This window comes from Allobosea sp. LjRoot9, from assembly GCF_964252745.1.
In the GTDB taxonomy this organism is placed as follows: domain Bacteria; phylum Pseudomonadota; class Alphaproteobacteria; order Rhizobiales; family Beijerinckiaceae; genus Allobosea.
Genome location: NZ_CAXUPC020000001.1, coordinates 844,296 through 955,793, shown reverse-complemented (window position 1 = coordinate 955,793; position 111,498 = coordinate 844,296). Strand labels below are relative to the sequence as shown.

Here is a 111,498-nt window from a genome sequence, read left to right as displayed (position 1 = left end):
TTCAGCTTCACCGGCTCGTAGACGACGCGCTTCTGCTCGTCGTCGTAGCGGACCTCGACGAAGCCGGTCAGCGGGAAGTCCTTGCGCAGCGGATACCCCTCGAAGCCGTAATCGGTGAGGATGCGGCGCAGATCGGGATGGCCCGAGAACAGGATTCCGTAGAAGTCGTAAGCCTCGCGCTCATACCAGTTCGCCGCTGGGAAGATCTCGATCACGGAGGGAACGGGCGTCGCCTCGTCGGTCTGGACCTTGACCCGGATGCGGTGGTTATGGCGCGGCGAGAGCAGATGGTAGACGACGTCGAAGCGCTTCTCGCGCTCGATATAGTCGGCACCCGCGATGTCGGTGAAGTTCACGAAGCGGAAGCGCGGATCGTCACGCAAGACCTTGAGAACCTGCACGATCGACGCGGCTTCGGCGTGAACCGTCAATTCGTCGAAGGCGACGACGGCTTGCGTCACCGCGCCGGGTAGCGCGGCCTTGATGTCTTCCCCGAGAGCAAGGAGATCGCTCATGACAGGCCCTCAGCGCTCGATCGTGCCGGTGCGGCGGATTTTCTTCTGCAGCAGCAGCACGCCATAGAGCAGCGCTTCCGCCGTCGGCGGGCAGCCGGGCACATAGATGTCGATCGGCACGATGCGATCGCAGCCGCGCACCACCGAATAGCTGTAGTGGTAATAGCCGCCGCCATTGGCGCAGGAGCCCATCGAGATGACGTAGCGCGGCTCCGGCATCTGGTCGTAGACCTTGCGCAGCGCAGGGGCCATCTTGTTGGTCAGCGTGCCCGCGACGATCATCACGTCGGACTGCCGCGGTGAGGCGCGCGGCGCGAAGCCGAAACGCTCGACATCATAGCGCGGCATCGAGAGCTGCATCATCTCGACGGCGCAACAGGCGAGCCCGAAGGTCATCCACATCAGCGAGCCGGTTCGCGACCAGTTGATCAGGTCGTCCGTCGCCGTGACCAGGAAGCCCTTATCGGCGAGCTCGCTGTTGATCTCGGTGAAGAAGGGATCGCGCGCGCCGACAGGCAAGCCGTCGGGGCCGAGCAGGCCCTTGGGCGCAGGCGCGACCAGCGGGTCGCCGCGATCGATCGCTGTTGTTGCCATGATCTGAACCCTTGTAACCCGTAACCGTCAGAGAAGTCGCAAAATCAGTGCTGCGGCCGGACGACTAGTCCCACTCCAGCGCCCCTTTTCGCCACTCGTAGACGAAGCCGACGGTCAACACGCCCAGGAAGATCATCATCGAGACGAAGCCATACCAGCCGAGCCCGCCAAACGCGACGGCCCAGGGGAACAGGAAGGCGACCTCAAGATCGAAGATGATGAACAGGATCGCGACCAGATAGAAGCGGACATCGAATTTCATGCGCGCGTCGTCGAAGGCGTTGAAGCCGCACTCATAGGCCGAGAGCTTTTCGGCATCGGGCTTCGAATAGGCGATGGCGAAGGGAGCCACCAGCAAGGCGATGCCGATGATGGCCGCGACGCCCAGGAAAATGACGAGCGGCAGATAGTCGTTCAGCAGGGACGGTACTGGGAGTGTTTGCATGGACATGTCCCCGCTTCGGGCGGCCAGGCGACGGCGCGCTGGCACAGTCGATTAGACCCTGCATTAGAATGAAGCAAGACTCCGCCGCGCTGCACAATCGCGCGAGAGGGTTGATTTCGACGCAGATTGGCAGGGATGTCGCAGCGCCTCTCCGCTCGGCTCGCCGTTCCGCAGCGACTGCGGTCGCTTTTTGCAGCATAGCGCAGGCTTCCCACTGGCTGTTTGCCACGCAAAGCGACACACTCGCGCCGAATCGACGTCTTGCGGCCAGGGCCGCCCCGGAGGGAGAAAGACCGCCATGGTGCTGCCCATGCAACGCTCTTTTCTGCTCGCCGCGGCGCTCGCCGCCTCCATTTCAGGAGGCGATCGCGCCAACGCCGAGGCCCTCGACCTGATGCGCGCGACCTGCGCCGACTTCGTCGCGATGAATGGCAACGACCAGAATCAGCTCTCGCTCTGGCTCGCCGGATATTATGCCGGCGGCGCGCAACGCCCCCTGCTCGACCTCGACAAGATCACGAGCGCGCCCGCCCAGCTGGCCGCGCTCTGCGCCAAGACGCCGCAGTTGCCGCTGGTCGGCGCCGAAACCCGCGCCGTCTTCCTGCCGACGCCGGCGCCCTGAGTGTGAGGTCGATCTCTTTGCCACTGGCGGCGCTGGTCCTCGCCTGCGCCCTGCAGCCCATCGCCGTCTCGGCGCAGGAGGGGCAGCTCATGCGTGCCCCACTGCCGCCGCAGCGCCCTTTCGATCTCGATTTGCCGGCGCAATCGATCTTACCTGTGATCGTGGTTCCAGCACCGGCAGCGCCTGCGCCAGGCCCAACTCCAGGCCCAAGCTCGCCGTTCGCCGCCGAGCCAGAAGATGAGGAAGGGCCGGAATGGCCCAAGCTCTCGCCCGGTCAGAAGGCCGGGGCCGAGCCGCAGTTCGACCCCAATGAAAAGCCCGAGCGGCCAGGCATCTCGACCGATCCCGGCACCTCCATCATCTGCCTGCCGCAGCGGCTGAAGGACATTCTCGGCAAGGTCGCCGACAAATACGGGGCCGTGAAGGTGACATCGACCTGGCGGCCGCCCTGGCGCGCGCGGCGCGGCTCCTATCACAAGCGCTGCGAGGCGATGGACTTCCGTGTACCGGGCGTGCGCCCGCGCGTCGTGCTGGACTATGCCCGCTCGCTACCTGAGGTCGGCGGCAACAAGGTCTATTGGAACGGGCTGATCCATATCGACACCGGGCCGCGCCGCCCCTGGTAAAACAGGCGACGGCCGCGTGATCAGTTCGGCGCGCTTTCCATGCCCTTCTCGGCCAGGATACGCTTGGCGGCATCGCTACCGAGAAAGGCGAGGAACGCCTTGGCTGCCTCCGGCTGCGTGCTCGCCGCCGCGATACCGCCGGTATAGGTCGTGTAGCTCTGGATCTCGGTCGGCAGCGGCCCGACCAGCGTCGCCCCCTTCACGGCCAGGATCTCGCTGATCTGGTGGATGGCGAGATCGGCCTCGCCGGTGACGAGACGCTGCGCAACCAGACCGCCCGGCACCAGCACGGCCTTGGCCTTGATTGCATCCGCGATGCCCATCGTCTCCAGCAGCTTGGCGAAATAGATCCCGCTCGAGCCGCCGGCCGCAGGATCGATATAGGCGACCTTTCCGGCGGCGAGCAGCGTGGCCTTGAAAGCCGCGACAGTCGCGATGTCGGGGCGCGGGGCGCCGTCCTTGACCGCCACGCCGACCGAGGTCCGCGCCAGGTTCCTCGGCGTGCCCGCAGCGATCTTGCCGGCCTCGACGAGTTCCTTGACCGCCGCAGGCGTCAGCACGGCAAGATCGAACGCCTCGCCCCCAGTGATGCGGCGCAGCAACCCGCCGGCGGTGTCGTTGTCGATGACGAGCTTGTGGCCGCTCTGCTTCTCGAAATCAGCGGCGACGGCAAGCACGATCGGCTTGAACGCTCCCGCCGTCAGAACCTTGACCTCGGCGGCTCCCGCAGGCCCCCAGGCGCAAAGGCTCGCTATCATGAAGCTGGCGACAAATGTGAAGCGCATGGACATCTCCGGCCGGCGCCATCTCTTGGCGGCTCAAGGCGATGGGAGATTAAGCCAGTCGGGCCGCGCGGCAAGCGGTCGGCGCCAAGCGCACCGGAAATGGCGCTGGGCGATGTGCCTATCGGATTGCGATGTAAGGGAAAAATGGCGCGGGTGACGGGGCTCGAACCCGCGACCTCCGGCGTGACAGGCCGGCACTCTAACCAACTGAGCTACACCCGCGCAGGGCGGCTAAGGCCTCGGCCTCAGCGTGGTTGGGATTATGGCGAGAGGCGGAAAGTGTCAAGCGCGCTGGCCAGCTAAATTGACAGCCGGCGACAGAAACCTGTTCGCGCGGACATCGGCTCGCCCATCCCGACGGAAGCGACCGGACGCCGGATTTGCCGCCAGACCGGCGCCAAGGACGTCCGCCACACCCGATGCGGCTCAATCCTCGCCGGATGCCTCGCCATGATCGGGCGACGCCAGACAGGGATCGAGCAGCACATGACGATCGTCCTGGCGGTTATACCCTCCACGCAGAATCACTTGGTCGCCGAGCTTCAGCTCGTTCCCGCTATAGGTGACACAGAGAATCCGGACTCCAGGGTCGGAGCACACGGCAACATACCAAAGCGTTCCATCGGTCTGGATCAGGCTGACCGGGCCTTTGATCGCCATGTCGACACGCGCGTCGGCAGGAACAGTGCTCGGCAGTTGTGTTCTCACGGTCTCGCAGGTCGCCGGCATCCGAGCGGCCTGCTCCGGCGGCGAGAAAGCCGGGCGATTGGCAAAGAAATCCTCGGGCACGGCCGACTGCCCCTGTGCGACGGCCAACCCGCAAAAGCTCAGACAGACCCCCGCCAGCATATTTCTAAGAAACCTCACTCCACCTCCCACAGCTGTCTCGCCAAACCTGTCTCGATCACGGCAGGGTCACAGGACGGCGTAGAAAGATGGCGGAATTCGATCGCTGCAGGCTCTGCGGCGCAATGGCGACAGCCTTCGCCTGCGCTAGCCGAGCGCCAGTATCCTGGGTGGGGCGTGGTGGGCGGTGCAGGGCTCGAACCCGCGACCCTCTCCGTGTAAAGGAGACGCTCTACCAACTGAGCTAACCGCCCCGATGCGGTGGGGTTTAAGGCCTGGCGCCCCTGCCATCAAGCGCCGAGATGGAGCGAATCGCTCGCTTCTCCCCTTTTCATGCTCCGCGCAAAGAAAAAGCCGCCGGCGCTGAACGCCGGCGGCTCCCTGGTCAAGCTGTTCGCCTCAGTGGGCCAAGCTGTTCGCCTCAGTGGGCAATGAGGCCGCCTGCGGCATCATCTTCGCCGGCCTTCGGCCGCAGCGCGGTCAGATCCTCTTCCCAGACGATCGGAACGGGCTGGCGCGTCAGCGCATGCTGCAGCACCTGCTCCATCCGCGAGACCGGGATGATCTCCATGCCCTCCTTCACCGACTTGGGCAGGTCGACCAGATCCTTGGCATTATCCTCGGGGATCAGCACCTTCTTGATGCCGCCCCGCAGAGCCGCCAGGAGCTTCTCCTTGAGACCGCCGATCGGCAGCACCCTGCCCCGCAGCGTCACCTCGCCGGTCATGGCGACGTCGCGCTGGGTCGGGATGCCGGTCAGGATCGAGACGATGGCGGTGGCCATCGCGATGCCTGCCGACGGGCCGTCCTTCGGGGTCGCGCCCTCGGGAACGTGGACGTGGATGTCGCGCCGGTCGAACAAGGGCGGTTCGATGCCGAAATCGATGGCACGCGAGCGGACATAGGAGGCCGCCGCCGAAATCGATTCCCTCATCACATCCTTGAGGTTGCCGGTGACGGTCATCTTGCCCTTGCCGGGCATCATCACGCCTTCGATCGTCAGGAGTTCGCCGCCGACCTCGGTCCAGGCAAGCCCGGTGACGACGCCGACCTGATCCTCGGTCTCCGCCATGCCATAGCGATAGCGCGGCGGGCCGAGATACTCCTCAAGCACCGGCGTGGTGACAGCGACCTTCTTCTTCTTGGAGAGAACGATGTCCTTCACCGCCTTGCGGACGGTGTTGGAGAGCTCGCGCTCCAGGTTGCGGACGCCAGCCTCCCGCGTATAGCGGCGGACCAGCGTCATCAGCGCATCGTCGTCGATCGACCATTCCTTGGATTCGAGGCCGTGCTTCTTGATCGCGTTCGGAATCAGGTGACGCCGGGCGATCTCGGTCTTCTCATCCTCGGTGTAGCCAGCAATGCGGATCACCTCCATCCGGTCCAGCAGGGCCGGCGGGATGTTCAGCGTGTTGGCCGTGGTGACGAACATCACGTTCGACAGGTCGTAATCGACCTCGAGGTAATGGTCGTTGAAGGTGCCGTTCTGCTCGGGATCAAGCACCTCCAGCAGGGCTGCCGAGGGGTCGCCACGGAAGTCCTGGCCCATCTTGTCGATCTCGTCGAGCAGGATGAGCGGGTTGGAGGTCTTGGCCTTCTTCATCGACTGGATGATCTTGCCGGGCATCGAACCGATATAGGTGCGGCGATGGCCACGGATCTCGGCCTCGTCACGCACGCCGCCGAGCGACATGCGCACGAATTCGCGGCCCGTCGCCTTGGCGATCGACTTGCCAAGCGAGGTCTTGCCGACACCGGGAGGACCGACGAGGCACAGGATCGGGCCGGCGAGCCGGTTCGTCCGCTGCTGCACGGCGAGGTATTCGACGATGCGGTCCTTGACCTTGTCGAGGCCGAAATGATCGTCGTCGAGCACGCCCTGCGCGACCGAGAGATCCTTCTTGATCTTGGAGCGCTTGTTCCACGGGATGCCGAGCATCCAGTCGAGATAGTTGCGCACCACCGTCGCCTCGGCCGACATCGGCGACATCTGGCGCAGCTTCTTCATCTCCGCGACGGCCTTGTCACGGGCCTCCTTGGAGAGCTTGGTGCGGGCGATGCGCTCTTCCAGCTCGGCCAGCTCGTCACGGCCTTCCTCGCCGTCACCGAGCTCCTTCTGGATCGCCTTCATCTGCTCGTTGAGATAGTACTCGCGCTGCGTCTTCTCCATCTGGCGCTTGACGCGCGAGCGGATGCGCTTCTCGACCTGGAGCACCGACATCTCGCTTTCCATCAGCGAGAGAACCTTCTCCAGCCGATGCGCGACATGGGTGATCTCGAGCACCGCCTGGCGGTCCGCGATCTTGACGGCAAGATGCGAAGCGACAGTGTCGGCGAGCTTGGAGGCTTCGTCGATCTGCGAGACGGCGGCGACGATCTCGGGCGAGATCTTCTTGTTGAGCTTCACATAGCTCTCGAACTCGCTGACGACCGAACGGCCCAGCGCCTCGACCTCGACCTTCTTGCCGTCTTCCTCAGCCAGGCCGACGGCCTCGGCCTGATAGAAGGCGTCATCGGCGACGTAAGCAGTCGCCTTGGCGCGGCCGACGCCCTCGACCAGGACCTTCACGGTCGAGTCGGGCAGCTTCAGCAGCTGCAGCACGCGGGCAAGCGTGCCGATTTCATAGATGTCCTTGGTCGCAGGATCATCGTCGCCGGCATTCTTCTGGGTGGCGAGCAGGATCAGGCCATCGGTCTTCACGACCTCCTCGAGGGCGCGGATGGACTTCTCGCGGCCAACGAAGAGCGGCACGATCATATGCGGAAAAACGACGATGTCGCGCAGGGGGAGCACCGGGTAGAGGCCGGTCTCGCCGGGAACGAAAGGAGCGCGGGGCGCCGAGCCAGTCATGACTTGTCCTTTGTGGTTGCGCCAGGCCTACCCCCAAATGGGCGGAGCCACCTGACGTATGCGGCCGGGACGACTATCGCCACGTCCGCCCTCGCGCATCACACCCTCAACAGGCATGCGACTCTCGCAAGTGCACCTAAAGTGGAGACTTCCTCGCCGGCTTTCAAGCGAGCCTTTGAGGCATCCCCAGGTTGGATTGTCGCGGGGTGAAACAGGCGACCATCCAACCTGCCCCACGACGCAAAACGCGCGCCAACAGGCGCGCGTTTGCAATGTCTTGGGTGCTTGGCGGGCATCTCAGGCAGAGGCCGACTTCGCCTCTTCCTCACGCTCCGAATAGATGAAGAGCGGTCGCGATTTGGACTCGACGGCCTCCGGACCGATCACGATCTGCTCGACGCCTTCCAGCCCCGGCAGCTCGTACATCGTCTCGAGCAGGATGCCTTCCATGATCGAACGCAGGCCGCGCGCACCGGTCTTGCGGTCGATCGCCTTGCGGGCGATCAGGCTGACAGCCTCGTCGGTGAAGGTCAGCTCGGTGTCCTCCATCTCGAACAGGCGCTGATACTGCTTCACCAGCGCGTTCTTCGGTTCGGTCAGGATGGTCTTCAGCGCCGCTTCGTCGAGATCCTCCAAAGTCGCCAGGACCGGCAAACGGCCGACGAATTCCGGGATCAGGCCGAACTTCAGCAGATCCTCGGGTTCGACCTCGCGGAAGATCGCGCCGGTGCGGCGATCGTCAGGCCCCTTAACCGTCGCGCCGAAGCCGATCGAGGTGCCCTTGCCGCGGCTGGAGATGATCTTGTCCAGCCCCGCGAAGGCGCCGCCGCAGATGAACAGGATGTTGGTGGTGTCGACCTGCAGGAATTCCTGCTGCGGATGCTTGCGCCCGCCCTGCGGCGGCACGGAGGCGACGGTGCCTTCCATGATCTTGAGCAGGGCCTGCTGCACCCCCTCGCCCGAGACGTCGCGGGTGATCGAGGGGTTGTCCGACTTGCGGCTGATCTTGTCGATCTCGTCGATATAGACGATGCCGCGCTGCGCCCGCTCGACATTGTAGTCGGAGGCCTGGAGCAGCTTCAGGATGATGTTCTCGACATCCTCGCCGACATAACCGGCTTCCGTCAGCGTCGTCGCGTCGGCCATGGTGAAGGGCACGTCGAGAATGCGGGCGAGCGTCTGCGCGAGCAGCGTCTTGCCCGAACCCGTGGGGCCGATCAGCAGGATGTTCGACTTCGCCAGCTCGACGTCATTGTGCTTCGAGGCGTGCGAAAGGCGCTTGTAGTGGTTGTGGACCGCGACCGAGAGGACCTTCTTGGCGTGGTCCTGGCCGATGACGTAGTCGTCCAGCACCTTGCGGATCTCGCGCGGTGTCGGAACGCCGTCCTTCGACTTCACCAGCGCGGATTTCGATTCCTCGCGGATGATGTCCATGCAGAGCTCGACGCATTCATCGCAGATGAACACGGTCGGGCCCGCAATGAGCTTGCGAACCTCGTGCTGGCTCTTGCCGCAGAAAGAGCAGTAGAGGGTGCTCTTCGAATCGCCGCCGCTGACCTTACTCATCGTCCATCTCCATTCTCGGAGCCGGACGACCACATCAGCCTGAGCGGATGCAACCGTCGTCTCTCCGTCATTAATAGACGCTCAGATCACGATCATTAGGTTAACGCCCTGTTCCGGAACACCCGGTGGACAGAGCCGACCCAAAATCGGACCGTTTAGGAGCGCCAGTCCGCTCGCCCGATTCCCCATGCAAACATGGGGCCGGTCCCCTTGCAATATGGCCCTTCACAGCCGCCGCGCCAACCCACAGGCAACGGGGCGGCTGGTCGCAGCCCGCGCGGCCGATCAGGCCGTCGCGTCTTCGGGCCGCTTGTCGATGACTTTGTCGATCAGGCCGAAATCGCGCGCCGCCTCGGCGGTCATGAAATTGTCGCGCTCCAGCGCCGCTTCGATGTCGGCATAGGAGCGGCCGGTGTGCTTGACGTAGATCTCGTTCAGCCGGCGCTTCAGGCTCTCGACCTCGCGGGCGTGGATCAGGATGTCGGTGACCTGGCCCTGGAAGCCGCCCGAGGGCTGGTGGACCATGATGCGGGCGTTAGGCAGCGCGAAACGCATGTCCTTGGCGCCAGCGGTCAGCAGCAGCGACCCCATCGAGGCGGCCTGGCCGACACACAAGGTCGTGACCGGGCAGCGGATGAACTGCATCGTGTCGTAGATCGACATGCCCGACGTCACCACGCCGCCGGGCGAGTTGATGTAGAAGGAGATTTCCTTCTTGGGGTTCTCGGCCTCGAGGAAAAGGAGCTGCGCCACGATCAGCGAGGCGGAGTAATCCTCGACCGGGCCGGTCAGGAAGATGATGCGCTCGCGCAGCAGCCGCGAATAGATGTCGAAGGCGCGCTCGCCACGGCTGGACTGCTCGACCACCATCGGGACGAGATTGTTGTAGGTCTCGATCGGATCGCGCAGCATGAAAATCGTCCTTGGGTGGCGGCGCCGGATTCGGCGGATGGAGAATCAGCGAATGTCTCGGAGGACACCCACATAAGCACGGCAAAGGCGGCTGAAAAGAGAAGCGCCGCCCAGCATGAAGCCCGGCGGCGCGAATATTGCGATTAAGGTTGCCGACAATCAGGCCGAAGCGTCTTCGGCCTTGTCCTCGCCCTTGGCGTCAGCCTTCTTGGCCTTCTTGGCGGCCTTCTTCGGCTTGGCCTCGGCAGTCTCGTCCGCCTCGTCATCGGCGTAGAGCGCTTCGCGCGTGACGCTCTGATCCGCAACCTTCACCTGCTCCAGCAGGTGGTCGACGACCTTCTCCTCGAAGATCGGGGCGCGAATTTCGGCCAGGGCCTGCGGGTTCTTCTGATAGAACTCCCAGACCTGCTTCTCCTGGCCGGGGAACTGGCGGGCGCGCTCGACCAGGGCCTTGGTGACCTCGTCATCCGAGATCTGGACCTTGGCCTGCTCGCCGATCTCGGCCAGGACGAGGCCCAGACGCACGCGGCGCTCGGCGATCTTGCGGTAATCCGCCTTCGCAGCCTCTTCGGTCGTGCCCTCGTCCTCGAAGGACTTCTTGGCTTCCTTCATGTCGACTTCGACATGGCTCCAGACGCTGGCGAACTCCTGCTCGACCAGGGTCGGCGGCAATTCGAAGGTGTATTTCGCGTCGAGCGCATCGAGCAGGCTCTTCTTCAGCTTGCGGCGCGACTGCTCGCCGAAATCGCGGCCGATCTGCTCGCGGATCGCGGTCTTCAGCGCATCGAGCGACTCCATGCCGAAGGCCTTGGCGAGCTCGTCATCGATCTTGACGGCCTCGGGCGCCTGCACCTCGGTGACCGTGACCTCGAACTCGGCCGGCTTACCGGCAAGATGGGTCGCGGTGTAGTTCTCGGGGAAGGTCACCTTGACCGTGCGGGTCTCGCCGGCCTTGGCGCCCTCGAGCTGCTCCTCGAAACCGGGGATGAACTGGCCGGCGCCGAGATCGAGCGGAATGCCCTCGCCCGTACCACCGTCGAAGGGCTTACCCTCGAGCGTGCCGACGAAGGAGATCATCAGGCGGTCGCCGCTGGCGGCCTTGGCCTTCTCGCCCTTGTTCGAATAGGTGCGGTTCTGGCCGGCCATGCGCTCCAGCGCGGCGTCGACATCGGCGTCAGGCACCTCGGCGACGGGCTTGGTCAGCGACACATCCGACAGGTCGGCGAGCTCGATCTTGGGCAGAACCTCGAGCGCGACGGTGAAGGCGAGATCGCCCTTGGCCTCCATCGCGGCCTCGATCTCGTCCTTGTTCTCGGGGAAGCGGATCTGCGGCTCGAAGGCGAGCTTCAGGCCGTTATCCGTGACGATCTTCTGGTTCGCCTCGTTGACCGCGTTCTGCAGCACATCGGACATGACCGAGCGGCCATAGAGACGGCGCAGATGGGCGACCGGGACCTTGCCGGGGCGGAAGCCATTGATCTTGGCCTTGCCCTGCAGGCCCTGAAGGCCATCATCGAGCCTGGATTTGAGGTCGGCGGCGTTCAACACCACCTGAAACTCGCGCTTGAGGCCCTGGGACAGGGTTTCGGTCACGTTCATCGTTTTCGATCCGCCAACAGCGTTACTTCAATGTCCAAAGCGCGACGCCGGGAGACCGCCGCCGCGCTCGCGAAATCCATTTTTCTTCAGCGAACGATTCCCGCGCCACGACGCTAACGTCATGATGCGATCGCACGCCTGCTGGTGCGGGCGGAGGGACTCGAACCCCCACGACTTTCGCCGCTGGTACCTAAAACCAGTGCGTCTACCAATTCCGCCACGCCCGCCGGCCCGATAGCGCTGCACGCGAGCAAACGCAGCGCGGCCATCGTTGGGCCGCGGTGCTATACGCATTTCGAGCAGGCCATGCAGCAAAAAAATGCGACGTTTCTGCGAAGGTCGCCCTGCCGCACCGTATCGCGGCGCATCGTCAGGCCGCGCGAAGGCTGCCTCTCGCCAGATCGCACGTCACAGATTATGCCGGGCGCATGACCGACAAAGGCCTTCCTTCCTCCTCGCGATCGACCCTTACGCCAACAAGGCGCGCCACCCTCGCCGGCCTTGGCGCCACGACGACGATCGCGCTTGCCGGGCGGGCCTCATCCCAGGCCAAGCCGCCAGCCGGCTCTGCCGAAGCCGAGCCGCCATTGAGCCTGCTGGTTGCAGCACCCGGCAAGGCGCGCCTGCGGCCAGCACCCGCGGGCGAAACCGACATCCTGGCGTTGAACGGGGCGTCTCCAGGCCCGGCTCTGCGAATCAAGCTGGGCGAGACGTTGCGCCTCAAGCTCGACAACCGAACCGCCCTGCCGCTGTCCCTGCACTGGCAGGGGGTGCGCGGCACGGCCGCCATGGATGGGGTCGGCGGCTTCAGCCAGCCCGCGGTCGCTCCAGGCGCGAGCTTCGAATACCGGCTGACGCCGCCGGATGCCGGCACCTTCCTCTATCGGCCGCTGCTCGTCGGCGATTCGTCCGAGCCTGCCGGTCGAGGCCTTGGCGGATTGCTGATCGTCGAGGAGGCGGAGCCGCTGGCGGTCGACCTGGATCTGCCGGTGATGGTCGCGGATTGGCTGCTCGGCGACGACCACGCCATTCGCCCCTTCGCCGCGGCAAGCTCCGAGAGCGCGGCCGGTGGCCGGCTCGGAAGCTGGCTGACGGTCAATGGCGCTCCGCCGCCGCAGCGTGTTGCAGTCGCTCCTGGCGCGCGCGTCCGCCTGCGCCTCGCCAATGCCTGCAACGCCCGGATCATGCGGTTGCGCTTCGACGGGGTGAAGGCCTCGGTCGTCGCCGTCGACGGGCAGCCGACCGACACCTTCGAGCCGGTGCGCGCGCAACTGCCTTTCGCGCCGGGCACGCGCTACGATCTGATCGTCGACATGCCCGAGGAGCTGGGCGCGACCGCGATCGTGACCGCGTTGATCGGCGCCGGCGTGCCGCTTGTCCGGCTGGTGACTGAGGGCGCAAAGAAAGCGGCCGCGACTGCGCCTGCCGCGCTGAAGCCCAACCCGACGCTTCCCGCCGCTGTGCGCCTCCAGGATGCGGTCCGCCCCCAGATCGTCATCGAGGGTGGGGCGAAGGTCATGCCCGAGCTCAAGCTGGATCTCGCCGGCCTCGATCTCTCCAGGCCCTGGCGGATCAATGGCGGCGTCGGAGACGCCAGCAAGCCGCTCGTCAGCGTCAAGCGCGGCACGCCGATCGTGCTCGCGATCGAAAACAGGACGGCCTTCCTCCAGCCGATCCATGTGCATGGCCACTGCTTCCGGCTGCTGCACCCGCTCGACGATGGCTGGGAGCCCTATTTCATGGACACGGTGCAGATTCCCGAGGGCAAGCGGCTGCACATCGCCTTCATCGCCGAGAATCCGGGGCGCTGGATGATCTCCTCGACGGTCCTGGAGCGTTTCGATCTCGGGCTCTGGTCCTGGTTCGAGGTGACGTGAGCCTACGCCCAGGCGCCCCGCCAAGGCGCTTGACGCTCGTTTAGCCAACATCAAGCACGCCCTGGAAGCTATTGCACCTCCAGAGCTATCAGCGACAGCGTGAGCCTGGGCTGGTCAATCCAGGCCAAGCTTCGTCAGCACCGCGCGTAGGATCTCATCCTTCGGCAGCTCGACCGGCATCACCAGCGGATGTTCGTCCTCGCCGGGCTCCTCCAGCGCAGCGAACTGGCTGTCGAGCAGTGCGGGCGGCATGAAATGGTGCTGTCGCGCCGCCATACGCGCACCGATCAACTCGCGCGAGCCCTTGAGATAGACCAGGGCGACATCAGGGCGATCGCCGATGATGACGCGGCGATAAGCCCGCTTCAGCGCCGAACAGGTGACGATGCCATTCTTGCCTGACGCCCGAAGCTCGTCGATCCAGGCGGCGATGGCTGCGAGCCAGGGCTTGCGGTCCTCGTCGTTCAATGGCGTGCCGCCCGCCATCTTGGCGACATTCTGCGGCGGATGGAACGAATCGGCATCGCGGAACGGCCAACCCAGACGCTCGGCCAGGCGCTCGCCCAGTGAGGTCTTGCCCGAGCTCGCGACGCCCATGACGACGATGACGGCGGGCCCGCCGCCCTTCTTCGAATTGCTCATGGCGCGTCAGACCGGCTTCTTGGGCTCGACATGGCCGCCGAAGCCGGCGCGCATGGCCGAGAGCACCTTCTCGGCGAAGGTGTGGTCCTTGCGCGAGCGGAAGCGGGTATAAAGCGAGGAGGTCAGCACCTCGGCCGGCGTCGCGGTCTCGATCGCGGCCTGCACAGTCCAGCGCCCCTCGCCCGAATCCGAGACATTGCCGGTATAGGCCGACAGATCCTCGTCGGCTGCGAGCGCCGATGCCGTCAGGTCGAGCAGCCAGGAGGTCACAACCGAGCCGCGCCGCCAGACCTCGGAAATCTCGGCGACATCGAAATCGAAGCCGTATTCCGGCGGCAGGCCCTCCTTGGCGGAGGCGTTGCGCAGCAGGTCGAAGCCCTCGGCGAAGGCCTGCATCATGCCGTATTCGATGCCGTTATGGACCATCTTGACGAAATGACCTGCACCCACCGGCCCGCAATGCAGGTAACCCTCCTCGCTGGTCGGGTTGCGACCGTCGCGATGGCTGGTCTCAGGGATATCGCCCTTGCCGGATGCAAGCGCCTTCAGCAGCGGGTCCAAGCGCGCGACGGTCTCTTTGTCGCCGCCGATCATCAGGCAATAGCCGCGCTCCAGCCCATGCACGCCGCCGCTGGTGCCGATATCGAGATAATGCAGGCCCTTGGCCGAAAGCTCCTGGCCGCGCCGGACATCGTCCTTCCAGAAGGCGTTGCCGCCGTCGATCAGCGTATCGCCAGGAGACAGCAAGTCGGACAATTCGGTCAGCGTCGCCTCGGTGATCTCGCCGGCCGGCAGCATGACCCAGATGGCGCGCGGCGCGGCAAGCTTGGCGACCATGTCCTTCAGGTCGGAGGCGACGACCGCCCCCTTCTCGGCGAGTGCGGCGCCAGGCTTGGGGTCACGGTCATAGACCACGCAATCATGCCCGGCCTGCATCAGCCTGCGCACGATGTTCGCACCCATCCGGCCGAGGCCGACCATTCCTAGCTGCATCGTTTCAACCCTTCATGGCCGGGGCGTCTCGACCGCCGGTCCGCTTCATGGCGCTTCTCGTTCACCGCGCTTCTTGCATCCCGACCGCCTCCGCGACAAGCCAATCACGCAGCAGGACGAGCGCCGGGCTCGGTGGCCGATCCGCCGGGCGGGTCAGCCAATAGCCGTGCCGGCTGCGAAAACCGAGCCCGGCCGGGTTGACGAGGCGGCCGCCCGAGAGCTCCTCCACAACCAGCGCACGCGGCACCAGCGCCACCCCCTGCCCCGCGATCGCCGCACGGATGACCAGGGCATAGAAGCCGAAGCGGATCACCCGCTGTGGAACAAGGTCAGCCACGGTATTGGCCTCGGCAAACTCGCCCCAGCGCAGCGGCGTGGGCGGATGGTCGAGCACTGGGAACCGCGCGATATCCCTGACATCGCCGATCGGTCCCAGGCGCGCCAGAAGGTCAGGCGCCGCGACCAGCGCGACATCGCGCCCAAACAGATAGTCCGCCTGCTGTCCGGGCCAGTCGCCCTCACCGAAGCGAAAGGTCGCGTCCGCGGCTTCGGCCGTGCCATGGGCGACGAAGTTGGTGAACTGGACCTCGATTTCGGGATGCTCCTCGGCGAAGCGCGAGAATCGCGGCACCAGCCAGCGGTCACCAAGGATCGGCAGCACATGCAGCCTGAGCATCGGCTGCTCCTGGCGAAAACCTGCAACACCGCCGACCGCCGATGCCAAAGCGACGAGCACCTCCCTGGCCGGACCGATGAAGGCGTGGCCGGCCTCGGTCGGCTCCAGACCACGCCGGTTACGCGCAAACAGGCTCGCGCCGACAATCTGCTCGACGCCGCGCAACTGCTTGCTGACAGCACTCTGGGTCAGATTCAGTTCGTCGGCCGCGCCCGAGCAGGAGCCATGACGCGCAACCGCCTCGACGACGCGCAGACCCATGGTCGAAGGCAGCCGCCGCGGCAGCGGCGCCGAGAGAAGCGAGGGTGCGTCCGAAAGCATCGCCCACACTAATCCACGGCGATGCCCAGCGAAAGAGCTATTCCAAAATGGAATGGTCGTCGGAAATCATCTCCTTTGCCGGCGCAAACGCATGCGCACTAACCTGCCTGGCGTTACGTCAGAGCGGAGAGCCAGCGTGAACCAGCCATTGCGTCTGTGGGGCGGACGTTTCACCGCCGACCCCGATCCTACGCTGACCCGCCTGTCCCGCTCGGAGGCCAGCGATTTCGGCCTCGCACCATACGATCTTGCCGGCTCGCGCGCCCATACCCGCGAACTCGGCCGCGCCGGCCTGCTCGACGAGGCCGAGGTCGCGACGATCCAGAGGGAGATCGACACGGTCGAGAAGCTCCACGCGACAGGGCTGATCGAACCCTGGCCGGAGGACGAGGATGTCCAGACCTTCCTCGAACGCGTCCTGACACAACGGCTCGGCCCTCTCGGCGGCAAGATTCGCGCCGGGCGCTCACGCAACGACCAGGCCGCCAACGACCTCAAACTGTATCTGCGCCACCATGCCCGCGGGCTGATGACGAATCTGCTCAGCCTGCAGGACGCCATCGTCGCGCAGGCCCGCGAGCATATCGCGACGCCGGTGCCGGGTGTGACGCATCTTCAGGCGGCACAGCCCATCACCTTCGGCCATCATCTGATGGCCCATGCTCAGGCCTTCGCTCGTGATGCCGAGCGGTTGATCGACTGGGACAGGCGCAATGCCGTCTCCCCGCTCGGCGCCGCCGCGCTGGCGGGTTCCGCGATCGCGCTCAACCCCGAGCTTGTCGCCGAGGAACTCGGCTATGACGGCTCATTCGAGAACTCGGTCGATGCTGTCGGCTCGCGCGACCATGTCGCGGAGTTCCTGTTCGTCACGGCCATGCACGCGGTCAATCTCTCCAGGCTGGCCGAGGAGATCGTGATCTGGTGCACGCAGCCTTATCGCTGGATTTCGCTGCATGATTCCTTCGCGACCGGATCCTCCATCATGCCGCAGAAGAAGAATCCCGATATCGCCGAATTGACGCGCGGCCGCTCGGCCCGGCTGATCGGTGGGCTCATGACGATGCTGGCGGCGCTGAAGAGCCTGCCCTTGTCGTATAACCGCGACCTCGCCGAGGATAAGAACGCCTGTTGCGATGCAGTCGATGGCTTGGCGCTGGTGCTTCCCGCCATGGCCGGCCTGGTCGCCACCATGACGGTCGATGTCGCGACCATGCGGGACGCTGCGTCACGCGGTTTCACGCTGGCGACCGAGGTCGCCGATTTCCTGGCGCGCAGAGGCGTAGCCTTCAGCGAGGCGCATGAGATCACCGGTGCGCTGGTGCGCCTCTGCGAGGAGACATCCTGCCAATTGCACGAGATCGACGATGCCGGGCTGGCCTCGATCGATCCCCGCCTCACGCCCGATATCAGGGAACATCTGACATTGGAGGCGGCACTCGATGCGCGTATGGCCAAAGGTGGCACGTCGCCTGCACGCGTGGCCGAGCAGATCGATCGGCTGATGCAGCGCCTCGCCGTGCAGCGTGACTGGGCCGACGGATATCGGGGACCGCAACCATGACTTCAAGCCAGATGCCGGGGACGGCGCTCGACCCGACGATCCTCAGCCTGCCCCGTGTCGGCAGGCTGCATCTCGGACGCTGGATTTCCGCGACCCTGGTCCTGCTTGCGCTTGCGCTCGTGGTGAAGGCTTTCGCCGAAGGCGACATCGCCTGGAAGGTGGTCGGCCAGTTCTTCACCGCGCCCGCCATCCTGGGCGGCCTCGCCAACACCGTGATCATGACGGTCTGCGCCATGGCGCTGGGCATCGCGCTCGGCGTCCTCTTCGCGATCATGGCGATGTCGCCCAATGCCGTGATGCGCGGCTCAGCGGCGTTCTACATCTGGTTCTTCCGCGGCACGCCGCTGATCCTGCAATTGCTGATCTGGTTCAACCTCGCGCTGGTCTTCCCGACGATCGGCATTCCGGGCCTGTTCTCGGCACGGACGATCGACCTGATCGGTCCCTTCATGGCGACACTGCTGGGCCTGGGCATCAACCAGGGCGCCTATACGGCCGAGGTCGTGCGCTCCGGCATCCTCTCTGTCGATCACGGTCAGGTCGAAGCGGCCAAGGCGATCGGCATGACCCGGCTGACGACGTTGCGCCGGATCGTGCTGCCGCAATCGATGCGGGTGATCATCCCGCCTGTCGGCAACGAGGTGGTCAGCATGGTCAAGCTGACCTCGATCGCCAGCGTGATCCAGTTCTCTGAGATCCTGCGCAACGCTCAGACGATCTACTACGCCAATGCCCGGGTGATCGAATTGCTGATCGTCGCAGCCGGCTGGTATCTGATCGTGGTCTCGATCCTTTCGCTCGGGCAGGTCGTGCTGGAGCGGCATTTCGCCAAGGGCCGCGCCGGTGCGGGAGCGCGCAATGGTTGAGGCCCCCGCGAACCGCCCCATGGTCCAGGCGCTGTCGCTGACGAAGCGCTTCGGCAGTCTCGCGGCGCTCGATTCCGTCTCCCTCGACGTCGCGCCCGGGGAAGTGGTCTGCATCATCGGCCCCTCCGGCTCCGGCAAGAGCACGCTCTTGCGCTGCATCAACCAGCTCGAACGCATCGATGCTGGCGCGATCTGGGTCGATGGCGAACTCGCCGGCTTCCGGCGCACCAGCGACCGGTTGATCGAGTTGACCGACAAGGAGATCGCGCGCCAGCGCCTCGCCAGCGGCATGGTCTTCCAGCGCTTCAATCTCTTCGGCCATATGACGGCGCTGCAGAACGTGATCGAGGGGCCGGTGACCGTCCTGAAGCAGCCCAGGGCCGCTGCCATCGCCGAGGCCGAGCGCCTGCTGGCGCGGGTCGGCCTCGCCGAGAAACACGGGGCCTACCCGTCCGAGCTTTCGGGAGGCCAGCAGCAGCGCGTCGCGATCGCCCGCGCGCTCGCGATGAAGCCCAGGCTGATGCTGTTCGACGAACCGACCTCGGCGCTCGATCCGGAACTCGTCGGCGAGGTGCTCGCCGTGATGCGCGACCTGGCCAAGAGCGGCATGACGATGATCGTGGTGACGCATGAGCTCGGTTTCGCGCGCGAGGTCGCCGACCGCGTCGTCTTCATGGATCAAGGCCGCCTGATCGAACAGGGCCCACCCGCCCAGGTGCTGAGCGCACCCGAACATCCCCGCACCCGCGACTTCATCGCCGCGGTCCTGCCTTAAGCTCTTGCCTTGAACCCATGCCTTCAACCCTTGCCTGAACCGATCCGGAGGATTGCCATGACCCTGACCTCACGAAGCCTGCTCGCCGCTTTGGCGTTCTGCCTGCCCGCGGCGGTTTCCGCTCAGGAACTGCCGGCCCGCATCAAAACCGCCGGCAAGATCATCGTCGCGACGCAGCCGAACTATCCGCCGATCATCTTCAAGGACCCGGCGACCAACACCCTGACCGGGCTCGACATCGAAATCGGCGAAGCGATCGGCAAGGAACTCGGCGTCACGATCGAGTGGCAGGAAACCGCTTTCGCGCAGATGCTGCCTTCGCTCCAGACCGGCCGCGTCGATATGGTCATGGCCGGCATGTCGGATAAGCCGGCTCGGCGCGAAACCGCCGATTTCATCGACTATTTCTCGTCGGGCGCGCAGTTCTACACCATCACGGCGCTGGCCCCGGGCTTGAAGACGATGGAGGACCTTTGCGGCAAGACGGTCGGCGCCAGCCGCGCGACCAGCTGGCTGTCCGAGATGGAAGCCTGGAGCAAGGAAAACTGCGTCGCCAAGGGCAAACCGGCACTGACGATCGTCGGCACAGAAGGCTCGATCGATGCCCGCACCCAGCTCAAGACCCAGCGCCTCCAGGCCGCCGTCCAGGGCAGCGAGGTGATGCCCTATTTCCTCAAGCTCGAGCCCAACACCTATGTGCCGATCGGCGCGCCCTTCACCGATGTGCGCGGCGGCATTCCCTTCGTGAAGACCACTGAGGGCAACCAGTTGCGCGATGCGGTCAAGGGCGCGCTCGACCGCCTCAAGGCCAAGGGCACCTATGACGCGATATTCGTGAAATACGGTTTGCCCAGCAGCGCCTTGCCGAAGATCACGATCAACGAGGGTAAGTAGGCCCGCAACGAAGGCAATAGGCCTGCATAGCCGAACATCCGGAGGGAGGACGGCCTCATGGCCGTCGCTCACTCCGGATGGCGATGCAGGTTGCGCCACCGCCCCGGCGTGACGCCGAAAGCCCGGCGGAACTGGCGCGTCAGATGGCTCTGGTCGGCGAAACCGCAGGCGGCGGCGACATCCGCGATTTCAAGTCCCGACCGCAGCATGGCACGGGCCCGGTCGAGCCGGCGCATGACGAGATAATTATAGGGGCTCGTGCCGAAGCTCGCGCGGAAATGGCGGGCCAGCGCGAAACGATCGAGCCCGGCAACGGCTTCCAGCTCACCTGATGTAACGACCCGCTCCGCATGGGCGTCGAGAAACGACCTGACGCGCTCCGAGGCTGCCTGGGCATGGCGCGAGCCCACTGGGCGCGCGGCGGATGGGTCGAGCGCCAGCAGGGCCTCGGCCAACCCCAGGACGATGTCGTCGGCTTCGTCGGCCGGCAATGGCGCTTCGATCGCGCGCAAGCCGCGTGCGATCGCGCGGACGAGACGCGGATCAGACGAAACCGCCGCCGAGATGAAGGGCAGCGCACGGGCCTCATCGCCCAGCGCCTCCCGCAGGAGCCGGGGCTCCAGATACAGCATGCGGTAGCGGAAGCCGGATTCGACGCCGGCGCGGCCATTATGAATCTCGTCCGGATGCAGGACGATCGCATTGCCCGCGCAGCTATCCTGCCGGCTGCCGCGGTAGTCGAAGCTCTGCACGCCGCTCAGCGTCAGGCCCAGCGCATAGGTGTCGTGCCTGTGCGGGTCATAAGCGTGGCCGGTGAAGAAGGCCTCGATCCGCTCGATGCCGTCAGAGCCCGGCCCCACGCGCAGCCAGTCACCCTGTGAGGGGCCGCACGATCGTTCAAGACCACCCGGCCCTGGCTCGTCTATCGATTGTGCCATGCCTTACGATACCAAGATCCGTTACGACACCAAGATCGCCATAGCGGTGCGCGAGGATCTCGCCACCTGGCAAAAACTCAACGTCGCCAGCTTCCTCGCCGGCGGCCTCGTGGGAGCTTACCCCGAACTGAGGGGCGAGGACTACAACGATGCATCGGGCCGGTTCTACGGCCCGCTGATCCGCCAGCCCGTCCTGATCTTTGCCGCGACCAGCGAGCAGCTCACATTGATGCTCCAGCGGGCCCAGCAGCGCGGCGTGCGGCCGCATCTCTACACGCAGGAGCTGTTCGCGACCGGCAATGACAGCGACAATCGCGCCGCCGTCGCCGCTGTCGCGACAGCGGCGCTCGATCTCGTCGGCCTGGCGATCCATGCCGAGCGCAAGGAGGCCGACAAGATCACCAAGGGCCTGTCGCTTCACGGCTGAAGCGGCTGCCCCGGCTCTAGGGGAACATCATCGCCAAGGGCTCGATCGACCAGATCGGCTCGATCCGCATCAATCGCGTCTTCACCCCGGCCGGAAAGGCCGGGTCGCCGCGCCAACGCAGCATGACCGCTTGCGCCGTCTCCGCGCTCTTGAAGCCGAGCGCGATGACCTCGGAGACTGGCCGGCCACGCTCGTCGCGCTCCGTTCCGACGAAGTTCAGCCGGCCATCGCCCGACAGGGCGATGGGTCCGATCCGGTCAAGCAGGCTCGACCGGACGCCGGACGCTTCGGAGGCAAACTCGAAGAAGACGACGGCTTCCATGGCGGCTCAGCCGTTGCGGAAGGTGTAGCTGTAGCCGTTGATCGCCGGCACGCCGCCAAGATGCGCGTAGAGCACCTTGGAGCCGGCCGGGAAGAAGCCCTTCTTCACCAGATCGATCATGCCCTGCATGGATTTCCCCTCATAGACAGGGTCGGTCATCATGCCTTCAAGACGGGCCGAGAGGCGGATCGCCTCGATGGTCTCCTGTGAGGGCACGCCATAGACCGGGTAGGCATAGTCCTCGTTCAGGACGATATCCTCGTCAGTGATGTCCTTGCCGCCGACGAGGGCCGAAGTCTTCTGGGCGATATCGAGAACCTGGGCGCGGGTCTGGGCCGGAGTGAAGGAGGCGTCGATGCCGATGACGTTGCGCTGGCGGCCATCTTTGGCGAAGCCGACGACCATGCCGGCATGGGTCGAGCCGGTGACGGTGCAGACGATGATGTAGTCGAATTTGAAGCCGAGTTCGGCTTCCTGGGCCCGCACTTCCTCGGCGAAGCCGACATAGCCGAGACCACCGAATTTATGGACCGAAGCGCCAGCGGGAATCGCATAGGGCTTGCCGCCCTTTGCCTTCACATCGGCGAGCGCCTTTTCCCAGCTCTCGCGGATGCCGATGTCGAAGCCCTCATCGACCAGCTGGACCTCGGCGCCCATGACGCGCGACATCAGGATATTGCCGACGCGGTCATAGACGGCGTCCTCATGCGGCACCCAGCTTTCCTGGATCAGGCGGCACTTCATGCCGATCTTGGCCGCGGTCGCGGCGACCATGCGGGTGTGGTTCGACTGCACGCCACCGATCGAGACCAGCGTATCGGCGTTGCTGGCGATGGCGTCGGGCACGATATATTCGAGCTTGCGCAGCTTGTTGCCGCCGAAGGCCAGGCCCGAATTGCAATCCTCGCGCTTGGCGAAGATCTCGACATGGCCGCCGAGATGGGCGGACAGGCGCGATAATTTCTCGATCGGCGTGGGGCCGAAGGTCAGCGGATAGCGCTCGAATTTGCTCAACATGGCAGGCTCGTCTCCCTCAAAAATGATCGGGAGAAAATATCGAATCTCAGTTGAGACGTCCTTCCAAAGTGAATGCTTGTTTTTTCTGAAGCTTCCGCAATTATCGGATTGCTGCGCCGTGCGTTCCGAAAATCGGCATAAAAATGGACGTTTCTTCCATGGTTGAAAAACTCGACCGAACCGACCTCAAAATCCTGCGCCTGCTGCAGGCGGATGGGCGGCTCGGCAATGCCGAGATCGCCAAACGGGTCAATACCAGCCCCGCCACCTGCCATCGGCGGATCCAGCGCCTGTTCAGCGAGGGCTATATTTCCTCGGTGCGCGCGCAGGTCTCGCCGCAACATGTCGAGATGGGCACGCTGGCCTTCGTCGGCGTGGTGCTGGATCGCTCCACGCCCGAAAGCTTCGGCGACTTCGAGGCCGCCATCCGGAACATGCCCACCGTCCTCGATTGCCACATCGTCGCCGGCGATTTCGACTATTTCCTCAAGATCCGCGTCAAGGACATGGCCGATTTCAACAAGCTGCACGCTGACAAGCTGATCGCGCTGCCCGGCGTGCGGCAGACGCGGACCTTCTTCGTGATGAAGGAGGTCGTCGACAACGCCCCGCTCGCGTTTTGAAGCCCTCCTTGCGCTAAACCTGGATCAGCCTCTGCACTTGATTGGCGTCGAGCTCGGCCATCGGCCCAGACAGCACGACCTCGCCGCGCTCCATCACGAACATCGTGTCGGCGAGATCGCGGGCGAAGTCGAAATATTGCTCGACCAGCACGATCGCCATGTCGCCCTTGGAGCGCAGATAATCGATCGCGCGGCCGATATCCTTGATGATCGAGGGCTGGATGCCCTCGGTCGGCTCGTCCAGCACCAGCAATTTGGGCCGGGTGACCAGCGCCCGCGCGATGGCGAGTTGCTGTTGCTGGCCACCCGAGAGGTCTCCGCCGCGCCGCCCCAACATCGACTTCAGCACGGGGAATAGGTCAAACAGTTCGCTGGGAACGTAGCGCTCCTTGCGGGGCAAGGGCGCATAACCCGTCTCCAGATTTTCCTTCACGCTCAGCAGCGGGAACACCTCCCGCCCCTGCGGCACATAGGCGATGCCGGCGCGCGCGCGATCCTCGCTGCGCAGCTTCGAGATGTCCTCGCCGCCAAAGCTGATCTTGCCGCCCGAGATCGCCTGATGGCCGACGATGGCGCGCATCAGCGAGGTCTTGCCGACGCCGTTGCGGCCCATCACGCAGGTGACCTTGCCGATCTCGGCCGTGACCGAGACGCGGCGGAGCGCCTGGGCTGCGCCGTAATGCAGATCGATGGCGTCGACGCTCAGCATTGGTCAGCTTTCTGCCGCATGATCTGATCGGAAAGCCGGTTCCCACTTTTCCAGATCATGCTCATCGTCCCAGATACACTTCGACGACGCGCTCATTGGCGCTGACCTGGTCGAGCGGGCCCTCGGCCAGAACCGAGCCCTCATGCAGCACGGTCACCTTCACGCCGAGTTCGCGGATGAAGCCCATGTCGTGCTCGACCACGATGACCGAATGATCCCTGGCGATCTCCTTGAGGAGGGTGGCCGTCTCGGCCGTCTCGCCATCGGTCATGCCGGCGGCGGGCTCATCGACCAGCAGGAGCTTTGGATCCTGCGCCAGGAGCATGCCGATCTCGAGCCACTGCTTCTGGCCATGCGAGAGCGAGCCGGCGAGCCGATCGCGCGCATCGCCGAGCTTGATGATGCCGAGGATGTCGTCGATGCGCTTGGCGTCCGCAGCCGCCGTCTTCCAGAACAGGGTCCTGGCCACCGTGCGCTTCGATTTCAGCGCCAGCAGGATGTTGTCCTCGATGGTGTGGAAATCGAACACCGTCGGCTTCTGGAATTTGCGACCGATGCCGAGATTGGCGATCGCCGCCTCGTCGAGCTTGGTCAGGTCGACGGAGCCGCCAAACATCACCGTGCCGACATCGGGCTTTGTCTTGCCGGTGATGATGTCCATCATCGTTGTCTTGCCGGCGCCGTTGGGGCCGATGATGGCGCGCATCTCGCCTGGCTCGATGGTCAGCGAAAGCCCGCGAATGGCCTTGAAACCGTCGAAGGAGACGCTGACGCCGTCGAGATAGAGCAGCGAGGAGGTGAGTGCGCCGGGAACGGGAGCGTTCATGTCGTCACTCCGCCGGGGCCGGTTCGGCCGCTGGCGACGGCTCCGGCGGCGCCTTGCGCCTGGTCCACCAATCCTGCGCCGTGCCCAGGATGCCCTTGGGCATGAACAAGGTGACGAAGACGAAGAGCGCCCCCAGCGCAAACAGCCAGTACGGTGCCATGAAGCCCGAGGTGAAGACGGTCTTGGCGTAGTTGACGACGACCGCGCCCAAGGCCGCGCCGACCAGCGTGCCGCGTCCACCGACGGCGACCCAGATCACGGTCTCGATCGAGTTCGCCGGTGCGAATTCGCTGGGATTGATGATGCCGACCTGCGGCACGTAGAGCGCGCCGGCGACCCCCGCCATGCAGGCCGAGATGGTGAAGACGAAGAGCTTGAAACGGTCGACCCGGTAGCCAAGGAAGCGCGTGCGGGATTCCGCATCGCGGATCGCGATCACGACCTTGCCGAGTTTCGACGAGACGATGCCGCGCGCGATCAGGAAGCCGGCGATCAGCATGACACAGGTCATCGAGAACAGAGCCGCGCGCGTCGACTGCGCCTGGACGTTGAAGCCGACGATCTCCTTGAAATCGGTCAGGCCGTTATTGCCGCCAAAGCCCATATCGTTGCGGAAGAAGGCGAGCAGCAGCGCATAGGTCAGCGCCTGAGTGATGATCGAGAGATAGACGCCCGTCACCCGCGAGCGGAAGGCGAACCAGCCGAAGACGAAGGCAAGCAGGCCAGGAACAGCCAGGACCATCAGCATGGCGAAGGGAAAGGAGGAGAAACCGTACCAGTACCAGGGCAATTCGCTCCAGTTCAGGAAGACCATGAAATCGGGCAGGATCGGGTTGCCATAGGTTCCGCGCGAGCCGATCTGGCGCATCAGATACATGCCCATGGCATAGCCGCCGAGCGCGAAGAAGGCGCCGTGGCCGAGGCTCAGGATGCCGCAATAGCCCCAGACCAGATCGAGCGAGATCGCCAGCAGCGCGTAGCAGAGATATTTGCCCCAGAGTGACATCGTCGAGGTCGGCACATGCAGGAGCGAGCCCGGCGGCAGGAGCAGGTTGGCGAGCGGGACGAGGATCGCCAGCGCCGCGAGCACCGCGAGGAAGACGAGGCCGCGCTTGTCCATGCCCTGGATGAGGAAGCGGGTGATCATGCTTCCACCGCCCTGCCCTTTTGCGCGAACAGGCCGCGCGGGCGTTTCTGGATGAACAGGATGATGAAGACGAGCAGCGCGATCTTGCCGAGCACCGCGCCGGCATAGGGCTCGAGCAGCTTGTTGGCGATGCCGAGCGTCATCGCGCCGACCAGCGTGCCCCAGAGATTGCCGACGCCGCCGAAGACCACGACCATGAAGCTGTCGATGATGTAGCTCTGGCCAAGATTGGGGCTGACATTGTCGATCTGCGAGAGCGCGACCCCAGCCAAGCCCGCCACGCCCGAGCCCAGCCCGAAGGTCAGGGCATCGACACGCCCGGTGCGAATGCCCATCGCCGAGGCCATGCGCCGGTTCTGGGTGACGGCGCGCATCTGCAGGCCGATCGGCGTCAGCTTCAGGATCGCCAGCAGCGCCCCGAACACCAGCGCCGCGAAGACGATGATCCAGAGCCGGTTCCAGGTGATGGCGAGGCCGCCGAGATCGAAGGCGCCCGACATGAAGGCGGGAGCGCCGACCTCGCGATTGGTCGGGCCGAAGGCGGTGCGCACCGCCTGCTGCAGGATCAGGCTGATGCCCCAGGTCGCGAGCAGCGTCTCCAGCGGCCGGCCATAGAGGAAGCGGATGATGCCACGCTCGATCGCGATGCCGACGAGAGCGGCGACGAGGAAGGCCAGTGGCAGGGCGATCGCCAGCGAATAGTCGAACAGGCCGGGGAAGCGGGTGCGGATGACCTCCTGGACGATGAAGGTGGTGTAGGCACCGAGCATCACCATCTCGCCATGCGCCATGTTGATCACGCCCATCACCCCGAAGGTGATGGCGAGCCCTATCGCCGCCAGCAGCAGCACGGAGCCGAGCGAGAGCCCGTACCAGAGGTTCTGAGCGGTGCGCCATAGCGCCAGCTTGCCCTCGATATCGGTGATCGCCCGTGCCTGCGCGTCCTTCAATGCGGGCGTGGCGTCGCCGGGCAACGAGCGCAGCGTCGCGAGCGCATCCTGGTCGCCGCGCTCGCGCAGCACGTCAATGGCGGCGAGGCGGTCGAAGGGCGGCGCGTCCGTCTTGGCGATCAGGATGGCGGCCTGGGCCTGGCGCAAGGCAGCCTTGGCGCGGGTGTCGGTTTCCTTGCCGATCGCGGTCTCCAGCACCGGCAGCACGCTGACATCGCGAGACTTGAACACGGCCTCGGCCGCAGCGATGCGCTTGCCGGCATCGGGATTGAGCAGGCCGAGCCCGCCAAGCGCAGCCTGGATATTGCGGCGGACGCCATTGTTGAGCCGCACGGCGCCGAGGCCCGGCGGTTCCGAGGCAAGCGTAGCGCCCGTCCTGGCGTCGAGTAGCTTGCCATCCCTGGTCTTGACGACGACCGCGCCGCCTCCGGCCAGAAGCCGGCCATCAGCCAGCGCCTCGATGATGATTGCGGCCTGCGGATGGGCGTTCGCGATCAGGATCTCGATGGCGCGATTGGTGTCGGAAAAGCTGTCGGCGCCGAGCCTGGTAAAGGCCTCGTCGGCGGCTTGGGGCGAACCCTGGGCCGACGCGGCGCCCGGCTGGAGCGCAAGCAGCGTCGCTAGCGCGATCATGCGCAGAAGGCAGGACACAATTCGCATGGGCTCGTTTCGGTTTCGCGGCTCGGCAGCTTGCTTGGCAGTGACGGACTTGGGCAGTGACGGACGCCTCCGGCTCGAAGACCGCAGGCGTCTCGTCGAAATCCGAAGGACGGCCGGGCTTATCCGCCCGTGCCGTCCCTCCCCCTCATGACCTCACGCGCCGCCGCACTTGCCGGTCTTGACGTTGAAGTTACCGCACTTCTTCTCGACCCAGTCGCCGATCAGGTCCTTGGAGCCGTCGAGCTCCTTCGACCAGGCGTCGCCAGCGACGAGACCGGTCTTCGAGACCACGTCGAACTGGCCGTCGGCCTTGATCTCGCCGATCAGCACAGGCTTGGTGATGTGGTGGTTCGGGAGCATCTTCGAGACACCGCCGGTCAGGTTCGGCGCCTCGATGCCGGGCAGCGCGTCGATGACCTTGTCAGGATCGAAGCTCTTGGCCTTCTCGACCGCCTTGACCCACATGGCGAAGCCGATGACATGGGCTTCCATCGGATCGTTGGTGACGGCCTTCTCGTTCTTCTTGTAGGCCTTCCACTGCTTGATGAAGGCTTCGTTCTCCGGCGTCTTCACCGACTGGAAGTAGTTCCACGCAGCGAGATGGCCGAGCAGCGGCTTGGTGTCGATGCCGGCGAGCTCTTCCTCACCCACCGAGAAGGCCACGACCGGGATATCCGTCGCCTTGATGCCCTGGTTGCCGAGCTCCTTGTAGAACGGCACGTTGGCGTCGCCGTTGATGGTCGAGACCACGGCGGTCTTCTTGCCGGCCGAGCCGAACTTCTTGATGTCGGACACGATCGTCTGCCAGTCAGAATGACCGAACGGCGTGTAGTTGATCATGATGTCCTCGGCCTTGACGCCCTTGGACTTGAGATAGGCCTCGAGGACCTTGTTGGTCGTGCGCGGATAGACGTAGTCGGTGCCGGCGAGCACCCAGCGCTGAACCTTCTCCTCCTTGGCGAGATAATCGACCGCGGGAATGGCCTGCTGGTTCGGCGCGGCGCCGGTGTAGAAGACGTTGCGCTCCGACTCCTCACCCTCGTACTGAACGGGGTAGAACAGGATCGAATTCAGCTCCTTGAAGACCGGCAGCACGGATTTGCGCGACACCGAGGTCCAGCAGCCGAACACGGCCGAGACCTTGTCCTTGGCGATCAGCTCGCGCGCCTTCTCGGCGAAGAGCGGCCAGTTCGAGGCGGGGTCGACGACCACGGCCTCGAGCTTCTTGCCGAGCACGCCGCCCTTCTTGTTCTGCTCGTCGATGAGCATGAGCATGACGTCCTTCAACGTCGTCTCGGAAATTGCCATCGTGCCCGAGAGCGAATGCAGGATGCCGACCTTGATGGTCTCCTGCGCTGCGGCCGGCAGGAGCGTCCCCAGAAAAGCGGCGCCTGCAAGTGCAGCGCCCAAAATAACGCGACGAGTATTGCTCACGGACATGTCCCCCGAACCAATCCTGTTGAATGCACCCTTGAGCGGGTGCCGAGAGGCCTCCCCGGCCCGGAGGAGCGGGCTCGCAAGCGACATGCCAACGAGCTTTTTGGGATGGTTGCGCCCGCAAATCTCTGCCGCAGGGGCAGGTTTTGCCGAATTTCCTGCGAGATGGGCCGCCATGCGCGCAAGGATGATGCGAGATGGGCGTATTTGCTTATTTATTAGGCGAACTTTCCGCCCAACTTTTCGGCAGACAATCCAGAGAGCTTCATTTTGCCGGCTGTCGCGGCATTTCGCCTGACGAAGGAAGCGCTTTTTTTGACATTTACGCCGGCCTGAGAATCGCCCTAGCCTGTCCTTGTCGGTAACAACTGAAAGGAGGTGATCCAGTGTCTCATTGTCATCAACCGCTGGTGCAAAGCGGGTGGACCTGGACTCATTCCCAATGGGGTTCTTGTTCCGCGTGAGTTTTCGCGCCTTTGGGTCCGGCTCGCCGGGCCGCGGTTCGACAATGGAAGGGCTGCCCGCAAGGGCGGCCCTTCTTTCATTTGGGACGCTTTCATCGGAGGATGCGGCGATACCGGTTCTGGCGTCGGCGCGGCGCTCATGGCAGACAGGGACCGTGTTTTCTTCGCCCTCCCCCGTTTTGACGAGCCGATATCGTGTCATCGCCCGTGCCTGAGCCGAGCCGTGAGGCGATCCTGGACTTCATCGAGACCGAGCGTGCCGCCGGCCGCGATGCCAGCCGTCGCGAGATCGCGCGTGCCTTCGGGCTGTCCGGCGGCGGCAAGATCTGGCTGAAGCGGCTGTTGAAGGAGATCGAGGAGGATCAGGCTGTCGACGCTCCCGGGAACGGGACGCTGGCCGCGCATCCGCGCGGCGCCTTGCCCCCCGTCCTGCTGAGCGAGATCAAGTCCAAGGATCGCGACGGCGACCTCGTCGCGGCCCCCCTGGAATGGAACGAGGCCGACCAGGGCGTGGCGCCGCGCATCCTGATCGAGCGAGCGCGCGAGTTCCGCGCCAAGCGCAATGCGGCTCCGGCAGCCGGTGTCGGCGATCAGGTCCTGCTCAAGCTGACCCGGTTGAAGGGTGTCGACGGCTTCACCTATTCCGGCCGCGTGCTGAAGATCATGGGCAAGGGCAAGGCCCAGGTGCTCGGCATCTTCCGCGCCCTGCCCGATGGCAGCGGTCGCCTGATCCCGATCGACAAGAAGGCGCAGGGCCGCGAGGCGCTGATCCCGAAGGGCCGCACGGCCGAGGCGCAGGATGGCGACCTCGTCTCCGTCACGCTGCGCAACGAGACGCGCTTCGGGCCTTCCGAGGCGCATGTGCGCGAGCGGCTTGGCTCGATCAAATCGGAGCGCGCCGTCAGCCTGATCGCGATTCACGCCCATGGCATTCCCAACGTCTTCTCGCCGGCGACCATCGCCGAGGCCGATGCGGTGCGCCCCGCCGGCACTGCCGGCCGCGAGGATTGGCGCGATCTGCCGCTGATCACGATCGACCCCGCCGATGCCAAGGACCATGACGACGCGGTCCATGCCGCACCTGACGCCGATCCCGATAATCCCGGCGGCTATGTCGTCACCGTCGCCATCGCCGATGTCGCAGCCTATGTCCGGCCGGGCTCCAGCCTCGACCGCGAGGCGCTGGAGCGCGGCAATTCGGTCTATTTCCCCGACCGGGTCGTGCCGATGCTACCGGAGCGGATCTCGAACGATCTCTGCTCGCTGCGTGGCGGCGAAGACCGGCCGGCTCTCGCAGTACGGCTGGTGCTGAAATCGGACGGCTCCAAGAAGACCCATTCCTTCCACCGCATCCTGATGCGCTCGGCCGCCAAGCTGTCCTACCAGCAGGCGCAGGCCGCGATCGACGGCAAGCCCGACGAAACCACCAGCCCGATCCGCAACACCATCCTGATGCCGCTCTGGGCCGCCTATGGCATCGCCTCCCGCGCCCGCGACGCGCGCCAGCCGCTCGATCTCGATTTGCCCGAGCGCAAGCTGGTGCTGAAACCCGACGGCGCGGTCGACCGCGTCATCGTGCCCGAGCGGCTGGCGGCGCATAAGCTGATCGAGGAGTTCATGATCCTCGCCAATGTCGCGGCCGCAGAGACCCTGGAGAAGGCCGGCAGCCTCTTGATCTACCGCTGCCATGACGAGCCATCGCTGGAGAAGATGCGGGCGCTCGGCGAGGTTCTGGCCTCGATCGGCATCAAGCTGCCCAAGGAGGCCGCGCTCCGGCCGGTGCTGTTCAACCGCATCCTGGCCATGATCAAGGGCTCGGAGAACGAGCTCTTCCTCAACGAGGTCGTATTGCGGACCCAGGCGCAGGCCGAATATGTCGCCGAGAATTACGGGCATTTCGGCTTGAACCTGCGCCGCTACGCCCATTTCACCTCGCCGATCCGGCGCTATGCCGACCTTATCGTCCACCGCGCTCTGATCACCGCCATGCGGGCCGGAGATGACGGTCTGCCGAAGACGACGACGCTCGCCGAATTGCGCGAGGTCTCGACCCGGATCTCGGCGGCCGAGCGCCGCGCCATGGCGGCCGAGCGCGAGACCACGGATCGCCTGATCGCGCATTTCCTGGCCGACCAGATCGGCTCCAGCTTCGATGGCCGTATCGGCGGCGTGAACCGCGCCGGCCTGTTCGTGAAGCTGGACGGCACCGGCGCCGACGGCTTCATCCCGGCCTCGACATTGGGCGCCGACTATTATCGCTACGACGAAGCCGCCCACGCCATGATCGGGGAACGCAGCGGCGAGAGCTGGCGCCTGGGCGACCGTGTGCATGTGCGCCTCGTCGAAGCCGCCCCGGTGGCAGGCGCTCTGCGCTTCGAATTGCTCTCCGAGGGCCGGCATGTGACACCGGGACGCTCTGGCAATCGCTCGGCGCGGCCCCCTATATCAGGGCGCGCGAGGGCGAAGCCGTCCTTCGGCAAGGCGGGCGGCAAGAAGCCCGGCAAGAGGCGCTGATGTCTGTTCAAATCAATCATGCGGTGGGGCGGCCGGTCGAACGCGACTGGCGCAGCGCCATCGGGCGCGGCCTGATGGGGCGCTGCCCGCATTGCGGCGAAGGCAAGTTGTTCCGCGCCTTCCTCAAGCCGGTCGATACGTGCGAGGCGTGCGGCGAGGCGATGCATCATCAGCGCGCCGACGACCTGCCGCCCTATATCGTCATCACCATTGTCGGCCATATCGTCGTCGGCGGCCTGCTGATGGCCGAGAAATATGCCAACTGGCCGATGTGGCTGCATATGGCGATCTGGCCAGCCCTGACGGTCCTGCTCTGCCTCGTGATGATGCAACCGGTGAAGGGCGGCGTGGTCGGCCTGCAATGGGCGATGCGCATGCATGGCTTCGACGGCGAGCCGCCACGGCCGGAACGCCAGCCCGCAGCCACGTTGCTGCGCCCGTGAGCGACCATGTCGTCACGCTGACGCAGGCCGAACGCGCGCGCGTCAAGGTCAATCTGCGCCCCAAGGATGCGGCGACGGTGCTGATCATCGACCGCTCGGCCAGGACGCCACGGGTCCTGATGGGCAAGCGCCATCCCGGCCATAAGTTCATGCCCGGGAAATTCGTCTTTCCCGGCGGCAGGATCGATCCGGAAGACCGCCGCATGACGGCGACCGGCGCGCTCGACCAGATCTGCGAAAACCGGCTGATGGCGCGTATGCAGCGCCCAAGCCCGATGAAGGCGCGGGCGCTGGCGCTGGCCGCCATTCGCGAGACCTTCGAGGAGACGGGGCTGCTCTTCGGCTCGAGCGAGCTCGGCAGGCCCGAGAAGCCACCGGCCGGTAGTTGGGCGGGCTTCGCCAGCCACGGCATTTTCCCCGACCTCAGCGCTATTACATTCGTCGCGCGGGCCGTGACGCCGCCGCGCCGGCCCAAGCGCTTCGACACGCGTTTCTTCACAATCGACTACGGCGCCCTCGCCGGGAAGGTCGAGGGGGTGACGGGCCCCGATTCGGAGTTGATCGAACTCGTCTGGGTGACGTTCGCGGATGCGCAGAAGCTCGATCTGCCGACGATCACGCAGGTGATTCTGAAGGAAGTCGATGCGCGGCTGAGCGCGGGTTTCGCGCCTTATCTGCCGGTTCCCTATTATTGGGAGAAGAACGGCCACTTCGTCCGCGAGGAATTATAGAGCATTGCGCGAAAAAGTGGGTACCGGTTTTTCGCGTGAGCAATGCTCTAAACTTTAAGAATCGATCACATTTTTTCGCATTCGGACGATACCGTCCGAATGCGACGTGATCGAGCGACCAAACCCGACGTCGCGGCGCCATGCTGCGCCGCATGACGCGACGAGGCGGAAACAGCCAGGCACGCGCCATTCTTTCTTGACTTCGCCGGCTCGTTGCGGCATTCCCCCACCCGACGGTTTGCCGGGTCCGCCCGGCCATTTTCTTTTTATAGGGCCTCACCAGCCCCTCAGGCTCGAGGATAATCCCATGGCCAAGGCCGTGACCATCAAGATCAAGCTGCTCTCGACCGCGGATACCGGTTTCTTCTATGTCACCAAGAAGAACTCCCGCACGATGACCGAGAAGATGTCCAAGAAGAAGTACGACCCCGTCGCGCGCAAGCACGTCGAGTTCAAGGAAACCAAGATCAAGTGATCCTGGTTACGCTTCAGGCATAACAACGCTCTCGAAAAACCGCTCGTATCCCGGGCGGTTTTTCATTTCGGCCTGCCGCGATGCGCCCGTCAGTAGGACGGCTTGGGCACGAACAGGCAGAAGGGCCGCTGCGACGGCGCGATCACGGTCCCGGTCAGGGTGCCCCCGCTCCGGCAGATGTGAAAACGCCCGTCTTTCGAGACCCGCGTGGCACTTTCCGGCACGAAATGACCATCATGGGTCATATAGCCGCCGGGAACGATGCGGGGATCGGGTTCGCGGGCATCCTGGTCCATTCCCATGGGCCAGCAATCGCGGTCGCTGCAGCAGTCGTAAGGGTACCAACTATGCGCGTAGACAAGCCCTCCGCCCCACGGTGATGCCGTAAGGCAGAGCGCCAATGCGAGGGTACGCATGGGTCGCTCCATAGGTTGAGGATGTCAGGCCAGCATCTTCGCAATCCGAACAGCCTGGATTGCGAATCGTCATCAGGGTATCACGCTGGAGCCCTACCGTGGATCGATTTGCTGCGCTGCAATCTCCGACGCCGTGAGCGGCCTGGCCAGGCGGCCAAGTTTTGCATCCGCCTGCGACGAATATGTCACTTGGCTCGGGCAATAGCTGGCGTAGCATGGGCTTCTCGCCCGATCTTTGCAGGCCGAAAGGCTTATGGGCTCGCGCGGGCCGTTGAGACGGTGCCGGCGCCTGCCAGTTTGAACCTATCCTCCTCCCCGATCGGACATCGTCCTTGACCAGCGGCGACAAGCATGCCGAGCCCCTCGCTCCCGGCCACAGCCCGTGGCGGCGCTTCCTGAAGCTGCTCGTGGAAGTCGATTCGTCGCGTTTCGCACTCAGCCGGCTGAAGGCGGCGCTGATGCTGCTCGCCATCCTCGCGCTCTTCGCCGGGTTCGGCTACGCTCTGCCGGCGCTGTTCTCGCGCTATTTCTGAAGACCGCCCTTGGATCACAGGACGCAGGCTGTCGCCCTAATCCCGGGGCTGCTCCGTCTGCGTCAGGTTTCGAGAGGTGGTCGGCCGGCGACGGTTCTGATGAGGCCAGAAATCCGTCACCGACCGGCCGAGCCCATCGGTTTCCCAGGAGATGCGGCGGATCCGGGAGCCCGAAGGGCGTCTCAAAGCAGCAACAGTTAGCCGCTGCGTTGAAACGACCCTACAGGCAGGCCCTCCCGAATCAATCCAATTGGACTGATTCACCAATATTCATCGATGCTTAACCTTACCTGCTAACCGTTCTGGGGTGCTAGAGCAGGATGCGAAAAAGTGGAAACCGGTTTTTCGCATAGATCCTGCTCCAACTTTTAGATGAGAGCAGGTTTTCAGGCGGCATTGGCCACGATGACGCGGTTTCGCCCGGCATCTTTGGCGCGGTAGAGCGCATCGTCGGCGCGCTTCATCATCTCCGCCGCCGAGGCATCGCCCGCACGCCGGCTCGCGACGCCGATCGAGACCGTCACCGTGATGGAGCGGGTGTTGCGGTGGATGCTGAAAGGCTCGGCCTCGACCCGCTCGCGGATACGCTCTGCGACTGCGCAGGCCGCGTCCAGAGAGGTATCCGGCAGCACCACGACGACCTCCTCGCCGCCCATCCGGGCAACCAGGTCGATGCCGCGCGTGCAGGCGCGCACCCGGTCGGCGAATTCGCGCAGCACCTCGTCGCCGGCATCATGCCCCCAGGTGTCGTTGACGACCTTGAAGCGATCGACATCGAGGACAAGCATGGCGAGCGAGCGGGCCCTGAGCGCCGATTCATCGAACATCGTGCCCATGCGGCTGTCCATGAAGCGGCGGTTATGCAGGCCGGTGAGCTGATCCATCACCGCCATTTCCATGGACGACTGGACGCTGTCGCGCAGCCGCTCGGTAAAGCGCTTGCGGCGCACCTGCGTGCGTACGCGCGCCAGGAGCTCGTTGCGGTCGACCGGACGGATCAGGAAGTCATGGGCCCCGATCTCGAGGCCGCGCAGGATGCGCGCGCGATCCTCGGCTTCGCCCAGCATCAGCACCGAGACGTTGCGGGTGCGCTCGAGCGAGCGCAACTGGCTGCAGATCCGCAGGCCGTCATAGGCCTTGAGGTCGAGACTGACGAGAACGCTGTCGTAATCACCCTCGGCAGCCCGCACCAGGGCCTGATGCGGATCGGCCTCGATCTCGACGATGTGGAAAGCCGAGAGCGCACTCGACAGCCGCTCGGTCACGGTCGGCCGGTCCTCGATCACCAGGATGCGGCCGTTCAGGCCAGTCTCGGAGGCCGCGGCGGCAAGCGGATCGGCGATGCCGAGCCGGCGCGAGGCGAAAGCGCGGTTGCGCAACTCGTCCGTGACGGATTTCAAGCGAACAAGGCTGCGGACGCGGGCAAAGAGCGCGGTGTCGTCCAGCGGCTTGGTCAGAAAATCGTCGGCACCGGCGTCCAACCCCTTCAGGCGGTCGCCGGGTTGATCGAGCGCCGTCACCATCACGACCGGGATATGGGCCGTGGTCGCGCCGTTCTTCAAGCGCCGGCAGACCTCGAAGCCGTCCATGCCCGGCATCATCACGTCGAGCAGGACGATGTCCGCCTCGCCGCGTTCGCAGATAGCCAGCGCCTCGATGCCATTCAGCGCGGTCACGACGTCGAAATACTCCGCTGAAAGCTTCGCCTCCAGCAGCTTCACATTGGTGACGATGTCGTCGACGACGAGGACACGGGCTGACATGGTTTGCTTTCGAAGCCTCAGGCTGGGCCAGCGTAGGCGCGGACGGTCTCCAGGAATTTCGCAACCGAGATCGGCTTGGAGAGGTAAGCCTCGCAGCCTCCCTCGCGAATACGTTCTTCGTCACCCTTCATCGCAAAAGCCGTCACCGCGATGACAGGGATGGATTTGAGGGTGTCATCCTCCTTGATCCATTTGGTGACTTCGAGTCCCGAGACCTCGGGAAGCTGGATGTCCATCAAAATCAGATCGGGATGATGCGTGCGCGCGAGTTCGATGGCCTCGATGCCATCGGCAGTCTTCAGCGTCGCATAGCCATGCGCTTCAAGCAAATCATTGAAGAGCTTCATGTTGAGCTCATTGTCCTCGACGATCAAAACCGTCTTCATCATGCCGCCCTTCAATCGCGCCACAGACAGGCCATCTCGATCCTGCCATCACAAGTTGGCGGCCTCATTCAAAGATTACGTTAGCATGAGAGCCGTTGACGAAACGCAAACCTGAAGCTCGATTCGGAAGGCACTCCCGCCATGGCAAGATCACCCTCCATCGAGGACGCTGAACATCTCGCGCTGCGCGCGCTGGGCTTCCTCGCTGCAGATCCGGCGCGTCTGGAGCCCTTTCTGGCCCAAACCGGCCTCGGCCCCTCGAATCTGAGGGCTGCGGCGCAAGAGCCCGGGTTCCTCGTCGCGGTACTCGACCACCTCGCCGGCAGCGATTCGCTGCTCTTGGAGTTTGCCGGAAATTTAAGCTTGAATCCGGAAATCGTCGCGCAGGCGCGCGGACGGCTCGCCGGGCCGCCCATGGACGAGGCCCCGTGACCGACCGGGCCGCCCAGCCCGTGCGGCGCGTGTTCTGCCGCGATTGCCTCATCGATCATGAGGAGGCAATCGCTGCACTGCGCCGTTGCCCGGCTTGCGGCTCACCCCGGCTGCTGCGCCATCCCGAGCGCGATACCCTGAGCCTCGCCCATATCGACTGCGACGCCTTCTATGCGGCGATCGAGAAGCGCGACGATCCCACGCTGCTCGACAAACCGGTGATCATCGGTGGCGGCAAGCGCGGTGTGGTCTCGACGGCCTGCTATATCGCCCGGACCTATGGCGTGCGCTCGGCCATGCCGATGTTCAAGGCGCTGGAGGCCTGCCCCGAAGCCGTGGTCGTCAAACCGAACATGGCGAAATATGTCGCGGTCGGGCGCGAGGTCAGGCGATTGATGCAGGAGCTGACGCCGCTGGTCGAGCCGCTCTCGATCGACGAGGCTTTTCTCGACCTCGCCGGAACCGAGCGCCTGCATCACGCCAGCCCCGCCATCACGCTCGCGCGCTTCGCCAAGCGGATCGAAAGCGAGATCGGGATCAGCATCTCCGTCGGCCTGTCCTATGCCAAGTTCCTGGCGAAGGTCGCCTCCGACATGGACAAGCCGCGCGGCTTCTCCGTCATCGGGCAGGCGGAGGCCGTCGCATTTCTGGCGAGCAAGCCGGTCAGCCTCATCCCCGGCGTCGGCCAGGCGAGTGCAGCCAAGCTCGCCGAATCCGGGTACCGCCTGATCGGCGATCTGCGCGAAGCGCCGATCGACAAGCTCTTCCGCCTGGCCGGCAAGGATGGGCCGCGCCTGAAGAAGCTCGCCAACGGCATCGACGAGCGCCAGGTCACGCCCGACCGCGAGACCAAGAGCGTTTCCAGCGAAACCACGCTCGACGTCGATCTTTCGCGCTTCGAGGATCTCGAGCCGGTGCTATGGCGGCTCTGCGAGAAGACCTCGAAACGCCTCAAGGCCCAGGCGCTCGCAGGCCGGACCATCACCATGAAGCTGAAGACGGCGGATTTTCACGCGATCACGCGCGCCAGCCGCCTGCCGGAGCCGACACAACTGGCAGCCAGGCTGTTCGCCGCCGGGCGCGACCTGCTCAAGCGCGAATGCAACGGCCAGCGCTATCGGCTGATCGGCATCGGCGCGAGCGACTTCAGCGCACCCGAGGAAGCCGACCATGGCGACCTCGCCGATGTCGCGACGCCCAGGCTGAAGGCGATGGAGGGCGCGCTCGACGCGCTGCGCGCCCGCTTCGGCGATGCATCGATCGGCAAGGGCCTCAGTCTGCGCGGCCCACAGCGGGCCAGCGGCGCGAGCGTTACTTCGCGCAATCCTGCTTCGGAAGAAGATCCAGACGCGTGAGCGTGCCGCGCAGGGCGAAGCTGCCATAATCGAGCTTGATCGCGCCGGTCACGCCATTCTCATAAAGCTCGAAGGAAATGGTGTAAGATGGCGTAGTCTCGCCGGAATCGACCTTGAAATAAGAGATCGACACCGGCCAGCGCGCCAGCGTCTCGAACTCCGGCCGCTGCAGCGGCGCCTCGGAGGGCTTGGCCTCGATCCGCTTCCCGATCACCGAGAGCGTGTCATAGACCTCCTTGCCGCTATTGGCGCCGTCATAGAGGCGCACGTTCAGCGTGGTCTTGCCGGCACGCGCCGCCTCGATCACCGCCTTCATCTGCGCATTCGGGAACAGGGCGTCCGTCGTCTGGCGCACCGTCTCGGGCTTGGGTGCGCTGAGCTTGATCTCGTAGCCGCCACCGGATTTCTGGACCGAGCCGTCGACGATCTCGGCCGGTGCGCCGCCCGCCGAGCTTTCGGTCTTGAAACGGTAGCTCGCCCCGTCACCTGCCTCGAAGCTCGTCGTACGCGCGTCGATGGTGCGCGGGCCACCTTCGCTGCTGCTCACCTGCGTGACCTGGCGGAAGGAGAGCACATAACCCTCGCAGGCATCGCCGGTGAAATCGAAGGCGATACGGCCGCGCGCCGCCTCGATGCTGGTGGCGGGCTTGTCGTCGTCGAGCACGAGATCATAGACCGCGCGGTGGGGCGCCAGAACCACGCGCCCGACCGATTGAGGCTGGGCCGAGGCGTCGACGCTCGCCAGCACGGCAACCGTGCTCAGGATACTCGCCAGGGTACTCGCAAGGCCAAATCCGTTCATGCTCATGACACTTGCCAATCTGCTAGGTGATCGAACGAATCTAGGTGCATTGCAGCAGTGGCGCAAACAAGGCGTAAGGCGGCCCTCGTGAACGCCGGTCCGAGCCGCCTTGCGAGCATATCGAGGCTGCTTGCGGCTTGCCCGGCCATCGGCCATGAAGGTTTCATTCCATCGAGCCGGAGGCCGCCCCATGAGCGCAATCGAAGCCAAGCTTGCCAAACTCGGCATCACCCTGCCCGCGCCCGCCGCGCCGGTCGCAAATTACGTGCCCTATGTGATCACCGGCAAGCTGCTGGTGATCTCCGGCCAGATCTGTTTCGGGCCGGATGGCAAGCTTTCCGACAGCCACAAGGGCAAGCTCGGAGCCGAGATCTTCAACGAGGCCGGCATCGAAGCGGCGCGGCTCTGCGCTATCAACGTGCTGGCGCAGGCCAAGGCCGCGCTCGGCGATCTCGACCGGATCACCCGCTGCGTACGCCTCGGCGGCTTCATCAATGCGACGCCGCATTTCGCGGGCCTGCCGGCGATCATGAACGGCGCCTCGGATTTGATGGTCGAGGTGCTCGGCGACAAGGGCCGCCATGCCCGCTCGACCATCGGCGTCGCCGAACTCCCGGCCGACGCTGCCGTCGAAGTCGAGGCGATGTTCGAGATCGCGTGATGGCGCAGCTTGCGACCTCCGGACTCGGTTGGCTCGTCGCCCGACCGATCGCGCATCGTGGCCTGCATGATGCCAAGGCCGGGCTGATCGAGAACAGCCTGTCCGCAGCCGAGGCCGCCATCGCCGGCGGCTTCGGCATCGAATGCGACGTCCAGCTCAGCGCGGATGGCGAGGCGATGGTGTTTCACGATTTCGTGCTCGACCGATTGACGGCCGAGACCGGCCTCGTCAACGAGCGGAGCGCGCAGGCGCTGGCCGGGATCGCCCTCAAGGGCAGCAGTGACCGCATTCCGACCCTGAACGGCTTTCTCGATGCGGTCGCGGGACGCGTGCCGCTGGTGATCGAGGTCAAGAGCCGCTTCGACGGCGCTCTCGCTTTGGCGCAGCGCACGGCCCAGATCGTCAACCAGCGCTCTGGCCAGCCGATCGTGCTGAAATCCTTCGACCCCGTGATCGTCACGGCATTGCGCGAGCTCGCGCCCGGCATCCCGCGCGGAATCGTGGCGATGAGCGACTATTCCTATCCCGACTATGATCACCTCGACGCCACCCAGAAACATGCGCTGGCCAATCTGCTGCATTTCGGCGAGAGCCGGCCGGACTTTTTGTCCTGGAAGGTTGCTGATTTGCCGAGCGCGGCTCCCTATCTTTGTCGGGAGGCGTTGGGCTTGCCGGTGATGAGCTGGACGGTGCGCAACGCCGGGGATCGCGAGCGGGCCGCATTGCATGCCGACCAGATGGTCTTCGAGGGCTTCAAACCTTGAGTGTTGACGGACGCGACGACCTCAGGGTGCGCGTCGCGACGTCTTTGAAGACCGTCCCCGCCGCTGCATGGAACGCCTGCGCCAACCCGTTCGCGTTGCGCGCCGCCATGGCCGCGACCTCCCCGGCTCCTATCTCCCCTGCTCCTGCCTGCCAGGATGCCGCCTCGGCGATCGACGAGGACAATCCTTTCGTCTCGCATGCCTTCCTGCTCGCTCTCGAGGAGAGCGGTTGCATCGGCAGGCGTTCCGGCTGGTCTCCGGCCTATCTGCTGGTCGAGGATGCGCAAGGCACGCTGCTGGCGGCATCGCCGAGCTTCCTCAAGAGCCATAGCCAGGGCGAATATGTCTTCGACCATGCCTGGGCCGATGCCTATGAGCGCGCCGGCGGGCACTACTACCCCAAGCTCCAGATCGCCGCGCCCTTCACACCCGCGACCGGGCCGCGCCTGCTGGTCGCTGACGGACCGCGCGCCGATGAGGCCCGCGCCGGGTTGATCGCCGGGCTGGAAGCATTGTGCGGGCAAGCGAATGCATCATCCGTCCACGTCACCTTCGCCCAGGAGCCTGACATCGCGGCGCTGCGCGAGGCCGGTTACCTGGAGCGGCACGATCTTCAGTTTCACTGGCGCAACGAAGGCTTTGAAACCTATGATGATTTTCTGGCGACGCTGGCCTCGCGCAAGCGCAAGGCGCTGAAGCGCGAGCGGCGCGAGGCGCTCTCTGCCGACATCACCGTCGATGTCCTGTCCGGGTCCGATCTGACCGAAACCGTCTGGGACGACTTCCACTCCTTCTACGAGGACACCGGCTCGCGCAAATGGGGCCGGCCCTATCTCAACCGCGCCTTCTTCTCGGCCGTGGGGGCAGCGATGGGCGAGCGCATCGTGCTGATCATGGCCAGGCGCGCCGGCCGCTACATCGCCGGCGCGATCAATTTCCGCGGCGCCAACACACTTTATGGCCGCAACTGGGGCTGCATCGAGGATCACCCCTTCCTGCATTTCGAGCTCTGCTACCATCAGGCGATCGACTATGCGATCGCCCACAAGCTCAGCCGCGTCGAGGCCGGCGCGCAGGGCGAGCACAAGCTGGCGCGCGGCTACCGACCGGTGCTGACGCGCTCGCTGCATCATCTCGCCGATCCCGGGCTTCGCCGCGCCGTCGCCGCCTATCTCGTCAATGAACGCCAGCATATCGCGCAGGCGCAGGAGGCGCTTGCAGCGGAAAGCCCCTTCCGGAAAACTGGGGGCGCCGATGACTGAGGCTGCTTCCACGGGCAGCGCCAGCATCTTCTGCGACGATTCCGAACTCGGCTATCGCCGCAGCCTGACGGATTTCTCGGTGCCGCTGATGCTGGATGACAGCTATCGGCTCGCCCATCTGCCGCTCGTTGCGCCGAACCATCCGCGCGTCATCCCGCGGGTGGAGGGCAAGTTCTACGAGAGGGGGCGGCATCCGCTGGTTTTCTCGCTTGTCCTGCCGGTTCCGGACGAGGCCTTGCGAGGGTCTGCCGCCTTTCTCGCTCTGGAGGCTGAGATCAAGGCCGCGCCCTTCGCCGCCAAGATCGCCTGGGATATCTTGCCGCGCCGCAAGGACAGGCTGCACGCGACGGTCTGCGGCTCGCTCGGAACCGGTGCGGAGCCGACCATCGCGGACGAGACGCGGCAGGCGCTCCGCGCTATCCCGCCTTTCGCCGTCGAACTGCGCGGCCTGTTCTCGGGCAACGTCAATCGTGGCCGGCTTTATCTCGCTGCCTATCCGGAAAAACGCGACGGCATAAACATGCTGCAAGCCGTACAGCAGGTCTTCGGACGCGCGCCTGGCGATCTCTGGCTGGTCGGCCTCTACAATCTGACGGACGACCTCGATGCCAGGGAGACCGCGGCGCTGGCGGACATCGTGATGCGCCGGCGGGACCGACCGCTGCTGCGTCTCGAAGCCATAGCGTTTGAAATCCTCGGCGCCTGCGACGATCTCGTACTCGACAGCGCGGTCGAAGAGATCCTGCCGCTTGCGGCTGCGCGCATCTCGACGGGTTGACGGCACGACGGGCGAGCCACAGGTTGCACTCTCCCGCCTCCAGCCTGCCGGTCCCGTGATGAGCGCCTACGATCCCTCCAATGTCTTCGCCAAGATCCTGCGCGGCGAATTGCCGTCCCACACGGTCTATGAGGACACCGACACCATCGCCATCATGGACATCATGCCGCGTGCCGACGGACATGTCCTGGTCGTCCCCAAGGCCGCCTGCCGTAATGTATTCGATGCGCCGCCCGAGGCGCTGACATCCGTTGCCCTCAGCGTCCAGACGCTGGCACGGGCGGTAAAATCAGCCTTCAACGCCGATGGCGTCACGATCCAGCAGTTCAACGAGGCCGCCGGCGGGCAGGTCGTGTTCCACCTGCATGTCCATGTCATGCCGCGCTTCGATGGCGTCGCGCTCAGGCCCCATACCGGCGCCATGGAAAAGCCCGATGTGCTGGCCGCTCATGCCGAAAAAATCCGGGCCGCGCTAAAAAATCCGAGAGCCGGATGATTTCAGATGGGCTCACGAAGTGATCCCAGCTGAAATCTGAATCCGTCTCTCATCTAGGAGTGAGAGCAGGATCAATGCGAAAAACCGGTGCCCACTTTTTCGCATCCTGCTCTGAGCGATGTCACAACCGTCGGCGCTGTCTCGTCTTGCCTTCATCGTACACTGAAGGAGATCAAGATGACCCAACGCCTCAATGCCTTCCAGGTCGCCCCCGCCGCCCTCAACGCCGTGATCGCCATCGAGGGATACATCGGCGAATGCGGGCTCGAACATAGCCTGCTCGAACTGGTGAAGATGCGCGCCTCGCAGATCAATACCTGCGCCTATTGCCTGCACATGCACGCGGCAGATGCGCGCAAGGCCGGCGAGAGCGAGGTACGGCTCTACCTGCTGAGCGCGTGGGAGGAATCCGAACTCTACACCCCGCGCGAGCGCGCTGCACTGGCCTGGACCGAGACCCTGACCCGACTTTCCGACGGCGCCCCAAGCGATGAGGCCTTCGCTGACCTGCGCGAACATTTCAGCGAGGTCGAATGCGTCAACCTGTCGGTGGCCATCGGCGCCATCAACATGTGGAACCGGATCAACTGCGGCTTCCGCACCCGGCATCCGCAGGATCGCAGCCGGACCGCCGCCGCATGACCGCCAAGCCAGACAGCGCATCCAGCAACGCGTTCGAGCAGCACAGGTCATTCCTGACCCGGTTGGCCTACCGCATGCTCGGCTCGGTCAGCGATGCCGAGGACGTGGTGCAGGATGCCTGGCTGCGCTGGCACGAGGCCGAGCACGAAGACATCATCAACCCGCGCGCCTATCTGGCGCGCGTGGTGACGCGGCTCTGCCTCGATCAGATGAAATCGGCCCGCAGCCGCCGCGAATTCTATGTCGGAACCTGGCTTCCGGAGCCGATCGTCGAGAAGCTTGGTGGCAGCGAACCTGTAGACGACGAGCTCGATGCACCGATCGCCCTGATGCTGGCGCTCGAACGGCTCTCGCCGCTGGAGCGGGCCGCTTTCCTGCTGCACGACATCTTCGATATCGGCTTTGCCGAAATCGCCCGCATGCTGGAGCGCAGCGAGGCCGCCTGCCGCCAGCTCGCCACCCGGGCGCGCCAGCATGTCCGGCTCGACCTGCCGCCGCGCAACAGCGTCTCTCGCGAGGAGGCTGCGCGCTATGCCGAGGCCTTCTTCAAGGCCTCGCATCAATCCGACCCGACCCTGCTGCAGCAATTGCTCGCACGCGATGTCGTCCTGCACAGCGATGGCGGCGGCAAGGTACCGGCCTCGATCAACCAGATCTTCGGTCTCGACAAGGTCGCGCGCTTCTTCGCCGGCATCGCCCAGAAAGTCGCAAGGCTCGGTCTCGTGACCACGCACTATGAGCCTGTGCTGATCAATGGCTTGCCGGGCTATGTCAGTCTCGAACGCGGCGAGACCATGCAGGCGACCGCGCTCGATATCCGCGACGGCCTGATCCATGCCATCTATATCATCCGTAACCCCGACAAATTGCGGCATGTTTCGCCGCCTGTCGGCTCAAATGACGGCCCGCTCTAGATCAGCAGCCACGCCCCAGCGATCAGCGTCGCCTCACCCATGAGCACGGCGAGCATCACCCTGCGCCGGTCGAAGAGCATGATCGCAAGCGCCACCGTGAGCGCACCGATCCGCAAGCCCAGGGGCGCCGCCGCCAGGGCGCCGGGCGGCACGATGATCAGCTTGGCGACGACGCCGGCCAGGAGCGCGGTCGCCACCGCCCTCACCCATTCAAGCGCCGGAGAATCGGGCGAGATCCGTCGTGCGAAGGCAACCGCGAGCCAGCGCCAGATCTCGGTCGGCAACACGGCAAAGAGCAGCAAGGCGAGATAGGGCCAGTAGGCACCGTCCAGACCGGGAATCGGCGCCGTCATGCGGCCCTCCCGCGCCTGCGGCCGATCAGGAAGGCGATGCTGCCGGCGACCAGACCGGCAACGATCAGATCGAAGCCGCCGCCGATGAAGCGGTCGCAGATCGGCGCCAGCGCAAGACCCAGCACCATGGCCGCGACGTCGCCGCGATGCCGAATGCCGGCTGCCAGCGAAACCAGGAAGAAGATCGGCGTCAGGCAGAGCAGCCCCGCTGCGAACGGAATCGGCAAGGCGTTGACGAGGTAGTAGCCCGAGAAAGTGCCAATCGAGCTGACGGCCATGCAAGTGTTGGCGAAGCCGAGGAAATAGGCGACGCGCTGCGGCGGCGGCACGGCAGGCAAGCGCCGCAAGCCCTCCGTCCAGGCCGTCACGGCGACATAATGCGACAGGGCAAGCTGAAGCCAGACGCTTTGCCCCGGCCGGCGCAGCAAGGGCAGGATCGCCACCGTCATCGGCAGGAAGCGCAATGAGGCGAAGCCGATCGCGATCGCAATCGCGCTCCAGGCGGCACCGGCGGCGATCGAGGCGAAGAAGATCACCTGCGACGGCCCGGCCCAGACCAGCATGGTCGACAGCACCGCAACCTCGACGGGATAGCCGACATCCCGCGCCAATGAACCGATTCCGACGAGCCCGAAGCCGACGACCCAAGCCGGCAGGGAGAGCGCATCGCGCATGCCGGCCAGCGCCACACGCTGCCAGCTCCAGTCGGCCGATACGCTCATGAAGGGATGTGCACGCTTGCCCGATAGCCACCGAGGACCACATAGCCCCCACTTTCACGCGGGCGCTGCAAGCGTTCTAACCCGCACGATGCGGCAAACCGATATCCGGTGTCGCGCGGTCAGCCCTGCGTCAGCCGCAACCGACCGATAGCCCGTAGCGAGCGCCTCAGCGGCCGCCCTTCATGACGATGCCGATGAGCTCGTTGCCGAAATCGATCAATTCCTTGGGCACGCCGCCAACCGCCTTCACGCCGAGATAGATCAGGTAGATGAAGGCCGGCACGAGAATCCAGCCCAGGATCTCCTCGAACAGCTTGCGCCGCCGCCGGCGCTGCTCGCGCTTCTCGAACCACCCAAGCTTCTGCTTGCGTGCCGGAGCCTCCGGCACGGATTCCGACGCCTGCGCCAGAAGGGGGGCGGGTTTTCGCTTGAACCACACGGTCTCAGGCCTTGGTCAGAGGAACTTTCGGTACGGTCCTGACAAGACGCTGCGTCTTCGGCGCCTCGGGGGCGCCGCCGGGCTTGCCAGCGGAGCCGCCTTTGGCAGGTCTCTTCGGTGATGTCGAGACCACAGGCTCGCTCGCCGCCTTGGCGCGCGGCTTGCGCTCGCGCTTCTCGCCTGCCGCCGCGACGTCCTTTTCGGGCTTCGGCTTCACCGGCCCTTCCGGGAATTCGAGCCCCAGCACCTTGATGCCGGTCTCGGACTGGACGACCACGACCTTGACCGTGCCGCCATTCTTCAGGCGTCCGAACAGGACTTCGTCAGCGAGCGGCGTCTTGATCGTCTGCTGGATCAGGCGGGCCATCGGGCGGGCGCCCATTGCCTCGTCATAGCCGTTTTCGACCAGCCATTCGCGCGCCTCGTCACTGAGCTCGATGGTGACGTTGCGATCGGCGAGCTGGGCTTCGAGCTGCAGCACGAACTTGTCGACGACGCGGGCCACGACCGTCTTCGGCAGATGGCTGAAGGAGACGACGGAATCGAGCCGGTTGCGGAACTCCGGCGCGAACAGCTTGTTGATCGCCTCGGTGTCGTCGCCCTCGCGCTTCTGGCGGGTGAAGCCATAGGCGTTGCGAGCCATATCGGCGGCGCCGGCATTGGTCGTCATGATCAGGATGACGTTCCGGAAATCGACCTGCTTGCCGTTATTATCAGTCAATTTGCCGTGGTCCATGACCTGCAACAGGATGTTGAACAGGTCGGGATGGGCCTTCTCGATCTCGTCGAGCAGCAGCACCGAATGCGGATGCTGGTCGATCTTGTCGGTCAGCAGCCCGCCCTGGTCGAAGCCGACATAGCCGGGAGGCGCGCCGATCAGCCGCGAAACGGTGTGGCGCTCCATATATTCCGACATGTCGAAGCGCACGAGCTCGACGCCCAGCGACGAGGCGAGCTGACGTGCGACCTCGGTCTTACCGACGCCGGTCGGACCGGCGAAGAGATAGCAGCCGATCGGCTTCTCGCCGTCGCGCAGGCCGGCGCGAGCCAGTTTGATCGACGAGGACAAGGCCTCGATCGCCTTTTCCTGGCCGTAAACGGTGCGCTTCAGCGTGCTCTCGAGATTGCGCAGCACCTCGGCGTCGTCCTTGGAGACGGTCTTGGCCGGGATGCGCGCCATGGTCGCGATGGCGGCCTCGATCTCCTTCACGCCGATGACCTTCTTGCGCTTGTTCTCGGCCACCAGCATCTGCGACGCGCCGGTCTCATCGATGACATCGATCGCCTTGTCCGGCAGCTTGCGGTCATGGATGTAGCGGGCCGAGAGCTCGACCGCCGCCTTGATGGCGTCGGCCGTGTAACGCAGCTTGTGGAACTCCTCGAAATAGGGCTTCAGCCCCTTAAGGATCTCGATCGCGTCAGGAATCGACGGCTCGTTGACGTCGATCTTCTGGAAGCGGCGCACCAACGCCCGATCCTTCTCGAAATACTGGCGGTATTCCTTGTAGGTGGTCGAGCCGATGCAGCGCAGCCCGCCGGAGGCCAAAGCCGGCTTCAGCAGATTGGAGGCGTCCATCGCGCCGCCCGAGGTCGCGCCCGCGCCGATCACCGTATGGATCTCGTCGATGAACATGATCGCCTTGGGGTGGGCCTCGATCTCCTTCATCACCTGCTTGAGGCGTTCCTCGAAATCGCCGCGATAGCGCGTACCGGCCAGCAGCGTGCCCATGTCCAGCGAGAACACGGTCGCGTCCTCCAGGACCTCCGGCACCTCGCCGCGGATGATCTTGAGCGCCAGGCCCTCTGCGATGGCGGTCTTGCCGACGCCGGGCTCGCCAACCAGCAGCGGGTTGTTCTTCTGCCGGCGGCAGAGAATCTGGATGGTGCGCTGGACCTCGGCTTCGCGGCCGATCAGCGGATCGATACGGCCGTCTCGCGCCTTGCGGTTGAGGTTGACGCAATAGGCGTCGAGCGCGCTTTCCTTCTTCTTCTTGTCCTTGTCGGCGTCATTGCCCTGATCGGCAGCGCGGGAATCGCGCTGCTGCTCAGGCTCCTCCTCGGCGCCGCGCACGGGCTTGGCCTCGCTCGCACCGGGGCGCTTGGCGATGCCATGGCTGATGTAATTGACCGCGTCGTAGCGGGTCATGTCCTGCTCTTGCAGGAAATAGGCGGCGTGGCTCTCGCGCTCGGCGAACATGGCGACGAGCACATTGGCGCCGGTCACCTCCTCGCGACCCGATGATTGGACGTGGATCACCGCGCGCTGGATCACGCGCTGGAAACCCGCCGTCGGCTTGGAATCGTCACGCCCGTCGGTGACGAGGTTGGTCAGCTCCGCGTCGATGTAATCGACCAGATTGCGCCGCAGCGTGTCGAGATCGACGCTGCAGGCGCGCATGACCGCCGCTGCGTCCTGGTCATCGACCAAGGCGAGCAGGAGATGTTCCAGCGTGGCGTATTCGTGGTGGCGTTCATTGGCGAGGGCAAGAGCCCGGTGAAGCGCCTGTTCGAGACTGCGCGAGAAACTCGGCACGGATAGCGCTCCTATTCCGATGTCAGAGGTGAGACCGAATCCAGATCGTCCAAACGCAAGGCTACTTCTTCTCCATCACGCATTGCAGCGGGTGCATGTGCTTGCGTGCAAGATCCATGACGAGTGTCACCTTGGTCTCGGCGACCTCGTATGTGAAGACACCGCATTCGCCGACGCCGTTCTGATGCACATGCATCATGATCAGCGTCGCCTCGGCGCGGTCCTTGTTGAAGAAGCGTTCGAGAACGTGAACGACGAACTCCATCGGCGTGTAGTCGTCGTTCAGTAGCAGCACCCGGTAGAGATTGGGTTTGCGCGTCCGCGTCCGCGTCAGGACCGCGGTCCCTGTCCCGTCCCGGCCGCCATCTGACGGCGCGTTGGGGCGCTTGGGGCGCTCGACCATCTCGGCGGACGAACGTGGCACAATCACGGCGCGCCGATCCGTGCCGCCCCTTGCCTCACCCGTCATCGTCGCTGCTGTTCTCAAGATCGTTTCCCGGCGTTCCCACCCGACATAATGCTTCGTCCGCGAATTTACAGACCTCGCGGCTGCTTCGCCAGTCCGTTTGGCGCGATGCCTCCCAAGATTGCAGTGCAAGCCTGCATTGCTGTGCAAGACAGCTCTCGCTTGACCCACCCACGCCCCGGACCTAAGCCCGGCGGGCATCCTCGCCCAGGAACCTTGCCCAGGAACCTCGCCCATGACCGCCAACGCCATCGTCAGCATCGGCTCCGACCTCGCCCGGCCGGTCCGTTTCGGCAACAGCCTGCCGCTTTCGCTGATCGCCGGCCCCTGCCAGATGGAAAGCCGCGAGCATGCGCTCGAGATGGCCTTCGCCCTGAAGGAAATCTCGGAACGCCTGGACATCGGCATCGTCTTCAAGACCTCTTTCGACAAGGCCAACCGCACCAGCGCCCGGGGCCAGCGCGGCATGGGCCTCGACGCCGCCCTGCCCGTCTTCGCCGAGATCCGCGAACGCACCGGCATGCCCGTCCTGACCGATGTGCATGAAGCGAGCCAATGCGCCGCCGTTGCCGAGATCGTCGACGTGCTGCAGATCCCGGCCTTTCTCTGCCGCCAGACCGATCTCCTGGTCGCGGCGGCTAAAACTGGCCGCGTCGTCAACGTCAAGAAGGGCCAGTTCCTGGCGCCCTGGGACATGGTCAATGTCGCCGCCAAGATCACCGAGAGCGGCAACCCCAACGTCATGCTGACCGAGCGCGGCGCCTCCTTCGGCTACAACACGCTGGTCTCCGACATGCGAGCCCTGCCGATCATGGCCGAGATCGGCGCGCCGGTGATCTTCGACGCCACCCATTCGGTGCAGCAGCCGGGCGGCAAGGGTTCCTCCTCCGGCGGGCAGCGCGAATTCGTGCCGGTGCTGGCCCGGGCCGCCGTCGCCGTCGGGGTCGCCGGCGTCTTCATCGAGACCCATCCCGATCCGGACAAGGCCCCCTCGGACGGCCCCAACATGGTGCCGCTCGCCGACTTCCCTGCGCTGATCGCAGAGCTGCAAGGCTTTGACCTGCTTGCCAAGGCACGGCGCTTGCCTACGCTGGCTTATGTCTGAAAGCTCCGCTGCTTCGCCAACGCCTGCCTCGCTGCGCCCACTCATCCTCGTCCTCGGAGCCTGCGGCTTCGCATCGACCTTCACGATGCGGATCGTCGATCCGCTGATTCCGACGCTGGCGAACGAATTCGCACAGACCGTGCCGCAGATCGTGGCGATGGTGACGGCGTTCTCTCTATCCTATGCGCTGGGCCAGCCCTTCCTCGGCCCTATCGCCGACTCGATCGGCAAGGTGCGCACCATCCTGATCTGCCTGATCGTCCTGGCCACGCTCTCGACCACCGCAGCCTTCTCCTGGTCCTACGAGACGATGACGGTGCTGCGCGCGCTGACCGGCATCGCCTCGGGCGGCGTCATCCCCATCGCCATGGCGGCGATCGGCGATCGCGCCCCGATGCGGGAACGCCAAGTCGCGCTCGGGCACTTCCTGGTGCTGATGATCGTGGGGCAAATGTCGGGCTCTGCCTGCTCCGGCCTGATTGCGACCCATGCCGGCTGGCGCGCGGCCTTCCTGTCGGCGGCAGTCATCGCTGTCCTGGCCGCTCTCCTCGTCGCCTTCGTGCTGAAGCCGCGCCGCAATGTCACACGCCAACCCTTGAGCCTCTCGGGCGCGATCGCGAACTACAGGACGGTGTTCTCGAATCCCAAGACCAAGCTGCTCTACGGCCTCGTCATCACCGAGGGCACCCTGCTCTTCGGCGTCCCGTCCTATGTCGCGGCGATCCTGGCCGACCGCTCGGGTGTCGGCCCGGCACAAGCCGGCTTCGCCATCGCCGGCATGGGCTTCGGCTGCCTGGTTTATGGGCTTCTGACCCGGATCCTGGTCGAGCGCCTCGGCCCCTCGCTGATGACGCGCGTCGGCGGGGCTATCTGCGCCTGTGCGCTCGCGCTGTTTGCCTTCGACTGGCCCTGGTGGAGCGCGATCATCCTCTTCAGCTTCCAGGGGTTCGGCTTCTTCCTGCTGCACGGCACCTTCCAGGCGCAGGCGACGGAGCTCGCGCCGAGCGTGCGCGGATCGGCGGTCGCCCTGTTCGCCTGCTGCTTCTTTCTTGGTCAGGCGATGGGGCCGGTGGTGATGGGCGTGCTGATGCACCTCATCGGCACGGGCGCCGCGATCATAATCTTCGCCATCGCGATCGCCACACTCGGGCAGCTCACGCCGCGCATCCTGCCGCTGGCGGGTAGTCGAACTTAACAGCCAGCCCTAGAAATCGACAGGGTGTGCCAACTCAACGATATTTTGTCTCGCGTGAATGAGCGCAAAAGCGATATGTCTCAATCGAAATTGCACAATCAGTCGGAGGCTAGGCCGACTGCAGAGCTGATCGAACTTGCCTTGGCTGAGGCGGACCAGATCGATGACGGTCCCGTTCCTTTCCTCGTTAGCCTGATGGAAAGCGGAACCCGAGAGGTCCTAGACGCGGCGTGCGATCTTTGTATCTCTCCCGAACCAAAGCGGCGGGAGTTGGGTGCACGAATCCTTGGGCAACTCGGGCCGAGAGATCCGCACAGAAATCGAAGCTTTCCCGAAGAATGCTGTGCTGCTCTGCTGAATCTGGTCAAGCAGGAACGCAATCTTGATGTGCTCGTTGCCGCCATCTTCGCGTTTGGCCACCTCGGCAATCCTCGTGCAGAGGCAGCGCTCATTTCACGCTCGCGCCACCGTAGCCCTCGCGTTCGCCACGGCGTCGCGTTTTCTCTGGTTGGGTGCTGCTGGCCGCATTTTTCGGGCGATGCCGTTCGAACATTGCTGACGCTGATGGAGGACCGCGGCGCTCAGACTAGGGATTGGGCTACCACCGGAATTGGGGCGGCCTTGGAGTTTGATGGGCCTGAGATACGCGAAGCGCTGATGCGCCGCGTGATGTTGGATGAAGATGCCATCACCCGCGCCGAAGCTCTTCACGGGTTGGCGCGACGCGGCGATATGCGCGGCTTGCCCTATCTCATTGCCGAGATGTCTGCGCCCGAATTCGATACATATCTGTTCGAAGATGCGGGTAAGCGATTTCTTGGCATCGACGAGGAGCAGAACGTCCCAGCAGACGCTCTGCTCGACAAGTTGAAAGCACTCACTCAAAGCGCCTGACTGGATTTGCCCACGTTGGCGTCAGCGGCCGCGATAGGGCGCAACGCCCTGATCGGGCAACCAGAGGCCCTTGGGCGGCTCGCCCGTCTGCCAGAACACGTCGATCGGGATGCCGCCGCGCGGATACCAGTAGCCGCCGATGCGGAACCAGACCGGCTGCAACAGCTCGACCAGCGTCTTGCCGATATTGACGGTGCAATCCTCGTGGAAGGCGCCATGGTTGCGGAAGGCGCCGAGATAGAGCTTCAGCGACTTGGATTCGACCAGCCAGTCGCCCGGCAGATAGTCGATCACCAGGATGCCGAAATCGGGCTGGCCGGTGACCGGGCAGATCGAGGTGAATTCCGGGCAGGTGAAGCGGGCGAGATAATTCGTGCCGGCATGCGGGTTGGGCACGCGGTCGAGGCGTGCCTCCTCCGGCGAGGCGGGCAAGGCGCTGTGCTGGCCGAGCTGCAGGGTCGAGGCGTCGAGGGTCATCGCGAATGCTCCTTGAAGGCGGCCTTTTATGACCTCGGAGCCGCAAACGCCACCCGCCCCTTTCCGTTCGGCGCTGCGTTGGCTAGAAGCGCGCCATCACTCCTGTCCTGCCGTTCTCCGGAGCTTCCCATGACCGCGATCATCGACATCATCGGCCGTCAGATCCTCGACAGCCGCGGCAACCCGACCGTCGAGGTCGATGTCGTGCTCGAAGACGGCTCGATGGGCCGCGCCGCCGTTCCCTCCGGCGCCTCGACGGGCGCGCATGAGGCAGTCGAGCTGCGCGACGGCGACAAGAGCCGCTATCTCGGCAAGGGCGTGCTCAAGGCGGTCGAGGCCGTCAATGTCGCAATCGCCGAACAGCTCGTCGCCATGGACGCCGAGGATCAGGTCGCCATCGACGCGGCGATGATCGAGCTCGACGGCACCCCCAACAAGAGCAAGCTCGGCGCCAACGCCATCCTCGGCGTCTCGCTCGCCGTCGCCAAGGCCGCCGCCGAAGCCTCCGGCCTGGCCCTCTACCGCTATGTCGGCGGCACGCAGGCGCGTGTCCTGCCTGTGCCGATGATGAACATCGTCAATGGCGGCGCCCATGCCGACAACCCGATCGACTTCCAGGAGTTCATGGTCATGCCGATCGGCGCACCCTCCTTCGCGGAGGCGCTGCGCATGGGCTCGGAGATCTTCCACACGCTGAAGAAGGCGCTGCACGACGCCGGCCACAACACCAATGTCGGCGACGAGGGCGGCTTTGCGCCGAACCTGAAATCGGCGGAAGCCGCGCTCGATTTCGTCATGCAGGCGGTCGAGAAGGCCGGCTACAAGCCCGGCGAGGACATCGCGCTGGCGCTCGACTGCGCCGCAACCGAGTTCTTCAAGGACGGCTCCTATGTCTATGAAGGTGAACGCAAAACCCGCGATCCCAAGACACAGGCCAAATACCTCGCCAAGCTCGTCGGCAATTATCCGATCGTCTCGATCGAGGACGGCATGGCCGAGGACGACTGGGAGGGCTGGAAGGCGCTGACCGACGCGATCGGCTCGAAGTGCCAGCTCGTTGGCGACGATCTCTTCGTCACAAACGTGACGCGCCTGTCGCGCGGCATCAAGGCGAAGACGGCAAACTCGATCCTGGTCAAGGTCAACCAGATCGGCACGCTGACCGAGACGCTGGCTGCCGTCGAAATGGCGCAGCGCGCCGGCTACACCGCCGTGATGTCGCATCGCTCGGGCGAGACCGAGGATTCGACCATCGCCGATCTCTCGGTCGCGACCAATTGCGGGCAGATCAAGACCGGCTCGCTCGCCCGCTCCGACCGGACGGCGAAATACAACCAGCTCCTGCGTATCGAGGAAGAGCTGGGCGCACAGGCGATCTATGCCGGGCGCGACGCGCTGAAGGCCCTCGCTTGAGGCGCTTTCGCGCTAAGTGGCTACCGGCTCGCGCGAAGAAAACGCGTTAAAACAAAGATCTAGAGCAATCTGACGATCCAATCGGATCGCCACATTGCTCTAGCCAAACCCGCTAAAGGCGCGGCAACAGGCTAGACGCCCGCGACAGCGTCCAAAAGCCCGCCGCGCCGACAGTGCCAACGGCACTCGACATGACATCGCCGACGCGCGCGACCGGCTCGGGCACGGCCCGGCCAAGGATCGTCGGCGCCGGCCGCGCCACAGCCACAGGCTCGAATCCGTCCGACGCTGAAGCCGCTTCGACCACCTGGACGGCCGGCAAGATCAATTGCGGCGCCGCTTCCGCGACCTGATGCGAACGCTCGCCCGCCGACGCGGTCTTCTCACCCGCCGGCGCGGCCTTGCGGATAGGGGGCAGCACCTGCGCCGTCCGTGCATGAACCTCGGCAGCCACGACCGGGTTGGGCTGAGGCGCCGACGGCAATCCGGTCTCGGGCTGCGCCCAAGCCACCGCCATCGGCATCGCCGAAGCAGCCGGCACGATCAGGCCGCGCGCGGTCAGCGACTGCGTCAGCACCTCGCCGCCCCCCGCATCGTGATGGCGCTCCCTGATCTTGCCGTCCGGCGCGACGGGAGAGATCCAGCCTTGAGATTCGGCCTTCGCCGCGATCAGGCCAGGTGCGGTCGTGACAGCCTGGGGCAGAGCGAAAAAGGCCGCCGCGACCGCAGACGCCACGATCGAGACCGCGGCCTGGTTGCCGACATGGCCGAGAAAGCGCTTCGAACCGGCGAATACGGAGGAAAGGGACATATTCGGTTCTCCATGAACCTGCTCAGAGAACCGCCTGCAGCCGGCGCGAGAAAGGCCGAAGCAGGGTGCAATTGCGATCGATTGTCTCGGTTTGTTTCCGCTGCGCCGCAAAGTCTCTGCTGCACTGCGAAAAAATCGCACAGCTCCCATGCATCCCACCATCTAACGGGCGAGCCGACCGGCGCGGTAACAAGGGGCATGCACAAGGTCCTGCCGCTTTCGGAGTCCATGCTGGCGCGAGATCGCCAGCGCTGGCGGCTCGCCTTCGGCGGCATGGTCGTGGCCATGGTGATCTTCGGCGCGAATTTCGTCGTCAGCCGGCACGCCATCCTCAACGGACTCAGCCCGCATGACCTGCTGGCGCTGCGCTTCGGCACGGCCGGGCTCATCCTGCTGCCGACTTTCCTCTCAGGCGGCCTCTCCACTTGCGGAGGCGTCGGCTGGGGCCGGGGCGCCACGCTCGCGATCATGAGCGGGCTGCCGATGAGCTATCTGCTGCTGACCGGGCTGACCTATGCGCCGGCAGCCCATGGCGCGACGATCGGCCCGGGACTGGTGACCGTGATCGGCATCGTCGGCGGCGTCATCCTGTTTGCCACGGCGCTGACGCGGCAGCTCTTCCTCGGCATCGGTGCGGTGCTCTTCGGGCTCGCCTGCCTCGCCATCGCCGGCAGCACACACACCAATCCCACGATCCTTCTCGGCGATCTCTGCTTCCTCGGCGTCGGGCTGATCTGGGGATGCTACCCCTTGCTGATCCAGCTCTGGCGCGTCGATGCGCTGAAGGCGACCGCGATCGTCTCGGTGCTGTCGATGGTCTACCTGCCCTTCTATGCGCTGTTCTATTTTCGCGGCTTCGATGTCGCGCCCTGGTGGGTCATCGCGCTGCACGGCATCAATCAGGGCGTGCTCAACGTGATCCTGGGCCTGTGGATCTGGAGCTGGGCGGCGCGCGTGCTGGGCCCGGCCGTGGTTGGCCGTTTCCCGCCGATGATCCCCGTCATCGGCACACTGCTGGGCATCCCCGTCCTTGGCGAAATCCCGAGCGGTCTCCAGATCGCCGGCATCGGGCTGATCATCGGCGGCTTGTTCGTCGCCTCCTGGCGGCGCTCAGCTCCGACTGCGCTTGAGCCGCATCAGGCCGAGATTCCAGACTATGCAAATGGCGAGCCCCAGCCCCAGCGATAGGCCGGAACCGAGCGCCACGGCACTCAGATGGACGCTGCCGATCGCCAGCCCGAAGCCGATCAGCCCGAGCGCGCTGTTGGCGATGACGGCCGCCATGGCCGGCCCGCCGATGCGCGGCTGAAGCATCGCGATCATGCTCGACAGCACGACCGGGAACGCCGCGAGCACGCCCGACCAGGCCGGGCCGACATGGCTGCTGAGTGTGGTGACCGTGCCCGCCAGCATGGCGACGGCGCCCGCGCGCAGCGGGATCGCATACCAGGTCCGGGCTGACACCGCCTTCGGCCGCGCCGCGAGATAGGGCCGGAACAGCAGGTGCAGCGCGCCGAAGCCGACCACCGTGGCGCAGACCAGAACAATGAAGGACGGCTCGAGCGCCCGTAGCGTCATCGCAGCCACCAGCCAGGCCGCCAGCGCCGCACCGAGGCTGAGCAGCGTGCCAAAGCGCTGCGCCAGCAGGACATAGGCCAGCGACAACCCGGTATTGGCGAGATTGGCGGACATGCTGCCAAGCGCACCAGCCGCCAGGAAAGCGGGCTCGTGCTCCAGCGCGAGGAAGACATAGACCGGCCCCGCCGAGATCGGCAGCGTCGCGATCATCGCCGCGACCATCGGCCCGGAACGCTCGGCCAGCAGCGAACAGCCGACGACGACCGACGCCGCGACCGCCATCTTGGCGAATAGCAGGACGAACCAGGGATCGATCACGCCGGCTCGCCAGAGGTGTCTCCCCGCGCCCAGCCTTCCTTGGTCTCGGCGATGAAGTCCTGGAGCCGCCCCTCAGCGATCGCGGCGCGCAGGCCCGCCATCAATTCCTGATAATAAGCGAGATTGACCCAGGTCAGCAGCATCTTGCCGAGCATCTCCTCGGCCTTGACGAGGTGGTGCAGATAGGCACGCGCATAGCCATTTGCGGCTTGGCAGGACGATTGCGGGTCGATCGGCCGCGGATCCTCGGCATGCTTGGCGTTCTTCAGGTTCATCCGGCCAAAGCGCGTGAAGATCTGGCCGTGGCGGCCGGCGCGCGTCGGCATCACGCAGTCGAACATGTCGATGCCGCGCGAGACCGCCTCGACGAGATCGTCGGGCGTGCCGACGCCCATCAGATAGCGCGGCTTCTCCACCGGTAGGTGCGGCTCGACCGTCTCGATCATCGCCAGCATGATGTCCTGCGGCTCGCCGACGGCGAGGCCGCCGATGGCGTAGCCCTTGAGATCCATGGCGACGAGTTCGCGCGCACTCTCGATCCTGAGCGCCGGCACCGCCCCACCCTGGACGATGCCGAAGAGCGCGCGCCCTGCCGGATTGCCGAAGGCCGCCTTGCAGCGCTCAGCCCAGCGCAGCGACAGGCGCATCGCCTTTTCCGCCACCTTGTCCTCGCAAGGCAGCGAGACGCATTCGTCGAGCTGCATCACGATGTCGGAGCCGAGCAGGTCCTGAATCTCGACCGAGCGCTCGGGCGTGAGCACATGCTTCGAACCGTCGATATGCGACTGGAAGGTGACGCCCTCCTCCGTCAGCTTGCGCAGCTGGGAGAGCGACATCACCTGGAAGCCGCCGGAATCGGTCAGGATCGGATGCGGCCAGTTCATGAACTTGTGCAGGCCGCCGAGCTTCGCCACGCGTTCCGCGCCCGGCCGCAGCATCAGATGATAGGTGTTGCCGAGCACGACATCGGCGCCGAGCGCCTTGACCTGTTCGGGGTACATGCCCTTGACGGTCGCGGCGGTGCCGACCGGCATGAAGGCGGGCGTCCGAATGACGCCGCGCGGCATGCGGATCTCGCCGGTGCGGGCCGCACCGTCGCGGGCGGCGAGATGGAAGCTGAAATCGGTTGTCGTGGATTGGAAGGTCATGGCCTGCGAGTTAGCCCAGCACAGCGCCTGACGGAAGTGCGGTGCGCGCTGGGCCGGCGTGACGCAACGGCTCGGCCTCAGCCCAGCGCGCCTGCATAGACCTCCGGCTTGAAGCCCACCAGCGTCTTGCCGCCGAGATCGAGCACCGGGCGCTTGATCATCGAGGGTTGTGCCAGCATCAGCGCGATCGCCCTCCCGGCATCCAACCCCTGCTTGTCGGCATCAGGCAAAGCGCGAAAGGTCGTGCCGGCACGGTTGAGGACTGTTTCCCAGCCATGCTCATCGACCCAGCGCGCCAGGGAGGCGCGGTCTATGCCGCTCGCCTTGTAGTCGTGGAAGGCATGGGCGACGCCCCGCGCCTCCAACCAGTTGCGCGCCTTCTTCATCGTGTCGCAGTTCTTGATGCCGTAGATCGTGATTGTCATAGCCGCCTCGAATCCCTTCAGCGCCGTGCCAGCTTCTCATAGCGCTTGATCAAGCGCTCGCGCTTCAGGCGCGAAAGCCTGTGAATCCAGAACATGCCGTCGAGCTGGTCGATCTCGTGCTGGAGACAGACCGCGAGCAAACCCTCAGTGTCCTCGGACCGCTCGCTGCCGTCCTGGTCCCGGTAGCGGACCGACAGCTTCGCATGCCGCTCGACCTCCTCGGTCACGCCGGGCATGGAAATACTGCCCTCCTCATGCCGGATCATCTCCCGGGAAGCCTGAACGATCTCAGGATTGACATAAACCCGGACGCCATCCGCAGCGGCCAGCTCGATTACGACGACGCGCCGCGCGCAGCCGATATGCGGGGCCGTGATGCCTATGCCGGGAGCCGCCCGCATCGTATCGACGAGATCATTGACGAGCGCGCCGAGCTCCTCGTCGAAATCAACAACCGGCTCGGCCGGCACACGCAGCCGCGCATCGGGATAGCCGACGATCGCACGCACCGTCATGGCGAGCAGACCGCTTCGCGTCCACCCGCAAGCCGCATCATCTCAACCCCGTTCGACTGTTCAAGAAGCATTGCAACCTGTTGAAATATCGTACCATCTGAGCCGGGCTGACTGCTTGAGCATCACCGCTACGGCCAGCGTTCCGGTAGCCCCGGCCCTCCCAGGCGTCTAGTCGGAATTTCATTGGCGCTCAATAGCCCGGGCCTTCGCATTGGCGCGCTTTGCAGGCCCAGATTGCTTCAATCTCCACCCTCGCCGCGTCACGCGCCGTCGAATTCCTTCCGGAACTTTTCGCTGACCGCGACGCTCTCGCGGAACCGACCGATCGAGAAGGGCTCGAGCGGCGTCGGTGTCGCCCCGTCGACGATCATCTCGCTCAGGCAAAGCCCGACGCCCGGCCCGATCTGGAAGCCATGGCCGCAGAAGCCGAAGGCGTGGAACAGGCCCGGCACCGTCAGGCTCGGGCCGATCACCGGGATCATGTCGGGCAGATAGCCCTCGATTCCCGACCAGACACGGATGACGTGGCACTGCGCCAGGATCGGAGCGACCCTGGCGAGCGCGCGCATCGCCGCCAATGTCTTGGCCGGAGGGACCGGCGCGCGATGATTGACCTGATCGGCCACCGTGCGCGGATAACCCGCGAGGATGATGTTGCCGCGCGGGATCTGCCGGAAGATCACCGAGCCGTCGATAGACTGGATCGAAGGCTCGATCAGATAGGGAAAGGGCTCCGTCACGAATTGCGGTGGGCCGGCCGGGACAATCGGTGCGGTCTCGCCGAAGCGCTCGGCGATTGCGACCGCCCAGGCGCCCGCCGCATTGACGAGAGCGCCACAGCTCCAATGCGCGCCATCGGCCGTCTTCACCGAGAAAGCGTCGCCGCTGCGCTCCACATCGGTGACGCAGGCATTCTCGATGATGGTCACGCCCAGTGCTCGTGCGGCACGCGCGACGGCTGGCGTCACCAGCCTTGGATTGGCCGTTGCGTCGCGCGTAGAGAAGGTCGCGGCGACCGCCCGCTCGCTCAGCCAGGGCCAGCGCTTGCGCAGCTCGCATGGTCCCAGGCGCTCGATGGCGAGGCCATGGGATTCGGAGACCTGCGCATAGCCTTCGAGCTTCACTCTCTCCTCGTCGTCATAGGCGAGATAGAGATGGCCGGTCTGCGCGAACTCGCAATCCTCGCCGATCAGGGCCTCGATCTCCTCCCACAACGCCTGGGCGCGCAGCGAGAGCGGGTATTGACCGGGAAAGCGGCCCTGGAGCCGCAGATTGCCGAAATTCGTGCCGCTCGATTGCGCGCCGACGACGCCTTTCTCGATCAAGACGACGCGCTGCTTGCGCCGGGCCAGGAAGAAGGCGGCCCAGACGCCGATCAAGCCACCGCCGACGATCACAACATCCGCCATATGCCTGCTCATGGCGCTTCGCCCGCCACGCAGAGCGCGATCGGCTTGACCGGCGCCTGCGCCCGCAGCCGGCCGGCCTGTTCGCCTGCGATCCCGGCTGCGCCCGCGACGATCTCCTGCAACGCCGGGCCGCAGACACGGCCCTGGCAGCGCCCCATGCCGCAGCGTGTCATCGCCTTGACCCGGTTGATTTCGACCGGGCCGAGCTGCTGCGCCATCGCCTGCCTGACCTCGCCGATGCGGATTTCCTCGCAGCGGCAGAGCATCACTTCATCCGGCAAGGCGCGGATCTGTGCGACCGGCCAGGCGAAAGCTTTCGCCAGCCCCTTCTGGAAGCCGCGCAGCCGGGCGAGCTTGCGGCGGAGCGCAAGGCGCGCCCGCTCATCGACCGGCTCGCCCAAATCGGCGAGCACCGCCATCGCCGTGAGCCCGCCGCTGGCCTCGGCCGCGTCGGCCCCGCCGATCGCCGCGCCGTCGCCGGCGAGATAGAGACCCGGCGCGGCGCGGCCATCAGCGTCGCATTGCGGCAGCCAGAGCCGGAAGGCCTCGTCAAAGCGAAGCGTCGCGCCGGCGAGCTCGGCCAGTTGCGTCTCAGGCTTAAGACCATAGCCCAGCGCAATGGCGTCGCAGGGGAAATGTCGCTCGCGCCCGCGCCAGTCGCGCAGGATCAAGCCTTCGACATGGCCGTCGCCGACCACCTTAGCCGGTGTCACACCATGCAGGACCGGACCGCCTGCCAGCATCGCACCGCCCAGATAGGACAGGCCGCGCCACAGCGTGCGCGGCGAACGAGCCAAGGCCGGCAGCGCCGCCAGCTTGCTCGCGAAAGGCGTGGTGTCGGCAATGACCACCACCTCGCCGCCAAGCTTGCGGTATTGCGCCGCCGCGAGGGCCAGCAGAGGCGATGAGCCGAGGAAGGCGACACGCCGACCGATCAGGCAACCCTGGTCCTTGAGCGCGACCTGCGCCCCACCGAGCGTGAACACGCCCGGTAGCGTCCAGCCGGGAAGCGGCGCGATCTTGTCCATGGCGCCGGTTGCGAGAACGAGCGCGTCGAAACGCAGCGTCGAGGCAACACCCGCTTGGACCAAATGGAGCGTACAGCCCTCGACCGCCCAGACCAGCGTCTGCGGACGATAGTCTATCTGCGGCAGCAGCCTGGCGAAGCGGGCGTGCAGCGCCTCGTATTTGCCGGCCTCCGTGCCCATCAGCGCCGCCATGTCGAGGTCGAGACCAGGCGACGGTCGGCGATAGCCCTGGCCGCCGGCCTGCCGGCCCTCATCGACCAGCACCACGCGATGACCATGCGCGCAAAGCCGCTCTGCGGCATTGATGCCGGCCGGGCCGGCGCCGACGACAACGATCTCAGCCACGCAAGGCATCCAACCCTGGCGGCTGGCTGCGCAAGACCATGCCCGCTGCCACGTTGGTGGTGCAGGCGCGCAATCGCCCACCCGTATCCGACCAGACCCAGCAATCCTGGCAGCCCCCCATCAGGCAAAAGCCGGCGCGTGGCTCGCTGCCGAATTCCGTGCGCCGCAAGAACGAGCGTTGCGTCAGCAGAGCGGCGAGCAGGCTCTCGCCTTCGGACGCCTCCACCGCCTCTCCGTCGAATTGGAGCGTGATGCGCGGCCCTTGCCGCGACACGGCCCGCACGAACTGGCCGGCGTGATCATCCATCCCCGTCTCCGCGCCATTCTATTGCAATGCAATAAGATAATGCGGATGATGATAGGCACGTCGTCAACCTGTCAAGCCGCGTGCCGCGCAGCCTCTCTCAGACCCGCGAGATCGCGTGGGCGGTGGCGATGATCAGGGAGGAGTAGCGCGTCACGACCTCTTCGCGGCTGTAGCGCGAACACGACACCGCGACATTCACCGCCCCTTCGGGCCGGCCGCGATGATCGAGGATCGGCGCCGCGATCGAGGCGTCGCCTAGATAGAACTCCTCGAAGGCTGTCGCGTAACCCTGTGCCCTCGCCTCCCGGATCTTGCTCACCAGGCTCTCGCGCTGCCAGGTCGTGGACGGCGTATGGGGCTGCAGGTCGGAGCGATCGATAATCGCCATCGCTTCGGCCTCGGGCAGCCGGGACAGCATCGCGATGCCAGGCGCCGTGCAATAGGCCGGCATCCGCGTGCCGATGATGACATCCGTGTTCAGCACATGCCGGCTGAGGAAGCGCGAGACGAAGATGATCTCGGTGTCCTCGAGCATGGTCAGATTGACCGTCTCCTCGGTCTCCTTGCTGAGATGCATCAGATAGGGCATCGCCCGATCGACCAGGCGGCTGCTGCGGAAGAAATGGTAGCCGAGGTCGAGCGTCTTGGCGGTGAGCTCGAAGCGCTTGGTCTCGCTGTCCTTGCTCAGGAAGCCGAGCTTGACCAGCGTATGCGTGAAGCGCTGGGCCGCGCTCAGATCCATCCCGGTCACGGATGCGACCTGCGACAGGTTCAGCGTCGGATGCTGACGGCCGAAGGCCGAGAGCACCCGAAAGGCCTTCTCGACCGACATCACCATCAAGGCGTCGTCTTTCCTCTCGGCCTTATCGTCCGAGGTGGCGGCGCGTTTGCGGCCGGCCGGGCTCGCGTCAAGCGTGGACATGCAGGTCTTCTCCTTCCCCGGATCAATGGCCGCGACCACCCCGGTTGACAAGGTAACCTCATTGGCGTTGATTGAATAATAGAAATTATCGCATTGTAATAGAAACTCATCAGGAGACGGAATCCATGCAGGCATTCGTTCTAAGCGAGGTTCGCGGCCCGGTCGGGATTCTGACGCTGAACCGCCCTGAGGTGCTGAATGCGTGGAACGCACCGATGCGGGCGCGACTGGTCGAGGCGCTCGATGCGCTCGAAGCCAATGAGGCGGTGCGCGCCATCGTCCTGACGGGCGCTGGCGACCGTGCTTTCGGGGCCGGCCAGGACCTGAACGAGACCAAGACCTTCGATCCCGACCGCGCCGAACTCTGGATGGGCGAGTGGGAGCGCCTCTATGATCGGCTGCGCTCGCTCTCCAAGCCGCTCATCGCCGCGCTCAACGGCGTCGCCGCCGGCTCGGCCTTCCAGGTCGCTTTGCTCTGCGACCTGCGCATTGGCCATAACGGCGTCACCATGGGCCAGCCGGAGATCAATTCCGGCATCGCCTCGGTGACCGGCCCCTGGATCATGCGCGAAATGATCGGGATCGCCCGCACCATCGACCTGACCCTGACCGGGCGGATGATGGATGCCGACGAATGCTTCCGGATCGGCCTGATCAACCGGATCGTGGCGAAGGAGACGGTGATGGAGGCGGCGCTGGCACTCGCCACGGAGCTCGCCGGAAAGCCACCTGTCGCGATGCGTCTCAACAAGGCTCGCTTCCGCGAGGTTACGGAGGAAAGCTTCCGCGAGTGCCTCCAGGCCGGCATCCGCAACCAGCGCGAGGCCTACGCCACCGGAGAACCCGCCCGCATGATGGAAGAATTCCTCGCAAAAAGAGCCGCGCGGAAGACAGCCTGAGCCTGACGTCACGATCACCCATGGGGAAATTGCGGAAAACCGCTTGAAGGGGAGATGTCCATGACCAGTAAGACGATGATTCCGAACCGGCGCGACCTGCTTCAACTGGCAGGTGGCGCGGCCGCCGGAGCGATGCTCGCACCCGCCTTGATCGGGCGTGCCAATGCGGCGACGCAGATCACGGTCGCCGATCCCGGCGGACCTTTCGGTCCCGCCTTCCGCAAGGCCTTCTACGATCCCTTCGAGAAGGCGACCGGCAACAAGGTTGTCAACGTCGCCCGTGAAGCGGAGCCGACCGCCCAGTTCAAGGCGATGGTCGAGACCAAATCCTACACATGGGACGTGTGCACGCTGACGCTGTCGGCGCGCGACATCCTGGCCTCCCAGAATCTGCTCGATCCGATCGGCTTCTCCCATGCCGACGTACCGCAATTGATGCCGGAGGCGATTTCGGACAACTTCATGGGCACGGACGTCTATTCGACCGTCCTGGCCTATCGCACCGACCGGGTGAAGAACGCGCCGACGAGCTGGACCGACTTCTTCAACGTCGAGAAATTTCCGGGCCGCCGCGCCCTGCGCAAGAACCCGATCGACTCGATCGAGCAGGCGCTGCTCGCCGACGGCGTGCCGCTCGACAAGCTCTACCCGCTCGATATCGAGCGCGCCTTCAAGATGCTCGACAAGATCAAGCCGCATATCGCGGTCTGGTGGACCGGCGGCGCCCAGTCGACGCAATTGCTGCAGAGCGGCGAGGTCGACATGATCCCCGGTTGGAACGCGCGTTTCCAGGCCGCAATCGATGGCGGCACGCCGGCCAAGATCGTCTGGAACCAGGGCCTTTACTCGATCGAGGGCTGGGCCATGCCGAAGGGCGGTCCGCGCGCCGAGGCAGCGCGGCAGTTCATCAAGTTCTGCTCTTCGCCGCAGGCGCAGGCCGTCTACACCGAGATCCTGGCCTATGGGCCGACCAATCTCGACGCTTACAAGACGATTCCCGCCGACCGCGCCAAATCGCTCCCGACCGCGCCGGACAACCTCAAGCTGATGGCGATCGCCAATGAGGGCTGGTGGAGCGCCAACCGCGCCGCCGTGACCGAGCGCTTCAACGCCTGGCTGCTGACCTGAGACCGGTGACTGTGGTGGCGATCCAGCCTCACGGCGGCGAGAGGCCGTCCAAGCTCGTCGTCGAGGGACTGTGCAAGCGCTATGGCGCGACCACGGCCCTCGAAGCGAGTTCGCTCAGCGTCGGTGAAGGCGAGTTCCTCACGCTGCTGGGCCCCTCGGGCTCCGGCAAAACGACGTTGCTGCAGTTGATCTGCGGTCTCGTGGAGGCCAGCGAAGGCCGCGTGATCATCGATGGGCGCGACCAGTCGCGCACGCCGGTGCATCAGCGCGACATCGGGCTGGTGTTCCAGCACTACGCGCTGTTCCCCCATCTCACGGTTGCCGAGAACATCGCCTTTCCGCTCAAGATGCGCGGCAGGGCGGCAGCCGAGATCACCAGGCGCGTCACTGATACGCTCGAGATGGTCCATCTCGGCCATCTCGCCCAGCGCTTTCCGCGCGAATTGTCGGGCGGACAGCAGCAGCGCGTCGCGCTCGCCCGCTGCTTCGTCTACCAGCCCTCGATCATCCTGATGGATGAGCCGCTGGGCGCGCTCGACAAGAAGCTGCGCGAGCACATGCAGATCGAGATCAAGCGGCTGCATCGCGAAAGCGGCGCGACCATCGTCTATGTCACGCATGATCAGGAGGAGGCGCTGGCGCTCTCCGACCGGATCTGCCTGATGAACCATGCCAAAATCGAGCAGCTCGGCACGCCGCGCGAGATCTATGAGCGGCCGCGCACCGCCTTCGCAGCCGACTTCATCGGCATTTCGAACATCTTCCGGGGCACGGCGACCGCCAATGGCTCGCTCGAAACCGCGCATGGCCTTTTCGCCCTGCCCGATGGCGCGCATTGCGACAATGGCAAGGGCGCCCTGGTGATCCGCCCCGAGCATCTGCATCTCGGCACCGAGGTCGGCAACAGCGTCACCGGGACGGTCAGCGAGATCGTCTATGCAGGTTCGGAGACACGGATCATCGCCAGGCTCAGCGATGGCGCCGCGCTCGTGCTGCGCCTCGGCCCCGGCGAAACGGTTCCCGGCCTCGACGAGCGCATCGTCGCCGGCTGGCAGCGCGACAAGGCGGTGCTGGTGTCATGAGCGGCACGATCGCAGCTAGGCAGCATCGGACGGGTTGGCGACTGCCGCGGTTGGGCCCGCTCTGGCTCGCGCTGCCTGGCGTCATCTTCCTCTGCGTCTTCTTCGCCTATCCGGTCGCGCAGCTCCTGGGCTTGAGCCTTGTCGATCCCGCGACCGGCGCCTTCTCGACGGCGACCTATCAGCGTATCGCCGGCACGGATGTCTATCTGCGCGTCCTCGGCATCACCTTCCGCATCGCTGGCTACACGGCATTATATTCGCTGCTGATCGGCTATCCCTTAGCCTATTGGCTGGCGCGCCTGCCTGACATGTTCCGCGGCCGCATGCTGCTCTTCGTCATGGTGCCGTTCTGGACGAGCTATCTCGTCAAGACCTTCGCCTGGATGATCGTGCTCGGCCGCGGCGGCATCATCAACGCGCTGGCGACGGGTTCGGGGATCGTCGATCAGCCGCTGGCGCTGCTCCACAATGAGTTCGGCGTCATGGTCGGCATGGTTCACGCCATGGTGCCGCTAGCGGTGATGACGCTTCTGCCGGTCATGGCCGGCATCGACCGGCGCCTCGTCCAGGCGGCGCAGACGCTCGGGGCCTCGCCGGCTCATGCCTTCTGGCTGGTCTATTTCAAGCTCTCGCTGCCTGGCGTCGCCGCCGCAGGACTGCTCGTCTTCATCTCCTCGCTCGGCTTCTTCATCGTGCCGGCATTCCTCGGCGGTCGCCGTGAGACCATGCTGGCGCAGCTCATCATCACCCAGATCCAGGAACTGCTGAACTGGCCCTTCGCGGGAGCGCTCGCGGCCATGATGCTTGCAACCGCGCTGATCTCCTGCTGGCTCTATGACCGGCTCTTCGGCCTCTCGACCATTGCGGGCGGCTCCGCACAGGTCAGCACGGGACGCGTCCGCGATCTCGGCCTCGTTATCCTCGGCTGGATCGCGGCGTTGGCGGGCAAGCTCGCCGCGCTGACCCGCATGGTTCTCGGCAAGCGCGGCAGCGGTCTGATCCTGCCGCTTTTCGCCTGGGTCACGATCGCCTTCCTCGTGGTGCCGACACTGCTCGTGATCCCGCTCGCCTTCACCTCCTCGCAATTCCTCGAATTCCCGCCGCCGGGCTATAGCCTGACCTGGTTCGAGACCTATTTCGCCTCGCCGCTCTGGATCCAGGCAACGATCCGCTCCTTCCTCGTCGCCTTCGCCACCGCGGTCGCCGCAACGATGGTCGGCGGCTTCACGGCGCTGGCGCTGGCCAACAGCCGCACGCGTTGGGGCGGGCTTATCTTCGCTTTCTTTCTCGCGCCGATGATCGTGCCGCGCATCGTGATCGCGGTCGGGCTGTTCTATTTGTTTGCCCGGATGGGCCTGATCGCGACGGATCTGGGCCTCATCATCGGCCATACCGTGCTGGCGATCCCGTTCACGCTCGTCACCATCGCCGCCGTGCTCAAGAGCTACGACCAGCGTCTCGACCAGGCCGCCGCCACGCTCGGCGCCAATCGCCTGCGCACCCTGGTCGGTGTGACGATTCCCTTGGTGAAAGGTGGCCTGGTGGCCGCCTTCCTCTTCGCCTTCATCACCTCCTTCGACGAGCTGACGATCGCGATCTTCGTCAGCGGCGGCATCAAGACGACCCTGCCGAAACAGATGTGGGACGACATGATCCTGCAATTGAACCCGACCCTGGCGGCCGTATCCGTTGTCGTCTTCGTGGTGGTCACGGTGATGCTCGTGACTGCAGAACGCTTCCGCCGCGCGCCTTGAACCCGATTTGCGACGATCCAGAGTGTCCCATGCCTTTCGATGATGACGGCTTTGTCGGTCTGCTGAGCGAACGCGCCCTGCGCGATCCCGACGGGACCTATGCCCGCTTCAATGGCGAACCGGTGAGCTATGGCGCGCTCGACCGGCAGGCCTGCGCCTTCGCGGCCTATCTGCGCGCAAGCGGCATAGCGCCCGGTGAGCGCGTCGCGGTGATGATGAGGAACAGCATCGCTGCGATCGCCTGTGTTTTCGGTCTGGCCAAGGCTGGCGTCGCCTGGGTTCCCGTCAACGCGCAGCAGCGCGGCGACGGGCTGCGCTATCTGCTGAGCCATTCCGGCCCGCGACTCGTCATCGCCGACGAGGACCTCGCCGCGCTCGTCTCCGAGGCGCTGCCTGCGAGCGATGCGCCCGCGATCCTCGTCCACGGGCCGACCGGCGGTCTCGACGCCATCCTCGCCGGGGAGAGCGCTTTCGAGCAGCCGCCGCCGGCGCCTGATGCGGTGTTCGCGATCATGTACACATCGGGCACCACGGGTCGTCCCAAGGGCGTCATCGTCTCGCATCGTATGCTGCGGCTGGCGGCCGAGGGCGTCGGCCTCGTCTCCGCGGCGCAGGCGGGAGAGGTACTGTTCGTCTGGGAGCCGCTCTATCATATCGGCGGAGCACAGCTCCTGCCCCTGCCGATGATCCGCGACGTCACGCTCGCCATGGTCGAGCGCTTCAGCGCCAGCCGCTTCTGGGCGCAGGTCAAGGCCGAGGGCGCGAGCCATATCCATTATCTCGGCGGCATCCTGCAGATCCTGCTGAAGCAGCCGCCCGGCCCGCTCGACCGCGATCATGGCGTCCGCATCGCCTGGGGCGGCGGCTGCCCGCCCGATATCTGGCCGCAATTCCAGCAGCGCTTCGGCGTCGAGATCCGCGAATGCTACGGCATGACGGAAGCCTCCAGCATCACCACCTGCAACGATAGCGGCGTGGTGGGCTCAGTCGGTCGTTGCATGCCATGGTTCGGCGTTGCGCTGCTTGGCCCTGACGGCCTCCCCGTAGCCACCGGCGAGCGTGGCGAGATCGTTGTCGAGACCACGCTGTCGGGCGCGATCTTCCCGGGTTATCTCAACAATCCCGAGGCTACTGCAAAGGCGCTGCGCAATGGCAGGCTGCACACCGGCGATCTCGGCTCCTTCGACGCCGACGGGAACCTCTATTTCCACGGCCGCATGACCGACAGCGTGCGGTGTCGCGGCGAGAACGTCTCGGCCTGGGAGGTCGAACATGTCGCCGCCGAGCACGAGGCGGTGGAGGATTGCGCCATGATCGGCGTCGCAGCCGATATCGGCGAGCAGGACATCAAACTGTTCGTCAAGCCGAGCGAAGGCGCGATTCTCGATCCTGCGACCCTGTCGGAGTGGCTCGGCCGTCGGCTCGCCCCCTATCAGAACCCGCGCTACATCGCGCTGGTCGACGAGTTCGAGCGCACGGCAAGCCAGCGCATCATGAAACACAAGCTGTCGCCCCGGCTCGATGATTGCTGGGACCGCGCAGCATTGGCGGAGCGCTGAGATGGCTGCCTGCGACATCCTGATCTCTGGCACAGGCGGCTTTGCCGCGCGCATCGCCTTCGACATCGCCGCGACGGCGGAGCAGCCGGTGCTTGTCACCATTGCCGGCCGCAATCAGGAGCGGCTGCGCTGGCTGCGCACAGCCGCCAACGCCCGAGCTGCCCTGTTCGGCAAACCGGCGCGCTTCGACACATATGCGATCGACCTGCTGGCGCCCGACGCTGCCGACGCATTGCTCGCAGCGACCGGCCCGCGCATCCTGGTGCAGGCCGCCTCGATCCAGACCTCGCAGGTCATCGCCCAGCGCGGCAATGCCTGGACCCGCCTTGTCACTGAGGGCGGCCTGAGCGCGACCGCCGTCTTCCAGGCCCTGATCAGCGCCCGTGTCGCGGCGGCGATCACGCGTTCGGGCGAGCCGATCACACTCGTGAACTGCAGCTTCCCGGATGTCGTCAACGGCATCATCTCGGCGCTCGGCCACGACGTCGCCTGCGGCATGGGCAATGTCGCCATCCTGTCCAATGTCTTCGCCGGCTCGGCTTCGGTTCCCGCCGGCGCGGAGATCAAGATTCTCGCCCATTATCAAAACCTCGCGGCCTGGCGACGCCCGCCGGCGCAACGGGGTGGAACGCCGCCGCGCGTCTGGATCGACGGCAGTGAGGTCGACGATGTCTTCGCGCGCTTCGCAGACATCCAGTTGACGCCGGAGCCGGTGATCGAGATTTCCGGCGCCAGTGGCGTGCCGATGCTGCTCGCCATGGCGGCAGGCCGGGAGTGGCGCGGCCATGTCCCGGGGCCAAACGGCCTGCCGGGCGGTTATCCCGTGCGATTGAGCGAGGGAACACTGAAACTCGATCTGCCGGCGGGGCTTGCCCAGGAGGAGGCCATAGCCTGGAACGCGGCGTTCGAGCAGGAGAACGGTCTGGTGGTTTCACCGGCTGGCGAGGCCCGCTTCACCGGCGTGCTCCACGAAAGGCTGGCGGCGCAGTTGCCCGAACTCGCAACCGGCTTTCGGGTCAGCGAGCTGGAGAGCCTGTGCCAAACCCTGCTCGGCATCAGGGATCGGCTGATGAACATGGCTTCTGATGATTGCTAGAGCGATGTCCGATCCACTTGGATCGTTCAATTGCTCCAGATCTTTGTTTTAATGCGTTGTCCTCACGCGAACCGGTATCCGCTTCGCTCGACAACGCTCTAATTCGGCGCTCCGCTCTTCTTCACTTCGCCTTGCGTGATGAGGCGGGCGCTGCGCTGCCCGCTGATATAGATCCACAGCCAGCTCAAAGCGACGGTGAGACGGTTGCGCAGCCCGATCAGGAAGAAGATGTGCGCGATGCCCCACATCCACCAGGCTAGGCGCCCTTTCAGCTTGATCCAGCCGAAATCGACGATGGCCGCGCGCTTGCCAATCGTCGCGAGATTGCCGGCGTTCTTGTATGTGAATGGCTGCGGCGCGGCTCGATCGCTCAACCGGGCCTTGATCACCTCGGCGACATAGACGCCCTCCTGTTTTGCCGCCGGCGCGACGCCGGGAACAAGCTTTCCATCCGCCGTGGCGACATGGGCGGTATCGCCGATCACAAAGATGTTCGGATGCCCGGGAAGGGTGAGGTCGTCCTCCACAAGAACCCGCCCTGCCCGGTCGGCGGGCGCATTCAGCCAATCGGCCGCCGGCGAGGCCGCGACGCCCGCCGCCCACAAAATCGTCCTTGCCGGGAGAAACTCTTCACCGAGCTCGACACCGTCCTCGCCGCATTTTGAAACAGCGTGCCCGAGCTTGATCTCGACTCCGAGACGCGTCAGCGCCTGGTGGGCGTAGGCCGACAGATCCTCGCTGAAGCCGGAGAGGACGCGCGGACCGGCTTCGATGAGGACGACACGTGCGCCGCGCGTGTCGAAATTGCGGAAATCGGCGCGCAGCGTGTCCCGGGCGAGCTCGGCGATCGTGCCGGCGAGCTCCACGCCGGTCGGGCCTGCGCCGATGATCACGAAGGTGAGGAATGTGGCGCGGCGGGCTTCATCCGTTTCCCACTCCGCCTGCTCGAAGGCCGACAGGATGCGACGCCTGATCTTGGTTGCATCCTCGAGGGTCTTCAGACCAGGCGCATAGGGTTCCCACTCATCGTGGCCGAAATAGGCATGGCGCGCGCCGGTCGCCAGAATCAAGGTGTCGAAAGCGATCGCCGGCTCACCGTCCAGCAGAACCTCTTTCTCCCAGATGTTCACGCCAACGACGCTCCCAAGCAGCGTCGTGACGTTCTTGTGCCTGTGCAACAGAGAGCGGATCGGCCAGGCGATCTCCGATGTCGCGAGCGAGGCAACCGCCACCTGGTAGAGCAGAGGCTGGAACAGGTGATGATTACGCCGATCGATGACTGTCATGCGCACCGGCGTGCCTGCAAGATCGCGCGCCGCTTCAAGGCCGCCGAAACCGGCCCCGACGATGACGACATGATGTGCGGACGGAGCAGTCATGGGTTCACCGGCGCCGGGATAATGGAGGCTTCTGACGTTAGCATCCGGAACGTAAAAGTCTCCTGCAGATGGAGCTCGACCATTGCGCCGGAGTGGCTGAGATAGGCGATCGAGATCTCCTGACCGATATCGAGCTCGAAATCGCCGCCACGGGTCGTCAGCACGAAGCCGCCTTCGATCGCCGGCGCCCAGATGATCTCTCCATCCACCACAGGCTTGATGTGATGGAGGAGTGGATCCCCCCTCTGCTCGCGGCGGTATAGGTCTCCGCCCCCGCACGAGCGCATAAGAGCCTTTGCCCCGGCAAGCAGCAGTTGGCTGACCGCTGGCGCATCAGGTCGAAGGGTACGCGCAACTCGACCAGCGCCTTGACGTCTCGCTGCGCAGCCGATGCGACTGCCTCGAGAGGATCAGAGATCCACCGGCCGCCCGGACTTTTCTTCCTCGAGGGTCACAGCGATATCCGCATTCGCGGAGAGGCGAACCTTGTTCCCTTCGACGCCAGCCACGAAGCCGGCCTCGATGTAATGATGATGGCCTTCATGCTTCCCGTAGCTGTCGCTCATCTTGAGCTTGATCCGGTCACCGTCGAAGCGATCGACCGTCCCGACATGCACACCGTCGGCTCCGATGACCTCCATGTTCTCCTTGACGCTGTCTTTCATCGCGGGCTTCTCCCTGGTGAGTGTTGGTCGATCATGAAGCCGTGCCGGATATGCATAGCCGCGGCAGGAAACGCGTCGATCGGCGCGAGCAAGGCTGTAACCCCCGACCGGTCAGGCCAGTTCCAACTCATCCTCGTCCACGGTCTCCGGCTTCTTTCCGTTGAAGGTCAAGCCGTCGCGCCCATCGCCTGCAAGGGTCATCTCGGCCAATGGATCTTGTGCTGAGCTCTCCGTTCATCGACTGCATGCGGGCGGCCTGGGATAGCGTCGTTTCACGCGACCTTGCTGGGCGAGCCGGAACGAAAACGGCTCCGCATCATTGCGGAGCCGGCTTCCATCGAGAGCTACGGGTGGACAGAGGGGCCGCAACGCGTCACGGCAGGAACAGTATCAGTTCGGTCGCATCAGGCATCTAAGTGTGAAGGCGACCTCTCGCGCCTGTCGCCCGTAGTTCCGGCAAGAAGGCACAAGGCCATCCAGCCGGGGACCGGGAGATACGCGTCACGAACATCGGGCCCCACTCCCTCCGTTGTGGTTTTGGCGTTCGGCGCCGCTGATTGGATCGCGCGCGGCTGCCCAGGCCAGTTGGGGACATGGGGCGCTTCGCCGACTGCCGAATGTCGCGCCTGGTCAGTTACTTGCGCCTCGCTGGTCAGCTGTCGGGCCATCGACATCGATTTGGCTTTCATGAGTCAAGGCGCCTGAGTGCGGAGATGTTCTTCAGGATGATCGAGCGACGATGCGCGGGCAGTTCGATGTAGCGAGCTCGCTCCAATTGCGTCAGCGAGCGTGAGACCGTCTCAATCGTCAGGCCGAGATGGTCCGCGATATCAATGCGCGACATCGGCAGGTCGACACACCCAAGCCCCGAAAGCCGATCCGAGATGTCGAGGAGGAAGGTTGCCAGTTTTTCAACGGCGCTCTTGCGCCCCAGCAGCATGATGTGAGCCTGCGCGCGCTCCAATGCCTGCAGCATTGCCCCCATAACCTGTTGAGCGAATTCAGGATCATCAGCTGCAAGTTCGGCCAGCTGTTGATGGCGATACTGCAACAACGTTACGGGCTCGACGGCATCAGCACTCATGCTCCGCACCTCGCCCGTTTCAATTCCGAAGATGTCGCCAGGCACGTGGAAGGCGTCGATCTGGCGGCGACCATCGCTGAGGACGCGGTAAGTTCGGACGGTCCCCGTCATGACACGATAATAGGACTGCGCTTGGTCGCCCTGGGCAAAGATACCCGCTTCCTTCGCGAAGCTGCGCCGAGCCTCGTTCGGCGCCGATGCTGGACGGGCCTCGGATTGCCGCGTAGCGCCTCGAGCCATCCACGACGGAAATTGCATGACATGGGGTGCGGAAATTGTTTGCATGGCGCCCTCTGCAGATGGTTGTGTCTTGCAGAAGAGCTACCGTTTCGCGCTTTCCGGCGAAATTCAGATGCTGTCCTAAGGGATGTTCCTGAGGGCCGTGCGCTTGGAGGCAAGGGCGGTACGGATGGTCTCGACGAGGGAATCATCCTGCAGAGGTTTTTCAATCACTTGATTGAAGCCGGCCTTGCCCGCCTTTCGGCGAATGTGATCCGAAATCCGGCCTGTCATCAGGATTGCAGGCAGGTCGACATGGCGCGTGCGTAGGTGCTCGACGAGCTCAATGCCGTTCATCCCGGGCATGTTGTAGTCAACAATCAGGCAGCCCCGGGTCGGCATGTTCGGCTCGGCGAGAAGCTGAGCGCCGTCGCAATAGGCGCGTACCTGCAAGCCCTCGATCTCGAGAACGAATTTCAGTGACTGCCGAACCGCATCGTCGTCGTCGACGACGATGACCGGCCCTGTGTCGGTTGACATCGTTTGGCCCTATCCAATGCCATCGGACACAGCACGTGCCAGATAGTCATGCCGGATTGGACCAGAAGCGCCAGGATTTCCAATTCAGGGAAACCCCTTATGGTCTCATGGTCGTTTCGCCGCCACTTTCGACCAATAGGGCGAAGCGTACCAATTCGGAGAGGCTGCCCGCGTGCATCTTCGTCATGACATTGGCACGATAGATCTCGACCGTCCGTGGGCTGATGTCGAGTTCGAAGGCGATGACCTTGTTAGCCTTGCCGGCAACAAGTCGGTTGAGAACCTGCTTCTCCCGTTCGGATAAGGATTTGAGCCGCCCCGCTATCTCGGTCGATTGAGCTTGATGTTGCGTTTCGCGCAGGTGCCTATCAAGGCCGATGCGCACCGCCGCCAGCAACAGATCGTCATTGAAGGGCTTCTCGATGAAGTCGATAGCCCCCTGTTTCATCGCCTCGACCGCAAGTGGCACATCTGCGTGCCCCGTCATGACGATCACGGGCATTGTGAAGCCGCGGGCTTTCAGCCGGCGCAGGAACTCGATCCCATCGATACCCGGCATCCGGACGTCGGTCAGGATACACCCGGTCAATCCATCTTCCACCGTGGCGAGAAACGCGGAGGCTGATTGATGAAGTCGGACGGGCAAGCCATCCGACGCAAGGAGAAACGACAGGGACTGCCGTACGGCCAGATCGTCATCGACGACATGAACGATCGCTTCATTTCCCATCGGCCATTTCCTCGGGATCTACAGATCGCAGGGTGAAGCTGAACGTCGTGCCCGTCCCCGGAATCGATGTGACCCAGATACGGCCGCCATGCGACTCGACAATGGTCCGGCAGATCGAGAGACCAACCCCCATACCCTGTTTCTTTGTCGTCACGAAGGGCTGAAACAGCTGGTCGGCGATGTCGGGGGAAATGCCGGCGCCAGTATCAGATACGGAAACCTCGACGAATTTCTCCGAAAGATCGGCTCGTGTTGCGACGACGAGTTCCCGGCGCGGTCTGTCCTGCATCGCCTCAATAGCATTGCGGATCAGATTCAGGAGAACCTGCTGGATCTGGATTCGGTCGACGAGCACGAAGGGCGCGCTCTCGTCGAAGCGATATATGATCCGAACGCCCTTCTCCTTGGCCCCGACCAGGGCGAGCGCGCTGGCTTCCTCGATCAGCTTGGGAAGTGCCTCGACATGCCGCTCGCTTTCGCCCCGCGCCACGAATTCCCGCAAGTGCCGGATGATTTGACCGGCCCGAAGAGCCTGATCGGCGGCCTGGTTGACGCCGTCGCGCAGGAGCGCAACCTGGTCTCCCTCCATGCGCTGCAGGATGCGGTGGCACCCCTTCAGGTAGTTTGCGATCGCGGTGAGCGGCTGGTTGATCTCGTGGGCGAGCGTCGATGCCATCTCACCCAGCGCCGTGAAGCGGGACACATGAACGAGCTCGGCCTGAAGCTCCTGGAGGCGCGTCTCAGTCTGTTGCCGTTCCGTCAGATCCCGAATGAAGCCGGTGAAGTAGCGGCTGCCGCCCGAGTGCATTTCGCCGACCGACAACTCCATCGGAAAGGTAGAACCGTCCTTGCGCTGGCCGACGACGACGCGGCCTGTACCGATGATCCTGCGTTCGCCGGTAGTCAGATAGCGATGCAGGTATCCATCATGTTGCTCACGATAAGGTCCCGGCATCAAAATCTTGATGTTCTTCCCCACGACCTCTGCCGGCTCGTAGCTGAACTGGCGAACCGCTGCGGTACTGAAAGACTGGATTATGCCCTGTTCGTCGATGACGATCATGGCGTCAGGAATAGTCTCCAGAATGGAACGCAGGTGGGCTTCGCGCGCTTTGAGCCTGCCCTCGGCAGCCATCTGCTCGGTGATGTCGCGCATCACCTTGGCAAAGCCGTAAATGGCGCCGGAACGGTCGCGCAATGGCGTGACGGTCACATGCGCGGGAAAGTGCGATCCGTCTTTGCGAACGCGCAGACCATATTCCTCGGTCCGTCCGGATTGCCTCGCCTTTCCGAGCTCGGACTCAGGCTTGCCTGCCGAGATATCATCGGGCGTAAAAAAGGCCGAGAAATGCCGGCCTAGCATTTCATTTTCGCGCCATCCGCTGATGCGCTCGGCACCCGCGTTCCAGCTCGCAACCAGGCCGTCCGCATCGATCATGAGCAAACCGATATCGGAGACCGCCTCTACCAGAAGCTCTGCGGGAGACGCGAGCGTCTGAGCCCCGGATCCCGCCTCGGTATCGCTGGCCAAACAAATCTCCAATGCCGGAGCAAAACGGTGTCCGACTGAACGCGGATGTCCTAGTGGAATCCGTCAGGCGACATCCGTCAAGCATTGGCCTGTTCTCTGGCAAGATCGCAAGCTCGGTACGCTGACAAAGCGCATTCCGATTCCCGGCACAGCTTTGAGCCCGTCGATGCAGATGGCGACACCGCATCCCTGCTAGACTGCTGACGAGTGCCGGGACTGCTGAGAGGTGAAGCGCTGATCGAACGCCGTACTGATCACCCTGACGAGGTTTTGGGATGCAGGCACGACATGAATCCTGGCGCCGTCACGGATCGCAAGGCCATCCCGGATCATCGGCTGTAGTCGCTCCAAATCGTCATCAAGCTCGCCGAGCTCGAAGCCATGCTGCCGGCAAAGCGCCGCAAGATCAGCGCTGAAGTCACATGTCAGCCGCTCGATGATGCTAGCGCGCAAATTGTCCTGCGGCGTCAGCGGAACACCGCGCGCCGTTGCTAGACCGCCGCTCGACAGGGCCGAACGGTAAGGCGCAACGGTCGCGGCGTTCTGCGCATAGCCTTGAGGCAACCGAGATATCGCAGAGCTGCCGAGGCCGATCAGAACCTTTGCGTCATCTGTCGTGTAGCCTTGGAAATTGCGCCTGAGTTCGCCTGCCTTCGCACTCCGGCAGAGGGCATCGTCCGGCTTGGCGAAGTGGTCAAGCCCGAGTCGGACATAACCCGCCGCGAGGATGCGAGCCGTGGCGGCCTCGAATTGAGCCGAGCGTTCCGCGCTGCCTGGCAGTGCGGCTTCCGGCAGCAGGGCCTGATGCCGCTTCAGCCACGGCACATGGGCGTAGCCGAACAGCGCGATCCGGTCGGGATCGAGCGACAGGGCCTGATGCACCGTGCTCAGCACATTCGCGACGTTCTGGTGCGGAAGGCCGTACATCAGGTCGAGATTGAGCCCCTCGACACCGGCGAAACGGAACCACTCCGCGACGCGCGCCGTCAGCTCGAAGGATTGCAGTCGCCGGATCGTCTTCTGGACAAGGGGATCGAAACTCTGCACGCCGAGGCTGACACGATTGATCCCTGTCTCGGCCAGCGTGGTCGCGAGCGCCGGAGATATCGTTCGTGGATCGACCTCGATCGCGAGTTCCGCATCGGCACCGATGTCGAAGCTCTCGCGGATCGCCGCCATCAACCGCCGGAAGTCGGACGGAGCCAGGATCGTCGGCGTGCCGCCGCCGAAATGAAGATGGCTGAGCCGTTTTCGTCCAGGCAGCGCTTTGCCGACCAGTTCCAGTTCGCGCAACAGCAGATCGAGATAGGCCAGGACCGGCGCAGGGCTGCGTGCCACCGTGGTCTGGCAGCCGCAATAGAGGCAGAGCTCTGCACAGAACGGCACATGGACATAGACCGAGACCGGCTCGTCGCCGTCGAGTTCGGAGAGCCAGCTCCGATAGAGTGCGGCATCGACCTCACCGGTGAAATGCGGCGCTGTCGGATAGCTGGTGTAGCGCGGCACCTGGCGCGCGGCATAGGAAGTGGCTTGACTGGTCATGGCAGCACTCTGCGCATGCCGACCGGAGCACGCCTTGATGTGACGCAAATCTCAAAGCTTGCTCGGCACCCCGCCGGGCGCCCGCGCCTTACCGCGCATCTGAACGCGGTCGATCGCGAAGCCGCGCTGCTCCAGGGCATGCTGGTCCTGGCTCCAGATATCGGAAGGTTGCATGTCGATCGAGATCGACGGCAGCGCCAGCTCCGCAGCCAGATTATTGGCGAAGCTGACGAGAGATTTGACTAGCACGGTGCCAGGCAGGCGCAGCATAGCGAGCTCTGTCACCTGCAGCGTAGCGTCCCGCCCCAGCGCCTGGACCACGCGAAAGGCGAAGAGGGCATGAATGCAGCCCCTGCGATCACGCAAGCCGGCGATGCCGTCCCCCTTGCGCCCTGCCCGTATCGCCCCGCGCAGGAACCGCCTCCAATCGTCGAAACTGACTTTCGGATGCGACATCGCAACAAGGCTATAGGCGCTGCGCGCCTGAGCCGGCGTGACCCGGACCGCCTCGAAGATGTCCTCGTCAACCACCACGCTGCTCCCGAGCAATCGGGTGCAGACTGGCTGCCCCGCGTCGCACCCCGCATTGATCTAGATCAAAACCGCGCGTCCATGGACCGCTTACGCTTCTGCCGATAGTTGAACCGTAGTAATACTCATGCGTGTTCTTGGGGGTACGCGACCGTGGATTGCCAGCCATCTGCCTGCAGTGCCTCCCCTCACCTCGAGAGCGGCTGCCTCGCGTGCGAGGTTCGCCTTGTCAGCGTGTGCGCGTCGCTGTCGATCGATGAACTGCAGCTGCTCGACTCACTTGCTCACGAGGCCGTCTTTCCCGCCAAGGAGACGCTATTTACGCAAGGGCAACCGGCCCATTCCGTCTACAACATCACAGCCGGCGTGGTACGACTCTACAAGCTGTTGCCCGACGGGCGTCGTCAGATCGTCGGCTTCGCGCTGCCTGGCGATTTCCTCGGACTTGCCATGCGCGACGCCTTCGGCTTCTCGGCCGACGCGATCAACACTGTCACCGCCTGCGCCTTCTCGCGTTCGGCCTATTCGGCGCTGGTCGATACGAAGCCCCATCTACTGCAGCGCCTGCACCAATTCGCGACACATGAGCTGACCCTTGCGCAGGAGCAGATGATGCTGCTCGGCCGCCGCACAGCCGAGGAGAAGCTGATCTGCTTCCTGCTCGCCATGCAGGAGCGCTGGGCCAAACTTGGAAAGCGATCCGTGACCGTACCCCTGCCCATGAGCCGTCAAGACATCGCCGATTTCCTGGGCCTGACGATCGAAACCGTGAGCCGGGTCCTCACCAAACTAGCCAAGGACAAGACAATCCTGATCGTACCCGATGGGGTACGGCTTATGAACCTCGACTACATGGCGCGCGTCGCCGCTTGAATCTCACCCGCGGCACACGGCGTTCTCTCCTCCTCGCTTGACTTGGATCAACGTTCGCTCGCCGCAACCCGGCTAAGCCTCCCATCGAACAGCGCAGAGATGCGCTGACCATGACATGGGGGCAGCGTATGTCAGCGATAGGATACTCCATCAGGCGCGCGACGACCGGTGAAATCGCCGGCATGCTGATTGCCGCTGCCGCCGTCATGCCCTTCCTGATGGTTGCGGCGCTGACCGACCATAGTGGTTATGCCTTCCATGCCACATTGGCGATGTTCGCGTCGTTCGCCTCGGTCTTCCTGATCGGCAATCGCTGCTTCCGGCCCGGCCAGGTGCCGGCGCCACAGGAGATCGACGGCAAGCCGAACTACAATATGGGTCCGGTGAAATTCGCTACGGTGGCCTCGATGTTCTGGGGCATCGCCGGCTTTACGGTCGGCCTGATCATCGCGCTGCAACTCGCCTTCCCGGCGCTGAACCTCGACTTGGCATGGACAAGCTTCGGCCGCCTGCGCCCGCTGCACACCTCGGCCGTGATCTTCGCCTTTGGCGGCAATGTCCTGATCGCGACCTCGTTCTACGTTGTACAGCGCACTTCTCGCGCCCGGCTCGCTGGCGATCTTTCGCCTTGGTTCGTGGTGCTCGGCTACAACTTCTTCATCGTCATCGCAGGCACCGGCTACCTGCTCGGAATCACCCAGGGCAAGGAATACGCTGAGCCGGAATGGTATGCCGATCTCTGGCTGACCATTGTCTGGGTTACCTATCTGCTGGTCTTCCTGATGACGCTCGCCAAGCGCAAGGAGCCGCACATCTATGTCGCCAACTGGTTCTACCTCGCCTTCATCCTGACGATCGCCGTCCTGCATCTCGGCAATAACCTGGCCGTCCCGGTCTCGGTGCTCTCGCCGAAGTCCTACATCGTCTGGTCGGGCGTGCAGGATGCGATGTTCCAGTGGTGGTACGGCCACAACGCGGTCGGATTCTTCCTCACCGCCGGCTTCCTCGCAATCATGTATTACTTCGTGCCCAAGCGCGCGAACCGGCCGGTCTACAGCTACCGGCTCTCGATCATCCATTTCTGGGCGCTGATCTTCCTCTATATCTGGGCCGGCCCCCACCACCTCCACTACACTGCCCTGCCCGACTGGGCGCAGACGCTCGGCATGACCTTCTCGATCATGCTCTGGATGCCCTCCTGGGGCGGCATGATCAACGGGTTGATGACGCTGTCTGGCGCCTGGGACAAGCTGCGCACCGATCCTGTGCTGCGGATGATGGTGGTCTCGCTCGCCTTCTACGGCATGTCGACCTTCGAGGGGCCGCTGATGTCGATCAAAGCGGTCAACTCGCTCTCGCACTACACGGACTGGACCATCGGTCACGTCCATTCCGGGGCGCTCGGCTGGGTCGCCTACATCTCCTTCGGCGCAATCTACTGCCTCGTTCCCTGGTTGTGGAACCGGCGCGAACTCTACTCGCTCAGGCTGGTCAACTGGCACTTCTGGATCTCGACGCTCGGCATCGTCTTCTACATTTCGGCGATGTGGGTCTCGGGCATCCTCCAGGGTCTGATGTGGCGCGCCTACACCTCGCTCGGCTTCCTCGAATACTCCTTCATCGAGACAGTCGAGGCGATGCATCCCTTCTACGTCATCCGCGCGCTCGGCGGCGCACTCTTCCTCGCCGGGGCGCTGATCATGGTCTTCAACCTCTGGATGACGGTGAAGAGCGAGGCGATCGACGCGCCGCAGGCCGACTATGACCGTGGCCTCGTCCCCCAACTCGCCCCCGCCCAGTGAGGACATCAGCCATGTCGAGCATTGACGCCCGCGCGCCCCTGCCGCGCCAGTCCCGCTGGTCGAAGCACAAGATCTTCGAGACGAACTCGATCATCCTGATCATCGGCGTGCTGCTGGTGATCTCGATTGGCGGTCTCGTCGAGATCGCACCGCTGTTCTACCTCAAGAACACCATCGAGAAGGTCGAGGGCATGCGCCCCTACACGCCGCTCGAACTCGCCGGCCGCGCGATCTATGTGCGCGAGGGCTGCTATCTCTGCCACAGCCAGATGATCCGGCCGCTGCGTGACGAGATCGAGCGCTACGGGCACTACTCGCTCGCGGCTGAGAGCATGTATGACAAGCCCTTCCAATGGGGCTCCAAGCGCACCGGGCCAGATCTCGCCCGTGTCGGCGGCAAATATTCCGACGAATGGCATGCCGGCCACCTCGCCGACCCTCGTTCTCTGGTGCCGCAATCGATCATGCCGGGCTATCCGTTCCTGGCCAGGACCGAGCTGATCTTTGCCGACATTGCTTCCGAACTGCGCGCCAATCGCGGCGGCGGCGTGCCCTATACCGACGAGATGATCGCCCAGGCGATGACCGACCTGAAGGCGCAGGCGACGCCGGACCATCCTGGGCAAAGCGCGCTCGAGGCCCGCTATCCCAAGGTCCAGGCCCGCGATTTCGATGGCAATCCGGCCCGCATCAGCGAAGCCGACGCCCTGATCGCCTATCTCCAGGTGCTCGGCACGCTCGTCGACTTCAAGCTCTACGACGACAAAGCCAACATCCGCTGAACGAGGCCATCATGGACACGACCTATCAATGGCTCGCGAACTTCGCCCAGTCGGCCGGGCTGCTCTACTTCATCAGCATCTTCGTCGGTGTCTGCGGCTACGCATTCTGGCCCAAGAACCGGGCCCGCTTCGAGCAGGCGGCGTACACCCCGCTGAAGGAGGATTGAGCGATGGACCAGGCTCACAAGGGCGACCACGAGGTCGATCACGTCACCGGCACTGCGACCACCGGGCATGAGTGGGATGGCATCCGCGAGCTCAACACGCCGCTGCCGCGCTGGTGGCTCAACATCTTCTACGCCACCATCATCTGGTCCTTCGGTTACTGGGTCGTCTATCCGGCTTGGCCGTTGATCAGTACGACGACCAAAGGCGTCATCGGCTATGCGACGCGACTGGATGTCGAGACCGACCTGTCCGAGCTGCGGGCGTTTCGCGCCACCCAGACGCAAGGGCTCGCCGAAGCATCCCTGGAGCAGATCAAGGCCGATCCGTCGCTGTCTCGCATAGCCATGGCCCAGGGCAAAGCCGCCTTCGGCGACAATTGCGCTGCCTGCCATGGTGTCGGCGGAGCGGGTTCGAAGGGCTATCCCAACCTGAACGACGATGACTGGCTCTGGGGCGGCTCGCTTGCCGCGATCCAGACGACGTTGCAGCACGGCATCCGAGTCGCGACCGATAACGAGACGCGCGTCAGCCCGATGCCGGCCTTCGGCCGCGACGGTGTGCTCAAGCGCGACGAGATCAACGCGGTCGCCAACCATGTCCGCGTTCTGGCGGGCCTGCCGACGGAGCCGAAGGCCGATCTGGCCAAGGGCGGAGCGCTCTTCGAGCAGAACTGTGCCGCCTGCCATGGCCCCGCCGGCAAGGGCAATCAGGAACTCGGCGCACCGAACCTGACCGATGCGATCACGCTCTATGGCATGGACATGGCCTCGCTGACCGAGACCATCACCAACAGCCGCAGCGGCGTGATGCCGGCCTGGGGTGCGCGGCTCGACGCCACGACGATCAAGGCGCTGACGGTCTATGTCCACTCGCTCGGCGGAGGGCAGTGAGATGGACGTTGCCGAGGCCGACGGGCTGCCGCTCTTCGCAACCTCTAAGAAGGTCTATCCGCAAAGCGTGTCGGGCCCATTCCGCCGCGCCAAGTGGACGATCCTCATCCTCTGCCTCGGCATCTACTATCTCTTGCCCTTCCTGCGCTGGGATCGCGGGCCAAACCTGCCGAACCAGGCCGTCCTGGCCGACATCGCTCATAACCGCTTCTATTTCTTCTTCATCGAGATCTGGCCGCAGGAAGTCTACTACTTCACCGGCCTGCTGATCCTGGCAGCCTTCAGCCTGTTCCTGATGAACGCCATCGCGGGCCGGCTATGGTGCGGCTATCTCTGCCCACAGACGGTCTGGACTGACCTTTTCCTCGCCGTCGAACGCGCCTTCGAGGGGGACCGGCGCGAGCGCATGAAGCGCGACGAGGCGCCCTGGACCGCCGGGACGCTGCTGCGCAAGACGGGCAAGCATATCGTCTGGCTCATGATCGCCTGGTGGACCGGCGGTGCATGGGTGCTCTATTTCGCCGACGCACCGACGCTCGTGCACCAGCTAGCGACCTTTACGGCGCCACTCTCGGCCTATGTCTGGATTGCGATCCTGACCTTCACGACCTATGCGCTCGCCGGTGTCATGCGCGAGCAGGTCTGCAAGTTCATGTGTCCCTGGCCGCGCATCCAGGCTGCACTAACCGACGATGACGCGCTCAACGTCACCTATCGATACGACCGTGGCGAACCACGCGTCTCGGTGAAACAGGCACAGCGGCTGCGGGATCAGGGTGCACCGGCCGGCGACTGCATTGACTGCCACCAATGCGTTGCCGTCTGCCCCACGGGAATCGACATCCGCGACGGTGCCCAGCTCGACTGCATCCAGTGCGGCCTGTGCATCGACGCCTGCGACAACGTGATGGCGAAGATCGGCCGACCCGATCGCCTCATTGGCTACGACACCGAGGACAACGTCCAGCGCAGATTGGCCGGCGAGAAGACCGTCTATCGCCCGATACGGGCGCGGACGCTAATCTATGCCGCGCTGATCGTGCTGGTCGGCGGCGCGATGCTCTATCAGCTTGCAACCCGGCGCACGGCCGAGATTTCCGTTCTGCACGACCGAGCTCCCCTCTTCGTCAAGCTCAGCGATGGCTCGATCCGCAACGCCTACGCCCTGCGCCTGCTCAACAAGCGTCCGGAGGCGCGGCCCTTCGCCCTGACGGTCGCCGGTATTCCCGGCATCCGAATCGAGGCCATCGGCGCGCAGGCGACGGCCGATCTACGCCCGATCGTGACGGTCGAGGCCGATACGTCGCGCGAGGTCCGGGTGCTCGTCACGGTGCCGCCCGATGCTCATCTCAACGCCTCGCAGAGCATCACCTTCACAGCCTCGGACCTGTTCGCCGGCGAGATCGTGCGGGCCCAGGATCACTTCATCGCACCTTAGGGGACGCCATGTCCTGTTGCGGAGCTTTCGCCATGCCGATCGACCTTCCTGCCCAGCCGGCACCACAACGCCGCCCCTTCGAGCTCAGCGGCCGCATGGTGCTGTTTGCGATGATCGCATTCTTCGTCGTCGTAGCGGGCGTCAACGCGATCATGATGACAGTCGCAATCCGGACCATGCCCGGCGTCGACGTCAAGAGCGCTTATGAGACCAGCCAGCGCTTCAATGGCGAGATCGCGCGCATGCACGCCCAGGCCGAGCGTGCCTGGCAGGCGCAGGCGCAGATCACCCGCGACGGCGGCGGCGCGACAGTGACCCTGAACCTGCGCGACCATTCCGGCACCGCTCTCACCGGCCTCGCTGTCGAGGCGAAACTACAGCATCCCGCTTCCCGCCAGGAGGACCGCGAGGCGCGCCTCGTCGAGACAGCGCCCGGCCTCTACTCGGCAACGATACCGGCGATCCATCGCGGCGCCTGGACGCTCGCGGTCGAGGCCAGGCGTGACAACGAGGCGCTCTTCGTCTCGCGCAGCCGCATCCAGCTGGCGGAGTGAGATTATGGCCGCGCAACAGGATCTCTCCGTCTTCGTCCACCATCGCGACGGCATCGACGGCATGGAGCTGGCTGTCGATGGCATCCGCTGCGCCGGCTGCATGCATGCGATCGAGAGGGGGCTGAAGCGGGACTCAGGCATCCTCAGTGCGCGCGTCAATCTCGCGCTGAAGCGCGTCACGGTCGAATGGCGCGAGGGCGTGCTGCGGCCCGAAGCGGTAATCGAGCGGCTCGCGCGCCTCGGCTTCAAGGCCCACCCCTTCCTGCCCTCCGAGCAGCAGGACAGCGTCACGCGCGAGGAAGCGCGGCTGCTGCGCTACCTCGGCGTCGCCGGCTTCGCCGCCATGAACATCATGTTGCTCTCGGTCTCGGTCTGGTCCGGCAATGCCAGCGACATCAATCCGGTGACGCGCGACCTCTTTCACTGGCTCTCGGCCCTGATCGCATTGCCGACGGCGGCCTATGCCGGCCGCCCCTTCTTCGAAAGCGCGTTGCGGGCGCTGAAGGCGGGCGCGGTCAACATGGACGTGCCGATCACGCTCGGAGTCGTGCTCGCGCTCGGCATGTCGGTGGTCGAGACCTGGAATCACGCCGAGCACGCCTATTTCGACGGCGCAGTGATGCTGCTCTTCTTCCTGCTGATCGGGCGCTATCTCGACCAGCTGATGCGTCGCCGCACTCGCGACCTCGCCGGCAATCTCGCTGCCCTCAAGGCTGAGACGGCAACCCGCTTCGAGCGCAATGGTACGACGATCGTGGTTCCGATCGCGGCGATCTCGCCCGGCGATCTCGTCCTGGTCCAGCCAGGAGAGCGCGTCGCCATCGATGGCCTCGTCGAGACCGGCCAGTCCGAGATCGACCAGAGCCTGGTCACTGGCGAGACGATGCCGATGCTGGTTGCGCCGGGTGGACGCGTCCATGCCGGCACGACGAACCTCTCTGGCGCCTTGACCGTACGCGTCGAAGCGGCGGGCAGCGGCACATTGCTCGACGAGATCGACCGGCTGATGGCCCAGGCCGTCGAGAGCCGCTCGCGCTATGTTCATCTATCCGACCGCGCGGCCCGGCTCTACGCGCCGCTGGTGCATGCCACCGCTCTCGCCACGCTTCTTGGCTGGATCGCCTTCGGCCTGCCCTGGCAGCAGGCATTGATCATCGCCATCACCGTGCTGATCATCACCTGCCCCTGCGCGCTCGGGCTCGCGATTCCCGCCGTCCAGGTCGTCGCGGCCTCGGCACTGTTTCGTCGCAAGGTCATGCTGAAGGAGGGCGACGCGCTTGAGAGGCTGGCCGAAGCCGACATGGTCGTTTTCGACAAGACCGGCACGCTGACCTTGCCCGAACCCGAACTGCTCAACGCAGACAGCCTCGATGCAAACATCGTGCGGCAGGCGGCGGCGCTGGCGGCGGCGAGCCGCCACCCGCTGGCGCAGGCGATCAGCCGCGCCGCAGGCAATCCCGCGCCCGTTCGCAATGTGCATGAACACCAGGGGCTCGGCCTTGTCGCCTTGGTTGATGGCAGCGAGATGCGCCTCGGCAGCGTCTCCTTCTGCGAGGCGCAGGCGGAAGCGGAACTTGTCACCGCGACTTTCCCAACCACCTCGCTGATCGCATGGCGCCATGGCGATGCCTGCGCTGTCTTCGCAATTGGTCAGCGCCTGCGTCCGGACGCACACGCCTGCATTGCAGCGCTGCGCCAGCTTGGGCTTGGCGTGATGATCCTGTCGGGCGACCGGGAGGCTGCCGTCGCCTCTGTCGCGCAGGAACTTGGGATCGCGACATACCGCGCCGCCATGCGTCCGGACGAGAAGCTCCTCGCGCTCGCCGATCTCGCGGCCGGAGGCTGCAAGATCCTGATGGTCGGAGATGGGCTCAACGACGCCCCAGCGCTGGCGAAGGCGCATGTCTCGATCTCACCTGTCAGTGCCGCGCATCTGGCGCAGGCCGCCGCCGACATTGTCTTCCTCGGCGACAGCCTGGCTCCCGTCGCCTCCAGCATCCTCATCGCCCGCACTGCGCGCCGGCTGATGATACAAAACCTCTGGTTCGCCGTGCTCTACAATGCAGTCGCGGTTCCGATCGCGATTGCGGGCCTCGCAACGCCGCTGGTCGCGGCTGCGGCGATGTCAGGTTCCTCGCTGATCGTCACGCTCAACGCCCTGCGCGCCGGGCGCACCGCAGCGTCTGCGGCGACGGAGAGGACACCCTCATGAACATCCTCGTCATTCTGTTTCCGCTGGCGCTGGGGCTCGGCCTGGCAGGCTTGGCAGGGTTCTTCTGGTGCATGCGCACGGGTCAGTACAACGACCTGGAAGGATCGGGCTGGCGCGTCCTACAGGATGACGATCTGGTCGACGATCAGTCGCCGCACGCAAATTCGCTGCGACAGCCAGAGCAAGCGCTCTGAGAAAGCGCAAGGTACCAGCCTGGCATCATCACGACCGAACGCCCTTGATCGGCTCCCTGAGCCGCACGCCCGGCGCGACTTGGTCCTGGGGCGAGACACTGCCCGTGGCCTCAGCCCTCGCTTGCCGCGTAGAGGGGCACAGTTGTCGGTGAAATCCCTGTCTCGGCCGGCCCATGAGCGGAAACATCCGTCGAGAGCGTTCCAGCCTCGATAGAAAACGTCACTCGCTTGGTGTCGGAATCGAGTCCACCGGGCTCAACCACGAAACCCAGTTCTCCAGCCATGCGCAGCATCGCGGCATTTTCGTTCAGGACATCGCCATAGACGGTCCTGTACCCCGCCTGCCGGGCGTAGCCGACGATCTCGGACAGGAGCCGGAAACCCAGCCCCCTGCCCTTCATATCCGAGCGAACGAGGATTGCGAACTCGGCAGAGCTGCGCTCCGGATCGCCTGCGATGCGCACGACGCCATAGATCGGCCCCTCCCCGAAACCCGAGCCCGGCTCGATGGCGACGAAGGCCATCTCCCGGTCGTAATCGATCTGCGAGAGGCGAGCGGCCAGGTCGTGCTCGAAACGCTTCACAGAACCGAGGAAGCGCATGCGCAGATCCTTGGCCGTGCATTGCTCGACCATTTCAGTGATTGCGACCTCGTCTTCCGGCCGGATCGGGCGCAGCTCAAGAGGCGTGCCGTCGGTAAGGGCGATCGCTCTCTCCAGCCTCTGCGGATAGGGAGTGATCGTATAGCCACCAGCCGATACCTGCTCTGCAGCGATCACGATCCGCGCATCCAGGGCGATCACGCCGCTCGCATCCGCCAGCAGGGGATTGATGTCGAGCTCCAGCACATCGGGCAGGTGCACCGTGATCTCCGAGAGCCGCAACAGCACGTCCTCGATGGCGCCCGGGCGGACCGGCGGCACGTTCCGGAAACCGCCGAGCAGCTGGGCGACGCGCGTATGCGCGACCATGTCACCGGCAAGGACGGAATTCAGCGGCGGCAGCCCGATGCTGCGATCGGACATGACCTCGGCCGCCGTACCGCCCTGTCCGAACAGGATGACCGGGCCGAAGGTCGCGTCGTGCGCGATGCCAACGATCAATTCCTGCGCATGCGGGCGCGAGATCATGGCCTGGACGGTGAAGCGCAACGCCTGCGCTTCGGGGCGCGTCTGACGCACGCGCCCAAGCATCGCCTCAGCCTCCCGCTGCACCTCCAGACCGGACGCCAGACCAAGCGCGACGCCACCTACATCGGATTTATGCGTGATGTCCGGAGACAGGATCTTCAGGGCCACGGGACCGCCGATCTCCTCCGCGATGCGCCCAGCCTCGGCCGGCGTCGCGGCGATGCGGGTCTCCACCGTCGGAATGCCCAGCAAAGCGAGCAGACGTTTCGCTTCCTGCTCGTTGAGCAGGAGCCTGCCATCGTGCCGAACCGCGGCGATCAGTTCGCCAGCGGCGGCGACGGCCGCCGGCGCCAGCATCACCCCGGCTGAGGGCGTCTCCAGGAGCAGGGTCTGGTTGCGCCGGAACTCGACGAGATGGCCGAAGGCGCGCACGGCCTGCTCGGGACTGGCGAAGCTCGGCACCCGCCCTTCACGCAGCACGCAGTGCGACTCCGCGGACGCCTCGCTGCCGAGCCAGTTGGCCAGAACCGGGACGTTGCGCCCGGCTGCTGCCGCGGCCGCAACAGCACGCGCCGCTTGCGCGCCATCGGCCAGCGCCGTCGGACAGTTGATGGCGAGAATGGCGTCGCTTGCCGGCTCCCGCATCAGGATCGCCAGCGCCGCACCGTATCGCTCCGCCGTCGCGTCACCGAGGATGTCGACCGGATTACCATGCGACCAGCTGTGCGGCAGCACCAGATCGAGTGCCGAGCGACTCTCGGCGCCGAGTTCAGCCACCTGCAATCTGCGCTCCGCCAGCGCATCGACAGCCAGCACGCCGGCACCGCCGCCATTGGTCAGGATCGTCAGGCGATCACCGGAGACCCGGACGCCGCTCGCCAGGATCGCGGCAGCGGCGAACAGCTCGTCGAGTTCATGAACCCGCAGGAGACCGGCCCGGCGAAAGGCCGCGTCATAAACCGCGTCCGAGCCCGCGAGTGCACCGGTATGCGATAGGGCTGCTTTGGCTCCGGCGCTGCTGCGCCCCGACTTGACGACGAGGACCGGCTTCGTCCGGGCCGCTGCACGCGCCGCCGACATGAACTTGCGCGCATGGGTGATGTTTTCGACATAGAGCAGGATCGCCTGCGTCGCGGCATCCGAGCCGAGGTAGTCGAGCGCATCGCCGAAATCGACGTCGCTCATGTCCCCGAGCGACATGACATGGGAGAAGCCGATCTGCCGCTGCTGCGCCCAGCCCAGCATAGCGGTGATGATGGCGCCCGACTGGCTGACGAGGGCGATGCCGCCCGGCCGCGGCGTGGCCTGGGCGAAGCTCGCATTGATCGCCCGCGGGGTCGAGATCAGGCCAAGGCAATTGGGGCCGACGATACGCATCAGGTACGGGCGCGCCGCGTCCAGCAGCCGCTGGCGCAGATCGCTCTCGGCACCCTTGCCTTCGAAGCCGGCGCTGACGACCACGGCCGCCCGGCAACCGCGCTGGCCGAGCTCCGCGACGATGCCGGGAACGCTCGCCGCCGGCGTCGCGATCACCGCCAGATCGGGCACCACGGGTAGCTCCGCGATGGAACGATAGGCATGGGTCGAGGCGACCGCGCGCGCATGGGGATTGACGCACAGGATCGGCCCCTTGAAGCCGGCACCAAGCAGATTGGCGGCGATGACCTGGCCGACAGAACCCGGGGTATTGCTGGCCCCGATCAGCGCGATCGACCGTGGACTGAAAAGCGCATCGAAATTGCGGATGCTCATGGCGGTGATGCCCCTCCGGGCCCCGTGCCCGCGGCGAGATTGCCGATCCCTGCTCCAGCAACCTTGCTCTGGATCAAATCATCGGCCGCCATTCGGTGAAATGATCGGTCAAGTGAACGCTCCACTCGGGACCATTGCCATGCTTCAGCGAATTACACTCCATCTGGCGCGAACCCCTTCTCATCCGGAGGGCGACAGCCGGGACGGCTACGAGATTGCCGCTCCGTTGACCGAGGACGGCCGGCTCGACGCCGAGCAATGGCACCTCGAGCGTGAGCGCTGCCGTGTCCGGCGGTTCCGGCCCGGCGAACCCGACCGCCATGGCTGGCTGCTCCACCGCGCCGGCGGCGACGGCGGCGCGACTTGGCTGATCGACTACGACGATAGTAGGCGCGACGACGACGAAGGTACCTTCAAGCTCGACCGGCATCGCATCGCGGTCGGCGAATACATCTCGGTGCGTGGCGATGACGATGACTTCGTCCCCTTCAGGGTGGCGTCTATCCGAAGGATCGGCACCGTCTCGCTGGCGCTATCGGGCCGGCCCTAGTCCTGACGGCAGATCCCCGGAACCGACATTGCTCGCGCGTTGCGCAAACACAGCCCCTGACAGGAGAGATATGATGGCGGCGCTGAACCAGACTGCCGGCCTTTCCACCTATGCGAGCCTGATGGTGCCAGTGCATCTCGGCGGCAATGCCGAGGGACCGATCAGGCTCGCCGCCTCGCTCGCCGAGCGTTTCTCGAGCCGGCTGATCGGGGTCGCGGCCGCGGAGATCGTGGTCCCCTACTATGGCGACAGCACAGAGGCGGCCACAGCCCTCCTAGTGGAAAACGCCAAACGCGCAGCCAGCGACGACGTCACCGAGGCCGAGACGCTGTTTCGACGGATCGCCGGCAGCAACAGCGCCGTCGAATGGCGCTCCGGCCTGACCGAGACGCGAGGCTTCATCCTGTCTCAATCGCGCGCGGCGGATTTGCTCGTGCTCGGCCGGCAAGGCGCTGACGATGCCAACCGAGGTCGGATGGCGGTCGCGGCGAACGATCTCGTCATGGATCTTGGTCGGCCAATCCTGCTGGTTCCGCCGCAGGTCGAGTATCTTTCGGCCAGGCACATCGTGGTCGCTTGGAAGGATACACGCGAAGCAAGGCGTGCCGTATGGGACGCGCTGCCTTTCCTGGTACGAGCCGAGTTGGTCTGTGTCGCTTCGGTTGGTCCGGAAGCGAACGAGCAAGGCATTGCGGATGTCTGCAGCTACTTGTCAGAGCACCATGTTGCGGCGCGCCCCATGTCGCGCGGCGGAGACATCGTGTCCGAAACCCGCGAAATCATCGACATCGCGCAGCAGCAAGGTGCCGACCTGATCGTCGCTGGCGCCTATGGGCATAGCCGCATGCGCGAATGGCTGTTCGGTGGAATGACCAGCGAGCTGCTGGACACGACACCGCTGTGCTGCCTGATATCCCACTAAGCCAGGCAAGCAGACAGAATGGAGCGCCTCGGACCTACGGCCAAATTACAGCGACCGGTGCGCTCTGAATTGACCGGGCATTTCCGGACCATGGACAACGGCGCAGCAGTACTGACGACAAGCGCTTCAAGCGACGAGCTACTGGCGCCGCCACCACCGGGCTTCTTCCAAACCCTCGGCCCTGGGCTCGTGACTGGCGCAGCCGATGATGATCCCAGCGGGATCGCGACTTACAGCCAGGTCGGCGCGCAGTTCGGCTACGGACTCGCCTGGACGATGCTGTTCAGCTTTCCGTTGATGACCGCCATCCAGGCGATCAGCGCACGGATCGGCTCCGTCACCGGGCGCGGCATCGCCAGCAATCTGCGGCGACACTATTCGCCCTGGCTCCTGCGCGCCGTCGTGCTGCTTCTCATCGTCGCCAATGTCTTCAACCTCGGCGCGGATCTGGGTGCTATGGGCGCCGCGCTTAAACTGTTGCTCGGCGGATCGCAGCATCTCTACACCATAGCATTCGGTGTCATCTCCGTGTTGATACAGACCTATGTGAGCTATGAGCGCTACGCCGCCATGCTGAAGTGGGCGACGTTGTCACTCTTCTCCTATGTCGCGGTCGTGTTCGCTGCTCAGGTGCCCCTGGGAACGGCGCTTCACGGCGCATTGGTTCCGCAACTGACCTTGGACAGTGCCCATGCCATGGCGCTGGTCGCGGTCCTCGGGACCACGATCAGCCCCTATCTCTTTTTCTGGCAGGCGGGGCAGGAGGTCGAGGAGCTGCACCGGCGTCATCTCAAGCCGCTGTTTGTGGCGCCAAAGGCAGCGAGCGGGGAACTTGCACGTATCCGCCTCGACACGATCGTCGGCATGGGCTTCTCCAATCTGATCGCGCTCTTCATCATCCTGGCGACAGCCGCGACGCTCAACGCCCATGGCGTCACGGACATCCAAACCTCGGGCCAGGCGGCGGAAGCGCTGCGCCCCATTGCCGGCCCCTACACCTTCGCGCTCTTCACCATCGGCATTGTCGCCACGGGCATGCTCGCCATCCCCGTCCTGGCAGGCTCCGTCGCCTATGCGGTGAGCGAGACCTTCAGATGGCCTGAGGGACTTGATCACCGGCCCCATGAGGCAAAGGCTTTCTATGCGACAATCGCGACGGCAACCCTCGCGGGGCTGGCGCTTAACTTTGTCGGCATCGACGAGATCAAGGCGCTGTACTGGAGCGCCGTGCTCAACGGCGTCCTTGCAGCACCGCTCATGGTGGTGATCATGCTGGTTGCCACGAACCGGCGCGTGATGGGGCAGCTGACCCTGCCGCGGTCACTGGCGGTTGTGGGATGGCTCGCGACCGCGGTGATGGCCGCTGCGACAGCAGGCTTCTTTCTGCTGTAACGACGCCACTCAGCCGAACACGAACGGCCCCGGAGCCGCACCGAGCGCATGTGACCCGGATCGATCGTCGCGTGCCGGTGGCCTGGTCCGGGCACCCGAATGCTGCTCCAGCCACTCGAACCAGTGAGGCCACCAGGAGCCCTCATGATAGGCTGCGCTCTGCAGCCAGCGATCGGGGTCGAGATGGCGCTCACGTGGCTTGGCGGTGGCGATGCGGACATGACGGTCCGCCCGGCCGGGCGGCGAGACGATGCCCTGGTTGTGGCCGCCATTGGTGAGGGCGAAGGTCACCTCGGATTCCGTCAGGTTGTGGAGCTTGAAGACCGAGCGCCAGGGTGCGACGTGGTCCCACTCGGTGCCGACGGCGAAGATCGGGCGACGGATATCGTGCAGCGACACCGGTTGTCCGTCGATCACGAAGCGGCCCTCGGCGAGGTCGTTGTTCAGGTAGAGCTTGCGTAGATATTCGCTGTGCATTGCGGCCGGCATGCGGGTCGCATCGGTCGACCAGGCTGCGATATCGCCGAGCGGCTCACGCTGGCCGAGCAGGTAGTTGCGGATCATGCGCGACCAGATCAGGTCGTTCGACCGCAGGAGATGAAACGTCCCCGCCATGCGCGAGGCCTCCAGCACGCCCCGCTCGGCCATCATGTCGTCGAGGATCGCGAGTTCGCTCTCGTCGACGAAGAGGCTGAGCTCGCCCGCTTCGCGGAAATCCGTCTGCGCCGCCAGGAAGGTCAGGGTCTGAAGCCGCTCGTCGAGATCGCGCGCCATGGCCGCCGCCGTCAGCGCCAGCAATGTCCCGCCGATGCAGTAGCCCACCGCATGGGCCTTGCGCGCCCCCGAAGCCTCCAGCGTGGCCGCGAGCGCCGGCAAAACTCCGAGCGTGCGATAGTCGTCCATGCCGAGTTCGCGATCGCTCTCGTCCGGATTCTTCCAGGAGATCATGAACACCGTGAAACCCTGGTCGACGAGATGCTTCACCAGCGAGTTTTCGGGCCGCAGGTCGAGAATATAGTATTTCATGATCCAGGCGGGCACGATGAGCACCGGCTCCGGATGGACGACAGCGGTGGTCGGCTCGTACTGGATCACCTCGGCGAGCCGGTTGCGATGGACAATTCGCCCCTTCGTCGTAGCGACCGTCTCCCCGGGCGTAAAAGCGTCGGCGCCGGCAGGCCGCTTCTTCTCCAGGGTCCGTTGCCAATCGTCGAGCGCGAAGGACGCGCCGGTCAAGAGGTTGCGCCCCCCGCTCTTCAAGGTCGCATCGAGAACCTCTGGGTTGGTGAGCGGACTGTTCGACGGCGCGACGCAGTCAAGCGCCTGACGGCCGACGAAGCGCAGCATGGCAAGGTGATGCGGGGTCGTGCCATGGATGTTGCATGTAGCCTCGTCGAGCGTCCGCTCCAGCGCGAGCAGCGTCTCCGCATAGAGAGCGAAGGGCCATTGCCGCCAGCTCGGATGGCGAAAGCGCTTGTCCTGGGGCAGTGCACGCTCGCAGGGGATGCATTCGCCGCCATGGGCCAGCATGCTCAGATTGAGCTCGGCCAAACGACCCGCCTCCGTCGCGCAAGACATCGCGATTTCGGCAGAACGCGCAGGTGAGACCGCCAGGTGCACGGCCCAATCGAACCACGCCTCGGCCAATCCCATTGGTGAGAAGCCTGCCGACATCGTGCCGATTGCAGCGTGTAGCAGGCGGTCGATCGGCTCCTCCGCGCTAAAATCGTCCGCCGCATCAGGCTTCGCCGGCGCGACGGGATCCGAGCGGTTGATTGGACCTTGCAATGGCGCACGCGGCGCGGTGATCTTGGCCTGGACCGTCATCTGAACACTCCCGCAGCCCGTTCTCGATCAATGCAGCCTTACCGACATCGACCGGCGCCGCCTTTGATGCGGATCAAGGCGGTATCCGCGGGATCGTCGATGCTACCTCCTTTCAGAGGCCGCGCAGGGTGCGTGGCCAGGCAGGAGGCAAGCCATGACGAACCCACGCAGCCCTCGGGGCCACGACGGAACGAGCACAAGCGGCACGCAGCCGTTTGGTTCCTTCGAAAGCATGTCCAAGTCGATGCAGGGGCAGTTCGCAGCAATCGCGGCTATCCCGCGCGCCATGCTCGAAGCCCAACTGACCATGGGGTCGGAGCTCTTCGGCTTCATGGGGCGGCGGATGAAGGCCCAGGCCGAACTCTGTCACGAGCTCAGCCAATGCCGCGAAGTCTCGGACGCTGTCCAGGCGCAGCGCAGATTCAGCGAACGCGTCACTAGCGACTATTCCGAGGAATTCGGTCAGATCGCGACGATGCTGCGTAACGAGCTCACAAGCGTCACGGATGCGGCGAGCGAGGCCGTCACCGAGGCCAGCAAGGCGGCCAAGCTCGCAGCCTGAGTTCAGGGCTCCGAACGTGAAACGGACAGCACGATGGCTTTCGCCCACGCAGTCAAGCGAAGCATCGTCGTCTGCCCATTGGCCGGCCTGCTGATCGGCTTCGGCCTGCATCAGTTCGGTGAGGATGAACTAGCCCGGTCGGTCTGGGCATGGGCGACCTTGCCCGCGTTGGCCGTGCTGTGCGCCGAGATCGTCATTGCGCTTCGCCGTGGCGAGTTCGGCCTGGACATCGTCGCGGCCTTGTCGATGTCGGCGGCGCTCGTCTTCGACGAGCCTCTCGCCGCCGTCGTCGTCGCTTTGATGTATGCCGGGGGCCAGTATCTTGAGGACTTCGCCGAGCGTCGCGCCCGCAGCGATATGACCGCCCTGCTCGATCGCGCGCCGCGCGCGGTGATGCGGTACGAGAATGGCCATCTGCGCAAGGTCGCGACCGGACTCGTCCTCCCCGGTGACACCCTGCTGATCCGTAGCGGCGATATCATTCCCGTGGATGGTCGCGTCGCGCGCGGCGCGGCGGTCCTGGATATGTCCGCACTGACCGGAGAAGCACTTCCACAACGAATGGAAGAAGGGTCCGTCATCGCCAGCGGCGCGCTCAATTGCGGCGACGCCTTCGATCTGACCGCGCTCAGGCTCGCTCGCGACAGCATCTACGCCGGCATTGTACGTCTCGTCGACGCTGCCCAGAAAAGCAAGGCGCCGATGGCGCGCCTAGCCGACCGATACGCCCTCGCCTTCCTGATGGGCACGCTTGTTATGGCCGGCGGCGCCTGGTGGCTCTCCGGCGATGCCAGCCGTGCAGTCGCCGTCCTCGTCGTCGCAACGCCCTGTCCCTTGCTATTGGCTGTTCCGATCGCCCTGGTCGCCGGCATGTCGCGGGCCGCAAAGGCGGGGATCCTGATCAAGAGCGGCGCTGCGCTGGAGAAGCTGGCGCTCCTGCGCGCGATCGTCTTCGACAAAACCGGCACACTGACATCGGGATCAGCGCAGCTCGTCGAGATCATACCCACGACCGGCCATTCGGCTGACGAGCTCCTTCGCGCGGCCGCATCGCTCGGCCAGATATCAAACCACATCGTTTCACATCAGCTCGTCTCGGAAGCCCGGCGGCGCGGGATCGAGCTGGTTATCCCGACAGACGTCTCCGAAGCGGCCGGCGAAGGCGTGACGGGCCTCGTCGCCGGCAAGCGGACGATCATCGGCAAGCCCAGCTTCGTGCTGAAGCAACTCAAGCTGGGCCAGCCAGACAGCGGGGAGCCATCGGGAGCGCTCCAGATCGCAATCGCAATCGGGCAACGCTACGCTGGCCACATCATCATGTCCGATCGTCTTCGCCAGGGCACGCCAGACCTGCTGCGGGCGCTGCGCGACAGCGGCATCGCCCGCATCGTGCTCGCCACGGGGGATCACCGCGAGGTCGCGGAGGCGCTCGCCGCAGACCTCGACCTCGATGCCATCGAAGCCGATCTCACGCCGGCGCAGAAGATCGCTACCGTCACCGCGGCACAGCGCTATGGCCCCGTCATGATGGTCGGTGACGGGATCAACGACGCGCCCGCACTCGCGGCGGCTGATGTCGGCGTCGCCATGGGTTTAAGCGGCTCGGCCGCCTCGATCGAGACTGCGGACGTGGTTCTGCTCGTCGATCAGCTCGATCGACTTGTCACCGCTCTGCGGATCGCCAAGCGATCACGCGCCATCGCGATACAGAGTGTGGTGGTTGGCATCGGCCTGTCGACGCTCGGCATGATTGCCGCCGCCTTCGGAGGGCTGTCCCCGGTCGAGGGCGCCCTGCTGCAAGAAGCCATTGATGTCGCAGTCATTCTCAATGCGCTGCGCGCACTCGGCGACCAGCATGTCCTCGGCCGCCCGCTTCGTCCTCAAATGGACGCCGTAGGGTAAGTCATCGCCTGCACTGCCCTCGCCAGTTTCGCATGAGCCCTCTGAACCGCCAGAGGACGGCCTCCAAGGGCTCACTCGAGGCTCAGCGAGGAAGGCCTACGCAGCGGCTCAGGCCGGTTCCCGCAGCCTCCCCGTCACTGACTGATGAGACACGGGATCGACAGCTCGATCATAGCGTCCATTTCGGCGACCAGGTCAGAATACTGCAGTTGATGGTGCGTATAGCCGCCGCCAACGATCAAATCCGCTCCCTCATCCGAGGCAAAGATTCGAAGCCGCTCCATCGTCGGCATTCCCCTCTTTTTCAAGGCAACCGCTCCTGCGGCAATGCCGTGACATTGCAGGAACGCGGCGACGTCCGAGATCCCCGATACAGGCTGTGACGCATCATTCTCCTGGTCGAATAGCTGAACCACGGCCACCTGCTTCATCAACCGCAGCACAGGCAAAGCGTCACGAACCACGCGCCTGCTGGCACGATCGTCATGCCAGAGCACAATGGCGCGCCGACGTAAAAACGGCTGCCCCGCAGAATGAGGCACGAACAAGAGCGGCCGCCCAACGTCGAGCAGCAATTTTTCGAGATCGGAGCCTCCGCTTCCCCCATCAAAGACGGAATCCTTCCCAACGACCAGGACATCCGACGCGCGGCCGTGCCGGATCAACGCGGGCAGGCGCTGCGCGCATTCTGCGATCCACTCGCCTCGACACTGTTGCCGCCCGGCCAGGGCGATGAACCGCCGCCCGGCCTCGTCGAGTTGGTGCTGTGTCGCGATCCTCTGCTCCCGTATCAATTCGCGGACCATTCCAATCGTGTCATGCGGCGAAACCTCAGGCGTCGCCGGCTCCTGCGCCATCAAACCCACGAGGCGGGCATCCAGCCGCCGGGCCAACCAGATGGCATGGTCGATGCGTCCGGCTCCGGGCTGGTTGTCCGAAACGTCGACTAAAATGCTGGCATAGGACATCGCCTGCTCCTTGAGGCCACCGATGCGGCAATGAAGAGCAACTCGCTTCTGGATCCATTGATGTCGATCAATGCCCGCGATCCTGGTGCCCCTAACCTCGCATCAGAAATGAGACCGAGGGTTGGGTTCATGGACAATCAGACGGAGACCATCTCGTTCCTGTCCTCCGCGGATGGGTTGGCAGGCGACAGCCAAGACCACCAAACCGTCGCGACCCATATCTCGACCGTGCTCCTGCTCGGCGACAAGGCCGTCAAGCTAAAGAAGGCCGTCCAGTTTCCCTATCTCGACTTTTCGACGCCCGAACGTCGCCTGGCCGCATGCTATGACGAATTGCGATTGAACCGGCGCACCGCCCCGGCCATCTATCGGGCCGTGCATCGCATCACCCGCGAAGACAACGGCCGGCTCGCGCTGAACGGAGCGGGTCAACTGGTCGATGCCGCGATCGAAATGACGCGTTTCGATGACGACCAACTCTTCGACAGGCTGGCGTGCGCTGACCGCCTGACGCCCGATCAGATGGACCAGTTGGCGGCGCAGATCGCCCGGCTGCACGAAACCGCCGAGGTCGTCTCGGGCGAAGGCGCAGCGCGGTTCGAGCGCATCATCCGTGGCAACGAGCGCGCCTTGGCGAACTGCCCGGTCTTCCCGCCTTCAGAGGTCGCCGATGTGACCCGCGCCTGCCAGTTCCATTTTCAACAGAAGGCAGCACTCCTCGATCAGCGGGCTCGCTCCGGTCACGTGAGGCGCTGCCATGGCGACCTGCACCTGCGCAACATTTGCATGATCGGCGGACAGCCAACCTTGTTCGATTGCCTGGAGTTCAACGAAGAGCTTGCCACGACGGATGTCCTCTACGATCTCGCCTTCGTGCTGATGGATCTCTGGCATCGCAAGCTGCCTCTTCACGCCAACATCCTGTTCAATCGCTACCTCGATCTGACGGGCGACGAGGACGGCGTGGCGCTGCTGCCGCTGTTCATGGCCGTGCGCGCCGTCATTCGTGCGCATGTCACCGCCATGGAAATCGCGGAAACCGAGCTGGCCTGCGCCTGGAAGCAGGCCGAGGCGAGATCCTATCTCGATCTGGCACGGGATCTCCTTGCCGAGAGTCCAGCCATTTTGGTGGCAGTGGGAGGCTATTCCGGCTCGGGCAAATCGACCGTTGCGACTCGGATCGCGCCAGAGATCGGACCTGCGCCGGGCGCGCGCATACTCTCCAGCGACCGCATCAGGAAAAGACTGTTCGGCGTCGCGCCGCAAACTCGGCTCGGCCCGGAGGCCTATGCTGAAGCAATCTCGGAACAGGTCTATGCTACCATCACCGACCGGGCGGGCGCGCTCGTGGCGGCAGGCCATGGTGTGGTGGCCGACGCCGTGTTCGATCTCGCCCCCCGACGCGATCGGCTAGCGACGGTGGCCGCGGGCTGCAATGCGCCGTTTCGCGGTCTGTGGCTCGATGCACCAGCGGACATGCTGATGCGTCGCGTTGCCACTCGCAAGAACGATCCTTCTGATGCGACGCCCGACGTGGTGATGGATCAGCTTGTCCGTCAGTCGGCACCGACCGACTGGCTGACGCTACACACGGCCGGAGATATTGAGGTCGTCAGCAACGCGGCGCGTCTCGCCGTGGGCCTGCCATCTGCAATCGAACGTCACGCGCCGGCTTGCTCGGGAAGACGCTTCGCATCCGCCCCACCGGCGGCCGCGGCCCGCGCGCGCGCCGTCTCGCCGGAGCCTCGCCGGTCACTCGACCGGGCAGCTCTCCTCGCGCGCAACCCACCTGGCCCGACTTGCTCCACTTCGGGTGCGCGCGTCCCACCAGGCTCTCAAACCATCATCGAATGGAGGAAACCATGAACCAGATCGCAATGACGTCTTCGACCACCGGTATTGCCAAGCCAATTCTGAAGGTTGGCTACAAGGATGTGATGGTCCACCTCGACGGCACCGCTGAGGACGAGGTCCGCATCGCCCATGCCGAAGCGATCGCCGCCCAGTTCGAGGCCCATCTGACGGGCCTGTATACAAATGCGCTCCCCGATGCCGCCCTTTATGCCGGGGAGTTCGGCACTTCGGTCGTTGCCGATGCCTGGGACGCCGCGCGCAGGGCTGGAGATGCAAACCATGCCCGATTGACGCAGCGTTTCGCCCGCCTCGGTGTCGCAAACGAGGTGCGGCGATTGGAGAGCTTCCCCGGCCTGCTGGAGAAGGAAGTTGCCACCGAAGCGCGCTGGGCTGATCTCATCGTGGCCTCTTGCCCGCATGGAACATCCGATTGCGAGCGCTGGAGCAGCTTGATCGAAACGATCATGTTCAACAGCGGGCACGGGCTCTATCTCGTGCCGCCCGGCTTCAAGCCGCGGCAGGCGATCCGCACCGTGCTCATCGGTTGGGTCGATACGCGGGAGGCTGCCCGCGCCGTCTCCGAGACCCTGCCCCTGCTCGGACTGGCGACGCAGGTCCATCTCGCGAGCGTCCAGGAGGCCGGCAAGGGTAAGCTCGGTGGTGCCGAGGCACTGGCGGACATCGCAACCCATCTCGACCGGCACGGCATCGCGACGACGGTAAGCCTTCTGCCAGACAATGATACGCCAGCTGCCATGCTCCTCGCCGAGGCCCATCGGGTTTCGGCCGACCTGATCGTCGCGGGCGCTTACGGCCATACGCGGCTGCGCGAATGGATCCTCGGCGGGGCGACCTATGATCTGCTCCAGAGTTCCGACCTGCCGATCATGATGGCGCATTGACGAGTGCCGGTGACCAGGGCTGCAAGCAGCGGCCCTGGCAAGATTTCCAGCGAGCGCCAGGCGGCGCATCATCGCGGAGAATGTCGCCGGTGTGCGATCCATATCGGATCAACTGGCGTGGATAGAACCGATGTCGGGCATCGTGATCACGCCTTCGGAGATGCGTGAAGTTAAGACCGTCGCGTCCTCACGGCCTCCCGTATGAAGGCGATGGTGCTGCGCAGGATCGGCCAGCGCCCGACCTGCGAAACACGGCCCGATCCCTCTCCTGGGGCGAATTACTGACCCGTGCTGGGACAGGAGAACGCCCTCAAGGCGTGATCGCGATCTTCAGGACACCGTCACGCTGGGCAGCGAAGAGCTCATAGGCCTCTACGATCCGCTCCAGCGGAAACCGGTGGGTTACGAGCCCGCCGAGATCGACCCGTGCCGAGGCAACCACGTCCATCAGGCGCCGCATCCGCTCCTTGCCGCCCGGACACAGGGTCGTGACGATCCGGTGATCGCCGAGGCCGGCCGCGAAAGCTCCCAGAGGAATGGTGAGATCGGTCGAATAGACACCAAGCGAAGACAGGGTTCCGCCCGGGCGCAGCACGCGCAAGGCGGCCTCGAACGTCTCCTGCCGCCCGAGCGCCTCGATCGCGACATCGACGCCTCGCCCATCGGTCAAGCGCATGATCTCAGCGACGGGATCGCTCTTGGAAAAGTCGACAACCTCGTCGGCGCCGAGGCGGCGCGCCATATCCTGCCGTGCGGGGATACTTTCAACTGCGATGATGCGCGTCGCCCCCATTAATCGCGCGCCCGCAGTGGCGCAGAGTCCGATCGGCCCCTGCGCGAACACGGCAACGCAGTCGCCGATCCTGACGCCCCCCTTCTCTGCTCCCGAGAAGCCTGTCGACATGATGTCGGGACACATCAGAACCTGCTCGTCACTCAAGCCCGAAGGCACCGGCGCGAGATTGGTCATCGCATCGGGAACGAGTAGAAAATCGGCCTGAGCACCGTCGATCGTGTTGCCGAAGCGCCAGCCGCCCATGGCCTTGAAGCCATGCCGCTCGCCTGGCCCGTCCTGCGAGTGGCAGCCGCAGAGGCAAGCCATGCTGTGGCCTGAGGGCGTGATCGCGCCTGCGATGACGCGCTGCCCCTCCTTGAAGCCCCGCACGGCGGAGCCGAGCTTCTCGATGATTCCGACCGGCTCGTGGCCGATCGTCAGGCCCCGAGCGACCGGATACTCGCCCTTGAGGATATGGACGTCCGTGCCGCAGATCGTCGTAGTTGTGATGCGCAGCAGGGCGTCGAGCGGACCGATATCGGGCACCGGCTTGTCTTCGAGCACAATCCGGCCGGGCTCAACGAAGACAGCAGCGCGCATTTTCGCTGGCCGTGACCGTGAGCGCGTTTCAATCGGGGATTGGGTTGTTCGAGGATCGACTGCGATGTGGCTCATATCTGCGCCTCGTGTCGGAACCGGAGTATGGCAAGGCGCCATCTTTGCTCGAAACCGGCTTCACTCCTTGATCTGGCGCAATCGGGCGAGACGTTAAAAACGAAATCCGCGGTCGTGTCCCGTAGCGTGGTGTAGCTTGTGATGGCCACCACGTTGGCCGGCTGGGCCGGGAAGGTCAGGCAGCCAATGTTGGGATGCCGACGATTGGATCATCGCTCAATGGCGCGATGCTTTCCAGCGTGATGTATCGGGCGCGCTGGACGGCCCACTCGTCGTTTTGTTCGAGCAGAATGGCGCCGACGAGCCGCGTGATGGCGGCCTCGTTGGGAAAGATGCCGACGACCTCTGTGCGGCGTTTGATCTCGCCGTTGAGCCGCTCCAGGGGATTCGTGCTGTGCAGCTTGGCGCGATGCTGCGTCGGGAAGGTCATGTAGGCGAGGACATCGGTCTCGGCGTTGTCCATCAGGGCGGCGAGCTTGGGGACGGTCGGCCTGAGCTGATCGGCGACGCGGCGCCATTGCTGGCTCGCGGCATGGGCGTCGTCCTGGGCGAAGGCCGTGGCGATGAAGGCTGAGACGACGCGCCGCCCGCTGCGGCCGGCATGAGCGAGCGCATTGCGCATGAAGTGGACGCGGCAGCGCTGCCAGGTCGCGGTGAGCACCTTCGAGACGGCGGCTTTGATGCCCTCATGGCTGTCGGAGATGACGAGTTTGACCCCGCGCAGGCCGCGCCGCGCCAGCTTGCGCAGGAAGGCGGTCCAGAAGGTCTCGGCCTCGGACGGGCCGATATCCATGCCCAGCACCTCGCGCCTGCCGTCGCTGTTGACGCCGACGGCGACGATGACCGCGACAGAGACGATCCGGCCGGCCTGGCGGACCTTCACATAGGTCGCATCGATCCAGAGATAGGGCCAGTCGCCCTCGATCGGCCGGTCGAGGAAGGCCTGCACCCGTTCGTCGATCTCCTCGCAGAGCCGCGATACCTGGCTCTTCGAGATGCCGCTCATCCCCATCGCCTTGACCAGGTCATCGACTGAACGCGTCGAGATGCCCTGGATGTAGGCCTCCTGGATCACGGCCGTCAGCGCTTTCTCGGCCATGCGACGCGGCTCGAGGAAACCCGGGAAATACGAGCCCTTCCTCAGCTTCGGGATGCGCAGCTCGACCGTACCGGCGCGCGTCTCCCAGTCACGCTCGCGATAGCCGTTGCGCTGTGCCAGGCGCTCCGGGCTCTTCTCGCCCAGGCCTGCGCCGGTCAGGCCGCTGACCTCAAGCTCCATCAGGCGCTGGGCGGCAAAGCCGATCATCTCGCGCAAAACATCCGCATCAGGGCTCTTCTCCAGCAGCCCGCGCAGGTTCATCATCTCGTCGGTCATCGGTGGATCTCTCGGTTCGGGGTTGGTCGTCGCAACCCAAACCTAACCGGCAACCGCCGATGACCACCTCACCTACACCACGTGACGGGACACGACCAAATCCGCCTATCCTTTCTTCTTCGTGGCGAGGCGGCTTTTTCTAGCTCGTCCACTTTCCGCGAATACGATCTCGCGGAGCAGAGCAAGCCCACCGCGGAACCGGAGCCAGGCGGCAAGGGGTGGACGCTCGTCCAAATCGTCACTGATCGATGGGCTGCCTTGGCAGGAACCAGGGCGCCCCTTGAAAAGACGGCGAACCCGAGCAGCCAATCCTGATACTGATTTGATGGTCATTGCATCACCGCATGGCCAGTTTCCAGCCGGTCTTGCGAACTTTACTGGGAATGAGCCAATCGGGATTGACCTGGATCAATCAGGAATATTCCCAAAGCATCGCTATAGGCTCCCGAGCTGAGCACGTCTCAGTCCGCGCAGGCTGTTGCCCAGGAACCAGCGCTCCGCGCGCGCGAGGTCATCAAGCACGAGTTGTCGCTCGATCGCTTCGCCGCTTCCGATCAGGCTTCGGCGTAGCACGCCCGGCAAGACGCCATCGCTCAGCGGCGGCGTCAGCAGGATCCCGCCTCGCTCGACGAAGATGGTGCTGCGCGCCGCTTCCGTCACGAAGCCGGCGCGGTTCAGGAAGATTGCCTCATCGGCTCCCTGCATGATTGCCGCCGCATAGGCGGCCTCAAAGAGCCGGCGGCGTGTCGTCTTGTGCCGTAGGAATGGATCGGCGGCATCGGTCCTGCCCGCTGCGACGATGACACCGAGCAGCCGCTCCGGTTCCTCCGCCAACACCGGTGCGGCGAAATCGAGAGCCCCATCCCGGCGCAGTTCGAGGCGGATGCGCCGGTCGTCTCGCGTGTCGAAACTTGCCGCCAGGCTGTCGAGTCTGACTTGCGCATCGTGACGGTCGAAACTGAAGCCAAGCGCACTTGCCGAGCGGTCGAGGCGGTCGAGATGCAATTGCAGGCGCACGAAACCCGTTTCCGCTGACCAGCGCAATGTTTCGATCAGGCCGTAATCCTCGGCGAGATCGGTCAGGACACGGGCCTTGAGCAAGGCTTCGGCGTATTCGCTCGCGGCCTCTGAATCCGCCACGATGCCGCCGCCGATACCATAGCGCCCCGCCCCATCGGGAAAGATCGCCGCGGTGCGAATGGCAACGTTGAAACGCAGATCGCCATTGGGAGCGATTGCGCCGATCGCTCCGGTATAGACATCCCGCGGCTCGTCCTCGATCTCACGGATGATCTGCATCGCCCGCAGCTTGGGCGCACCGGTGATCGAACCGCACGGGAAGGCCGCCCGCATGAGCTCTTCGAGCGAAAGCCCGGGCTGCAAATTGGATGTCACGGTCGATGTCAGCGTGTGGAATGTCGGGTAGGTCTCGACCTCGAAGAGGCTCGGCACCTCGACCGAACCCAGCAGGCTGATCCGCCCCAGATCGTTGCGCAACAGGTCGACGATCATGAGATTTTCGGCGCGTTGCTTCGGGTCGGCCTGCAGCGCCGCCATGGCGGCTCGATCGGCTTCGGGATCGTCGAGACGTGACGCTGTTCCCTTCATCGGGCGCGTCGTCGCCCGACCGGATTCGACCTCGAGGAAGAGCTCCGGCGAGACCGACAGGATCGTGGCGTCTTCAAAGGCAACGATCCCGCCATGCGACACCGGCTGGCTGGCTCGCAACGCGGCATAGAGCGCGAGCGGGTCGCCATCGTAGTGGAAGTCGACCGGGAAGGTCAGGTTGATCTGATAGGCGTCGCCGGCATGCAGATATTCGAGCACGCGCGCGACCTTGGCGGCATGCGTGGAGGCGTCGAGCCGCGGCTGAACCAGACCGAGCGGCCGCGGCGGAGCCAGACCCGCGAAGTGCCTATCGAGTTCAACCGGCGCGACCTCGAACGGCTCCCGGAACAGCCCGAACCACAGCAGGGGTAATGCACGGTTCAAGGGCATCGACGCCACGAGCCGAGGCTCGAAGGCATAACCCAGCTCGTAACCCAGGAAGCCGGCAGCATGCAGCCCACGCGCCAGGCCATCCTCGATCCTGCGCAACGCGGCCGGAACGTCGTCGCCATGAACACAGGAGACGATCTCGACCGGATCGCGATAGAGCCGCGCCGGGGTCGATTTGGCGAGGCGATCCTCCAGCAGCACGAATGGCTGCCGCGAGCTCAGCATGGTCTGGATCGAAAGCGGCATCTGCGGTGTGGCTTCTGACTGGATAGGCGGTGCAACGCCCGAATCGGCCGCGCGCATTCCAGATAGAAGGCAATGCGCGACATGCCGAGGGGGCATCTGAGCCTGGGCCTTCCGCCCGTGTCCGGCAATCCGATGTCGCGGCCACGACATCGGCTTCATCCGAGACTGCCCCGATCAGCTCTTGCCGCCCTTGCGGAGCAGATAGGTATCCATGATCCAGCCCTTCTCCTCACGGGCTTGCCGTCGAATCCGCTCGATATCGCCCGCCACCTCCGACAGCTTTCCAGCTACGAGGATCTCGTCCTCGGTGCCGAGATAGGCGCCCCAGTAGATATCGAGATCATCCACATCGATGCGCTTGAAGGCCTGGTCGCCGTCGAGCATGACGACGACGCTGTCGAGATTGTCGGGAAATCCCTCAGTGAGTTTGCGCCCGGTCGTGATCAGCACGGGCTGGCCGATGCGATTGAGTGCGACGCGATGCCGGGCCGCCAGTGCCTGCACGCTGCTGATACCGGGGATGATATCGTATTCCAGCGCACATCCCTTGGCCTGGATATGGCCGATGATCCGCAATGTGCTGTCATAGAGCGTCGGGTCGCCCCAGACGAGAAAGCCCCCGCATTCCCCGTCCCCGAGCTCCTCCATGATGAGGTTCTCATAGTCGTCCGCCAGCTGCGCATGCCACTGGTCGACGCTGCCGCGGTAATCTTGTCCTGCAGCGGCACGCGTTGGGATCGGCATCGGGACCATGCGATAATCCGAGCCCTCGATGAAGCGCTCACAGATGTCCTTGCGCAGTCGCTGTAGCGCCGCCTTGTCCGTACCCTTGTCGGGGATGAAGAAGACATCGACCTGGTTGAGCGCCTTGATCGCCTGGACCGTGACATAGTCGGGATTGCCAGCCCCGATCCCGATGATCAGAATTTTGCGCATGCGGCCCTCATCATCCAAGCTCGCATCTCAAGCTAGGCTCTCCGGCATAGCATGTGGCAAGGCGATGTGAGCAGCGGCGCTGCGGTCCTTTCGCGCCGCCGCTCATCTGCGGCTCAAGGCATGATTTTCTAGATGATCGAGGCGCCGACAACGCTGCTATCCACCGAGCTGTCCGATGCGGGCGAGCGCCGCTGCAAAACCATTGAGCGAGATGTTGAAGGCGACAGGATCGCCGCTGGAGAGGTTCAGCGCGGCGGCGGTCAAGGTCTTGCCGGTCTTCATCGCCTCGGTGGCGACGGTCGGAAACGACACCGGAAGCAGGCAGCCTGCGGGAATGCAGGTCGAGAAGCGTAGGCCCTGGCCAAGATCCTTGTCGTCGAGCCGCAGGATCGCGCCGTTTTCGAGCTTCAATCCGAACGGCATCAAGATCGTGCCCTCGGCACGGCCGTCCTTCGGCGTACGAAGCTCGATCGCGAAGAGGCGCTGATTGTTCTGACTGTTGCCCTGCGACTGGGCGAGCACACAGAGCTTCTGGCCCTCGGTGACGCGGCAATCGACCGTCCAGTCGCCATAGCTCTCATTGATGGCACTCGCGCCATTGGGAAGTGTCGCCGGCCCGGACGCGGGCTGGCTCACGGACGGCACTTGGGGTTGAGCCTGGGCCTGCGTTGCCGCCGGTGCCGGACGCGCCGGCGGCCTGACCGCGACCGGCTTGGGAGCGGGCTTCGGCGGCGCAACCCGCTTGGCGGCCTCAGGCTTGGCCGCGGGAGCTTCCTCCGTGACCTCGCTGACGGGGGCATCCTGCGCGGATGCCCAGCGAGGTAGGGAAACGCAGATCGCGATGGCGGCGAGGCCGACGAAAAGGAGAAGCGGAAGGCGGCGGCGTTCGCGGGACATGGTCTGGCTCTTGAAAATGGGCGTTGGGTTGAGTTCAGCAGACGAAGGCGAGCGGGCGTGCTGTCTCGGGATGAGGCATCACGCCCATGCGCACGCCGTAGATGGACTCGAGTTGTCCAGGCGTGAGGATGTCGTCGGGCGCCCCCCGCGCGATCAGCCTTCCCGAATGCAGGGCGATGATCTCGTCGCAGAAACGCGCGGCCATGTTGACGTCGTGCAGCACGATGACGACGCCGAGCCCGCGCTCGCTGGACAGGCGATGCACCAGCGAGAGCACTTCGACCTGATGAGAGACGTCGAGCGCCGAGATCGGCTCGTCGAGCAGCAGGCACTCGGCATCCTGCGCGACCAGCATGGCGAGCCAGACGCGCTGGCGCTCGCCGCCTGACAGCGTGTCGACGAGACGGTCGGCAAAAGCCTCGACATCGGTCAGCGCCATCGCCTCAGTGACCTTCTCGCGATCGACGGTCCCGAAGCGCCCGAGCGCGCCGTGCCAGGGATAGCGCCCGAGCGCGACGAGTTCCCTGACCAGCATGCCGGAGGCCGGCGGCGTCTGCTGCGGCAAGTATGCGACCTTGCGGGCGAAGGGCCTATCGCCCCAGTCGCCAAGCGCCTTGCCTTCGAAGCGGACCGTACCGCTGCTCGCCGGCTGCTGGCGGGCAAGGATCTTGACCAAAGTCGATTTGCCCGAGCCGTTATGGCCGATCAGCCCGACCATGCGCCGAGCCGGCAGGGTCAGGGTCAATGGCTCCAGAAGCACGCGCCCGGGAATCGAGAAGGAGACCGCATCGAGTGCGAACAGGGCCTCCTCGCCGGCGGAGGCCGGCCAGGACCCTGCCCGCCCCGAAAAGGCTGTCTCGGCAAGGCTGGAGGCGGTCTTGAACAACGGCTGCATCGACTGAACCTGATCGAAACGGTGAGCGAGATCGCCCGCCGGCCCCGCTACGCTCACTGATGCGGCCGGACAACGATCTCGCACACATGGCGCGAGAACCCGCATCGCTTAGACAATGCGGAATTCCATCACAACAACAATGATTTAGATAGATTCTAGAGAAGGCGGTGCCGGGCTGCGGATCTTGGACATTCCAGTCTCTGCCCACGGCCCGCCTCTTCGCCACGGGCCAGGACCGCCCTCTCCTACCCGGCAGAATGCGTCACAACCGAAACTTGGGCTGCGGCCTGTAAGCTGAGCTTCACCTCCTGGGTGCTCGCTGCCCGGTTTCGCCCTCAACAGACGTTCGCAGAGATAGTGGAATGCCACCGCATATTAGGCTTCCCGAGGCTACCTGGCTCGCGCGAGATGGCTACCGATGCCCCCGAACGGCTGTATGGGATATCAGCTGGCAGGGCGTTGAGATTAGGATGATGGCGTAATGGCATACACTGACGAGCTCGAGCCGCTCCTGGCCCTCGAGCAGGAGCTTCGGCGAAAGATCGCTCTGCGGATCGCTGAGGAAGCCGGCGAGCAGCCTGGCGGCACTCCGTCCGAGAATCAGATCGGGGTTGCCGATGCGGTGATCGCGAACTGGATCGACGCGGGGGAGGAAGACCAGGACCTACGCGCCTTCCGGCCGATAGGCCCCCTCCAGCAGCTGCTCGCCGATCACTCGCTGATCTGTGAGCGCATCCTCGATATTCGCGATCGGCGGCTGTCATGACGGGCAACGCAACCACCGGTCCCTGCCTAGCTGACTGGCGTTTTTCAGATCCACCTGCCGCGGGCGAGGTCCGGACGTTTTCGTTGCAAGGACTGCCTGTCGTATAGCTCGCTCCACCGAATCGCGCCGGGAAGAAGTCCATGCCAAAGCTCTGCAAGTTCACATCACCCGTCGACGGAAAGCCCGTCTACGTCAACCCTGCGCAAGTCAGCGTCGTCTACACCTTCAAGGGCGAACCGCCTGACACGATCATCGGGTTTCGCAAGGACTTCATGCTGGGCGTGAGGGAAAGCCTGGAGGAAACCGTCAACATTCTCGACAAGGCGATGGCCGAGGAGACGGCCGGCGGTTAGAGCAGCGGCGCCCCGGTATCGATTGATTGGCTGCGAGAACCGGATCCGGGAAATACTGAATTCCAGAGTATAACTCCGGCTGAAACTCGCAATCTGTTAAATTGGTATAATTATAATCTATCAACTCAATATTGCACCGCACATCCACTACGACTAACACGCGGCCTGAACTGGCGCCCGCGCCAGGAATCCTGCTGCGAGTGTTACGATGACCAGCCTGCGCCGCCCCTTCCTTGCGATGACCTCGCTTGCCTGCGCCTGGCCCCTGGCCGCAGGCGCCCAGACACAGCCCGCGGCCGACACCGTCGTGCTCGACGAGATCAGGGTTCAGGGCGAGAGCGCGGCGCGCGGCTACCAACCGCTGCGTTCCTCGGTCGCCGGTGGCGCAGAGAAGCCGCTCGTCGATATCCCGCAATCCGTGACGGTGGTGTCGCCGCAGGTGCTGCGCGATCAGGCAGCGCGCAGCCTCGACGACGCGCTCGCCAATGTCGCCGGCGTCGTCCAGGCCAACACGCTTGGCGGCACGCAGGACGCCTTCGCCAAGCGCGGCTTCGGCGACAATCGCGACGGTTCGATCATGCGCGACGGTCTGCGTGTCGCCTCCCCGCGCGCTTTCGACGCCACGGCCGAGCGTGTCGAAGTGCTGAAAGGCCCGGCGACGCTACTCTTCGGCATCGTCGACCCCGGCGGCATCGTCAACGTCATCACCAAGAAGCCGGAGCTCACAGCACGCAACTCCATCGAGACGCGGATGAGCAGCTTCGGCGGCGGCAAGAATGGCGGCGGCACGACCATCGACATGACCGGGCCGATCGGCCAGAGCGGCTTCGCCTACCGCCTGGTCGGCGATGTCCAGACCAGCGACTATTGGCGCGAATACGGCATGAACCGCACGCGCATGCTGGCGCCCTCG

General features: G+C 64.8%; 110 protein-coding genes and 3 tRNA genes (2 of these 113 running past the window's edge). 53 read left to right on the top strand and 60 right to left on the bottom strand.

The features are described 5' to 3' along the window. The 3 genes from ACSQ3P_RS04565 to ACSQ3P_RS04555 all read right to left on the bottom strand — a co-directional run. Positions 1-515 carry the 5' portion of an NADH-quinone oxidoreductase subunit C gene (locus ACSQ3P_RS04565; RefSeq protein ID WP_436164431.1) on the bottom strand. It extends 88 nt beyond the left edge of the window, so the window shows 515 of its 603 coding nt (coding positions 1-515); the start codon lies at positions 513-515; the stop codon falls past the left edge of the window. A 9-nt stretch (positions 516-524) separates the two neighbouring features. Continuing rightward, positions 525-1,109 carry a NuoB/complex I 20 kDa subunit family protein gene (locus ACSQ3P_RS04560; protein ID WP_069691732.1) on the bottom strand — a complete coding sequence of 195 codons (585 nt, stop codon included), beginning with the start codon at positions 1,107-1,109 and terminating at the stop codon, positions 525-527. A gap of 64 nt (positions 1,110-1,173) precedes the next feature. Beyond that, on the bottom strand, positions 1,174-1,554 hold the full coding sequence (locus ACSQ3P_RS04555) for an NADH-quinone oxidoreductase subunit A (RefSeq protein WP_069693835.1): 381 nt from the start codon (positions 1,552-1,554) through the stop codon (positions 1,174-1,176). Between the two features lie 310 nt (positions 1,555-1,864). On the opposite strand from ACSQ3P_RS04555, the gene ACSQ3P_RS04550 reads away from it, so the two are divergent. Continuing rightward, complete coding sequence (locus tag ACSQ3P_RS04550) at positions 1,865-2,176, top strand: HdeA/HdeB family chaperone (RefSeq protein ID WP_436164430.1); 312 nt, start codon at positions 1,865-1,867, stop codon at positions 2,174-2,176. A gap of 2 nt (positions 2,177-2,178) precedes the next feature. Beyond that, positions 2,179-2,802 carry a YcbK family protein gene (locus ACSQ3P_RS04545; protein ID WP_436164429.1) on the top strand — a complete coding sequence of 208 codons (624 nt, stop codon included), beginning with the start codon at positions 2,179-2,181 and terminating at the stop codon, positions 2,800-2,802. A 20-nt stretch (positions 2,803-2,822) separates the two neighbouring features. On the opposite strand, the gene ACSQ3P_RS04540 is transcribed toward ACSQ3P_RS04545, so the two are convergent. The 9 genes from ACSQ3P_RS04540 to ACSQ3P_RS04500 all read right to left on the bottom strand — a co-directional run bounded on the left by ACSQ3P_RS04540 (position 2,823) and on the right by ACSQ3P_RS04500 (position 11,588). Beyond that, on the bottom strand, positions 2,823-3,587 hold the full coding sequence (locus ACSQ3P_RS04540; RefSeq protein WP_436164428.1) for a molybdate ABC transporter substrate-binding protein: 765 nt from the start codon (positions 3,585-3,587) through the stop codon (positions 2,823-2,825). Between the two features lie 145 nt (positions 3,588-3,732). Continuing rightward, positions 3,733-3,809: transfer RNA gene (locus tag ACSQ3P_RS04535), tRNA-Asp, on the bottom strand. Positions 3,810-4,013: 204 nt separating this feature from the next. Continuing rightward, on the bottom strand, positions 4,014-4,376 hold the full coding sequence (locus ACSQ3P_RS04530; RefSeq protein WP_436164427.1) for a hypothetical protein: 363 nt from the start codon (positions 4,374-4,376) through the stop codon (positions 4,014-4,016). A gap of 235 nt (positions 4,377-4,611) precedes the next feature. Next, positions 4,612-4,687: transfer RNA gene (locus ACSQ3P_RS04525), tRNA-Val, on the bottom strand. 167 nt (positions 4,688-4,854) lie between these two features. Further along, the gene (gene lon / locus ACSQ3P_RS04520) at positions 4,855-7,284 is read right to left on the bottom strand and encodes an endopeptidase La (RefSeq protein WP_436164426.1); all 2,430 of its coding nucleotides are present in this window, start codon (positions 7,282-7,284) and stop codon (positions 4,855-4,857) included. Positions 7,285-7,581: 297 nt separating this feature from the next. After that, positions 7,582-8,850, bottom strand: coding sequence for an ATP-dependent Clp protease ATP-binding subunit ClpX (gene clpX / locus ACSQ3P_RS04515; RefSeq protein WP_069691738.1), 1,269 nt, complete (start codon positions 8,848-8,850; stop codon positions 7,582-7,584). Positions 8,851-9,135: 285 nt separating this feature from the next. Next, positions 9,136-9,762: an ATP-dependent Clp protease proteolytic subunit gene (locus tag ACSQ3P_RS04510; protein ID WP_404978830.1), complete on the bottom strand. Its 627-nt coding sequence runs from the start codon at positions 9,760-9,762 to the stop codon at positions 9,136-9,138. Between the two features lie 159 nt (positions 9,763-9,921). Then, positions 9,922-11,361 carry a trigger factor gene (tig, locus tag ACSQ3P_RS04505; protein WP_436164425.1) on the bottom strand — a complete coding sequence of 480 codons (1,440 nt, stop codon included), beginning with the start codon at positions 11,359-11,361 and terminating at the stop codon, positions 9,922-9,924. Between the two features lie 142 nt (positions 11,362-11,503). Then, a tRNA-Leu gene (locus ACSQ3P_RS04500) sits at positions 11,504-11,588 on the bottom strand. A 201-nt stretch (positions 11,589-11,789) separates the two neighbouring features. Between ACSQ3P_RS04500 and ACSQ3P_RS04495 the strand changes: the two genes are divergently transcribed. Next, positions 11,790-13,238, top strand: a complete 1,449-nt coding sequence (locus ACSQ3P_RS04495) for a multicopper oxidase family protein (RefSeq protein ID WP_436164424.1) — start codon at positions 11,790-11,792, stop codon at positions 13,236-13,238. 114 nt (positions 13,239-13,352) lie between these two features. On the opposite strand, the gene ACSQ3P_RS04490 is transcribed toward ACSQ3P_RS04495, so the two are convergent. The 3 genes from ACSQ3P_RS04490 to ACSQ3P_RS04480 form a co-directional block, all read right to left on the bottom strand. Further along, positions 13,353-13,880: a gluconokinase gene (locus ACSQ3P_RS04490; RefSeq protein WP_436164423.1), complete on the bottom strand. Its 528-nt coding sequence runs from the start codon at positions 13,878-13,880 to the stop codon at positions 13,353-13,355. 6 nt (positions 13,881-13,886) lie between these two features. Continuing rightward, positions 13,887-14,873: a phosphogluconate dehydrogenase (NAD(+)-dependent, decarboxylating) gene (gene gnd / locus ACSQ3P_RS04485; protein WP_436164422.1), complete on the bottom strand. Its 987-nt coding sequence runs from the start codon at positions 14,871-14,873 to the stop codon at positions 13,887-13,889. 61 nt (positions 14,874-14,934) lie between these two features. Continuing rightward, positions 14,935-15,870, bottom strand: coding sequence for a LysR substrate-binding domain-containing protein (locus ACSQ3P_RS04480; protein WP_436164421.1), 936 nt, complete (start codon positions 15,868-15,870; stop codon positions 14,935-14,937). A 136-nt stretch (positions 15,871-16,006) separates the two neighbouring features. Here ACSQ3P_RS04480 and argH point away from each other — a divergent pair, with 136 nt between their 5' ends. The 4 genes from argH to ACSQ3P_RS04460 are packed head-to-tail and all read left to right on the top strand — an operon-like array spanning position 16,007 to position 19,966. Beyond that, on the top strand, positions 16,007-17,431 hold the full coding sequence (gene argH, locus ACSQ3P_RS04475; RefSeq protein ID WP_436164420.1) for an argininosuccinate lyase: 1,425 nt from the start codon (positions 16,007-16,009) through the stop codon (positions 17,429-17,431). Between the two features lie 11 nt (positions 17,432-17,442). Then, on the top strand, positions 17,443-18,297 hold the full coding sequence (locus ACSQ3P_RS04470) for an amino acid ABC transporter permease (RefSeq protein ID WP_436165161.1): 855 nt from the start codon (positions 17,443-17,445) through the stop codon (positions 18,295-18,297). After that, positions 18,290-19,072: an amino acid ABC transporter ATP-binding protein gene (locus ACSQ3P_RS04465; protein WP_436164419.1), complete on the top strand. Its 783-nt coding sequence runs from the start codon at positions 18,290-18,292 to the stop codon at positions 19,070-19,072. The genes ACSQ3P_RS04470 and ACSQ3P_RS04465 overlap by 8 nt, the downstream gene beginning before the upstream one ends. Positions 19,073-19,129: 57 nt before the next feature. Further along, complete coding sequence (locus ACSQ3P_RS04460) at positions 19,130-19,966, top strand: ABC transporter substrate-binding protein (RefSeq protein WP_436164418.1); 837 nt, start codon at positions 19,130-19,132, stop codon at positions 19,964-19,966. A gap of 68 nt (positions 19,967-20,034) precedes the next feature. Here ACSQ3P_RS04460 and ACSQ3P_RS04455 read toward each other — a convergent pair whose 3' ends face one another. Continuing rightward, positions 20,035-20,826 carry an AraC family transcriptional regulator gene (locus ACSQ3P_RS04455; RefSeq protein WP_436164417.1) on the bottom strand — a complete coding sequence of 264 codons (792 nt, stop codon included), beginning with the start codon at positions 20,824-20,826 and terminating at the stop codon, positions 20,035-20,037. Between the two features lie 94 nt (positions 20,827-20,920). On the opposite strand from ACSQ3P_RS04455, the gene ACSQ3P_RS04450 reads away from it, so the two are divergent. After that, positions 20,921-21,331, top strand: coding sequence for a DUF2000 family protein (locus ACSQ3P_RS04450; protein WP_436165160.1), 411 nt, complete (start codon positions 20,921-20,923; stop codon positions 21,329-21,331). Positions 21,332-21,347: 16 nt separating this feature from the next. Here ACSQ3P_RS04450 and ACSQ3P_RS04445 read toward each other — a convergent pair whose 3' ends face one another. Then, positions 21,348-21,653, bottom strand: coding sequence for a hypothetical protein (locus ACSQ3P_RS04445; protein ID WP_436164416.1), 306 nt, complete (start codon positions 21,651-21,653; stop codon positions 21,348-21,350). Positions 21,654-21,659: 6 nt separating this feature from the next. Further along, the gene (locus ACSQ3P_RS04440) at positions 21,660-22,670 is read right to left on the bottom strand and encodes a 1-aminocyclopropane-1-carboxylate deaminase (RefSeq protein ID WP_436164415.1); all 1,011 of its coding nucleotides are present in this window, start codon (positions 22,668-22,670) and stop codon (positions 21,660-21,662) included. Between the two features lie 158 nt (positions 22,671-22,828). On the opposite strand from ACSQ3P_RS04440, the gene ACSQ3P_RS04435 reads away from it, so the two are divergent. Continuing rightward, positions 22,829-23,293, top strand: a complete 465-nt coding sequence (locus ACSQ3P_RS04435) for an Lrp/AsnC family transcriptional regulator (RefSeq protein ID WP_436164414.1) — start codon at positions 22,829-22,831, stop codon at positions 23,291-23,293. Between the two features lie 13 nt (positions 23,294-23,306). Here ACSQ3P_RS04435 and urtE read toward each other — a convergent pair whose 3' ends face one another. The 5 genes from urtE to urtA all read right to left on the bottom strand — a co-directional run bounded on the left by urtE (position 23,307) and on the right by urtA (position 29,025). Next, positions 23,307-24,002 (bottom strand): urea ABC transporter ATP-binding subunit UrtE, encoded by a 696-nt coding sequence (urtE, locus tag ACSQ3P_RS04430; protein ID WP_069691751.1) that lies wholly within the window; start codon positions 24,000-24,002, stop codon positions 23,307-23,309. 61 nt (positions 24,003-24,063) lie between these two features. Next, on the bottom strand, positions 24,064-24,828 hold the full coding sequence (gene urtD, locus ACSQ3P_RS04425; protein ID WP_436164413.1) for an urea ABC transporter ATP-binding protein UrtD: 765 nt from the start codon (positions 24,826-24,828) through the stop codon (positions 24,064-24,066). Between the two features lie 4 nt (positions 24,829-24,832). Beyond that, entirely contained in the window at positions 24,833-25,975 is a 1,143-nt protein-coding gene (gene urtC, locus ACSQ3P_RS04420; RefSeq protein ID WP_436164412.1) for an urea ABC transporter permease subunit UrtC, read from the bottom strand. Then, positions 25,972-27,585 (bottom strand): urea ABC transporter permease subunit UrtB, encoded by a 1,614-nt coding sequence (urtB, locus tag ACSQ3P_RS04415; RefSeq protein WP_436164411.1) that lies wholly within the window; start codon positions 27,583-27,585, stop codon positions 25,972-25,974. The genes urtC and urtB overlap by 4 nt, the downstream gene beginning before the upstream one ends. 153 nt (positions 27,586-27,738) lie before the next feature. Then, the gene (gene urtA, locus ACSQ3P_RS04410) at positions 27,739-29,025 is read right to left on the bottom strand and encodes an urea ABC transporter substrate-binding protein (RefSeq protein WP_436164410.1); all 1,287 of its coding nucleotides are present in this window, start codon (positions 29,023-29,025) and stop codon (positions 27,739-27,741) included. Positions 29,026-29,681: 656 nt separating this feature from the next. Here urtA and rnr point away from each other — a divergent pair. The 4 genes from rnr to rpmG all read left to right on the top strand — a co-directional run bounded on the left by rnr (position 29,682) and on the right by rpmG (position 33,649). Continuing rightward, on the top strand, positions 29,682-32,000 hold the full coding sequence (gene rnr / locus ACSQ3P_RS04405) for a ribonuclease R (protein WP_436164409.1): 2,319 nt from the start codon (positions 29,682-29,684) through the stop codon (positions 31,998-32,000). Beyond that, positions 32,000-32,443: a DUF983 domain-containing protein gene (locus tag ACSQ3P_RS04400; protein ID WP_436164408.1), complete on the top strand. Its 444-nt coding sequence runs from the start codon at positions 32,000-32,002 to the stop codon at positions 32,441-32,443. The genes rnr and ACSQ3P_RS04400 overlap by 1 nt, the downstream gene beginning before the upstream one ends. Further along, a complete protein-coding gene (locus ACSQ3P_RS04395; protein WP_436164407.1) occupies positions 32,440-33,174 on the top strand; it encodes an NUDIX hydrolase in 735 nt (244 codons plus the stop codon). The genes ACSQ3P_RS04400 and ACSQ3P_RS04395 overlap by 4 nt, the downstream gene beginning before the upstream one ends. A gap of 307 nt (positions 33,175-33,481) precedes the next feature. Further along, positions 33,482-33,649, top strand: a complete 168-nt coding sequence (gene rpmG / locus ACSQ3P_RS04390) for a 50S ribosomal protein L33 (protein ID WP_038367996.1) — start codon at positions 33,482-33,484, stop codon at positions 33,647-33,649. A gap of 89 nt (positions 33,650-33,738) precedes the next feature. Here rpmG and ACSQ3P_RS04385 read toward each other — a convergent pair whose 3' ends face one another. Continuing rightward, positions 33,739-33,945, bottom strand: coding sequence for a hypothetical protein (locus ACSQ3P_RS04385; protein ID WP_436164406.1), 207 nt, complete (start codon positions 33,943-33,945; stop codon positions 33,739-33,741). A gap of 452 nt (positions 33,946-34,397) precedes the next feature. On the opposite strand from ACSQ3P_RS04385, the gene ACSQ3P_RS04380 reads away from it, so the two are divergent. Beyond that, positions 34,398-34,598 carry a hypothetical protein gene (locus ACSQ3P_RS04380; RefSeq protein WP_436164405.1) on the top strand — a complete coding sequence of 67 codons (201 nt, stop codon included), beginning with the start codon at positions 34,398-34,400 and terminating at the stop codon, positions 34,596-34,598. A gap of 386 nt (positions 34,599-34,984) precedes the next feature. On the opposite strand, the gene ACSQ3P_RS04375 is transcribed toward ACSQ3P_RS04380, so the two are convergent. Both ACSQ3P_RS04375 and ACSQ3P_RS04370 read right to left on the bottom strand, forming a co-directional pair. Further along, positions 34,985-36,361: a PleD family two-component system response regulator gene (locus ACSQ3P_RS04375; protein WP_069691760.1), complete on the bottom strand. Its 1,377-nt coding sequence runs from the start codon at positions 36,359-36,361 to the stop codon at positions 34,985-34,987. Positions 36,362-36,378: 17 nt separating this feature from the next. After that, the gene (locus ACSQ3P_RS04370; RefSeq protein WP_310149449.1) at positions 36,379-36,750 is read right to left on the bottom strand and encodes a response regulator; all 372 of its coding nucleotides are present in this window, start codon (positions 36,748-36,750) and stop codon (positions 36,379-36,381) included. Between the two features lie 138 nt (positions 36,751-36,888). Between ACSQ3P_RS04370 and ACSQ3P_RS04365 the strand changes: the two genes are divergently transcribed. Continuing rightward, positions 36,889-37,179: a DUF3572 domain-containing protein gene (locus tag ACSQ3P_RS04365; RefSeq protein ID WP_436164404.1), complete on the top strand. Its 291-nt coding sequence runs from the start codon at positions 36,889-36,891 to the stop codon at positions 37,177-37,179. Then, entirely contained in the window at positions 37,176-38,534 is a 1,359-nt protein-coding gene (locus ACSQ3P_RS04360) for a DNA polymerase IV (RefSeq protein ID WP_436164403.1), read from the top strand. The genes ACSQ3P_RS04365 and ACSQ3P_RS04360 overlap by 4 nt, the downstream gene beginning before the upstream one ends. Here ACSQ3P_RS04360 and ACSQ3P_RS04355 read toward each other — a convergent pair. After that, positions 38,491-39,342, bottom strand: coding sequence for a cell envelope integrity EipB family protein (locus ACSQ3P_RS04355; protein WP_436164402.1), 852 nt, complete (start codon positions 39,340-39,342; stop codon positions 38,491-38,493). The genes ACSQ3P_RS04360 and ACSQ3P_RS04355 overlap by 44 nt on opposite strands. A gap of 184 nt (positions 39,343-39,526) precedes the next feature. Here ACSQ3P_RS04355 and ACSQ3P_RS04350 point away from each other — a divergent pair, with 184 nt between their 5' ends. The 7 genes from ACSQ3P_RS04350 (at position 39,527) to ACSQ3P_RS04320 (ending at position 44,853) form a co-directional block, all read left to right on the top strand. Then, positions 39,527-39,997, top strand: a complete 471-nt coding sequence (locus ACSQ3P_RS04350; RefSeq protein WP_436164401.1) for a RidA family protein — start codon at positions 39,527-39,529, stop codon at positions 39,995-39,997. Beyond that, entirely contained in the window at positions 39,997-40,761 is a 765-nt protein-coding gene (locus ACSQ3P_RS04345; protein WP_436164400.1) for a glycerophosphodiester phosphodiesterase family protein, read from the top strand. The genes ACSQ3P_RS04350 and ACSQ3P_RS04345 overlap by 1 nt, the downstream gene beginning before the upstream one ends. Beyond that, entirely contained in the window at positions 40,758-42,023 is a 1,266-nt protein-coding gene (locus ACSQ3P_RS04340) for a GNAT family N-acetyltransferase (RefSeq protein WP_436164399.1), read from the top strand. Before ACSQ3P_RS04345 ends, ACSQ3P_RS04340 begins: the two co-directional genes overlap by 4 nt. After that, complete coding sequence (locus ACSQ3P_RS04335; RefSeq protein ID WP_436164398.1) at positions 42,016-42,801, top strand: hypothetical protein; 786 nt, start codon at positions 42,016-42,018, stop codon at positions 42,799-42,801. The genes ACSQ3P_RS04340 and ACSQ3P_RS04335 overlap by 8 nt, the downstream gene beginning before the upstream one ends. Positions 42,802-42,859: 58 nt before the next feature. Beyond that, complete coding sequence (locus tag ACSQ3P_RS04330; RefSeq protein WP_436164397.1) at positions 42,860-43,297, top strand: HIT family protein; 438 nt, start codon at positions 42,860-42,862, stop codon at positions 43,295-43,297. A 177-nt stretch (positions 43,298-43,474) separates the two neighbouring features. Then, the gene (locus ACSQ3P_RS04325) at positions 43,475-43,939 is read left to right on the top strand and encodes a carboxymuconolactone decarboxylase family protein (RefSeq protein ID WP_436164396.1); all 465 of its coding nucleotides are present in this window, start codon (positions 43,475-43,477) and stop codon (positions 43,937-43,939) included. Further along, positions 43,936-44,853 (top strand): sigma-70 family RNA polymerase sigma factor, encoded by a 918-nt coding sequence (locus ACSQ3P_RS04320; RefSeq protein ID WP_436164395.1) that lies wholly within the window; start codon positions 43,936-43,938, stop codon positions 44,851-44,853. The genes ACSQ3P_RS04325 and ACSQ3P_RS04320 overlap by 4 nt, the downstream gene beginning before the upstream one ends. Here the strand turns inward: ACSQ3P_RS04320 and ACSQ3P_RS04315 are convergent. From ACSQ3P_RS04315 to clpS, 5 genes are all read right to left on the bottom strand, one after another. Next, entirely contained in the window at positions 44,850-45,206 is a 357-nt protein-coding gene (locus tag ACSQ3P_RS04315; protein ID WP_436164394.1) for an AzlD domain-containing protein, read from the bottom strand. The genes ACSQ3P_RS04320 and ACSQ3P_RS04315 overlap by 4 nt on opposite strands. Beyond that, entirely contained in the window at positions 45,203-45,928 is a 726-nt protein-coding gene (locus tag ACSQ3P_RS04310; RefSeq protein ID WP_436164393.1) for an AzlC family ABC transporter permease, read from the bottom strand. Before ACSQ3P_RS04310 ends, ACSQ3P_RS04315 begins: the two co-directional genes overlap by 4 nt. Positions 45,929-46,094: 166 nt before the next feature. After that, positions 46,095-46,367, bottom strand: coding sequence for a hypothetical protein (locus ACSQ3P_RS04305; RefSeq protein ID WP_436164392.1), 273 nt, complete (start codon positions 46,365-46,367; stop codon positions 46,095-46,097). 4 nt (positions 46,368-46,371) lie between these two features. After that, positions 46,372-48,900 carry an ATP-dependent Clp protease ATP-binding subunit ClpA gene (gene clpA / locus ACSQ3P_RS04300; RefSeq protein ID WP_436164391.1) on the bottom strand — a complete coding sequence of 843 codons (2,529 nt, stop codon included), beginning with the start codon at positions 48,898-48,900 and terminating at the stop codon, positions 46,372-46,374. Positions 48,901-48,961: 61 nt separating this feature from the next. Further along, a complete protein-coding gene (clpS, locus tag ACSQ3P_RS04295) occupies positions 48,962-49,303 on the bottom strand; it encodes an ATP-dependent Clp protease adapter ClpS (RefSeq protein ID WP_069693843.1) in 342 nt (113 codons plus the stop codon). 298 nt (positions 49,304-49,601) lie between these two features. Between clpS and kdsA the strand changes: the two genes are divergently transcribed. Genes kdsA through ACSQ3P_RS04280 form a run of 3 tightly spaced genes read left to right on the top strand, consistent with a single transcriptional unit; the run spans position 49,602 to position 52,560 of the window. Then, a complete protein-coding gene (gene kdsA, locus ACSQ3P_RS04290) occupies positions 49,602-50,471 on the top strand; it encodes a 3-deoxy-8-phosphooctulonate synthase (protein ID WP_436164390.1) in 870 nt (289 codons plus the stop codon). After that, positions 50,464-51,666, top strand: a complete 1,203-nt coding sequence (locus ACSQ3P_RS04285; protein WP_436164389.1) for an MFS transporter — start codon at positions 50,464-50,466, stop codon at positions 51,664-51,666. The genes kdsA and ACSQ3P_RS04285 overlap by 8 nt, the downstream gene beginning before the upstream one ends. A 54-nt stretch (positions 51,667-51,720) precedes the next feature. Beyond that, positions 51,721-52,560, top strand: a complete 840-nt coding sequence (locus ACSQ3P_RS04280) for a hypothetical protein (protein ID WP_436164388.1) — start codon at positions 51,721-51,723, stop codon at positions 52,558-52,560. A gap of 21 nt (positions 52,561-52,581) precedes the next feature. Here the strand turns inward: ACSQ3P_RS04280 and queF are convergent, their stop codons facing one another. Beyond that, the gene (gene queF, locus ACSQ3P_RS04275; RefSeq protein WP_092166021.1) at positions 52,582-53,037 is read right to left on the bottom strand and encodes a preQ(1) synthase; all 456 of its coding nucleotides are present in this window, start codon (positions 53,035-53,037) and stop codon (positions 52,582-52,584) included. 129 nt (positions 53,038-53,166) lie between these two features. Here queF and eno point away from each other — a divergent pair, with 129 nt between their 5' ends. Beyond that, entirely contained in the window at positions 53,167-54,450 is a 1,284-nt protein-coding gene (gene eno, locus ACSQ3P_RS04270) for a phosphopyruvate hydratase (protein ID WP_069691779.1), read from the top strand. A 112-nt stretch (positions 54,451-54,562) separates the two neighbouring features. Here eno and ACSQ3P_RS04265 read toward each other — a convergent pair whose 3' ends face one another. After that, positions 54,563-55,261 carry a hypothetical protein gene (locus tag ACSQ3P_RS04265; protein ID WP_436164387.1) on the bottom strand — a complete coding sequence of 233 codons (699 nt, stop codon included), beginning with the start codon at positions 55,259-55,261 and terminating at the stop codon, positions 54,563-54,565. A gap of 228 nt (positions 55,262-55,489) precedes the next feature. On the opposite strand from ACSQ3P_RS04265, the gene ACSQ3P_RS04260 reads away from it, so the two are divergent. Then, the gene (locus ACSQ3P_RS04260) at positions 55,490-56,449 is read left to right on the top strand and encodes a DMT family transporter (protein WP_436164386.1); all 960 of its coding nucleotides are present in this window, start codon (positions 55,490-55,492) and stop codon (positions 56,447-56,449) included. Here ACSQ3P_RS04260 and ACSQ3P_RS04255 read toward each other — a convergent pair. The 8 genes from ACSQ3P_RS04255 to ACSQ3P_RS04220 all read right to left on the bottom strand — a co-directional run bounded on the left by ACSQ3P_RS04255 (position 56,372) and on the right by ACSQ3P_RS04220 (position 63,256). Further along, the gene (locus tag ACSQ3P_RS04255; protein ID WP_436164385.1) at positions 56,372-57,157 is read right to left on the bottom strand and encodes a hypothetical protein; all 786 of its coding nucleotides are present in this window, start codon (positions 57,155-57,157) and stop codon (positions 56,372-56,374) included. The two genes, ACSQ3P_RS04260 and ACSQ3P_RS04255, sit on opposite strands and share 78 nt — an antisense overlap. Beyond that, positions 57,154-58,305 carry a tRNA guanosine(34) transglycosylase Tgt gene (tgt, locus tag ACSQ3P_RS04250; RefSeq protein WP_436164384.1) on the bottom strand — a complete coding sequence of 384 codons (1,152 nt, stop codon included), beginning with the start codon at positions 58,303-58,305 and terminating at the stop codon, positions 57,154-57,156. The genes ACSQ3P_RS04255 and tgt overlap by 4 nt, the downstream gene beginning before the upstream one ends. A gap of 77 nt (positions 58,306-58,382) precedes the next feature. Then, positions 58,383-58,730 (bottom strand): ArsC family reductase, encoded by a 348-nt coding sequence (locus ACSQ3P_RS04245; protein WP_436164383.1) that lies wholly within the window; start codon positions 58,728-58,730, stop codon positions 58,383-58,385. Positions 58,731-58,747: 17 nt separating this feature from the next. Continuing rightward, positions 58,748-59,245 carry a peptide deformylase gene (locus ACSQ3P_RS04240; protein ID WP_436164382.1) on the bottom strand — a complete coding sequence of 166 codons (498 nt, stop codon included), beginning with the start codon at positions 59,243-59,245 and terminating at the stop codon, positions 58,748-58,750. 260 nt (positions 59,246-59,505) lie between these two features. Next, on the bottom strand, positions 59,506-60,654 hold the full coding sequence (locus ACSQ3P_RS04235) for an NAD(P)/FAD-dependent oxidoreductase (RefSeq protein ID WP_436164381.1): 1,149 nt from the start codon (positions 60,652-60,654) through the stop codon (positions 59,506-59,508). 8 nt (positions 60,655-60,662) lie between these two features. After that, positions 60,663-62,027 (bottom strand): FAD-dependent oxidoreductase, encoded by a 1,365-nt coding sequence (locus ACSQ3P_RS04230; RefSeq protein ID WP_436164380.1) that lies wholly within the window; start codon positions 62,025-62,027, stop codon positions 60,663-60,665. Further along, entirely contained in the window at positions 62,020-62,334 is a 315-nt protein-coding gene (locus tag ACSQ3P_RS04225; protein WP_436164379.1) for a (2Fe-2S)-binding protein, read from the bottom strand. The genes ACSQ3P_RS04230 and ACSQ3P_RS04225 overlap by 8 nt, the downstream gene beginning before the upstream one ends. Positions 62,335-62,431: 97 nt before the next feature. Further along, complete coding sequence (locus ACSQ3P_RS04220; protein WP_436164378.1) at positions 62,432-63,256, bottom strand: IclR family transcriptional regulator; 825 nt, start codon at positions 63,254-63,256, stop codon at positions 62,432-62,434. A gap of 125 nt (positions 63,257-63,381) precedes the next feature. Here ACSQ3P_RS04220 and ACSQ3P_RS04215 point away from each other — a divergent pair, with 125 nt between their 5' ends. Genes ACSQ3P_RS04215 through ACSQ3P_RS04190 form a run of 6 tightly spaced genes read left to right on the top strand, consistent with a single transcriptional unit; the run spans position 63,382 to position 70,774 of the window. Beyond that, a complete protein-coding gene (locus ACSQ3P_RS04215) occupies positions 63,382-64,155 on the top strand; it encodes an enoyl-CoA hydratase/isomerase family protein (protein ID WP_436164377.1) in 774 nt (257 codons plus the stop codon). Between the two features lie 60 nt (positions 64,156-64,215). Next, on the top strand, positions 64,216-65,283 hold the full coding sequence (locus ACSQ3P_RS04210; protein ID WP_436164376.1) for an ABC transporter substrate-binding protein: 1,068 nt from the start codon (positions 64,216-64,218) through the stop codon (positions 65,281-65,283). A 14-nt stretch (positions 65,284-65,297) separates the two neighbouring features. Next, positions 65,298-66,365: an ABC transporter ATP-binding protein gene (locus tag ACSQ3P_RS04205; protein WP_436164375.1), complete on the top strand. Its 1,068-nt coding sequence runs from the start codon at positions 65,298-65,300 to the stop codon at positions 66,363-66,365. Continuing rightward, positions 66,362-68,119 carry an ABC transporter permease subunit gene (locus ACSQ3P_RS04200; protein ID WP_436164374.1) on the top strand — a complete coding sequence of 586 codons (1,758 nt, stop codon included), beginning with the start codon at positions 66,362-66,364 and terminating at the stop codon, positions 68,117-68,119. The genes ACSQ3P_RS04205 and ACSQ3P_RS04200 overlap by 4 nt, the downstream gene beginning before the upstream one ends. 29 nt (positions 68,120-68,148) lie before the next feature. Next, positions 68,149-69,678, top strand: a complete 1,530-nt coding sequence (locus tag ACSQ3P_RS04195; protein WP_436164373.1) for a class I adenylate-forming enzyme family protein — start codon at positions 68,149-68,151, stop codon at positions 69,676-69,678. A 1-nt stretch (position 69,679) separates the two neighbouring features. Next, on the top strand, positions 69,680-70,774 hold the full coding sequence (locus ACSQ3P_RS04190) for a hypothetical protein (RefSeq protein ID WP_436164372.1): 1,095 nt from the start codon (positions 69,680-69,682) through the stop codon (positions 70,772-70,774). Between the two features lie 98 nt (positions 70,775-70,872). Here the strand turns inward: ACSQ3P_RS04190 and ACSQ3P_RS04185 are convergent, their stop codons facing one another. From ACSQ3P_RS04185 to ACSQ3P_RS04145, 9 genes are all read right to left on the bottom strand, one after another. Beyond that, positions 70,873-72,153 carry an NAD(P)/FAD-dependent oxidoreductase gene (locus ACSQ3P_RS04185; RefSeq protein WP_436164371.1) on the bottom strand — a complete coding sequence of 427 codons (1,281 nt, stop codon included), beginning with the start codon at positions 72,151-72,153 and terminating at the stop codon, positions 70,873-70,875. After that, positions 72,150-72,440 carry an encapsulin gene (locus ACSQ3P_RS04180; RefSeq protein WP_436164370.1) on the bottom strand — a complete coding sequence of 97 codons (291 nt, stop codon included), beginning with the start codon at positions 72,438-72,440 and terminating at the stop codon, positions 72,150-72,152. Before ACSQ3P_RS04180 ends, ACSQ3P_RS04185 begins: the two co-directional genes overlap by 4 nt. 123 nt (positions 72,441-72,563) lie before the next feature. Beyond that, the gene (locus tag ACSQ3P_RS04175) at positions 72,564-72,818 is read right to left on the bottom strand and encodes a DUF2171 domain-containing protein (protein WP_436164369.1); all 255 of its coding nucleotides are present in this window, start codon (positions 72,816-72,818) and stop codon (positions 72,564-72,566) included. Positions 72,819-73,503: 685 nt separating this feature from the next. Continuing rightward, positions 73,504-74,187: a helix-turn-helix domain-containing protein gene (locus ACSQ3P_RS04170; protein WP_436164368.1), complete on the bottom strand. Its 684-nt coding sequence runs from the start codon at positions 74,185-74,187 to the stop codon at positions 73,504-73,506. 75 nt (positions 74,188-74,262) lie between these two features. Continuing rightward, the gene (locus ACSQ3P_RS04165; RefSeq protein WP_436164367.1) at positions 74,263-74,661 is read right to left on the bottom strand and encodes a response regulator transcription factor; all 399 of its coding nucleotides are present in this window, start codon (positions 74,659-74,661) and stop codon (positions 74,263-74,265) included. A 97-nt stretch (positions 74,662-74,758) separates the two neighbouring features. Further along, complete coding sequence (gene fixJ / locus ACSQ3P_RS04160) at positions 74,759-75,391, bottom strand: response regulator FixJ (RefSeq protein ID WP_436164366.1); 633 nt, start codon at positions 75,389-75,391, stop codon at positions 74,759-74,761. After that, positions 75,381-76,922, bottom strand: coding sequence for a PAS domain-containing sensor histidine kinase (locus ACSQ3P_RS04155; RefSeq protein ID WP_436164365.1), 1,542 nt, complete (start codon positions 76,920-76,922; stop codon positions 75,381-75,383). The genes fixJ and ACSQ3P_RS04155 overlap by 11 nt, the downstream gene beginning before the upstream one ends. Before the next feature lie 192 nt (positions 76,923-77,114). After that, the gene (hemN, locus tag ACSQ3P_RS04150; RefSeq protein ID WP_436164364.1) at positions 77,115-78,464 is read right to left on the bottom strand and encodes an oxygen-independent coproporphyrinogen III oxidase; all 1,350 of its coding nucleotides are present in this window, start codon (positions 78,462-78,464) and stop codon (positions 77,115-77,117) included. Positions 78,465-78,515: 51 nt separating this feature from the next. Then, a complete protein-coding gene (locus tag ACSQ3P_RS04145) occupies positions 78,516-78,995 on the bottom strand; it encodes a hypothetical protein (RefSeq protein ID WP_436164363.1) in 480 nt (159 codons plus the stop codon). A gap of 234 nt (positions 78,996-79,229) precedes the next feature. Between ACSQ3P_RS04145 and ACSQ3P_RS04140 the strand changes: the two genes are divergently transcribed. The 9 genes from ACSQ3P_RS04140 to ccoS all read left to right on the top strand — a co-directional run bounded on the left by ACSQ3P_RS04140 (position 79,230) and on the right by ccoS (position 87,908). Then, on the top strand, positions 79,230-79,868 hold the full coding sequence (locus tag ACSQ3P_RS04140; RefSeq protein ID WP_436164362.1) for a helix-turn-helix domain-containing protein: 639 nt from the start codon (positions 79,230-79,232) through the stop codon (positions 79,866-79,868). 206 nt (positions 79,869-80,074) lie between these two features. Further along, the gene (ccoN, locus tag ACSQ3P_RS04135; RefSeq protein WP_436165159.1) at positions 80,075-81,670 is read left to right on the top strand and encodes a cytochrome-c oxidase, cbb3-type subunit I; all 1,596 of its coding nucleotides are present in this window, start codon (positions 80,075-80,077) and stop codon (positions 81,668-81,670) included. An 11-nt stretch (positions 81,671-81,681) separates the two neighbouring features. Continuing rightward, on the top strand, positions 81,682-82,452 hold the full coding sequence (gene ccoO, locus ACSQ3P_RS04130) for a cytochrome-c oxidase, cbb3-type subunit II (RefSeq protein WP_436164361.1): 771 nt from the start codon (positions 81,682-81,684) through the stop codon (positions 82,450-82,452). An 11-nt stretch (positions 82,453-82,463) separates the two neighbouring features. Next, positions 82,464-82,619, top strand: coding sequence for a cbb3-type cytochrome c oxidase subunit 3 (locus ACSQ3P_RS04125; RefSeq protein ID WP_436164360.1), 156 nt, complete (start codon positions 82,464-82,466; stop codon positions 82,617-82,619). Positions 82,620-82,622: 3 nt separating this feature from the next. After that, positions 82,623-83,510 (top strand): cytochrome-c oxidase, cbb3-type subunit III, encoded by an 888-nt coding sequence (ccoP, locus tag ACSQ3P_RS04120; protein WP_436164359.1) that lies wholly within the window; start codon positions 82,623-82,625, stop codon positions 83,508-83,510. A gap of 1 nt (position 83,511) precedes the next feature. Beyond that, entirely contained in the window at positions 83,512-84,948 is a 1,437-nt protein-coding gene (gene ccoG / locus ACSQ3P_RS04115; RefSeq protein ID WP_436164358.1) for a cytochrome c oxidase accessory protein CcoG, read from the top strand. Positions 84,949-84,980: 32 nt separating this feature from the next. Beyond that, the gene (locus ACSQ3P_RS04110; RefSeq protein ID WP_436164357.1) at positions 84,981-85,502 is read left to right on the top strand and encodes a FixH family protein; all 522 of its coding nucleotides are present in this window, start codon (positions 84,981-84,983) and stop codon (positions 85,500-85,502) included. A 4-nt stretch (positions 85,503-85,506) separates the two neighbouring features. After that, positions 85,507-87,714 (top strand): heavy metal translocating P-type ATPase, encoded by a 2,208-nt coding sequence (locus ACSQ3P_RS04105; protein ID WP_436164356.1) that lies wholly within the window; start codon positions 85,507-85,509, stop codon positions 87,712-87,714. Beyond that, a complete protein-coding gene (ccoS, locus tag ACSQ3P_RS04100; RefSeq protein ID WP_436164355.1) occupies positions 87,711-87,908 on the top strand; it encodes a cbb3-type cytochrome oxidase assembly protein CcoS in 198 nt (65 codons plus the stop codon). The genes ACSQ3P_RS04105 and ccoS overlap by 4 nt, the downstream gene beginning before the upstream one ends. 110 nt (positions 87,909-88,018) lie before the next feature. Here ccoS and ACSQ3P_RS04095 read toward each other — a convergent pair whose 3' ends face one another. Continuing rightward, positions 88,019-90,790, bottom strand: a complete 2,772-nt coding sequence (locus tag ACSQ3P_RS04095) for a bifunctional acetate--CoA ligase family protein/GNAT family N-acetyltransferase (protein WP_436164354.1) — start codon at positions 90,788-90,790, stop codon at positions 88,019-88,021. Positions 90,791-90,929: 139 nt separating this feature from the next. On the opposite strand from ACSQ3P_RS04095, the gene ACSQ3P_RS04090 reads away from it, so the two are divergent. From ACSQ3P_RS04090 to ACSQ3P_RS04080, 3 genes are all read left to right on the top strand, one after another. After that, positions 90,930-91,340, top strand: coding sequence for a hypothetical protein (locus ACSQ3P_RS04090; RefSeq protein ID WP_436164353.1), 411 nt, complete (start codon positions 90,930-90,932; stop codon positions 91,338-91,340). Between the two features lie 73 nt (positions 91,341-91,413). Then, entirely contained in the window at positions 91,414-92,262 is an 849-nt protein-coding gene (locus ACSQ3P_RS04085) for a universal stress protein (RefSeq protein ID WP_436164352.1), read from the top strand. A 189-nt stretch (positions 92,263-92,451) separates the two neighbouring features. Further along, on the top strand, positions 92,452-93,654 hold the full coding sequence (locus tag ACSQ3P_RS04080) for an NRAMP family divalent metal transporter (protein WP_436164351.1): 1,203 nt from the start codon (positions 92,452-92,454) through the stop codon (positions 93,652-93,654). A gap of 9 nt (positions 93,655-93,663) precedes the next feature. Here ACSQ3P_RS04080 and ACSQ3P_RS04075 read toward each other — a convergent pair whose 3' ends face one another. Beyond that, entirely contained in the window at positions 93,664-95,481 is a 1,818-nt protein-coding gene (locus ACSQ3P_RS04075) for a PHA/PHB synthase family protein (RefSeq protein WP_436164350.1), read from the bottom strand. Between the two features lie 232 nt (positions 95,482-95,713). Here ACSQ3P_RS04075 and ACSQ3P_RS04070 point away from each other — a divergent pair, with 232 nt between their 5' ends. Both ACSQ3P_RS04070 and ACSQ3P_RS04065 read left to right on the top strand, forming a co-directional pair. After that, entirely contained in the window at positions 95,714-96,043 is a 330-nt protein-coding gene (locus ACSQ3P_RS04070; RefSeq protein WP_436164349.1) for a hypothetical protein, read from the top strand. Positions 96,044-96,076: 33 nt separating this feature from the next. Next, positions 96,077-97,945, top strand: a complete 1,869-nt coding sequence (locus ACSQ3P_RS04065; protein WP_436164348.1) for a heavy metal translocating P-type ATPase — start codon at positions 96,077-96,079, stop codon at positions 97,943-97,945. A gap of 134 nt (positions 97,946-98,079) precedes the next feature. Here ACSQ3P_RS04065 and ACSQ3P_RS04060 read toward each other — a convergent pair whose 3' ends face one another. Beyond that, entirely contained in the window at positions 98,080-98,913 is an 834-nt protein-coding gene (locus ACSQ3P_RS04060) for a hypothetical protein (RefSeq protein WP_436164347.1), read from the bottom strand. A gap of 129 nt (positions 98,914-99,042) precedes the next feature. Here ACSQ3P_RS04060 and ACSQ3P_RS04055 point away from each other — a divergent pair, with 129 nt between their 5' ends. Together ACSQ3P_RS04055 and ACSQ3P_RS04050 are read left to right on the top strand one after the other, a co-directional pair. Beyond that, on the top strand, positions 99,043-100,779 hold the full coding sequence (locus tag ACSQ3P_RS04055; RefSeq protein WP_436164346.1) for an AAA family ATPase: 1,737 nt from the start codon (positions 99,043-99,045) through the stop codon (positions 100,777-100,779). After that, complete coding sequence (locus tag ACSQ3P_RS04050; protein WP_436164345.1) at positions 100,776-101,669, top strand: universal stress protein; 894 nt, start codon at positions 100,776-100,778, stop codon at positions 101,667-101,669. Before ACSQ3P_RS04055 ends, ACSQ3P_RS04050 begins: the two co-directional genes overlap by 4 nt. Positions 101,670-101,979: 310 nt before the next feature. On the opposite strand, the gene ACSQ3P_RS04045 is transcribed toward ACSQ3P_RS04050, so the two are convergent. The 6 genes from ACSQ3P_RS04045 to ACSQ3P_RS04020 all read right to left on the bottom strand — a co-directional run bounded on the left by ACSQ3P_RS04045 (position 101,980) and on the right by ACSQ3P_RS04020 (position 109,466). After that, the gene (locus ACSQ3P_RS04045; protein WP_436164344.1) at positions 101,980-103,044 is read right to left on the bottom strand and encodes an NAD(P)-dependent alcohol dehydrogenase; all 1,065 of its coding nucleotides are present in this window, start codon (positions 103,042-103,044) and stop codon (positions 101,980-101,982) included. A 250-nt stretch (positions 103,045-103,294) separates the two neighbouring features. After that, positions 103,295-104,494: an IS256 family transposase gene (locus ACSQ3P_RS04040; RefSeq protein WP_436164343.1), complete on the bottom strand. Its 1,200-nt coding sequence runs from the start codon at positions 104,492-104,494 to the stop codon at positions 103,295-103,297. Positions 104,495-104,929: 435 nt separating this feature from the next. Then, positions 104,930-106,738, bottom strand: a complete 1,809-nt coding sequence (gene pabB / locus ACSQ3P_RS04035; protein WP_436164342.1) for an aminodeoxychorismate synthase component I — start codon at positions 106,736-106,738, stop codon at positions 104,930-104,932. A gap of 174 nt (positions 106,739-106,912) precedes the next feature. After that, complete coding sequence (gene cobF / locus ACSQ3P_RS04030; RefSeq protein ID WP_436164341.1) at positions 106,913-107,674, bottom strand: precorrin-6A synthase (deacetylating); 762 nt, start codon at positions 107,672-107,674, stop codon at positions 106,913-106,915. 156 nt (positions 107,675-107,830) lie between these two features. Beyond that, positions 107,831-108,571, bottom strand: a complete 741-nt coding sequence (locus ACSQ3P_RS04025) for an invasion associated locus B family protein (protein ID WP_436164340.1) — start codon at positions 108,569-108,571, stop codon at positions 107,831-107,833. A gap of 34 nt (positions 108,572-108,605) precedes the next feature. Then, positions 108,606-109,466 carry an ATP-binding cassette domain-containing protein gene (locus tag ACSQ3P_RS04020; protein ID WP_436164339.1) on the bottom strand — a complete coding sequence of 287 codons (861 nt, stop codon included), beginning with the start codon at positions 109,464-109,466 and terminating at the stop codon, positions 108,606-108,608. Between the two features lie 481 nt (positions 109,467-109,947). Here ACSQ3P_RS04020 and ACSQ3P_RS04015 point away from each other — a divergent pair, with 481 nt between their 5' ends. The 3 genes from ACSQ3P_RS04015 to ACSQ3P_RS04005 form a co-directional block, all read left to right on the top strand. After that, on the top strand, positions 109,948-110,232 hold the full coding sequence (locus ACSQ3P_RS04015) for a hypothetical protein (protein WP_436164338.1): 285 nt from the start codon (positions 109,948-109,950) through the stop codon (positions 110,230-110,232). 140 nt (positions 110,233-110,372) lie between these two features. Beyond that, positions 110,373-110,585, top strand: coding sequence for a hypothetical protein (locus ACSQ3P_RS04010; protein WP_436164337.1), 213 nt, complete (start codon positions 110,373-110,375; stop codon positions 110,583-110,585). A gap of 208 nt (positions 110,586-110,793) precedes the next feature. Further along, positions 110,794-111,498, top strand: the 5' end (the start) of a protein-coding gene (locus ACSQ3P_RS04005; RefSeq protein WP_436164336.1) for a TonB-dependent siderophore receptor. The gene runs 1,425 nt beyond the window's last position; only the first 705 of its 2,130 coding nucleotides appear in the window; it begins with the start codon at positions 110,794-110,796; its stop codon lies off the right edge, out of view.

What these genes read in the sequence shown, in the direction of transcription:
- ACSQ3P_RS04350 (WP_436164401.1), top strand. Translation starts at nt 39,527, where the DNA reads ATGAGCGCAATCGAAGCCAAGCTTGCCAAACTCGGCATCACCCTGCCC.
- ACSQ3P_RS04010 (WP_436164337.1), top strand. Translation starts at nt 110,373, where the DNA reads ATGCCAAAGCTCTGCAAGTTCACATCACCCGTCGACGGAAAGCCCGTC.
- ACSQ3P_RS04060 (WP_436164347.1), bottom strand. Translation starts at nt 98,913, where the DNA reads ATGTCCTATGCCAGCATTTTAGTCGACGTTTCGGACAACCAGCCCGGA.
- ACSQ3P_RS04075 (WP_436164350.1), bottom strand. Translation starts at nt 95,481, where the DNA reads ATGACGGTCCAGGCCAAGATCACCGCGCCGCGTGCGCCATTGCAAGGT.
- ACSQ3P_RS04045 (WP_436164344.1), bottom strand. Translation starts at nt 103,044, where the DNA reads ATGCGCGCTGCTGTCTTCGTTGAGCCCGGCCGGATTGTGCTCGAAGAC.
- ACSQ3P_RS04015 (WP_436164338.1), top strand. Translation starts at nt 109,948, where the DNA reads ATGGCATACACTGACGAGCTCGAGCCGCTCCTGGCCCTCGAGCAGGAG.
- ccoS (WP_436164355.1), top strand. Translation starts at nt 87,711, where the DNA reads ATGAACATCCTCGTCATTCTGTTTCCGCTGGCGCTGGGGCTCGGCCTG.
- ACSQ3P_RS04215 (WP_436164377.1), top strand. Translation starts at nt 63,382, where the DNA reads ATGCAGGCATTCGTTCTAAGCGAGGTTCGCGGCCCGGTCGGGATTCTG.
- ACSQ3P_RS04175 (WP_436164369.1), bottom strand. Translation starts at nt 72,818, where the DNA reads ATGAAAGACAGCGTCAAGGAGAACATGGAGGTCATCGGAGCCGACGGT.
- urtA (WP_436164410.1), bottom strand. Translation starts at nt 29,025, where the DNA reads ATGTCCGTGAGCAATACTCGTCGCGTTATTTTGGGCGCTGCACTTGCA.
- ACSQ3P_RS04355 (WP_436164402.1), bottom strand. Translation starts at nt 39,342, where the DNA reads ATGAGCATGAACGGATTTGGCCTTGCGAGTACCCTGGCGAGTATCCTG.
- ACSQ3P_RS04065 (WP_436164348.1), top strand. Translation starts at nt 96,077, where the DNA reads ATGGCTTTCGCCCACGCAGTCAAGCGAAGCATCGTCGTCTGCCCATTG.
- ACSQ3P_RS04095 (WP_436164354.1), bottom strand. Translation starts at nt 90,790, where the DNA reads ATGAGCATCCGCAATTTCGATGCGCTTTTCAGTCCACGGTCGATCGCG.
- ACSQ3P_RS04550 (WP_436164430.1), top strand. Translation starts at nt 1,865, where the DNA reads ATGCAACGCTCTTTTCTGCTCGCCGCGGCGCTCGCCGCCTCCATTTCA.
- ACSQ3P_RS04235 (WP_436164381.1), bottom strand. Translation starts at nt 60,654, where the DNA reads ATGGCGGATGTTGTGATCGTCGGCGGTGGCTTGATCGGCGTCTGGGCC.
- pabB (WP_436164342.1), bottom strand. Translation starts at nt 106,738, where the DNA reads ATGCCGCTTTCGATCCAGACCATGCTGAGCTCGCGGCAGCCATTCGTG.
- ACSQ3P_RS04025 (WP_436164340.1), bottom strand. Translation starts at nt 108,571, where the DNA reads ATGTCCCGCGAACGCCGCCGCCTTCCGCTTCTCCTTTTCGTCGGCCTC.
- kdsA (WP_436164390.1), top strand. Translation starts at nt 49,602, where the DNA reads ATGACCGCCAACGCCATCGTCAGCATCGGCTCCGACCTCGCCCGGCCG.
- ACSQ3P_RS04330 (WP_436164397.1), top strand. Translation starts at nt 42,860, where the DNA reads ATGAGCGCCTACGATCCCTCCAATGTCTTCGCCAAGATCCTGCGCGGC.
- ACSQ3P_RS04260 (WP_436164386.1), top strand. Translation starts at nt 55,490, where the DNA reads ATGCTGGCGCGAGATCGCCAGCGCTGGCGGCTCGCCTTCGGCGGCATG.
- ACSQ3P_RS04220 (WP_436164378.1), bottom strand. Translation starts at nt 63,256, where the DNA reads ATGTCCACGCTTGACGCGAGCCCGGCCGGCCGCAAACGCGCCGCCACC.
- ccoG (WP_436164358.1), top strand. Translation starts at nt 83,512, where the DNA reads ATGGACGTTGCCGAGGCCGACGGGCTGCCGCTCTTCGCAACCTCTAAG.
- ACSQ3P_RS04240 (WP_436164382.1), bottom strand. Translation starts at nt 59,245, where the DNA reads ATGACGGTGCGTGCGATCGTCGGCTATCCCGATGCGCGGCTGCGTGTG.
- ACSQ3P_RS04190 (WP_436164372.1), top strand. Translation starts at nt 69,680, where the DNA reads ATGGCTGCCTGCGACATCCTGATCTCTGGCACAGGCGGCTTTGCCGCG.
- ACSQ3P_RS04110 (WP_436164357.1), top strand. Translation starts at nt 84,981, where the DNA reads ATGCCGATCGACCTTCCTGCCCAGCCGGCACCACAACGCCGCCCCTTC.
- ACSQ3P_RS04445 (WP_436164416.1), bottom strand. Translation starts at nt 21,653, where the DNA reads ATGGAAGCCGTCGTCTTCTTCGAGTTTGCCTCCGAAGCGTCCGGCGTC.
- ACSQ3P_RS04555 (WP_069693835.1), bottom strand. Translation starts at nt 1,554, where the DNA reads ATGCAAACACTCCCAGTACCGTCCCTGCTGAACGACTATCTGCCGCTC.
- ACSQ3P_RS04560 (WP_069691732.1), bottom strand. Translation starts at nt 1,109, where the DNA reads ATGGCAACAACAGCGATCGATCGCGGCGACCCGCTGGTCGCGCCTGCG.
- ACSQ3P_RS04055 (WP_436164346.1), top strand. Translation starts at nt 99,043, where the DNA reads ATGGACAATCAGACGGAGACCATCTCGTTCCTGTCCTCCGCGGATGGG.
- urtD (WP_436164413.1), bottom strand. Translation starts at nt 24,828, where the DNA reads ATGAACGCTCCCGTTCCCGGCGCACTCACCTCCTCGCTGCTCTATCTC.
- queF (WP_092166021.1), bottom strand. Translation starts at nt 53,037, where the DNA reads ATGACCCTCGACGCCTCGACCCTGCAGCTCGGCCAGCACAGCGCCTTG.
- ACSQ3P_RS04370 (WP_310149449.1), bottom strand. Translation starts at nt 36,750, where the DNA reads ATGATGAAGACGGTTTTGATCGTCGAGGACAATGAGCTCAACATGAAG.
- cobF (WP_436164341.1), bottom strand. Translation starts at nt 107,674, where the DNA reads ATGCGCAAAATTCTGATCATCGGGATCGGGGCTGGCAATCCCGACTAT.
- ACSQ3P_RS04465 (WP_436164419.1), top strand. Translation starts at nt 18,290, where the DNA reads ATGGTTGAGGCCCCCGCGAACCGCCCCATGGTCCAGGCGCTGTCGCTG.
- ACSQ3P_RS04085 (WP_436164352.1), top strand. Translation starts at nt 91,414, where the DNA reads ATGGCGGCGCTGAACCAGACTGCCGGCCTTTCCACCTATGCGAGCCTG.
- ACSQ3P_RS04225 (WP_436164379.1), bottom strand. Translation starts at nt 62,334, where the DNA reads ATGGATGATCACGCCGGCCAGTTCGTGCGGGCCGTGTCGCGGCAAGGG.
- ACSQ3P_RS04105 (WP_436164356.1), top strand. Translation starts at nt 85,507, where the DNA reads ATGGCCGCGCAACAGGATCTCTCCGTCTTCGTCCACCATCGCGACGGC.
- ACSQ3P_RS04460 (WP_436164418.1), top strand. Translation starts at nt 19,130, where the DNA reads ATGACCCTGACCTCACGAAGCCTGCTCGCCGCTTTGGCGTTCTGCCTG.
- fixJ (WP_436164366.1), bottom strand. Translation starts at nt 75,391, where the DNA reads ATGGGAAATGAAGCGATCGTTCATGTCGTCGATGACGATCTGGCCGTA.
- clpX (WP_069691738.1), bottom strand. Translation starts at nt 8,850, where the DNA reads ATGAGTAAGGTCAGCGGCGGCGATTCGAAGAGCACCCTCTACTGCTCT.
- ACSQ3P_RS04195 (WP_436164373.1), top strand. Translation starts at nt 68,149, where the DNA reads ATGCCTTTCGATGATGACGGCTTTGTCGGTCTGCTGAGCGAACGCGCC.
- ACSQ3P_RS04265 (WP_436164387.1), bottom strand. Translation starts at nt 55,261, where the DNA reads ATGTCCCTTTCCTCCGTATTCGCCGGTTCGAAGCGCTTTCTCGGCCAT.
- clpS (WP_069693843.1), bottom strand. Translation starts at nt 49,303, where the DNA reads ATGGTCGAGCGCCCCAAGCGCCCCAACGCGCCGTCAGATGGCGGCCGG.
- ACSQ3P_RS04170 (WP_436164368.1), bottom strand. Translation starts at nt 74,187, where the DNA reads ATGCAAACAATTTCCGCACCCCATGTCATGCAATTTCCGTCGTGGATG.
- ACSQ3P_RS04320 (WP_436164395.1), top strand. Translation starts at nt 43,936, where the DNA reads ATGACCGCCAAGCCAGACAGCGCATCCAGCAACGCGTTCGAGCAGCAC.
- tgt (WP_436164384.1), bottom strand. Translation starts at nt 58,305, where the DNA reads ATGACCTTCCAATCCACGACAACCGATTTCAGCTTCCATCTCGCCGCC.
- ccoO (WP_436164361.1), top strand. Translation starts at nt 81,682, where the DNA reads ATGTCGAGCATTGACGCCCGCGCGCCCCTGCCGCGCCAGTCCCGCTGG.
- ACSQ3P_RS04335 (WP_436164398.1), top strand. Translation starts at nt 42,016, where the DNA reads ATGACTGAGGCTGCTTCCACGGGCAGCGCCAGCATCTTCTGCGACGAT.
- ACSQ3P_RS04070 (WP_436164349.1), top strand. Translation starts at nt 95,714, where the DNA reads ATGTCCAAGTCGATGCAGGGGCAGTTCGCAGCAATCGCGGCTATCCCG.
- ACSQ3P_RS04200 (WP_436164374.1), top strand. Translation starts at nt 66,362, where the DNA reads ATGAGCGGCACGATCGCAGCTAGGCAGCATCGGACGGGTTGGCGACTG.
- ACSQ3P_RS04310 (WP_436164393.1), bottom strand. Translation starts at nt 45,928, where the DNA reads ATGAGCGTATCGGCCGACTGGAGCTGGCAGCGTGTGGCGCTGGCCGGC.
- hemN (WP_436164364.1), bottom strand. Translation starts at nt 78,464, where the DNA reads ATGACCAGTCAAGCCACTTCCTATGCCGCGCGCCAGGTGCCGCGCTAC.
- rpmG (WP_038367996.1), top strand. Translation starts at nt 33,482, where the DNA reads ATGGCCAAGGCCGTGACCATCAAGATCAAGCTGCTCTCGACCGCGGAT.
- ACSQ3P_RS04375 (WP_069691760.1), bottom strand. Translation starts at nt 36,361, where the DNA reads ATGTCAGCCCGTGTCCTCGTCGTCGACGACATCGTCACCAATGTGAAG.
- ACSQ3P_RS04090 (WP_436164353.1), top strand. Translation starts at nt 90,930, where the DNA reads ATGCTTCAGCGAATTACACTCCATCTGGCGCGAACCCCTTCTCATCCG.
- ccoN (WP_436165159.1), top strand. Translation starts at nt 80,075, where the DNA reads ATGCCCTTCCTGATGGTTGCGGCGCTGACCGACCATAGTGGTTATGCC.
- ACSQ3P_RS04165 (WP_436164367.1), bottom strand. Translation starts at nt 74,661, where the DNA reads ATGTCAACCGACACAGGGCCGGTCATCGTCGTCGACGACGACGATGCG.
- ACSQ3P_RS04040 (WP_436164343.1), bottom strand. Translation starts at nt 104,494, where the DNA reads ATGACCGACGAGATGATGAACCTGCGCGGGCTGCTGGAGAAGAGCCCT.
- ACSQ3P_RS04245 (WP_436164383.1), bottom strand. Translation starts at nt 58,730, where the DNA reads ATGACAATCACGATCTACGGCATCAAGAACTGCGACACGATGAAGAAG.
- ACSQ3P_RS04470 (WP_436165161.1), top strand. Translation starts at nt 17,443, where the DNA reads ATGCCGGGGACGGCGCTCGACCCGACGATCCTCAGCCTGCCCCGTGTC.
- ACSQ3P_RS04325 (WP_436164396.1), top strand. Translation starts at nt 43,475, where the DNA reads ATGACCCAACGCCTCAATGCCTTCCAGGTCGCCCCCGCCGCCCTCAAC.
- eno (WP_069691779.1), top strand. Translation starts at nt 53,167, where the DNA reads ATGACCGCGATCATCGACATCATCGGCCGTCAGATCCTCGACAGCCGC.
- ACSQ3P_RS04180 (WP_436164370.1), bottom strand. Translation starts at nt 72,440, where the DNA reads ATGCGCTCGTGCGGGGGCGGAGACCTATACCGCCGCGAGCAGAGGGGG.
- ACSQ3P_RS04315 (WP_436164394.1), bottom strand. Translation starts at nt 45,206, where the DNA reads ATGACGGCGCCGATTCCCGGTCTGGACGGTGCCTACTGGCCCTATCTC.
- ACSQ3P_RS04020 (WP_436164339.1), bottom strand. Translation starts at nt 109,466, where the DNA reads ATGCAGCCGTTGTTCAAGACCGCCTCCAGCCTTGCCGAGACAGCCTTT.
- ACSQ3P_RS04345 (WP_436164400.1), top strand. Translation starts at nt 39,997, where the DNA reads ATGGCGCAGCTTGCGACCTCCGGACTCGGTTGGCTCGTCGCCCGACCG.
- ACSQ3P_RS04210 (WP_436164376.1), top strand. Translation starts at nt 64,216, where the DNA reads ATGACCAGTAAGACGATGATTCCGAACCGGCGCGACCTGCTTCAACTG.
- ACSQ3P_RS04285 (WP_436164389.1), top strand. Translation starts at nt 50,464, where the DNA reads ATGTCTGAAAGCTCCGCTGCTTCGCCAACGCCTGCCTCGCTGCGCCCA.
- ACSQ3P_RS04440 (WP_436164415.1), bottom strand. Translation starts at nt 22,670, where the DNA reads ATGTTGAGCAAATTCGAGCGCTATCCGCTGACCTTCGGCCCCACGCCG.
- ACSQ3P_RS04125 (WP_436164360.1), top strand. Translation starts at nt 82,464, where the DNA reads ATGGACACGACCTATCAATGGCTCGCGAACTTCGCCCAGTCGGCCGGG.
- urtE (WP_069691751.1), bottom strand. Translation starts at nt 24,002, where the DNA reads ATGCTGAGCGTCGACGCCATCGATCTGCATTACGGCGCAGCCCAGGCG.
- ccoP (WP_436164359.1), top strand. Translation starts at nt 82,623, where the DNA reads ATGGACCAGGCTCACAAGGGCGACCACGAGGTCGATCACGTCACCGGC.
- ACSQ3P_RS04480 (WP_436164421.1), bottom strand. Translation starts at nt 15,870, where the DNA reads ATGCTTTCGGACGCACCCTCGCTTCTCTCGGCGCCGCTGCCGCGGCGG.
- ACSQ3P_RS04510 (WP_404978830.1), bottom strand. Translation starts at nt 9,762, where the DNA reads ATGCTGCGCGATCCGATCGAGACCTACAACAATCTCGTCCCGATGGTG.
- ACSQ3P_RS04490 (WP_436164423.1), bottom strand. Translation starts at nt 13,880, where the DNA reads ATGAGCAATTCGAAGAAGGGCGGCGGGCCCGCCGTCATCGTCGTCATG.
- gnd (WP_436164422.1), bottom strand. Translation starts at nt 14,873, where the DNA reads ATGCAGCTAGGAATGGTCGGCCTCGGCCGGATGGGTGCGAACATCGTG.
- ACSQ3P_RS04495 (WP_436164424.1), top strand. Translation starts at nt 11,790, where the DNA reads ATGACCGACAAAGGCCTTCCTTCCTCCTCGCGATCGACCCTTACGCCA.
- ACSQ3P_RS04365 (WP_436164404.1), top strand. Translation starts at nt 36,889, where the DNA reads ATGGCAAGATCACCCTCCATCGAGGACGCTGAACATCTCGCGCTGCGC.
- ACSQ3P_RS04050 (WP_436164345.1), top strand. Translation starts at nt 100,776, where the DNA reads ATGAACCAGATCGCAATGACGTCTTCGACCACCGGTATTGCCAAGCCA.
- ACSQ3P_RS04400 (WP_436164408.1), top strand. Translation starts at nt 32,000, where the DNA reads ATGTCTGTTCAAATCAATCATGCGGTGGGGCGGCCGGTCGAACGCGAC.
- tig (WP_436164425.1), bottom strand. Translation starts at nt 11,361, where the DNA reads ATGAACGTGACCGAAACCCTGTCCCAGGGCCTCAAGCGCGAGTTTCAG.
- ACSQ3P_RS04540 (WP_436164428.1), bottom strand. Translation starts at nt 3,587, where the DNA reads ATGCGCTTCACATTTGTCGCCAGCTTCATGATAGCGAGCCTTTGCGCC.
- urtB (WP_436164411.1), bottom strand. Translation starts at nt 27,585, where the DNA reads ATGCGAATTGTGTCCTGCCTTCTGCGCATGATCGCGCTAGCGACGCTG.
- ACSQ3P_RS04385 (WP_436164406.1), bottom strand. Translation starts at nt 33,945, where the DNA reads ATGGACCAGGATGCCCGCGAACCCGATCCCCGCATCGTTCCCGGCGGC.
- lon (WP_436164426.1), bottom strand. Translation starts at nt 7,284, where the DNA reads ATGACTGGCTCGGCGCCCCGCGCTCCTTTCGTTCCCGGCGAGACCGGC.
- ACSQ3P_RS04435 (WP_436164414.1), top strand. Translation starts at nt 22,829, where the DNA reads ATGGTTGAAAAACTCGACCGAACCGACCTCAAAATCCTGCGCCTGCTG.
- urtC (WP_436164412.1), bottom strand. Translation starts at nt 25,975, where the DNA reads ATGATCACCCGCTTCCTCATCCAGGGCATGGACAAGCGCGGCCTCGTC.
- ACSQ3P_RS04185 (WP_436164371.1), bottom strand. Translation starts at nt 72,153, where the DNA reads ATGACTGCTCCGTCCGCACATCATGTCGTCATCGTCGGGGCCGGTTTC.